This window comes from Flavobacterium sp. HSC-32F16, from assembly GCF_024171645.1.
Taxonomy (GTDB): Bacteria; Bacteroidota; Bacteroidia; order Flavobacteriales; family Flavobacteriaceae; genus Flavobacterium.
In genome coordinates, this window is sequence record NZ_JALKAC010000006.1 from 230685 (window position 1) to 346027 (window position 115343).

Below are 115343 nucleotides of genomic sequence, written 5' to 3' on the forward strand. Positions count from 1 at the left end.
GTAATGCAAAATCTATTAGCCGATATCAAAGAAAAAGGCGATCGTTTGACAACTGGTGATGTTGGAAATCGTTACTTATTTCAAACTCTGGCGAGAAACGGCGAAAATGAAACCATGTTCAGAATGCACAATCATTACGATGCGCCGGGTTATGGTTTTCAGATTAAATTTGGTTTAACGACTTTAACCGAACAATGGGATCCGACAAAAGGTAATTCGTGGAATCACTTTATGTTAGGTCAGATCGAAGAATGGTTTTACCAAAGTTTAGCCGGAATTATGTCCGATCCTGAAAAACCGGGTTTCAAACATTTCTTTATTCAGCCGGAAGTAGTTGGCGATATGACTTTCGCGAAAGCGGATTATCAATCGGTTTACGGAAAAATTGCTTCTTCTTGGGAAAAGAAAGACGGCAAATTTATTCTGACAGTTCAGATTCCGGTAAATACAACAGCGACTATAAAATTGCCAGTGGCTAAAAATTCAGAAATAAAGATTGATAATAAAAAGATTAGAGCAGGTTTTGATGAAAAAGCGAAAAAGCCTGTTTTGGAATTAGGGTCAGGAATTTATACAATAGAATGCACAATATAATGGGACGCGGATGACACGGATTTACTTCGTAAAGACGCGGATAAAAACGGATTTTTCTTTTTTAAAATAAAACAAATGAAAAAAATCCGTTTTATCAGCGTTTTCGCGATAGCGAATCCGTTTGATCAGCGTACCAACACACAACAATATCAAAATGAAAAATTTAAAATACATCTTAATAGTTTCCATTTTTGCTTTGACCTTTGCCAATGCGCAGAGCACTTCTGATACTAATTTTAGAAAACCAGTATCGGAAACGCTGAAAAAGATTGAAACTCTTTTTAACGTAACGATCAACGATGACAGAGGTTTATTAAAAGGAAAAGAACTGGACTATGCCGACTGGAGAATTGAACCTGGAAATTTAGCGCTTTCGCTGACTAATATTCTAGCGCCGTTTGAATTGATGTATTTCAAACAACCCGACGGAACCTACATTATACGCAAGTATGAAAACCATAAAGTTTCGGTAGATAAAGGGAAAGAACGCTTATTTTATTTGGAAGGTCTTTATTCAACTAAAGAACAATGGGAAAAACGTAAAGCAGAGTTAAAAGCTTGTATGATTGCATCTTTTGGTTTGGACAAAGCCCCTCCGATGCCAAAATCGAAACCGATTTTAACTCCAAAGAGAATTTATAAAGATTACAGTGTTGAAAATATCGCTTTGGAAATCCTTCCAGGCGTTTATGCAACAGGTTCTATTTATAAACCATATCCGTTAAATAAAAAATCGGCAGTTATTTTAACGCCTGACGGACATTTTGGGGGTGGACGATATAGAAAAGACGAGCAATACAGATGTGCTATCATGGCTAAAATGGGAGCAATCGTTGTAGGGTATGATTTATTTGCTTGGGGAGAATCGCTATTGCAATTTCCAGAAGAAACGCATAGAAATAGTATTGCATCAACCGTTCAATTGCTTACAGGAATTCGTTTATTGGATTATTTAGCAACCGTAAAAAATGCTGATATATCGAGAGTTGGTGTTACAGGTGGTTCTGGCGGAGGTTCGCATACCATGTTTTTAGCAGCAATTGATGATCGAGTGAAAGTTTCAGCTCCTGTTGTAATGGTTTCTTCTCACTTTTCAGGCGGTTGTCCATGCGAAAGCGGACGCGGCATTCATCTTTGCGGAAACGGAACAAACAATGCCGAAATCTCAGCTATGATGGCGCCAAAACCACAATTGATTGTTTCTGACGGAAAAGACTGGACATTAGCAGTTCCGGAATTGGAATTTCCTTTTATCCAAAGGACCTATGAATTATATGGAAAGAAAGATTTAGTTGAAAATGCTCATTTTGCAAAAGAAGGACATGATTTCGGAATCTCGAAACGTATGGCGTTGTATCCGTTTATGGCAAAATATTTAAATTTAGATTTGAATAAAGTAAAGAACGAAAAAGGCGAAATCGACGAATCGACTTGTGTGATTGAACCTTATGAGAAATTATATGTTTTTGGAAACAAAGCTGAAAATCTGCCAAAAAATGCATTGAAAGACATCAACAAATTATATGAAATGTTCGGAGAAAAAAATCTGAAAGTTTACGAGGTTAAGAAGTAATATTTGGGCGTGACCCAATTTGAAAAAGGGGGCACTCTCGAAACCGTTCAATTCGCCCCCTTTCCCAAATTGGGTCGGGCTATCCGCGCTACTTCGGTAGCCAGCTTCTATCCCTCACGCGCTATCGTAATTTAAGAACATTTGTGGTTAAAAAAACAATTCGGGTTTTGCCCAAAAAGTATAAAATATGAAGTTAAAAATTAAAATAATCGCTTTTCTAGGAGTTTCGCTGTTTGTTTTACAAAACACAACAGCGCAAAGCAACACCAACCTAAAACTTTGGTACGATAAACCAGCCTCAATTTGGAACGAAGCTTTGCCTTTAGGTAACGGACGTTTGGGCGCGATGGTTTTTGGTGATCCAGCGGTTGAACGTTTACAATTAAATGAAGAAACCATTTGGGCGGGTTCTCCAAACAGCAATGCACATTCAAAATCGATAAAAGCACTTCCAATTGTTCGTCAGTTGATTTTTGATGGGAAGTTTGATGAAGCACAAGATTTGGCTACGCAAGATATTATGTCGCAGACGAATGACGGAATGCCGTATCAGACTTTCGGAAGTGTTTATATTTCGTTTGCAGGGCATCAAAAATATACAGATTATTACCGTGATTTAGACATCAGCAACGCTACAGCGAAAGTAAAATACAAAGTAAATGGCGTTGAATTTACAAGAGAAATTCTAACCGCATTTTCAGATCAGGTAATTGTGGTAAAACTTTCGGCAAGTCAGCCCGGACAAATTACGTGTAACGTTTTCATGAACAGTCCGATTGATAAAACCGTAGCGTCGACAGAAGGAAACCAGATTATACTTTCGGGAGTTGGAACTAATTTTGAAAATGTAAAAGGAAAAGTAAAATTTCAAGGCCGATTAAGTGCTAAAAACAAAGGCGGTGAAATCGATGCGAGTAACGGCGTTTTAAGCATCAACAAAGCTGATGAAGTGACTTTATACATTTCGATTGCTACTAACTTCAAAAACTATCAGGACATTTCAGGAGATGAAATTGCAAAAAGCAAAGACTATTTAGCGAAAGCTGAAATCAAAGATTTCGAGACAATTAAGAAAGCCCACGTTGATTATTACCAAAAATTCTTCAACAGAGTATCTTTAAATTTAGGTTCAAATGATTTGGTTCAGCAACCAACAAACGAAAGAATCCGAGATTTCTCTAAACAGTTTGATCCCCAATTAGCGTCGTTATATTTCCAATTCGGACGTTATCTTTTAATTTCGAGTTCACAGCCAGGCGGACAGCCAGCAAATTTACAAGGAATCTGGAACGATATGGTAACTCCACCTTGGGACAGTAAATACACGACAAACATCAATGCCGAAATGAATTACTGGCCTGCACAAGTAACCAATCTGCAGGAAATGCACGAACCTTTTGTGCAAATGGCAAAAGAGTTGGCGGTAACTGGTGCAGAAACGGCAAAAACAATGTATAATGCCAGCGGTTGGGTTTTACATCACAACACTGATATCTGGCGTGTAACTGCTCCGGTAGATTCAGCTGCTTCGGGAATGTGGCCGACAGGTGGCGCTTGGGTTTGTCAGGATTTATGGGAAAGATATTTATACACGGGAGATAAAAAGTATCTGGCAGAAATTTATCCAATCATGAAAGGTGCAGCCGATTTCTTTTTGGATTTTATGGTTATTGATCCTAATACAAAATATTTAGTGGTTGTGCCGTCAAGTTCACCTGAAAACACACATGCAGGAGGAACAGGAAAATCTACGATTGCATCAGGAACGACAATGGACAATCAGCTGGTTTTTGATTTGTTTACGCATGTTATGGAAGCTTCGGCTTTGGTTTCACCAGATGCTGCTTATGTGAAAAAAGTAAGTGATGCTTTGGCAAAAATGCCACCAATGAAAGTGGGGAAACACAGTCAGTTGCAGGAATGGCAGGACGATTGGGATAATCCGAAAGACAATCACAGACACGTTTCGCATTTGTATGGCTTGTATCCGAGTAATCAGATCTCGGCAATTAAAACGCCCGAATTATTTGAAGCCGCAAAACAATCCTTGATCTACAGGACAGACGAATCTACAGGTTGGTCAATGGGATGGAAAGTGAATTTGTGGGCGAGATTACTAGACGGAAATCACGCTTATAAATTAATTCAGGATCAATTGCATTTAGTAACCGCGGATCAAAGAAAAGGCGGAGGAACTTATCCGAATATGTTAGATGCACATCAGCCGTTTCAAATTGATGGTAACTTTGGATGCACAGCCGGTTTTGCCGAAATGTTAATGCAGAGTCAGGAAGATGTGATTCATTTACTGCCTGCCTTACCAACTGTCTGGAAAGACGGAAGCATAAAAGGTTTGGTGGCAAGAGGCGGTTTTGTTATTGATATGACGTGGAAAAACAATAAAGTTTCGGAGTTGAAAATCTATTCGAAAATAGGAGGAAACTGCCGATTGAAAGTTGAGAATGCTTTAAAAGGTTCATCAATCAAAAAAGCAAAAGGAAAAAATTCAAATCCGTTGTTTTATGATGTGGAAGTGAAGAAACCGATTATTTCTAATGAAGCAAAATTGCCTAAAGTACAATTGCCAAATTATAACATTTATGATGTAAATATGAAAGCAGGGCAGACTTATATTTTTATAGGGAATTAATTAATTTCATATCCTAAAAGGTTTTAAAAACCTGTTAGGTATTTACAGTTTTACGCACAGTTTGTCATTTCGACGAAGGAGAAATCTCCACAAGTAACTCCGTAAAGTGAATCGCCAATCTTTGTCGAGTTTCTAACGAAGATTTCTCCTTCGTCGAAATGACAAGATTGTGTTGAAAAAAAAGTTAACACTCCTACAAGGTTTTGAAAACCTTGCAGGAGTAGTAAACCTTGAAAGAGTGGAAAAACGAGAACGTCTCTTGCGTGAGTGATGGAAGTGGAGCTCTCCCGATTTTTCATCGGGAAGCGGGAACGGACAGCACGACCCGAAGGGACACGCCCAAAGAATTAGTTTAAAAATAATAATTAGAATATGTTACAACATTTCAAACATAAAATAATAACGCTTTCAATTGTAATCGCTTGTATAAACAGCGGTTGCAAATCGACTGCGGAACATTCTCAAAAAGGAAAATCAGTAATTTTAAAAGAAAAAAACTTCAAACATTATGTTGATTATTTCAACACGATGGAAGATGAAAATTTGAAGTTTGCGATTCCGAATGACAGCGCGTGGGCTTGGATGGAAAAGAATATTCCGTTGTTTGAATGTCCACAGCAGAATTTTGAGGAAATCTATTATTTCCGTTGGTGGAGCGTTCGTAAACATATCAAGAATACACCACAGGGATTTGCGATTACAGAGTTTTTGGTAGATCGTTCGTATGCCGATAAATACAATATGATCAGTTGTGCTTTGGGACATCATATTAACGAATTTAGATGGGTTCATGATCCGAAATACATTGAGCAGGATGTGAAACTTTGGTATAGAGGAAATGATGGAAAACCGATGAACAAATTGTATAAATTCAGCAGTTGGACAGCCGATGCTTTATATAATCGTTATTTGGTGAATAAGGATGAAAAATTCTTATTGGATTTGTATCCAGATATGGTTACTGATTATGTCGTTTGGGAAAAAGACCGCCAGCGCAAAGACGGTTTGTTTTGGCAGCATGATGTAAAAGATGGAATGGAAGAGTCCTTAAGTGGCGGACGAAAAGTACAAAATGCAAGACCTACGATTAACAGTTATATGTACGGGAATGCTATGGCAATTTCTAAAATGGCTGCAATCAAAGGCGATAAAGAAGCAGAATCAAAATTCAAAGCTAAAGCTGACGTTTTGCAGCAATTAGTTGAAACGAAATTGTGGAATCAAAAAAGCGAGTTTTTTGAAACTTTTACAGAAAAAGATACATTAGCACAAGTTAGAGAAGCCATCGGATTTATTCCGTGGTATTTTAATCTTCCTGAAAAAGGTAAAGGTTTTGAAAAAGCTTGGGAGCAGATTAAGGATGAAAAAGGATTTTCGGCGCCGTTTGGTTTGACAACGGCTGAAAGAAGAAGTCCGCGTTTTAGAACGCACGGAACTGGAACCTGTGAGTGGGACGGTGCGATTTGGCCATTTGCAAGTTCGCAGACGTTAACTGCTTTAGCGAATGTTTTGAATAATTACGATCAGAATTTTGTTGCCAAACCTGATTATTTCAAACAGATGGATTTGTTTGTGCAGTCACAATATTACAGAGGGAAACCTTATCTTGGCGAATATTTGGACGAAACAACGGGGTATTGGTTAATGGGCGACAGAGAAAGAAGCCGTTATTACAATCATTCGACTTTCAACGATTTAGTAATTACAGGATTGGTTGGTTTACGTCCGAGAGCTGATGAAAAAATTGAAGTAAATCCGTTGATTCCGCAAGAAAAATGGGATTGGTTTTGTTTGGATAATGTTCTGTATCATGGAAATATTATAACGATTCTTTGGGATAAAACCGGAGAAAAATATAAAAAAGGAAAAGGTTTCAGAATCTTTAAGAATGGAAAAGAAATTGCAGTTTCTGAGAGATTGGAGAAGTTAGTTTCTGAATAAAATTAAAATTTGTTACGCAGAATTTTTCACGCAGATTTTAAACAGATTTTAGCAGATTAAAATAGATTTTTTTGATGTATAATCTAATCTGTAAAATGATAATAAAAATCTGTGAACATCTGCTTAAATCTGCCAAATCTGCGTGAAACAAAAATCATCGCAAAGGCAATAAAATAACATCATGAAAAAGTTTTTTTTACATCTAACACTAATCATTTCACTTTTCACAATTTCGGCGGAAGCCCAAAACAAAATCATTGTGAGTGATTTAAAATGCGAAATGCTGACGAATCCAGAAGGAATTGACGTTTTACAGCCAAGATTGAGCTGGAAAATTGAAGCAAGCGTAAATGATGTAAAACAAACAGCTTATCAAATCACAGCTTCTTCATCTTTAGAAAAACTAAATGCAAGAAACGCAGATTTATGGGACAGCGGAAAAGTACAAAGTGATGAATCTGTAAATGTAATTTATAACGGAAAAAAGCTAAAAGACCGACAAGATGTTTACTGGAAAGTAACAGTTTTTACCAATAAAGACGAAGTGAAATCTACAGAAACAGCGCATTTCAGCATCGGAATTTTGACTTATGCCGATTGGAAATCAACACGTTGGATTGGTTATGAAAAAACGTCTCCGGGAGATAGTATTTCGCAGTATTCTCGATTATCAGCGAGATATCTAAGAAAAGAAATCGACTTAAAAAAGAAAGTCAAAAGTGCCAAGGTTTATATTATGGGAATGGGATTGTACGAGTTATACATTAACGGAAATAAAATTGGCGATCAGGTTTTAGCTCCCGTTCCTACGGATTATACGAAGAATGTAAAATACAATGTTTTTGATGTGACTTCACAATTACAAGAAGGAAAAAATGCATTGGGAACGATTTTAGGAAACGGACGTTTTTTTACCATGCGTCAGGATTATAAACCTTATAAAATCAAAACTTTTGGTTACCCGAAAATGGCTTTGCAGTTGTTTGTAGAATATACAGATGGAAGTAAAGAAGTTATTCGTACAGACGATACTTGGAAAATTACAACTGACGGTCCAATCTTATCCAACAACGAATATGACGGCGAAGAATACGATGCGCGTAAAGAAATGAAAGGCTGGAATACCATTAATTTTAATGATAAAAAATGGCTTTCGGCAGAATATGTGCAGGAACCGGGCGGATTCTACGAAGGACAGATGTCGGCGAATATGAAGATTAAACGTGAAGTAAAACCCATTTCAATCAAACAGACACCAAAAGGAACTTATATCTTGGATATGGGGCAAAATATGGTAGGCTGGTTACAATTGAAAGTGAAAGGAAATGCGGGTGAGAAAATCACGATGAAATTTGCAGAATCTTTACAACCAGATGGTTCATTGTATATTGCTAATCTCCGTGATGCGAAAACGACTGATATTTATACATTGAAAGGTGAAGGCGAAGAAGTTTGGGAACCTCGTTTTATATTTCACGGATTTCGATTTGTTGAAATTTCAGGATTTAAAATCAAACCAAGTTTAGAGAATTTCGTTGGAAAAGTGGTTTACGATGATATCGCTACAACGGGAACTTTTGATTCTTCAAACCCAATAATGAATCAGATTTTCAAAAATGCGTGGTGGGGAATCAGCGGGAATTATAAAGGAATGCCAATCGATTGTCCGCAGAGAAATGAGCGTCAGCCTTGGTTGGGAGACAGAACAACGGGAGCTTACGGCGAAAGTTTTTTGTTTGATAATCAGACTTTATATGCCAAATGGTTAGATGATATTAAAAACTCACAAACTATCGATGGCGGAATTCCAGATGTTGCACCAGCTTTTTGGCGTTATTACGGCGATAATGTGACTTGGCCGGGAACTTATATTACAGTTGCCGATATGCTGTATCAGCAGTTTGGAGATAAAAAAGTAGTGGAAAAACAATATCCGTCGATGAAAAAATGGATGGATTATATGGAAGAAAATTATCTGGTTGATGATATTATGACCAAAGATAAATATGGTGATTGGTGTGTTCCACCTGAATCGTTGGAATTAATTCGTTCAAAAGATCCTTCTCGTTTAACAGACGGCGAATTGATTTCGAGTGCTTTTTATTATCAGCTTTTAAATATCATGAAGAAATTTGCAGTAATTGCCAATGCACAAAATGACATTAAACATTATGACGAATTAGCTGTAAGAATCAAAAAAGCATTTAATGCTAAATATTTTAATTCAGCCAAAAACAATTACGCCAATAATACCGTAACAGCCAATTTACTGCCTTTGACTTTCGGAATGGTTCCGTCGGAATTACAGCAAAAAGTTTTCGAAAATTTAGTGCATGAAGTAGAAGTAACAAAAAACGGTCATGTCAGCACTGGTGTTATCGGAACTCAGTTTTTGATGAGAACCTTGACCAATTTCGGTCGTGGCGATTTGGCTTTCAAATTAGCCTCAAACAAAACGTATCCAAGTTGGGGTTATATGGTCGAAAACGGCGCAACAACCATTTGGGAACTTTGGAACGGAAACACGGCTGATCCAGCTATGAATTCGCAAAATCACGTCATGCTTTTAGGTGATTTACTAATTTGGTATTACGAAAATATGGCAGGTATTAAAAGTAATCCTGAAACTCCAGGTTTCAAGCAAATTATTATGAAACCAGATTTTAATGCCGGATTGACTTATGTAAATGCTTCATACGAATCGATTTACGGAACGATTAAAAGTGATTGGAAAAAAGATAAAAAAGGATTGGTTTGGAATATTACTGTTCCTGCAAATACTTCTGCTATTGTTTATTTACCAACTGCCAATGCTTCATCAGTTACTGTAAACAAACAAAAGTTGGCTCAATTTTCAGGGACTTATAAGGTAGAAGATAATAGCACAGTTCTAACTTTACCTTCTGGTACTTATGTTTTAAATATAAAATGATGATAGTACTACAAATTGATATTAACCGCTAAAATCAATTTGTTACGGGTGTACAGTCAAAATTTATTCCTCCTCTGTCTATTCGATTAAAAGCCTGTCTATTCGTATAAGAAGGTGTACGTTTTATGATTTGTTTATATCCTGTGCTGTCAAAGCTTATGAAACTGTTTCCAACAAGTTCTATTTGCCAGTGCCAGCTTTTATATCCATTTTCATAGATTTTTTCTTCGCGCGAGATATGACTTATTTCAAGTTCGGGTAAAAAACTAGTTCCAGAGCCGTACTGAATTTTTAAATCGGTAACCTCTGTAAAAATCAGGGTGCATGGTGCGACCCAAAAGCAATAATGAGACTTGTCTTCCGTTAGAACCCATTTAAAAATATAGTCTATATCCAAAAGTAAATCGCTTTTTATGAAGTCATCATAAGCATCAGAATCAATGGCAAATGCATGTATGTAGCAATCATGCCATCCCATTTGCTCAAAGTCACTCTCCGTCCAGATATTTTTTTCTAACTCAAATTTTTCCATTTATTATTTGACTAATTATAAAATATATAATGTTTGTTTTTAATGCAAATTTAAAAGAATACACTCAAAACTTATAATTTATTGTAAGAAATTACATTGATAATATGTTTCGTTTATTTCAATCAACAACAAAAGTTGGATAAGACTATTTTTGCTTGTTCTTTTAAAAAAAATCAAATAGTTATGACTCAGTGGTCATGAAATTTTGCGATAAATGTTAAATAATCTGCATTTTTGCTAATTCGGGACAGTACAGGATACATTGTTAATTTTTTCGTGTTATTTTTACACTTATTAAATATTTTTACCTAAAAAAATGTTAGGTATGTATTTATAGTCAGAAAAAATAATTCATAATTTAATTAAGAATGAAGATAACAAAATTAGCATTTGTCTTGTTTGGACTTTTCCTTTTAGGAAGTTGTAAATCGGCTTTAGAGAAAAAGACTTGGAAAGAAGGAATTTTAGTAGATCAATTTATTTACGATAAAGCACCTTATCCGTCTTGTCATGCCGTTACAATCGTCGAAGCTACAAATGGTGATTTAGTTGCCTCATGGTTTGGAGGGACTCACGAAAGACATCCTGATGTTTGCATTTACGTAGCCATTAAACCTAAAGGAAGCGATACTTGGAACGAAGGTGTAAAAGTTGCCGACGGTGTCATGAAAGAAGGACCGAGATTGCCAACTTGGAATCCGGTTTTATATCAAATTCCAGGAGGCGATTTAATGTTATTCTACAAAATAGGACCAAAACCATCTGAATGGTGGGGTGTAATAAGAACTTCATCTGATGGCGGAAAAACATGGTCTGAGGCTCAAAAAATGCCTGATGGTTTCTTAGGGCCAATCAAAAATAAACCAGTTTTATTAAGCAACGGAACATTATTATGTCCGTCAAGTATCGAAGGCGACGGTTGGAGACTTCGTATGGAATCTACTCCAGATTTCGGGAAAACTTGGGTAATGGGCGATACGCTTCCAAGAGGAAAACAAAAAATCAATGCGATTCAGCCAAGTATTTTATTTCATAAAGATGGAAGTATTCAAGCCATTGGAAGAACTAGAAATAGAGCTATTTTCAGCACATTTTCAAAAGACAACGGAAAAACTTGGTCAGATGTAGAGTTAATCGGACTTCCGAATAACAACTCAGGAACCGATGCTGTAACTTTAAAAGATGGAAGACATTTGTTAGTTTACAATCACGTTCTTCCTCCAGGAAAAGAAGCAAAAGGACCAAGAACACCTTTGAATGTTTCGGTTTCTAAAGACGGAATTCACTGGAACGCTGCTTTGGTTTTAGAAGATTCAAAAATCAGCCAATATTCTTATCCATCGATGATTCAAGGTTCAGACGGAATGGTGCATATCGTTTATACTTGGAGAAGAGAAAAACTGAAATACGTAAAAGTGGACCCAAGTAAACTGGTTGCGCTTCCAATCAAAAACGGTATCTGGCCGGGCGACGAAGGAAAAGTGGTAACAGCGGTAAAAGCTGAAGAAGAATAAAGAAAAGTTCGCCACGAATTTCAGTAATTTCCACAAATTTTTTTAAATACTAATTCGTGAAAATTCGTGCAATTCGTGGCAAAAGATATAGAGACACAGATTAAAAGGATTAAAATGATTTTTTCAATTTAATCTCCAAAATCTGCTTATTCTGCGAGAGTTAAATTTTTTTCACGCTCCCGATAGCTATCGGGATAGCAGATCGAGCAGATTTTTTTTAATCCATTTAATCTTTATAATCTGTGGCAAAAAAATATAAAGCATGAAATCTAAAAAACATTTATTTATTGCAATGCTTGTTGTTATGTCGACAACATTCAACAGCTGTGCAACGGCTCAGTCTTCCAATAAAAAGCAAAAATATAAAGTTGCAGTTTGCGACTGGATGATCTTAAAAAGACAAAAATTAGGCGCTTTTGGTTTAGCTGCTGAATTAAAAGCGGACGGAATCGAACTGGATATGGGAGGTTTAGGAAACCGACCAACTTTTGACAGTAAATTAGGCGATCCAATTGAGAGACAAAAGTTTTTAGATAAATCAAAAGAAACTGGAGTTGGAATCAGTTCTATTGCGATGTCGGGTTTTTACGCGCAGTCTTTTGCCACAAGAGAAATCACACCTATGATCGCTGATTGTATCAAAGCCATGAAAGATATGAATGTAAAAGTTGCCTATCTTCCATTAGGAACACAAACCGATTTGGTTAAAAATCCAGAATTACGTCCAGAAGTAATTAAAAGACTGCAATGGGCAGGAAAAGAAGTAGGTAAAATTGGCGGATTTATCGCAATTGAAACTTCTTTGAGTGCTACAGAAGAGAAAAAACTTTTAGACGAAGTGGGTTCAAAATACATTAAAAGCTCTTTCAATTTTGCGAATGCTTTAGATAATAAAAGAGATATTTCATCAGAATTGAAAATCTTAGGAAAGAAACATTTGGCGCAGATTCACGCTTCAAATACGGATCAGTTTTGGTTAGAAAATGACAAAGCGATCGATATGCCAAAAATCAAACAAACTTTGGACGAAATGAAATGGAGCGGATGGCTTATTGTAGAACGTTCTCGCGACGTGACACAAGTACATAATGTAAAAGCCAATTACGGTGCTAATGTGGCGTATTTGAAAAAGATTTTCCAGAATTAATTTATAGCCACAGATTAAAAGGATTAAAATGATTAAAATGATTTTTCAATCTATATAAATCTTTTAATCTTTATCAAAAAATATCAAAAGAAAATCTGCTTAAATCTGCCTAATCTGCGTGCAAAAAATTTCACGCAGATTTTTATAGATATAAGCAGATCGAGCAGATTATTTTTAAAAGAATACCAAAAAAATAGCATACCATGAAATATTTACAATTACTTTTTTTATGTTTTTACGTCTCTTTCGCGACAGCGCAGAACATCACAGTTGTGAGTGATCCAAGTTCGCCTAGAGCAAAATTTGGAGCAGCCAAATTATCAGAAACCCTTTCAGCAAAAGGATTCAAAGTAACTTCTGCAGATAAATTCAAAAATTCAAAAGATAAAGTAATTGTTATTGGAGAAAAAGGAACTGATTTTTGGAAACAAAATGCTAAAAGCGCTAAAATAGATGACAGTAAATTAACAAAGAAAGAAGGTTTTCAAATCCGTACTCAAAAAAACATCATTTATATTGAAGGAACAGATGCTTCAGGTGTTTTATACGGTGCATTAGAATTGGCAGATCGTATTAAAAATTCGGGTCAGCTTCCTTCAAATTTGAATATTGACGACAGTCCAGAAATGGTACTAAGAGGTGCTTGTATCGGAATGCAGAAACCGGTTTATCTTCCTGGACGTGATGTTTACGAATATCCGTATACACCAGAAACTTTTCCTTGGTTTTACGATAAAGCTTTATGGATTAAGTATTTGGACATGCTGGTAGAAAACCGCATGAACTCCCTATATTTATGGAACGGACACCCTTTTGCATCTTTAGTAAAACTAAAAGAATATCCATTTGCGGTAGAAGTCAGCGATGAAGATTTTAAGAAGAACGAAGAAATCTACAAATTTCTGACTGTAGAAGCTAACAAACGAGGAATCTGGGTAATTCAGATGTTTTATAATATTATTGTTTCTAAGCCATTTGCTGAGCATTACAACATTAAAACACAAGATCGTTCGCGTCCAATTACACCATTGCTTTCAGATTATACCAGAAAATCTATTGCTGCTTTCATCGAAAAATATCCAAATGTTGGATTAATGGTTTGTTTAGGAGAAGCCATCAATACCGTTGATGATGACGTAGAATGGTTTACCAAAACTATTATTCCGGGCGTGCGCGATGGTTTACAAGCATTAGGAAAAACAGAAGAACCGCCAATTATTTTGCGTTCTCACGATACAGACGGACCTTTGGTTATGGAAAAATCACTTCCGTTATACAAAAACCTTTACACAGAAAGTAAATACACTGGAGAATCTTTAACGACTTATACACCGGGCGGACCTTGGGGAGAAACACATAAACAGTTAAGTTCTCTTAAATCGATTCATATTGAGAACGTACATATTCTAGCGAACTTAGAACCTTTTAGATACGGTTCACCAGATTTTATACAGAAAACGGTAAAAGCAATGCACAGCGTTCACGGTGCTAATGCATTACATTTATATCCGCAGGCATCGTATTGGGATTGGCCTTACTCGGCAGATAAAACCAAAACAGGAGAACGTTTATTAGAAATGGATCGTGATTGGATTTGGTACAAAGCTTGGGCAAGATATGCTTGGGACAGTAAAAGAGATCGTAATGAAGAGGTTAAATATTGGGATAAAGATTTAGCTGCGAAATTCGGAACTAGTCAAGAAGCAGCAAATAACATTTTAAAAGCTTATGAAGAAACTGGAGAAATTGCACCAAAAACATTAAGACGTTTCGGAATCACAGAAGGAAACCGTCAAACCTTATTATTAGGAATGTTCGAAAGCCAATTGGTAAATCCGTCGAAGTGGCGTGTTTATCCGGGATTTCACGAATCGTGCGGACCTGCGGGCGAATTGCTTTTAGAATATGCTAAAAAAGAATGGAATAAAGAACCACATTCGGGCGAACTTCCAACACAGATAATTTCTGAAATAACAGAACACGGAAGATTGGCTGTTGAAGCCATTGATAAAGCCGAAGCCAGCATAACCAAAGACAAAGAAGAATTTGCACGTCTTAAAAATGATATGCATGCGTACAAAGCTTTCGCCGATTTCTTCTCAGAAAAAGTAAAAGCAGCTTTATTGGTTTTAAGATACAGTTATTCAAACGATATTACCGATTTAGACAAAGCGATGCCTCATTTAGAGAAAAGCATCGAGCATTACGAATTATTGGTAAACTTAACGAAAGATACCTATTACTATGCGAATAGTATGCAGACCGCTCAACGTAGAATTCCAATTGGGGGAGACGATGGAAACAACAAAACTTGGGCTGAATTATTGCCACATTATGAGCGCGAGTTGGCTAATTTTAAAAGAAATTTAGAGAAGTTAAAAGCCTCAAAAAACGGTAAAATTGAAACCAAAGAAGGAAAACCTTGGAAACCAGCCGAAGTAACTTTCATTGACGAAAAACCGGGAACATATTTAGTGAAAACCGGAACAAAAGTGTACGGAACTGATATTTCTGAGTTAACTAAAATTGCTCCTGAACTTCAAAATCTAAAAGGTTTTTCATTTGTAGAAAACGATCAAAATGAAAAAGGAACACATTTGAAGTTTAGAAATACTAAAGCGGTTAAATTAGTGGTTGGTTATTTCAATTCTGATCAAAAAAGATTTTTATTACCGCCAAGTTTAGAAACCGATGCAGCAGGAAATGCGCACGGTCAAGCCGAAGTGATTCTGGCAAGTGCGATGAATTTGAAAGATTTACCACGTGTAAACATTCACACGTATACGTTCCAGCCGGGCGACAATAAATTAGATTTAGGAAAAGGAAAAGTGTTAATTTTAGGTTTTATCGAAGCAGATCAAACCATAACGCCACGTGATGTTGGGTATATTGATGCAGGAGAAAAAGCAGCTATTGACTGGTTGTTTTATTAAGAATAATTTACTGCGTCAGTTCGCTATCGCTCGTGTGGGCGTGTCCCTCCGGGTCTGGCTTTCGGCTATATTCCCGATTAACAAAAACTACGGCTAAAAAGCCTTGTTTTTCTAAATCGGGAGATACCGCCTCAATCCCTCACGCGAATAAACGTAAAGTTAAACCTGACGGGTTTTGAAAACCGGTCAGGTTTATAAGCAAAGTATAAACACAATCTTGTATCCCGAGGAACGAGGGATCTCCGCAAGAAGCTCCGTACAGTTTGTCATTTCGAGGAACGAGAAATCACACGCGGGATTCGACAAAGATTGGGAATAACTATGAGGAGTTTCTAGTGTGATTTCTCCCTTCGGTCGAAATGACAAAAGCGAGTTAAATAAAAACTTTAATAACCTTATATTACTTATATGGTTTAATAAGAAAATATGAATAGAATAGTTTTTTTTATTTTTTGTTTTTTTTCAAGTCTTTGTTTTGTTTGGAGTCAAAGCAAAGATTCAGGGAAGTTTCGTAAAGAAATCTCGCTGAATTCGTCTTGGGAAACCGTAATCTTGGAAAATCTTCCTGCACAAGAAGACAGGTTTGTAGACCTTCCAGAAACTGATTCCAATTGGCAGAAGGTTAGCATACCTCACAATTGGGATCATTATTATGGTTTCAGAAGAACAAAACATGGAAATCTGCATGGTACTGCTTGGTACAAAAAAACGCTTAAACTGGATAAAAAAGACCGTTCAAAACGGCATTTTCTTTATTTCGAAGGTGTAAGTTCGTATGCAACGGTTTGGGTAAATGGTAAAAAAGTAGGCGAACACAAAGGCGGGAGAACGACCTTTACTTTAGATATCTCTAAAGCTGTTTCTTTCGACAAAGAAAATATCATTTTAGTAAAAGCTTCACATCCTTCTTTTATTGCCGATTTACCTTGGGTTTGCGGTGGCTGTTCTGGAGAATGGGGATTTTCAGAAGGTTCTCAGCCAATGGGAATTTTCAGACCAGTTTCTTTGGTAATTACAAATGATGTGAGAATTCAGCCTTTCGGTGTTCATATCTGGAATGATAAATCAGTTTCCAAACAAAAAGCGATTCTTCATACTACTACAGAAATCAAGAATTACGGTACTTCACAACGAAATTTAATTATTGAAAACATTCTTTTTGATGCTTCAGGAAAGAAAGTTGTTATTATAAAAAGCGACAACAAAATCAATTCGGGAGAAACAAAAGAAATAGCACAGACACTTCCTGAGATTCGGAATCCGAAATTATGGTCGCCATCGAATCCGTATTTGTATAAATTGGTGACTTCAGTTTACGAAAACGGAAAAATAATCGATCAGTTAGCAACGTCTTATGGAATTCGCTGGGTAAGCTGGCCGGTTAGCCGTGATGGAAAAGACAATCGTTTTTTCATTAATGACGAACCTGTTTTTATAAATGGCGTCTGCGAATACGAACATTTAATTGGAAAAAGTCATTCGTTTTCAGACGAAATGATTCATTCCCGAATCGAACAGATCAAAGCAGGCGGATTTAATGCTTTTAGAGAAGCACATCAGCCTCATAATTTATTATATCAAAAAGAATTAGATGAAAACGGAATCTTGTTTTGGAGCCAGTTTTCGGCACATATTTGGTACGATACGCCTGAGTTTAAAGAAAACTTCAAAACTCTTTTACGAGAATGGATTAAGGAACGCAGAAACAGTCCATCAGTTGTCATGTGGGGATTGCAGAATGAAAGTACCATTCCAAAAGAATTTGCAGAAGAATGTACGCAAATTATTCGTGAAATGGATCCGTTATCAGCTTCACAACGCATTGTAACGACTTGTAATGGCGGAGAAGGAACAGATTGGAATGTCGTTCAAAACTGGTCTGGAACATATGGCGGAGATCCGTTGAAATATCATTTAGAAATGACCACTCAGCTTTTAAACGGAGAATACGGCGCATGGCGTTCAGCCGATTTACATACGGAAGGTGAGTTTGATCAAAAAGGAACTTTAAGCGAAAACCGTTTTTCTCAATTAATGGAAATTAAAGTCCGTGAAGCCGAATCGGTTCGTGATAAAATTGCGGGACAATTCAACTGGCTTTTTGCTTCGCACGAAAATCCGGGAAGAGTGCAGAATGGAGAAGGTTTTAGAGATATCGATAAAGTTGGACCAGTAAACTACAAAGGACTTTTTACCATTTGGGGAGAACCTTTGGATGCGTTTTATATGTATCGCGCGAATTATGTTTCAAACAAAACCAATCCGATGGTTTATATCGTTTCGCACACTTGGCCAAGCCGTTGGGAAACAGCGGGAATCAAAAACGGAATCGATATTTATTCGAATTGTGATGAAGTAGAATTGTTCAACGATGTTAATAAATCTTCTTTAGGAAAATTAAAAAATCCAGGAATCGGACAGCATTTCCAGTTTAACAATGTTAATATTCATTACAATGTTTTGTATGCCGTTGGATATGTAAACGGAAAAGCGGTTGCCAAAGATTATATCGTTTTAAATAATCTGCCAAAAGCACCAAATTTAGATGCTTTAATAACTGATAAATCAGATGTTACAAAAGCAAAAAGCGGTTACAATTATATTTATAGAGTCAATTGCGGAGGTTCAGAATTGACAGATTCTGCTGGAAATACATGGTTTACCGATACACATAAAAACGGACAAAACACTTGGGGTTCATTATCATGGACCGATAATTTTGAAAAACTTCCAGATTTTTTCGCCAGTCAAAGAACCACTTTCGACCCGATAAACGGAACAAAAGATTCGGAATTATTTCAAAGTTTTAGATACGGCGTTGATAAATTACGTTATGAATTTCCTGCATCTGACGGAGAATATTTGGTAGAATTGTATTTCACAGAGCCTTGGTACGGAACTGGCGGAGGTTTAGACTGCAAAGGCTGGCGTTTGTTTGATGTTGCCATCAATGAAAATGTTGTTTTAAAAGATTTCGATATTTGGGCAGAATCTGGACATGACAACGCTTTGAAGAAAACATTCAAAGTAAAAAGCACAAATGGAAAAATAGTTATTTCGTTCCCGAATGTAAAAGCTTCGCAGGCTATTATTTCGGCAATTGCAATTGCGACAAAGGATATTCACGCAAGACCAGCATCAGAATCTCCAAAAAACATTCAAAATCTGGTTTTAGATTCTTATGATAAAACCAACAAAGTAGCTTCATGGCTGGATATTAATTCCAACCAATATTCAGATTCTGATGTTGTTTTTACCGAATTGCCTTCGGAAATTTTTGGAGCAGATTATTTACAGTTTTCATCTCATTCTAAAAATAAAGGTTCGTTTACCGCTAAAGAAGAATCGACTGTTTATATTTTACTTGATGATAAATCGAAAGTATTAAAAGGGTTTTCAGATTATAAAAAAATAGAAGAAAAAGCGAAAAACAGCAACGGAATTTCATTTGATGTTTTCACTAAAAAAATTAATAAGGGCGAGAAAGTTCTTTTTGATAATGCTGAAACGATTTCTACAATTGCCGTTGTTCCAACTTACGATATGGGCGAAAAAGACGATTCCAGACCAGTCGTAATTATCGAAGCAGAAAAGACAAAAACAACTGGAACGGGAATTGAAAAAGGAAATTTCAAAAAAGCCGATTATATTGAATTCACTAAAAAGACAAATAACAGCATTGAGTTTGAAGTAAAACCCGGAGTTGCCGGAATTTATTTAATGCGTTTCCGTTTTATGAATAGAAATGAAACTCCGTTAAAGGTGAAATTCAAAATGGAAGATGCGTACGGAATTTTAATGCGAAATGATACGATTGAGTTTTTCCCTTCACCAGAAAAATGGAAGGTTTTAAATACTACTTCAGGCGGTTATATTAATGCAGGAACGTATAAAATAACGCTAGAAGGTGATGATTTGAAGGGATTAATGTTGGATAATTTTGAGTTTCAATAGGTTTTTTTGAGGTGCAAAGGTTCAGAGAAGCAAAGGGACAAAGGTTTATTTGGTTTGTCAGGCTGAGCGAAGTCGAAGCCCACGCAAAGTGCAGACAATTAATATCACGTTGAGTTTGTCATCCTGAGGAACGAAGGATCACACTCGAAACTCGACAAAGATTGGCGATTTGGTTTGCGCGGGCTTCGACTTCGCTAAGCCAGACAAAACGGTGTCAAAAAAAAATTAGAATAAAAAACATATTTATGATTAAGCATAAAAACATATTTCAAAAAATTACAATTGCGTTATTGTTTTCGGTATCCATTTTTGCGCAAAAACAAGCTAGAATTGTCGAAGACTTCAATAAAAATTGGAACTTCAAATTAGGTGATTATACCGAAGCAGTTAAAGCTGATTATAATGCATCAGATTGGAGAACGCTTCAATTACCACACGATTGGAGTATTGAAGGTACTTTTGATAAAGACAGTAAAACGAAACAAGCACAAGGATTTTTACCTGCCGGAAAAGGCTGGTATCGCAAAGTGTTTACTGTTCCTGCAAATTGGAAAAACAAAACGGTTTCAATTGAATTTGATGGTGTTTTTAAAAACAGCGAAGTTTTCATTAATGGAAAATCATTAGGAGTTCGCCCGAATGGTTATATCTCTTTTGGTTATGATTTAACGCAGTATTTGAACTTCGGGAAATCGAATACGATTGCCGTAAAAGTCGATAACGATGCACAGCCGAATTCTAGATGGTACACGGGTTCTGGGATTTATAGAAATGTGCGTTTGGTTGCAAGTGAAAAACTTCATGTTGGAAAATGGGGAACTTATGTTACGACCCCAGAAGTTTCGGCAACAAAATCAAAAATACATGTAGAAGTTACGATTGATAATGATAATGCATCGGCAAAAGAGTTTAAACTGGTTACTTCGATTGTAAATGCAGAAAATAAGGAAGTAGTAAATTTTACTTCAACAGAAAAAATTGGTGCTAAAACATCAGAAAAAAAGGTTCATGATTTAGAAGTTAAACAGCCGAAATTGTGGAGTACAGAAAATCCGTATTTGTATAAAGTTATTACTAAAGTTTACGAGAAATCGAAATTGGTAGATAATTATGAAACTCCTCTTGGATTTAGATATTTCAATTTTGATTCCGAAAAAGGATTTTCATTAAATGGAGTTCCAACAAAAATTTACGGAGTTTGTCTGCATCACGATAATGGTGCTTTGGGTGCGGTAGAAAATATTCATGCGGTTAGAAGAAAGCTAACGTTGATGAAAGAAATGGGAGCAAACGCCATCAGAATGTCTCATAATCCGCATTCTTTGGAAATGATGCAATTGTGCGACGAAATGGGATTCATCGTTCAGGACGAAGCTTTTGATGTTTGGAAAAAGAAAAAAGTAACCAACGATTACCATAAAGATTGGGATGCGTGGCACAAACAAGATTTAGAAGATTTTATCAAAAGAGATCGTAATCATCCATCGGTAATGATGTGGAGTATTGGTAACGAAATCAGAGAACAGTTTGATTCTACTGGAATTTCGATTACCAGAGAATTAGCGAAAATTGTAAAATCATTAGATATATCACGTCCCGTAACTTCGGCTTTGACCGAAAACATAATAGAGAAAAATTTTATTTACCAATCGGGAGCTTTGGACCTTTTAGGATTTAATTACAAGCACGAAGATTATAAAGATTTTCCGGAACGTTTTAAAGGACAAAAAATATTGGCTTCAGAAAGTGTTTCGGCTTTAGAAACGCGCGGACATTATGATTTTCCTGACGGAATTAAAGCGTGGCCAACCAAACACGGTGCGCCGTTTGATGGCAATGCAGATTGGACGGTTTCGGCTTACGATCAAGTGAAATCATATTGGGGCGCAACGCATGAAGAGAACTGGAAAACAATCAAAAAACAGGATTTCATGGCGGGAACTTTTATCTGGACAGGTTTTGATTATATAGGTGAACCTGATCCATATCCGTATCCTGCAAGAAGTTCGTATTTCGGAATTGTTGATTTAGCCGGACTTCCAAAAGATGTGTATTATATGTACCAAAGCGAGTGGTCGAATAAAACGGTTCTGCATATTTTACCACATTGGAACTGGAAAAAAGATCAGGAAGTAGAAGTTTGGGCGTATTATAATAATGCTGATGAAGTAGAATTATTCTTAAACGGAAAATCACTTGGAAAAAAAGCAAAACAAAATGATGATTTGCATATTTCATGGAAAGTGAAATTTGAACCGGGAACAATAAAAGCCATTTCGAGAAAGAACGGAAAAGTGGTTTTAGAAAAGGAAATCCATACTGCAGGAGAAGCTTCTAAAATTGATTTAAAAGCAGACAAAACTGCAATCAAAAATGATACTTATGATTTGGTTTATGTAACCGTTTCGATGACTGACAAAGATGGGAATTTACTTCCAAACGCAATGGATTTAATCAATTTTGAAGTAACTGGCGGTGGAAAACTAGTTGGAGTTGATAATGGTTATCAAGCTAATCTAGATTCTTTTAAAGCTAATTCTTGTAAATTGTTTAATGGAAAATGTATTGCAATTATTCAGTCGAATGGGAAGAAAGAAAAAATTCAGTTAAAGGCTACGACAGGAAATGGAATTCCAATTTCGTCAGTTGAAATTAAAGTAAATTAAATATTATAAGACTTATAAAACTCCATTAGAAATAATGGAGTTTTTTTTGTAATGTGAATTTTTTAATACGTTCTTTTTTTTAACTTCCCCATAAATAAGAAAAGATTGATAATGAGAAAAATTTTATATTTTATATTTTTTGTTTTGCTTTTTGTAAACTGTAATAACGCTGATAATAGAAGTTTAGCAAAAAATACCAGAACAGATTTAGTTCCTGAACCTGATAAAGAAGAACGGTTAAAATATGAAGCATTGTTAAAACTTAAAAAATCAAATTGCATTTTAGATGAACCTGATATTTCTGTTAACGGAATCGATATTCGGGATTCTGAAAGTGCAAAAATGATTATTGGAGAGAAAGATAAAATAAATGAATCGGGAGAGTATTATTTATATTCAAATCTTGAACGTGAAACTCTAACGTTAATACAGCATCCCGGTGATGCAAAGTATCAAATTTCAATTTTTAAAGTTGAGACTTCCAGTAAGCTGAGTTATAATTATCGTCAAATTAAGGAAGCTAATTTCAAAACAGGTAAAGGCATAAAACTTGGAATGAATAAAAACGATATTATTCAAAAACTTGGAAAATGTTATGCTGCAATAGATAGCACAAAAGGGTATATGGAACTTTATTACAGGATTGAACTGCCAAATGATACTAAAGCAAAATTGTTAAAAAATAGCGGTATGCCTGTTTATTATGCAAGTTATAAATTATGGAACGATAAATTAGAAAAGTTTGAATTTGGATTTGAATATCCTTAGGGATCATGAAAAATAAGATATTAAAAATCATGTAACTACGAATATTCAGAAAAGAATCAAAGCAAAAAACGCATTGTTTTTTAATAGAAACATTTATTAAATATTTTGCGTCATCTTAAAATTATGTTTGCATCTTTTGTAGAATAAAACTTATATTAGCCAGCATAATAATATAAAAGCCATAAAATGATTTGTACAATTTATTCCCATCATTTAGGACTGGAAAAGATTAAAGAAATATTTCTTTCTTATGAACCTAAAGGAGTTTTTTCTAATAACGGTGAAAACCTTGAATTTGAAGTTAAAGGCGGAATCTTAAGTCCGTCAAAGAAAATTACAATATTCTACAGAGAAAGAGCTGTTCCTTCTTATAAAATTCCTGAAATTGATGATTCTGATTTAACAGCTAATCTCAAAGGATTATATGGCTTTGTAAATTCATTGCCAACTGTAAATGAAAAAGTTAAAAATTTATTTCTTCATAAAATACTAACGCTGAATTCTGAGTTTTCTATCAGTCAGGATAAAGGAGAAATTAAAGAATTGAATAGCATAATTGCAGACATTGCGAAGGAGTTTGATGCTGTTTTATTTGTACAGCCTAAGACTATTATCAGCAAGTCTGAAACGCAGCATTTTTTAGATAAGGATTTAAATTTGATAATTGATACTGATGGAAATTGTGAAATTGATGATTTGGGAGTAAGTATCAATTCTGAATATTTTGATGATGACCAAACCGAATTAGAGGAAGACCAAATACAAAGAAAAGCGAACAGCGAAAAAATCCTTGAAAAAGAAAACATAAAAATCAATAAACATTTGCCTTGTGTTGAGTCTGAAAATGAAACTATACTTAGAACACCCAAAGAAATTGCAGAAAGAGTTAGTGTTTTAGCTGTAACAAATTTAGTTGCCTTTAATAGCATTTCTCCTGAAGAAGCGATTGATTACCTGCAAAATTACAAATTATGGGATGTTACTACCGAAGGTGAAAAAGAATTCCTGGCTGATCCAACAGATGATAAAAAGGCTTATGAAAGCTGGAAATGTGAAGGTATCTGGACTTTGATGTGGGCTTTGAATAAAGTTGAAAAATTGGATTTCCCAAATGAATTCTGCAATTTAGAAAATATCAATTCTGAGGATTATCCTGTAGGAAAAGATAAAGATCCTTTTGATTTTATTAATTCGATAAATGAAACGCGAACAAAAAGTGAAATTTTAGATGCTGCAGATTTATATTACCGTTATAATTGGGCTTGTGTTGACGAAAGAATTAACGGAAGACAAATGGAAAGCATTAATCCGGGAATTGTATATGAGAGGCAATATGCTTTAAACTGGCTTATAAACTATATGGATCAGGATTGGGATAATGTAACCTGTGATACCTAATATGCTGTAAAAAAAAACATTCCGCTCCAGTTTTGAAGCGGAATGTCACCATTTAAAAAAAAATCAAGAATTATCGCTATAACTCAAGTTATCGTTTTTAGAAAACACCAATGTAGTGGTTTCCTGGTTTGTTAACCAATTTTGCCCCTTTTGTTACGGCACCTGTTACTGCATCAATGATATAAATGTTTCCATCTTTACCAACTGGTGTAACAGCAATGTATAAATCATTTCCGTCAACCACAAAACCTTGGTATTGACCAAAATCTAAGTCTGCGTCGTAAGGAATTCCATCTACTAATTTTGCTGTTTTTGCATTCAAGTCAAGTCTTGCTAAATAACCTTGATCATTAGCATTATGGTGATAAACTGCATAAGCAATTCCATTTCCTACATATCTCCAGGCATCGATATAAGAACCCGTAATTCCAAGAGCTGCATCTAAACTAAAAGAATAAGAGTTGTCATACTCATTGCTTTGGTTGATTTTCAGGATATAAGAACCTTTTTTAGTATCTCTTTGAGTTGCCTGATAGATATTTCCATCATTTGCTGCAAAGCTGTTAAAACTTCTGTATCCGCTTGTATCACCAAAACCAACTGTAGAAGTAATCACTTTAGGATTTTTTAATGAAGGATAATCAACTACCACAGATTTAGATCCTAAACGATCAAATGTGCTTTCGTTTGTTCCTGTAGCCGGATTTGTTTTACGCATCCATGTTCCAATAATCAGTTTGTCTCCTGCTTTGTTTAAGGTTGGAGCATCTAAACGGAAAATATGGTGCCCTAAAGCTTCTTCTGCAGCAGATAAAGCTATTTCATACTGCTCGTAAGTAGAAATATTAATTTTTTGGAAGTCTAAAGTCAATACTGTTGCAGTACCTCTTGTATATTTATAGGTTTTTCCATCATCTTCTGTCTTTACAACAGGGCTGGTTACGTTTACAGCTGCACCCGTTTTGTCACCGTCAAAAAGTTTAACCCATCTAGGGGATGCTCCGGCATATTGTGCAATGCTTACAGTTTGCCCTGACTGAACGAAGTTTTTACCTCCATTTACATTGTAAGTCATAAATTGACCTCCGTTAGCACCTGTGTAAGTAATATTAAAAAGTGTATTTCCATCTACAGAAGATTGCAAACGTGCTGTTCTGCTTGATTGTACAGGAGATCCGTTTTCATAAACATCTATTGAAACATTTTGATTTTTAGCATCTTCTTTGCTTACAGAAAATACTTTAGTTCCTCCGTCTCCGTCTCCGGGATTGGTCTGCATTATGGCTCCTGCTACAGTTATCCATCTGTCTGCGGTTGGATCTACAGGAACTTCTTCATTTTTATTATCGTCACTGCTGCAGCTTATCAGCGCAAATGTGGTAAAAAACAATCCACATGCCAGTAGTTTAAATGTACTTTTTTTCATATTTATTACATTAAAAGTTATTAATTGGTTACTAAAATTTATTGAGTATGTAGTTTACTTTTAAATAGAAAGCTCTTCCGGGTTTTTGAACCGCAAAATTGTCATAAACTTCTTCGTTGGTTATGTTTTTAGCATCAAAGCTTACAATATATCTTTTACTTGGAAATATGTAACTTAAACCCAGATCATGAGGGAACTGCGATGGAGTTTTGTCCATTTCTGTTTGAAGCCAGGTTGTATAAAATTCGCCCACATAACTAAAATTGTAATACAGATTTAATTCTGACTTTTCCTGCAGTACATTTTTAAAATTATATTGCGCATTTGCATTAATTATAAAGTAAGGCTCGTTTGGATATTGTTTATTATAATGATCGTAGATTTTTCCACTTGGGTCGTATTTAAGTTTAAACAATGAGTTAAATCGTGACATATTCATTGATATAAATAATTTGTTCTTATTTGAATATTCCAATGAAGCTTCATAACCCAGAGACTGAGCCGTTCCCATATTTACAGACGGTGTAGCTTGTAAAGCCTCGTTAACTCTTGTGCTGAACTGGCGTACAATTTTGTCTTTAGAATTTCTCCAAAATCCGGAACCTCCCGCACTGAATTTGTGTTCATTAACTTTAAAAGGACCAAATCGAAAACCAACATTGAGGTTATTACTCTGCTCTGGTTTTAATGAACTATTTGAAATTTGATTTTCACCTGGATTACCAAATATTTCATTTTCAGATGGAAGCCTGATTGCTTTTTCTGCAGATGTAGAAAGCATTAATTTAGGCAGAATAAAATAAGATGCTGCAAATCCGTATCCGTAGAAAATAGTATTATTATTTTCCAGATTTTCAGTAATTGTAGTTTGTCCGTTTGTTGTAGTTAAAATAGGAGTTCTCTGTTCTGTTTTTTGTTGGTATCTTTTACCAAATACATTTGTTCTTAAGCGGGAACCAAGTCCTTCAAACTCATAGGCAAATGATAAAATGTTTTTTTGCAGGTCTCGTTTCTGCTGAAAATTCCTTTCCAGTTCAGATTTCATTTCATCGTAATCATCTCTCATAAAGGAGTAGAGCATTGTACTAAATACAAACCTGTGATTTTCATTTATAGAATAATTTAAACCGCCTCTTGTACTGAAAATTTTATTGTTAATATGAAGAATAGTCGGCGAACCTTGTTGTGCGCCGTTAGGAGTAAGGACAGGAAGACCTTTTAGGCCGATTAATTTTTCATTAAACCAGTTGTAATTCCATTTTACTGTATCGTTCAGCACCTCATTTCTCTGGCTGAAAACCGAATTAATATTAAACTCAAGACCTTTTATTATAAAATCTTTTTTAGCGTAATTAATGCTTATAACTTTAGCATCTGCTTCTGTAAACCTTCCTTTATATGGCGTTGACATTGCCTGACCATGCTGGATTTCATTATAATCATCAGACATATTTATGCCTACTAAAAAAGTATCAGCCCACTCAACATCTGTAAAACCAAGTTCAAAACGGCCGCCATAAGAACGATAAGCATCATTAAAACGTTTAGCTCGTATTTGGTTCATTACACCATCTGCCTGTACATCACGGGCAAATTTCCCCCATATTTCATAATTATTATCCGAGTAATTGTAAAACCCTGAACCTTTTAAAGTAAAACCTGATTTGTCGCGGTATGTCGTATTAAAATTAGATTGAATAGTATTAAACGAACCATAAGATACAGAGGCATTCAAGGAATTTTTCGCACCTTTTTTCAAAATAACATTTATAGCGCCGCCCAAAGCATCATCGGCTAAATGTGCTGGAATTACACCTTTGTAAACTTCAATTCTTTCAATTAAAGCAGGAGGAATACTGTTTAAGTTAAAAGACGAACCGTAAGTAGAAATAGGAATTCCGTCGATAAATATTCGGATTGCATTGCCAGACATTCCGTTTAGATTGTAATTTACGCTAGAACCTAAACCTCCGTTTTGTCTGATTCTGACTCCCACAGACTGCCCTAATAAATCATTAGTTTGAATATTTCTTTTGGCTGCTTCCTGAGTTTCAATAACATTTACAGAAAAGCCTTTTTCGATGATTTCTTTTTTGGCAGTTGTTTTTTGAATGACAACTTCTTTCAGTATTTTTGGATCTGATGTTTTTTCCAAAGAAATAGTAATTTCAACAGAAGCACGGTTTAAAATAACATTTACAGTTTTGTTTTTTGCTTCCAGTGACGAAATTTCTAGAGTATAATTTCCATAAGTCAGACCTTTAATTTCAAATTGCCCGTCATGATCAACAATAGCAAATTTTTTAGTTCCTGAAATATTAACTGAAGCTCCTAAAGCCGTTTCATTATTTCCAAAGATTACTCTTCCTGTAATTTTTCCGGTTTGAGACCATCCGGTAACGGTTATGATGAAAAAGAGAAAGTAAAGAATTCTCATATTTTAAGTTGTACTGATTTTATATGGCAGCAAACTTATATTATTATTTAAATTTAATCTAAATAAACGCGTTAGAAGATTATTAGATTTGCATTAGAGATTTTAATGTTAGAAGTAATTAGTAAATAGTTAATTATCAGTTGTTAATTATTAATAACAAAACTGTGCTAAAAAATTAGAGACTTAGCATCTTAATACCTTATTTACAATTTAGCCTTAAACTTCTTGATAGAGAAATTCTTAGACTTAATAACTTTTCCATTGTCAGTAATCATTATACAGCTGTAATCCGGGAATTTGTGAAGTAAAAGCAAACCTTCCTTTTGCCCTAAAACCATTAATGAAGTGCTCAATCCGTTTGCCGTTTCGGCATTTGGACCAAAAACGGTAACACTGCATAAACCCGTTGCAGGATATCCCGTTGCAGGATTTATAATGTGAGAATATCGTTTTCCGTTAAAAACAACGAACTTTTCATAACTTCCGGATGTTGTTACTGCACCTTGATTTAAAGGCACTACGGCCAAAAGTTTTTCAGGTTTAAACGGATTAGTGATTCCAATTTTCCAATCTTGTCGGTTAGGTTGTTTTCCCCAGGTGCTCATATCTCCTGAACCGTTTATGATTCCGGCTTGAATGCCTTTTGCAATCATCATCGTTCGGCATTTATCTGTTGCATAACCCTCGCCAAGAGCACCAAAACCAATTTTCATTCCTTTTAGTTTCAGGAAAATTGTCGATTGAACAGAGTCTAAAATGATATTTTTATAACCTACTTTTTCAACTGATTTTTGTATGGCTTCCGCCGAAGGCATTTCGGTCATAGAGCCGTCAAATTTCCAGATTCTGTCCATTGCGGCAAAACTAACGTCAAAACCGCCATTCGTTATTTCTGATAATTTAATGGCTCTCTTCGCGAGTTCAAAAACTTCCAGATCTACTTTTACCGGTTTGATTCCGGCATTTTGATTTACCTGAGAAACCTGTGAATCCGGTTTCCAATCCGAAATTAGCTTTTCAATTCGGGTAATTTCGGCAATTACTTCATTTATATTTTCTTCGGCAGTCAGAGAATCTTTTGCTGCAATACTAATGTCAAAACGCCCGCCCATGAGCAGCGTCGTTCTTTTTCGTAATACTTGGGAATGTGCTGATAAACAGCACATAATTATAAACAGGAAGAAAATTTTATATGAGAATAATTTACGCATATTTTTTAAAGAATTTAAAAAGCTATAGGAGCGATGCATTTCACGTCACGCGCTCTTTTTGGATCAATCAACTATTATCTATAAATAGGTTATCCCTCTGGGAATTGTATTATTTGTTTCTACAATCTACAATTCAAAATCTGCAATCTAAAATAAAACCTAATAGCAATCCGTTAATAACTGTCCATTTTGTTTATACTCCGATAAACTTTTAATTCCGTTTGCCAAACACAATTCATCCAGAATCATTTCAACATCTTTTTGCATGGCAAGCGAACCACAAATCATAATTACGCCGCCTCGTTTCAATAAGCCAATAAAAAAGGCCGTATCTCTTTTAATCAAATCCATTACATAGATATGTTCAGCTTCTCGCGATAAAGCAACGTGGAAATGATCCAAATGTTCTTTCTGAATCATTATTCCGGCAAATTTTTTATAGGCAAGAAGTGTCGGCGTTTCCATTCTGAATCCGCTGTAAAGCTGAATTTCTTTCTTCGCTTTATTTTGTTCGATCATTCCTAAGAAAGGCGCAATTCCGGTTCCGTTAGAGATAAAAGCCGTTTTTGAAGCTTTCTTTGGAAAATGAAAAGCATGATTATTGATAATCCTGGCTTTAATTGTATCTCCCGCTTCCAGATTATTTAAGAATCCGGATCCTAATCCGTTTGGATGCAGTTTTACAACCAATTGAACATTTCCGGAATGATTTCCAATAGAGTAGAGGCGTTCTCTTGAATCATTGGCAGGATAAATAGCCAGTAAATCGCCCGAAGCAAATTTCGTTCTGCTGCCGGCGCGTAAAGTCAATATAAAAGTATGTTCAGTATCTGAGATTGGGGTTTTATCTAAAACCATTAATTTCTGTAAACCTTTTGGAACATGATTGTATAAAGATGGAGTAACGGCAAGCGGAATTTCAGTTTTATCACTCCATAACTTTACCCATTCTGCAAATTCAACAGCCGATTTATCATTAACTGTCTGCAAATCTAAAAAGCGTTCAGCCCAGTTTTGGGTTTCTAAAAGCAAATCGATTTCAACAGCAAACTGGCAGAAATCAGGATATGATTTTGAACCAAAACCCACTACCGAGAACTTAATTTTTTGTTCCTGATTTTGTTTTTGTAAAAGTGCTTTGAATTTTTTTCCGTTAGATGGCGGATCGCCTAAACCATGTGTAGAAGAAAAAATAATAATATGTTCTGCTTTTGGGTAAACCGAAAAACTGTTTAATTCGGCAATGAAAGCTTTTTTTCCGTGACCAATTAATTGTTTCGAAATAGCATTGGCAAATCGAAATGAACTTCCATTTTCAGAACCAACCAACAGGATATAATTGCTTTCGCCGGCTTTGAATTTATTTTTAATTCGGCTTGATCTTCGTTTTAAAGTAATGGCAAAACCAGAATAAATAAAGAAGAGAATATTAAGGCAGGCGATGGCCAAAATTACAGCCCAAATCCCGTTAATTCTTCCCGTATGAAGGTCAAGGCTTAAAGCCGATAATTGAACGGTAAACGGAGAACGTTTTTCAGAAAGCAAAGTTCCATCAACCTGATTAACTTCAATTTCGCGGTCTTTTAGTTCGATGATATAATATTCTTCGGGATCATCTGTAAAAGGAAATTCGATTTTCTTTACATCAGACAGAAGGGTAGTTTTAAATACCAAAGTTTTTTTGGCTTCCGCCGAAAGTTCTGTTTTTACAGGTTTTGCTTTTTCTTCACCCATAAAAAAGTTGAATCTTTCCAGTGATAAATAAGTTCCCGTTAAAGCGATAATAAAAATTGGAATTAAAGCCAGACGTCCTAAAACAACGTGATAATATTGTGCAAAATATTCTTTTACTACTTTCGAAAAGAAATTACGAATTCCTCTTTGTCTTTTTAAAACCAATACAAAACCAGAAATCGAAATTAATAATAAACAAAAAGAAATTACGCCAACAAAAAAACGTCCGGTTTCATGAAGAAATAACGAACGATGAAAACTTGTAATCCATTTGATAAATTCATTCTTTTTTTCAGGCGTTCCTAATGCTTTTCCGGTTTTTGGATCAATATAAGCATTGACATCATTTCCGTCCTTATCGATGGCTTGTAATGTTACAAACTGATTGTAATCTACACTCAATTCTGTAATCTCTGAGTATTCTTTTTTTAATATCGGCAGAGTTTCTCCTAAAGTGATTTTGTCGAAATCGGCAGTTTTGTACGGAAGTGTTTTTTCCTGTACGGCATCGACTGCGAGAATGATTCCGGTAACAGTAGCTAAAAGTAAAAAAATCGAAGAAAATAAGGCCAGAGCCAAATGTGCGTAGCGCCAGAAAGAAAGAGTCATTTAGTGTATTCTAGAAATGTAATAAAATATTTAAAGCTTTGTCAAGGTTTTTTCACCTTTGACAAAGCTCGGATTTTAAGTTTAAGCAGAAAAATAATTTAGGCTTATCTACGTTAAAATAAGATTATATTTTGTTCAGTCTTACATATTTTATGTAACCTTTACCATCTGTTTTATCAGCAAGACCTTCGGTTGTTAGTGCAATTTCAAGATCGCTTACATAGTATTTTTGATCTTCAACCGCAGTTTCAAAACGTAGTTTATAACCTTTATTAATTTTTGAATCTTCAATTTCGATTGTAGTAACACTGCGATCGCCTCCAGTTACAGACGCACCTGTTTTTGCACTGATATCTTCACTTTTCTGCGCGTGGAATTTATTCCATTCTTTCAACGATTTGTACCATTTTTTATCGTCGCCCATTACATAAAGCGTTTTTTCGTATGCACCACTTGGATTAATAAGGGATACTACGATATAAGCACCTTCTCCCATATAATTTGTCATTTGTAACATGCATTTGTATTTGCTCGATTGTGCATTTGCCTGTAAAGCGACAAGAAATATAAGAGCGATTTTAAGTATAGATTTCATTTTAATTAATTGTGAATTATGAGTTATGAATTATGAGTTTTTTTTGAGTTATAATGTATAAGTAGTCTAAAACTCATAACTTTTAAAGATTATTTTAAAAAGTCAATTGAGACATTATTTTTTGTAAGCAGTTCATTTTCTTTAGCCAAAGCATAAGCTGTTTCATCAAATTCAGTATTGATGTCTTTTTTTGCTCCAATAGAAATAAGGTATTTTAAAACAGCATCATCTTTAGATGTCATGGCCGCTCTGTGTAAAGCGGTTAAACCATCTTTGTTTTTCGCATTAAGATCTACTTTTAAATCTGTAATTTTTTTAAGAAGCGAAACGTCACTTTTTGTAATTGCTAAATGATACAAAGTATTTCCGTCTTTTTGAGGTGCAGCTAAGTCTAATCCTTTGTCCTGAAGTAATTTTGCTTTCGCAGCAAATGGATCAGCAGCTTCTTTGTCTCTTCCGGCTGGTCTGTAAGATTGAACTAAATAAACACCTAAATTGTTTCCATCTTTGTCTTTTACATTTACATCGGCATCTTTGCTTAAAAGTAATCTTACTGCTTCTGGAGATCCAGATCTAACTGCGTTTGTCAAAGCCGATTCGCCTTTTAGATTCTGAGCGTTAATGTTTTTAGACGCAGGAAGTAAAATTTCTAAAACAGCCGTTTCTCTTGCTGATGCTGCAGCCATTAAAGTCGTATTTCCTTCTTTATCTGTTTTATTAGCATCAGTACCTTTGCTTAAAAAATATTTTACAATTTCGGCCTGATTTGGTTTTCCGGATAAAATATGCAGTACATTCTGTCCTGCTTTATTTTGTGCAGCTGGTTTCAATTTAACTTCTTCAACCAAATATTTATAAGTTTCGATTGTATTAGTTTCTCTACGGCTTCCTTGTGCAGCAGTAAAAAGAGCATTATCGTTTGCTTTTATTCCTTTTTCCAATAATTTTTTCAAAAGAGGAATATTTCCTGATCTTGCAGCATAAGTAAAGGCCGTATTTCCGTCACTATCTACATCTTTAAGAGACATTCCTTTTGTGGTAAAATAATCGGCCGCTTTTAATTCTTTATCAGAAGAAATTGCTAAAAGTAATAAGTTCGCACCATTGGCATATTTTTTCTTCGGATCTATTCCAGCCTTAAAAAAAGCATCATATAAAGAAGGATTTGATTGTCCGTTAGCCGCTGCAAAATCTACAGGAGTTGTACCGTGGCTGTCTTCAAATTTAATATCAGAACCTTTTGCAATTAAATATTCAACTAATTCTGTATTTCCTTTGTAAGCCGCCCAGTGTAAATAAATACGATTGTCATGCGTTAATTTGGTGATGGAATTTCCGGGCTGATCAATTAAAAATTTGATCGTTTCAATAGGTGCATCATTGTTAATTGCCAGCGTTGTAACGTCAAATGCATTTACGTTGGCTTCAGCAGGATTATTTCCTTTTGCTATTTCAGCCTTAACAATAGTAACGTCTGGTAATGTTTTCCAAAATGACTGCTCTAATAATGTATTTTTTTGCTGTGCACTAACAAAGAATGTCACTGCAAGGGCTAAAGAAATAAAAAGATTCTTTTTCATATTTTGTTATGTTGTTTATTGGCTTTTGATTTCCAAAAATTATAGATGAAATTAATATCTATTTAGAATAAATCAAAATAATGACAAATGTATAGATTAATATTTTGAAATCAAGTTTAATTGCTTTCAAAAAGTTGAATTCTAATGATTTTTTAATTTGAATACAGGAATTATAATCTTGTAAATTTTAACGATACCGATTTTTAAAATTGTAAGACAATAATTTTATGATTTAGTTTAAAAGTGTTTAATATTTTTGGTTTGTTATTAATTTAATGTATTGATTTTTATTTGTTTAGCTTTTTGTAAAGTATAACATTGTACAAATTGCCGATTTCTTTCTTACTCTCGAAAAGAAGTTTTTGAGACGAAATTTGCCCTTCAAAATTTATCAGATTTTGGCTAAAAATGACGAAAATTGAAGATTGTCTGTTGATAACTGTTTTTTTATTTCAAGTTATATTTCGCTTTTTTTTGTTGACAACTCTATTTAGATTTGGTATAAATAACTGGTAATTCGGCAACTACATAAAATTATGTCACTGTTAATAAATAGTTTTTTAATGGTTTTCAATCAAGCTTTTTACTGTTGATAATTGCTCCGATTTTTAACATCAAAACTTAGACAAAAGAAGATTGAGGGGTTAATTTTGTAGGTATAGAAAGCACAGTTATCTACCCCCAAATCCTGTCTCTTTCTATCCTTAATTAGTCACCGATAAATACTATATATATGTCTATATTTGATAAAAGAGTCAATTATAAACCTTTCGAATACCCAGAGGTTTTGCAATTTACAGAAGCGATAAATAAAGCGTATTGGGTTCATACAGAAGTTGATTTTACTGCTGATACTCAGGATTTTCATGCTCATTTAACAACAGCAGAAAAAACTGCAGTAAAGAACAGTCTGCTGGCAATTGCACAAATTGAGGTAGCCGTAAAAAGTTTTTGGGGGAACATTTATGAGCATTTTCCAAAACCGGAATTTAATGGTTTAGGAAGCACTTTTGCAGAGTGTGAATTTAGACATTCTGAAGCGTATTCACGTCTTCTTGAAGTTTTGGGATATAATGATGAATTTGAAAAACTTTTAGACGTACCGGTTATCCGCAGACGAGTAGATTATCTTTCTAATGTACTGAAAGATACTAAATCTCAGGATAACAGAAAATATATGGTTTCGCTGATCTTGTTTAGTATTCTTATTGAAAACGTTTCGCTTTTCAGCCAGTTTGCTATTTTGCTTTCATTTACTAGGTTTAAAGGTTATATGAAAAATGTGAGCAACATTATCGCCTGGACTTCAATCGATGAGCAGATTCATGCAAATGGAGGAATCTATATTATCAATAAAATCAGAGAAGAATTCCCGGATTATTTTGATGAAGAAACTTTGGCTTTGGTGAGAGAAACAGTTAAAGATTCTATTGCAGTCGAATCAGACATATTAGACTGGATATTTGAAGAAGGTGAAATTGAAAGTATTAAAAAAGGTGATTTAGTGAATTTTATGAAATTCAGAATTGACGAAAGCCTGAAACAAATTGGAATTCCAACAATATTCAACGTTAATATTGAAGACTACAAAGCTCTGGCTTGGTTTGAAGAAGAAGTTTTTGCCAACAGTCTGGATGATTTCTTTGCAAAACGTCCTGTAGAATATACGAAACACGATAAAAGCATCACGGCAAACGACCTTTTCTAAAAGCAAAATAATATGAATACAATAGATACAAATGAAGTAAATAGTCTTCCACAAAATGAAGCAGGAACTAAAATGTGGTGGAAGAACTCTGAAAGTGAACAAATTTTAAATCGTGGTTATCTTTTAAAAGGTGAAACTGTTGAAGGTGCAATTGACAGAATCTGTACCGCTGCAGCTAAAAGATTATACAAACCAGAATTAAAAGAATCTTTTGTAGAAATGATCGAACGCGGCTGGATGAGTATCAGTTCGCCGGTTTGGGCTAATATGGGAACTGAAAGAGGTTTGCCTATTTCTTGTTTCAACGTACACGTTCCGGACAAAATTGAAGGAATTACACATAAATTAGGTGAAGTGATCATGCAGACTAAAATAGGAGGTGGTACATCAGGCTATTTTGGAGAACTGCGTGAACGCGGAAGTGCTGTAACCGATAACGGAAAAAGCAGCGGAGCCGTAAGTTTTATGAAGCTTTTTGATACGGCTATGGATACAATTTCGCAAGGCGGTGTGCGTCGAGGCGCATTTGCGGCATATTTAGATGTTGATCATCCTGATATTGAGGAGTTTTTGAAAATTAAAAGTATTGGAAACCCAATTCAGAATTTGTTTACCGGAATTTGTGTTCCTGATTACTGGATGCAGGAAATGATTGACGGCGATAATGATAAAAGACAAATCTGGGCAAAGGTTTTAGAAAGCCGTCAGCAGAAAGGGCTGCCTTATATCTTTTTCAGCGATAACGTAAATAAAAACAAACCACAGGTTTATAAAGATCAAAACCTGAGAATCAATGCTAGTAATTTATGCAGTGAGATTATGCTTCCGTCAACTCATGACGAATCATTTATCTGCTGTTTATCATCAATGAATCTTGAGCTTTATGAAGAATGGAAAGATACAGAAGCAGTAAAACTGGCTATCTTTTTCCTTGATGCCGTATTACAGGAATTTATTGAAAAAACCGAAGGGAACTATTACCTTTCTGCAGCAAATAAATTTGCTAAAAGACACCGTGCTTTAGGTTTAGGGGTTTTAGGATGGCATTCTTATCTGCAAAAAAATATGATTCCGTTTGAAGGAATGGAAGCTAAAATGAAAACAACAGAAATTTTCAAACATATAAGCGACAAAGCGGATAAAGCAAGTCAGGAATTGGCTAGAATTTATGGTGAACCGGAATTGTTAAAAGGTTATGGAAGACGTAATACTACTACTATGGCTATTGCTCCAACGACTTCATCTTCGGCAATTTTAGGGCAGACTTCTCCGGGAATTGAACCTTTTAGCAGTAACTATTACAAAGCTGGTTTAAGCAAAGGTAATTTCATGCGTAAGAACAAATACCTGAAAAAATTACTTGAAGAAAAAGGTCTGGATAATGAAGAAGTCTGGAGAGAAATTATGCTAAACGGAGGAAGTGTTCAGCATATGTCACAGCTTTCTCAAAATGAAAAAGATGTTTTTAAAACGTTTAAAGAAATCAGCCAGTTAGAAATTGTACAGCAGGCAGGAATTCGTCAGAAATTTGTAGATCAAGGACAAAGTTTAAATCTTAATATTCCGGCTGAATTAGCGATTAAAGATGTAAACCGCTTAATGATCGAAGCCTGGCAGCAAGGAGTTAAAAGTTTGTACTACCAGAGAAGCCAGAGTGTTTCTAAAGAATTGGTGACAAGTCTTGTTTCTTGCAGCAGCTGTGAATCATAAAAAATCAAAAGCCGAATCAAATTTAGATTCGGCTTTTTTAATAGGTAATTGTGTAGATGTAGTAAAAAAAAGCACTTTTTGTTATGTCAACGAAGGAGTCTTTTCTACTGGCAACTCCGCAATGATTGTTCTTTTAAATATATAGAAACATAGTTTTTTAACGAAAAAAGAAAAACAAAAAAGAAACCAGTTTCTTCACACATAGTTATGCTTGTTAAAGCAAATGAAACACCTATTCTAAGTTTTAAAACTATGTTTCTATGTGTTTGAAAAAACTAAACTTTAGACTTCAATCGGCTTAAAGTTTCCTGCGAAATGTTAATATACGAAGCTACAATTTTATTAGGAAGCCTTTTTACAATAGCCGGATTAATTTTTAGCAATTGATTATAACGTTCCAAAGCATCCATGGTTGTAAACGACATTAAGCGATTGGCATTATTTACATACGCTTTTTCAAGATAATTACTGTAAAATTCCCTCCACTGCGGAATAATCTTCATCAAATGATTAAAATCCTCATGTGCAATCGAAAGCAGTTCTGATTTTTCAATCACCTGAATATTTTCTACAGAAGGCATTTTGGTTATAAAACTTACCAAAGCTGTTGCAAATTGATTTTCAAAAGCGATATATCGGGTAACGTCTTTTCCTTCTTCATTAATAAAAAAGATTCTGATACAGCCTTTTCCAATAAAAAATGTCTGCTGGCTGGTTTGTCCCTGTTCCAGCAGTAACTCATTTTTATTTTTCTTTAAAGGTTTGAAATAGGAGAGAATAGTATTTAGATCTTCATCTGAAACTTCAATGCTTTTTCTAATATAATTACCAAGCTGTTCGTATATCATTTTTTAGTTATAATCTCGCACGAATTTACGGTAATAGACAATATCTTCGATAGATAAAACTACTAAATCGTGCTCTTGTGCAAAGCTAATAATTTTGTCCAGTTTAGCCATGCTGCCATCTTCGTTCATTAATTCGCAAAGAACAGCTTCTGGCTGTAAACCGGCCAGTTTCATTAAATCGACACTTCCTTCGGTGTGGCCGTTTCTTTCCAGAACGCCGTTATCTTTCGCACGTAACGGAAAAATATGTCCGGGCCTTGCCAGATCTTCCGGTTTTGCATTTTGGGCAATTGCCGTTTTAATGGTGGTAATTCTGTCAGCTGCCGAAACTCCGGTTGTTACTCCATTTTTAGCTTCAATTGTAATGGTAAACGGCGTTTGAAAACTACTTGTATTTTCTTTTACCATATAAGGAAGTTCAAGCTGATCTGCTTTTTTATTTGGCAGACAAAGACAGACAATACCACTGCATTCTCGAATCATAATGGCCATATCTTGAACATTTATGTGCTGGGCAGAAAAAATCAAATCGCCTTCATTTTCACGGTTTTCATCATCGGTTACAATAATTCCTTTCCCGTTTTTGAGTTGTTCGAGAGCATTTTCAACTCGTTCTTTGCTTGTAACTCCAAACTGCACTAACGGACTTAATTCTGTACTTATCATGGTATTGTATTTTGAAACTGTTTTTAAGAAATAAATTTGAAACAAATCTAAACTTGTCTTCGATGAAAAAGTTTGATGCAGGTCAATAAATTGAGTATTCTTTTTTAGTGTTATTCTAATTTAATTATCATAAAATCTTAATTTAGCATCCAGAATTATAATCCCAAACAAATAAATACCCGCAGTTAAAAAATGGAAAATATCACAGTAATTATAATGTTACTCTTTGGCGTAGCTTTTCTTAGTTTAGTAAGTAAAAGATATAATTTTCCAATTCCTATTGTATTGGTGCTATGCGGAGTAATTATCAGCGTGGTGCCGGGGCTTCCGGTTATTGCGTTGAGTCCAGAAGTTGTTTTTATCATTTTCCTTCCGCCTCTTTTGTACCATGCAGCGTGGCATACAAGCTGGTCTGATTTTAAACAAACGATCCGCCCGATAACTTTAGCCGCCATTGGTTTGGTTTTTTTTACTACAGGATTAGTTGCTATTGTGGCGCACTGGCTTATAGATGATATTTCCTGGCCGTTAGCTTTTTTACTGGGTGCTATTGTATCGCCTCCAGATGCAGTTTCGGCAACAGCGATCACAAAAGGTTTAGGTTTGCATCCAAGATTAATTGCAATTTTGGAAGGAGAAAGTCTGGTAAATGATGCCAGTGGTCTTGTAGCGTACAAATATGCTTTAACAGCCATTACAGCAGGAAATTTCGTTTTATGGCAGGCTGGACTAAACTTTGTTTTAATGTCGGTTTTGGGTATTGCAGTAGGTCTGGCCGTTGGTTTTATAATGTACTATATCCATAAAAGATTTGTTTGCGATGATATTATCGAGGTGACACTTACCTTATTGACACCATTTGCATCGTATTTAATTGCTGAACATTTTCATGGCTCAGGAGTTTTGGCGGTAGTAGCAACGGGTCTTTTTTTAGCCGCAAGAACCGGCGCTATTTTTTCTCATGAAAGTAGAATCATGACCAATACGATATGGGATGTTTTAAACAACATTCTCAACGGATTAATTTTTATTTTAATTGGGCTTCAATTACGCCAAATTATAGAAGGGATAAGCAATTACTCAGGAAATTCTTTATTTATTTGGGGATCAGTAATCAGCATTGTAGTAATAGTGGTTCGTTTTCTATGGGTAATTCCTGCTACAGTGATTCCAAGAATGTTAAGCAAGAGAATTCGTGAAAAAGAAGAATTTGATTATCGAAATATGATCGTTTTTGGATGGTCAGGAATGCGCGGTGTGGTTTCTATGGCGGCAGCTTTGGCACTTCCGTTAATGCTGAACAAAACAGAAGAATTTCCGCTTCGTAATTTGATTATCTATTTGGTTTTTTGTGTGATACTTTCTACTTTAGTTATTCAGGGACTTACGCTTCCGTGGGTAATTAAAAAACTGAAAATTCAGCGTTATTCTATTTTGGCCGAAGAGTATGATATTCGAAATAAAATAGTTTCGGAAACAATCACTCATATCGAAGATAATTTTTCGTTGTTAGATGATGAATTACTGCACAACATTAAAAGCAAATATGAAGTAAAATTTAATCGTCTTCAAAAAACAGAACTTCCTGCCAACTTTTTTGGAAACGGAAAAGTATTGGGCGGACAAATTTTTAATGAGTTTACCAAAGTTCAAATTGATCTTTTGAATGTAGAACGCGGTAAACTGGAAAGCATGCATAAAAAAGGTTCTGTAAACGAAGAAATTTTCAGAAAAATAGAAAAAGAACTCGATCTTGAAGAAACAAGACTTTGGATGGAAATGTACGAAGAATAATATTTCTTCGATTTTTATAAATGATAGCTGTAATTATGTAATAGTGTTGATAAACAGTTTGTTAAATTTGAAATATTAAGTTGAATACAAACAGTAAAAATATAATTATGAAAACGCTATTAAAAACCAAAATTGCATTATTGTTGATTCTCGTATCGGGATTGGCATTTTCGTGTAAGAAGAACGAAACAACAATCGAGTCTCAGGATATAGATTCAACAGAAGCTATAATTGATACTGTAGGCCCGGATATAGATACTACGGCAACAGATACAGTTAGAACTATTACAACAGACACTATAAAAAAATAGAGTGTAATACATTTAGAATAGAAACCTGCAGTGCGTAATCACTGCAGGTTTTTTGTTTTACGCTCTGTTAAGATTTAAAATATCAAATTACACCGAAACAATATGTTGAGTTTTTTAAACCTGAAGATCAAATTTTACGTATAAATTAATAAAAGAACATCTTAGTGTTAAAAAAAGACCTGATTTTCGGGTAAGATTTGTACTAATATTGTTTTTTTAATATAAATTAAATCCTGTTTTTTTATCATATATAAAAAATGATTTCTAAATTTTGGTTGTTTTTAGGTATATTCGGAGAAATTTGATTGATATTTGAAGATAGTACAAATTTATCTAGCTTTGTTTTTTTGACCACTAATTAGTTTGTAGTTTATATTTTGGAAATAAATATTGTTTTAGAAGAGCTCCAAAAACAAAATAAAACTGTTTATAAAAATGTCTTTGATCGTTTTTATAAAGAGCTGGTTATTTATGCCCATAATTTTCTGTTCGATCAACAGGCGAGTGAGGATGTGGTTCAGGAAGTATTTATTTCATTGTGGGAAAATGCAAAAAACATCGAAATTAAAAGCTCGCTAAAAGCTTATTTGTTTGCCATGGTTCGCAATCGATGCTTAAATTACCTTAAATCTATAAAAATTACAGACGATTTAAATTTAATAGATTTGAATTCGATGCTTGTTCTGGAAGATGATTTGGATTTAATTTCGGAAGAAGAAAAAAACATTCTCTATAATCAGATATTAAAAATCATAGAGACGTTTCCTGAAAGTATGCAGCAGGTTTTTAAACTTAAATTTATTGAAAACTACAGTTACAATGAAATTGCCGATGAATTAGGCGTTTCTGTAAATACGGTAAAAACACAGCTTCAAAGAGCCAAAACTAAAATCAGCCAGTCTTTGGTTGTAGTAATGGCTTTGTTATCTATACGTCTGTAAGAAAAATATTTAGCTTTGTGTTAAATTTAATTTTTTCTTCATTTTTTCTTAAAGTTTTGTCACCCATTATTCTGTTCTGATTGTCTTAGTTATAAATTACATGATGTAATTGTTAATTTAAAGAGATTCTGCAAATGGAATTTAAACTGATCATAAAGAAAATAAATGATACTCTTACCCCAGAAGAAGAATCAGTTTTTACTGTATGGTACAATGAGTCTGACGCAAACAGGGAATATTTTAAAAGAGTACAGAATAATTATCAAAGCGATATTAAGGAAATCAACCTTGATAATGCCTGGAAAATTATTGACAAAAATAGTACGCTGCAAAAAAGTAATAAATCATACTACAAATATGCAATCGCTGCATCTGCAGCATTATTAATTGGTATTGCCTATTTCTCTCAAACAAAATCGACAATACATACTTTAGAGACCAAAACTGAAAATGCGGTTGTAGAGAAAAATTCGGACGATATTATTCTAACACTTTCTGATGGTTCAAAAGTAGTTTTAAACGATAAGAAAAACGGAGTAGTAGCCAATCAGGAAAATGTTGTAATTACCAAAGATCAGGACGGACAAATTCGTTATGATGAAAACAGCAAAGACCATAAAGGAAAAGTAAGCTACAATACTTTGGTCACGCCAAATGGCAAGACATTTCAAATTGCATTACCAGACGGAACTAGTGTTTGGATGAACGCTGGGTCTTCATTAAAATATCCAACTTATTTTGAAGGAAACGATAGAACGGTGGTTTTAACCGGAGAAGCTTATTTTGAAGTTGCCCATAATGCAAAAATGCCTTTTAAAGTTTTCTCAAACGGACAGGAAGTTGAAGTATTAGGAACACATTTTAATGTGAGAGCGTATCAAAATGAACCGGTTTTTAAAACTACTTTGTTAGAAGGAAAAATTAAAATTACCGAAGGAGACAATTCTTCTCTTGTAAAACCGGGTCAGCAGATTGTGGTTTCGCCGGATAAACATTCGATGAAAACAAAAGAGGTAAACGCTGAACTGGCAATAGCCTGGAAAAACCGATTGTTTTACTTTGAGAATGCAAGATATGACGAAATCATGCGAGAAATCGAAAGATGGTATGATGTAGATGTTATTTATAAAGGAAAAATTCCGGATGAGCGTTTTGAAGGCGCAATTCAAAAAGACTTAAAATTAAATCAAGTATTAAAAATGCTTGAAAGCAATGATATTCACTTTAAGATTTCAGGAAAGGAGGTGATTGTGACACAATAATAATGTGAAACAAGAACTTCGAAAAAAAATACCCAAAGCATTCCCGTGCTTTGGGTATGGACAGCGTAGTTCTTATAAAATTTTTACCGATTCTATTATTAACAAGCCGATTCAAAAGTAATGAAATTTTTAACCAATCAAAAATTAAGTCAAAATCAGGGTTTAACTCAGGAAAAGTCCAGATTGACAGCATTAAATAATTTGAAAAAATTATATTTTATATTATTTATGTTTCTTGCGTATACAGCTGTTGCGCAAACCAATAAAACCGTAACCATAGAAGGAACCAATCTTACTTTTCAAAAAGTGTTTGCCAATATAACCAAGCAGACAGGATATGTTTTTTTCTATAATGTCAAAATTTTAGACAAAGCAAAACCAGTAAATTTAAATATCCAGAAAAAAAGCATTTCAGAGGCTTTAGGAATTATATTTGAAGGACAGCAGTTTGTCTTTACCATTCAGGATAAAACCATTGTAGTTACTTCAACAAGCCCAGAAAATATTTCTACAGGATCTATAGAAGTAAAAGGACGTGTGCTTAATTCCAGCGGAGAACCTTATCCGGGTGTAAATATTTGGGTTACAGGAACCAAAAATGGAGCAACTACAGACTTTGACGGAAGTTTTGCTCTTTATGGTGTACCAACAAATGCTATAATCGAAGCTTCGGGATTAACAATCGAAACTACGAGATTAAATCTTGACGGCCGGTCCAATATAACAATAACAGCCAAAGAAAAAGTTTCGTTAATGAACGAAATTGTAGTAAATAACGGTTACCAAAAAATTTCTAAAACACGTTCAACAGGATCTGTATCTACAATTACAGCAAAAGATTTGGAGAAAATTCCAGTTTCGAATGTAATGCATCAGTTAGAAGGTCAGGTAGCGGGTTTGGCAATAGACGTGCTGGAATCTGATAATTCATTTGTTTACGGCAATATATTTGGTGCAGGTGCGGCGAAAACGAGTTATAACTTTAGAATTAGAGGACAATCTACTTATAATACCAGCGGAGCCAGCAGTTTACCGTTAATTATTTTAGATGGTACGCCGACTGAATTAGATATTAGAACCTTAAATCCAAAAGATATTGAGAAAATAACATTCTTAAAAGATGCTGCAGCGGCTTCTATTTATGGTGCAAGATCTGCAAACGGTGTTATGGTAATCGAAACTAAAAGAGGTAAAAGAGGGAAAACAAGGTTCAGCGCTTCTCAAAATTATGCCATTGCTAATAAAGCTTCTTTATCTCGCCTGCCTTTAATGAATTCTTCTCAAGTATTGAATTTAGAACAGGAATTAGTAGATAAAGGTATTATTACAGATCCGGCGTCAGCAACAAGTTTATATTATTCAACTCCAATTAACCAAGGTGTAGAATATATGTTTCAGGAAAAAAGAGGAACTATAACAACAGCCGAAAAAAATGCACAATTAGATATTTTAAGAGGAAGAAATAACTACGATCAAATTACAAAGTATTTAATGCGTCCTTCTGAATCAAATAATTTTGATTTTTCTTTTAGCGGCGGCCAAAACGATTATACTTATTTTACATCGGCTTCATTTTCTAATGAAAAAACTCAGGCTGTTGGTACTGGAGGTAAACGTATGACTTTTACTGTAAACCAGGATTTTAAATTGCTTAATTACTTCAAAGTAAGCACGAGTTTAAAAGGATCTATTTTTAATTATGATCAAAATGGTTTAGGATTAAATCCACTTCAGGCATCTTTAACATCATTTCTGCCATACAATGAAATAATTGATGCTAACGGAAATTCAGTTTCATACGAGAGACGCTTTTATAGTGCAGACGCCCAAAGACTTCAAAATCAGGGATATTTGCCATGGACCTATAATTACATGGAAGAATTAGATAATAGTAACAGAAATATTAAAGAACAAAATTATTCTGCTAATATTTCTATTACAGCACCTTTATTCAAAGGTTTAGATGCTGTTGGAACTTATTATATTGAAACTTCAAATTTGGACAATAAAAATTTATACAATCCAAATACCTATTTTGCCAGAGATCTTGTAAATCAGTATACAACTGTTAATACAGCTACAAATGAGTTAATTTATGGAGTTCCGTTAGGAGGAATAAGCCAAAATTCAAGATTTGGTAAAGACAGTTATACCGCAAGAGGTCAGTTGGTTTACAACACCACTTTGGCAGATAAACATGCTATTGATGCTCTTGGAGGTATTGAGTTTAGAGAAACATTAGAATCAAATCAGTCAGGAACTTTATATGGATATAACGAAACGGCACAGACTTCAATAGATCTTCCTTCAAATAATCCGAATACAATTTACGGATATGCGCAGGGAATTAGTTACAATAATACATTAAAAAGCCAGACGCGCCGCTTTTTGTCTTATTATGGAAATGCGTCTTATACGTATGATAACAAATATACCATTTCTGGAAGTGCCCGTTTAGACGATTACAACAATTTTGGTGTAGATAAAAGTTACAGAAGAACACCTTTATGGTCTACTGGTTTAAAATGGAATATTACTCAAGAAAATTTCATGAAAAATGTCACTTTCTTTGATAACTTAAGTTTTAGAGCAAGTTACGGATACAACGGAAATATTAGTTTAGAGACATTCCCATTTACAAATATTTCTTTGGCCGATGTTGATAGATTTTCACAACAGCCTTATGCTTTTATATCTGCAGCAGCGAATCCTGCACTTCGATGGGAAAAAACCGGAATCATGAATTTTGGTCTTGATTTTAGTCTTCTTAACTATCGTTTAAACGGAACCATTGAGTACTACAGAAAAGATAGTAAAGACTTAATTATGGAATTTCCGGTAACGCCGTTTTATGGAGTTCCAAATAGTTCGCTTACTAGAAATTCATCTACTTTAGAAGGACATGGAATTGATTTGAATTTAAAAGGAACTATCATTAGTACAAAAGATTTTGGTTTTGATTTAAGTTTGGTAACATCTTACAATACGAATGAAGTTACCGATTCAAGATTTACAAATTTTGCAAATATCTTAAATGGTTCTGGAAGTACAGCACCAATTAAAGGATATGGAACCAATAGTATTTTTGCTTTTAGAAATGCGGGATTAAATAGTGCAGGAGCGGTACAGGTTTATGATAAAGACGGAAATATTGTGCAGCCAAATGTGATGCTTACAGATATTGAAGACATGAAATATATGGGGACTTCTACACCAAAATATTACGGAAGTTTAAGTGCTAATTTAACTTATAAAAAACTTTCACTTTATCTTTTAGCTACTTACAAATTAGACTATGTAATGTTTAAACCATCATTTGATCAGTATGTAGACAGATACGGAAGTTTCAAAGGATATGATTTAAATTCAGACATTGACTTAAGATGGAGAAATCCAGGTGACGAAGCTACCACAAGCGTTCCCGGTGTAAGAGGGATGACAGGTTACAGTTTCTCCCGTTACAGATTTAGTGATAACAAAGTAATTGATGGAGACCATGTTCGTTTCAAAGAAGTTTCATTGAAATATGATTTATCAAGTCTCTTCGAAAATACATTTATAGATAGCGCCGCTTTAACTTGTTCTGCAAGAAACATTGGAATTATCTGGAGAAAAAACAATGACAATATCGATCCTGATTTTTTACCAGTAACTGGTTCGGGCATGAAACTGCCTCCAACGGCAATGTATTCAATGGGATTCAATTTTAATTTTTAAAAGCTGTAACGATGAAAAAATATTTAATATATATAGGCATTTTATCAACACTTTTAACAAGTTGTGATAATTACGTAGACATACAAACAGAAGGAAAACTTATTCCAAAAGAAACTGTGAATTATAGATATCTGCTGCAGGGAGCTGCTACGTTTAACAGCACTTACAATTTAGTAGATGTAGCTTCAGATGATATTGTAATGCGCGATGACCACGCAAATTACTTTAATCAGTATTTTTCTGGTTCTGCTTACAACAGACCTTATGTGGACACGTATAAATGGGCCAATGAAATTATTCCTGTTGGAGAAAGAGATAACGATATGAATTCGTTATATGCAAGCTTATATACTTGTAACGTAATTATCAATGAAGTAATGACCAGTACAAATGGTACAGAGGCAGAACGTTTGGCTATAAAAGGAGAAGCCCAAGTTCATAGAGCTTTTATCTTTTTGACATTAGTAAATGTATTTGGAAAAGCCTACGATCCTGCAACTGCATCTACAGATTTAGGAATTCCTCTTTTAACTGTACCAACTGTAACAGAGAATGTTACAAGAGCATCTGTAAAAGAAGTTTACGATCAAATTGTAAAGGATTTGACAGAAGCTGTTTCATCAGGATTAAAACCAGTAAATAGATCTAGAAGTGTTTGGTTTCCATCAAAAGCATCTGCTTACGGATTATTAGCGAGAACAAATTTGTATATGGGAAATTATACAGAAGCCTTGCAGAATGCAGAATCAGCTTTAGCATTACAAAATACTTTATTGAATTTAGAAGACTACGAAAATGCTGGAGATTATGGATGGCCGAGAACCTTTGATGATCCGGAAAATATACTGGCAAAAGAATCTACTACTTATATGTATTCGCCGATATTTTTGTCTCTAAGCGATGAGTTATTAAATTCATTTGATACAAAAGATCTCAGATACCAATTGTACACAAGATCTATTAGTACAATGACTTACGGAACTCTTACTCAGGGAAGAGCCTATTCTAAAGAACTTTTATCTGGAGACGGTCGTAACGCCGGACCAACTGTTCCTGAAATGTATGTGATTAAAGCCGAATGCGAAGCCAGAGCAGGAAATGCAGGTACAGCAATGACCACTATTAATACATTAAGAAAAAAACGTTTTAAAGCAGCAGATTATACAGATTTAACTGCCGTTGATGCAAACGACGCTCTTGTAAAAGTTTTGGCTGAACGCCGAAAAGAATTAATGGGAAGAGCAGGATTTAGATGGGCCGATTTGAAAAGATTAAATAAAGATCCTCGTTTTGCTAAAACAATTACACATAAATACTTAACAGAAACTTTTACCATTGAACCAAACGGAAATCGTTATCAGTTTCCTTTTGCCGCAATCTACTTTGATTACGCTCCAGATCTGCAGCAAAATAATTAAAAAGAATTGATTCAAAAAAATATAGCACGTTCAGACAAAACTGAACGTGCTTAAACAAAAAGAAAATGAAAATATTAAAACTATTAACGCTTTTTATAACTGCTAATGCAGCTATATATGCGCAGGATCAACCCAAAAAATTTGAAATTTCTCCAGAACAGCCAAATCCAGGAGAAGAAATTACGATTACTTATGATCCTTCCGCAACTGTTTTGAAAAATGCAAAACAGGTTTCAGGAAGATTATATACTTATGATAATTTTAGATGGATCATTAAGGATATTAGTCTTAAAGCGACTTCTGATAAAAAATGGCAGACGAAAGTAAAACTTTCAGATCACGCATCATTGATAACTTGTATTTTTACTTCAGACACTCTAATAGATAAAGGGGGAGCTATTACTTACAGCTGGATGCTTCCAAAATCTCCGGGTGCTTATATAGGATGGGGAATGCTTCGTAATAAAGTTTTTGAAAATGATGTTCCAAACATCGTAGATGAATCAGCTTTTAAAAATGATTCTGTAGCCGTAATGTGGGTAAATTACGAATTGCAATACCATCCAGAGAGCCGCAAGAAAATATTTTATAATGCATTAAAAGTAGCTCAAATTGTGAGAGGCGGTGATTTTGCTCCTCGTATCAAAAAAGAAGTTCGTTTTGTACTAACAAATGAGTTAGATAATCAGGATCAGTATAATGTAACCAAAGCAATCGGTTTATTAGAACCAGCTGCTAATAAAGTTTTTATTGATTCAGTGCAGCAGGTCTTGCTTAAAAAATATCCAAAAGGAGTTCTGGCGCGTGATATCGAAATTAGAAAAATCTTTATGGAATCAGATTTTGATAAAAAAGTAAAACAGTATGCTGAATTCGAAAAAAACTTTCCAGCTGAGAAATTTTTAGATATTACTACAGATACAGAAAGTCTTTTCAGCGATAAATTATTTAAAGCAATTGCTTACAATTATATCGTAAAAAATAAAGATTACAATTTCGCTTTAAACAGCGTTAAAAAAGTATCATTCAATAATGTACTAGATTACAGCTGGCATTTGGTTTCTATTCCTTTTAACAGACATGAAGATGGAATCGAGAAAACAGATTTGGAAACACTAAAAAAATACGCTGATATTATTATTCCTGAAATGGAAAGCAGAGAGGCATTTGTGCCTAAAGAATATGCGCAGAAATTATCTCCTAAAGAATGGCAGGCACTAACAGTAAATTACGCTGCAAGAGAATATTTTACGTATGCAAAACTTCACGAAATCTTTAAAAACTATGATTTAGAAAGAAGATATCTGGATAAAATTAAGTCATTTTACGGTTACAAAGACGCAAGTTACAACGAGGTTTATACGAGAATGCTCATTAGAGAAGGAAAAACGCTTGATGCGAAAGAATTATTAGCGATAAGCATTAGAGAAAACAAAGTAACGCCGGAAATGCTGGCTTCTTTAAAGTCTATTTACTTAAAAGAAGGCGGAAAAGAAGCAGGTTTTGAAGCACATGTTAATTCATTTAAATCAGACAGTAATATTCAGGAGCACAAAGCCAAACTGATTGCAGAACTGATCAATATGCCAATAGAAGGTTTTGATCTAGAAAGCAGCAGAGGTGGTAAAGTGAAATTAGCCGATCAAAAAGGAAAAATTGTAGTGCTTGATTTTTGGGCAATGTGGTGCGGACCTTGCAAAAATGCAATGCCTGGAATGCAGATGGCAGTTGAAAAGTACAAACAAGATCCTAATGTGAATTTTTATTTTGTAGATACGCAAGAATACATCAAAGATTTTAAAGCGCAGACACAAGCTTTTATTAAAGAAAAAGGATTTGATTTTACGATTTTGTACGATGGAAAAAATCCAAAAACAGGAAAGTTGGATGAAGTATACGAGAAATATTCTAAAGCATTTCAATTTTCTGGAATTCCAGAAAAAATGATTATAGATCAAAACGGAAAATTAAGATGGAAATCAAATGGTTATTTTGGAAGTCCAACTGAATTGGCCGACGAAATTTCGATCATCATTGAGTATTTAAAAGCTGAGAAAAAATAATTTAGTTAAAGGTTATAAAATGAAAATTGTTAATTTTTTATATCTCAGCATTTTAGTATTGTGCTGTCAGACTGGTTTTTCCCAAACCATCTGGCAGGGACAATACCAGTCGTACCGAATACTGGTTTCAGGTGATTTTGACAGCAAAAAAGATTCTCTTTCTTTTAGTATCCCTGAATTAGGTTCAGAATGCAAAATTGCTTTTAAAGTTGCCGCAGATAGTGTTTCTTTTAAAAATGACATGTATGGTTATACTTTTAAAGGAAAATACAATACCGATAAAACTGCAGTAACAGGAATTTTTAATAATTATTCAATTCCAAATGCCGTTATTGTTTTAAAGAAACAAACCGAAATCAAACCTTTGTTTTTTGCACAGCATCCGCAGAAACCGTATCCGTATGAAGTAAAAGATTTTACCTTTTCAGGGAAGAATACCAAGCTGACTTATGGCGCAACATTGACACTTCCGAAGAACAAAAAGAAATATCCGCTGGCCATTTTAATTTCTGGAACCGGGCAGCACGATCGCAATTATACGTTTATGGGCAGAGAATCTTTTACCGTTTTAGCCGATTATCTGGCTCGCAGCGGAATCGCTTCTCTTCGTGTAGACGACCGCGGATTTGGCAAAACAACCGGAGATTTTGAAAATGCCACAACTGGAGATTTTGCCAATGATATCGAAGAAGAAATCGAATATTTAAAAAGTGATAAAAATGTCGATGCAACTCATATTGGTCTAATTGGCCACAGCGAAGGCGGTATGATTGCCTCAATCGTTAGCTCGAGAAACAAGGACATAAAATTCATGATTAGTTTGTCTGGCGTGGGAGTAAGCGGACTTGAAATGCTGAATCTTCAAAATACGGCGATTTTAAAAAGTTTCAATTTTACAGATGAGGTGGTAGCCAAACAAATGGAATTGTACAATATTTTATTCAAAGCCGTTTACGATACTAAAGACGATGAATCTGTAAAACCCATAATGGAAACGAAATTGAAAGAATGGATGCAGAAACAGGATTCTGTCACGCTAAAAAAAGTACAGCTTTGGGACGGACGCGATCAGACATTTTTATACCGATACGGAAAAGATGCTGACAGAAAATGGTACCGCTACACCATTCATTATAATCCGGAAGATTACCTGCCTAAAATTACAGTTCCTGTAATGATTGCAAACGGCGATAAAGACATTCAGGTTCCGGCAGTAGAAAATATTAACTCATTTAAGAAATATCTTAAAGTTAAAGACCTGACTACTAAAATTTATCCGGGATTAAACCATATGTATCAGCATTGTATTACTTGTACTCAAAAAGAAGTCAAAGAGATAGATGAGGTCTTTGCACCAGAAGTTTTGGAGGATATTTCTAAGTGGATTTTAGTTCGTTATAAAAAGTAATAATGTGTGATCATCTTTGTCAAAGTTTGAAACTTTGACAAAGATTGAAAAACCAAAAACGCTTGATTACCAAGGTTCTTTACCCAAACCCTTTTTCGTTTTTATATAATTAATTATGGACTTTCCTTAACAGGATCGATCATGAAATGTTTCATGCTATGAAAAAATTATTTTTATTGTTTTTGATACTTTTTAGTTTTCAAAACACATTTTCTCAAATTTACGATCCCGTTTCATTTACGACTTTAGTTAAGGAAACAGGGCAGAACAGCTACACTTTAAGTATTACAGCGCAAATCGACAAAGGCTGGCACATGTATTCGCAAAAAGTTCCCGCAAATGGACCAATGCCAACTAGTTTTGTCTTTGCAAAATCTAAAAATTATACAACAAAAGGCGGCGTTATTGAGCCAAACGGACATGAAATTGATGATCCGATTTTTAATATGCGCATCAAACTTTTTGAAACAAAAGCTGTTTTTACACAAAAAATAGAAAGAAAAAATAACGATGCTTTTAAGGTTAACGCAACTATAGAATTTATGGTCTGCAATGATCAAAGCTGTTTGCCGCCAAGCGAAAGGGAATTTGTTTTTGAAATTCCAAAAGGCGCTGCAGAAGAACAATCAAAAATTACAGAAACCGTTCAAAGAGATACCGTTATAACTCAGAAAGAAGATACGGTTGCAGCAGTTATTCCAGTAAAAACAGAAATGAGAAAAGATAGTGTTTCTGTTGAAAAAAATGCTGCTAAAAACGAGCAAAACATCTGGAACATATTTCTATTAAGCTTTTTAGGCGGTTTGGCAGCTTTACTAACGCCTTGTGTTTTCCCGATGATTCCAATGACAGTTAGTTTTTTTACCAAACAAAGTAAAAACAAAGCAGCAGGAATTAGAAATGCCATATTATACGGATGGTTTATTATTATTATTTATGTGGCCTTAGGAACTTTAGTGACGACTATTTTTGGTGCAGATGCTTTAAACGCACTGGCAACAAACGTTATATTTAATTTGGTGTTTTTTGTATTATTGGTCGTTTTTGCCATCTCATTTTTGGGCGCTTTCGAAATTGTTCTGCCAAGTTCATGGCTTACTAAAGTGGATAATAAATCTCAAAAAAGCGGTGTAATTGGTATCTTTTTTATGGCTTTGGCTTTAGCAATAGTATCATTCTCATGTACAGGACCAATTGTTGGGACTTTATTAGTGCAGTCAGCAAGTCAGGGCGGTTTAGCACCCATTATCGGAATGTTAGGTTTTTCATTGGCAATTGCACTGCCATTTACACTTTTTGCCGCTTTTCCCGGCTGGATGAATTCTTTACCAAAATCAGGCGGATGGTTAAACTCTGTAAAAGTGGTTTTAGGCTTTTTAGAACTGGCTTTGGCTTTTAAATTTTTATCGAATGCTGATTTGGTTTTGCAATTGCATTTATTGGAAAGAGAAACATTTTTAGCCATTTGGATTGCCATTTTTGCAGCCTTAACTTTTTACTTATTCGGAAAAATCCAGCTTTCGCATGATTCTCCGGTTACACATCTTTCAGTAGGCAGATTAAGTTTCGGGATCGTGGTTTTGGCATTTACTATTTATTTAATTCCGGGATTATGGGGCGCGCCTCTGCAATGGATCAGCGGATTTCCTCCTCCAAAACAATACAGCGAATCTCCAAACGGAATTGGAACAACAGTATCTTCAAACACTGCAGCGGCAATATTGCCGGAAGGTGCAGAAGAAGGTCCAAACGGAATTACTGTTTTCAGAGATTATGATTTAGGACTCGCTTATGCCAAAAAAGTAAATAAACCGGTTATGCTTGATTTTACGGGATTTGCCTGCGTAAACTGCCGTAAAATGGAAGAACGTGTCTGGCCGGATCCGCAGGTTTTGTCGCAGCTTAATAATGATGTGGTCGTAATTTCGTTATATGTAGATGACAAAAGACCGCTGGAAGAAAACGAGCAGGTGGTGTCTAAAATAACGGGTAAAAAATTAAAATATATTGGGCAGAAATGGAGCGAATTCCAAATCTTGAAATACAAAACAAATGCACAGCCGTATTATGTTTTAGTGGATCACAAAGGAGAAAATTTAAATCAGCCTACGGCTTATAATCCGGATATTGCTTTTTATACCAATTGGTTGAAAGAAGGTGTCCGGAACTTCAGATAATCATCAAAAACAAAAAAATATCAAATGAAAATCTTTCAATCAAAATATTTGCTTTTTATCCTTTTCATAGGATTTAAAAGTACTGCACAGTTTAGCACTACAATTCCGCTGGATTCTGAAGTGGCTTCGGGAAAATTAAAAAACGGAATGAAATATTATGTGCTTCATAACGAATGGCCAAAAGATCGTGTAAGTTTTTATTTTGCCCAAAATGTCGGAGCGATTTTAGAAAATGATGATCAAAACGGATTAGCACATTTCTTAGAGCACATGGCTTTTAACGGAACTCAAAACTTTGAAGGAAAAGGTATTATTGATATGCTGGAAAAAAAAGGCGTTCGCTTTGGTGCAGATATCAATGCTTATACAGCTCAGGATCAAACGGTTTATAATTTGAGCAATGTTCCTTCTTCAGATGATAAACTAGTAGATTCCTGCCTTTTGGCCTTACACGACTGGTCAGGTTTTCTTTCTTTAAAAGATACAGAAATTGATGCTGAACGCGGTGTAATTAGAGAAGAATGGAGAACAAGACGTGATTCTGATTTCAGATTACGCTTGGAAACCGATAAAACATTATACAAAGATTCTAAATACGCAAAACGTGATGTTATTGGCGATTTAAATATCATTAATAATTTTGATTATCAAGTTCTTAGAGATTATTATAAAAAATGGTACCGCCCGGATTTACAAGCCGTTATTGTTGTGGGAGATGTAAATGTGAAAGAAGTAGAGCAGAAGATTATCCAACTTTTCTCGACTATAGAAATGCCAAAAAATGCGGCGGAACGTTATTACGTTTCAATTCCGAAAAATAAAGGAATGGAATATGTTTTAGCAAAAGATAAAGAAGCGCAGGAAACATCAATTGTTTTGTATTATAAGAAAGACTTTAGTAGAGTTAAAAACGATGAAACAATCAGAAAAGATCTGGTAAATAATTTGTGCACCGATATGATGAACAGACGTTATCAGGCATTTATCCAGAATAACGAAACTTCTGTTTTAAAAATGGCATCCGGACCTTCTGAAGTATCCAGGTTAACAGATTCTTACAGCTTATATGTTGTTCCAAAAAATAATAAAACAGCAGCAGGTTTTAAAGAATTGATGATCGAAACAGAAAGAGCAGTCCGTTACGGTTTTACACAAAAAGAACTCGATAGAAATAAAGAAGGAATTTTGAGTTATTATGAAGATCTGCTTCAAAATAAAGATAAAATCAACAGCGATGAGTTTGCAGAGGAATTAGTAAATTATTTCCTGAAAGCCGCTCCATTTGAAAGTATTGAAAAACAATATGAAAATATTAAAAAACGTTTAGCTTCGATTACACTTTCTGAAATAAATCAGGCGGTTAAAAAACTGCAAACCGCTGATAATATTGTTTTAACGGTTACTGGGCCTGATAAAAATGATGTGGTATATCCGTCAAAATCAGATTATACGGCTATTATGGAATCGGTTAAAAAAATGCCTTTAGAAAAATACAAAGAAACCAATACTGATAAACCTTTGATTACGGCAGAGTTAAAAGGTTCTAAAGTAATAAAAGAATCTGATGCAGGAATTGCAGGAGCGAAAAGTTACGTTTTAGGAAACGGTGCCAAAATTATTTTATATCCAACGACTTTGGCCAAAGATGAAATTTTGTTTTCGGCATTTAGTAAAGGAGGCAGCTCTTTACTTAAAACAGAAGATATTCCATCATCGCAAATTGCGGTAAGTTTAGTAGAAAGTTCTGGTTTAGGAGAATTTAAAAATACCGATTTACAAGATAAACTAAATGGAAAAATAGTAAGTTTAAAACCTTACATAACGGAATTGACAGAAGGATTTAAAGGTTCGAGTAATCAAAAAGATGTTGAAACTTTATTACAGCTCTTGTACTTGTATTTTGAGAATCCAAGATTCGATACAGATTCGTATTCAAGAATGCTGACTGGTTTAACTAATTCGTTAGAAAACAGTGCCAATACAAACCCTAAAATTTTTCAGGACACTATTTCGCTGTTAAACTCAAACCATAATAAACGACTTCCGCTTTTCAATCAGGAATTTATCAAGCAATTGAGTTTTGAAAAAGCATCGGAAATTTATAAAAACAGAATCTGGAATGCCGCTGATTTTACGTTTGTTTTTACAGGAAATCTTCCTGAAAATACACTTTCGTTAATCGAAAAATATATAGGAAGTATTTCATCTGATGTAAACAAAACCGAAAATTTTAAAGACAATCACATAGAGCCTAAAGATGGAATTGCGAAGGAATTGTTGATTAGGGAAATGAATGTGCCAAAAGCCAGCGTTTACATTCGATTTGTAAAGCCGTTTCCATACACGTATAAAAATGTTTTCACGATTCATATTTTGTCTGAATTACTGTCTAAAAAATATCTTGATTTAATTCGTGAAGAAGAGGGCGGAAGTTACGGTGTACATGTTTCTTCGGGCGTGAGCAGACTTCCGTCTGATGAATATTCGATGACCATTAATTTTGACAGTGATCCTGAAAAAGAGGAAAAACTAACCAAAATTGTTTATGAGCAAATCGAGTTAATGCAGAAAAAAGAAGTGAAGAACGAGGATATTCAATCTGTAAAAAATACCGTTTTAAAATCAAGAGCCGAAAAAGTATTATCAAACAGTTTCTGGCTGAGTAATTTAAACAATATGGCTTTAAATAATGAAGATTTTAAAGATGATGTTATTTACCAGAAAACTTTAAATGAAATTACTCCGGAAGATTTAAAAGCTTTTGCGAAACAGTTTTTTGAAAAACCAAAAACAGTAGAAGTTATTATGAAATCGAAATCTCAGAGTGCTTCTGCTCAATATTAAAATAAAACCTGATGTTATAAAACACATAGAAACATAGTTTTATCTAAAGAAAGGAATAAAAAGGATACTAAAAGAATCCAGTTTATCATACACAGTAATCTATGTTTGTTATTGCAAGTGAAACGTGTTGTGCTGACATCACAAATCTATGTTTCTATGTGTTAAATAATTATACTCAAAGAATTAATAATAAAATGGTTTTTCATAGATTTTATTTTAAAGTATTTGAATTAGTAAGCTTGTACATTACTTGAAAAACCTAAAAGAGCTGTTTTTGCCAACAGCTCTTTTTTTTTACTTATAAACTGTTTACTTCTTTTTAAACCTGTATTTTTGACTAAAAATAAATAACTAATGACAAAAGCTGGTTTTATTAAAATTTTATCTTGTGCTTTAATGGCGTTATGTATTGCAGGATGTAGTACACACGGTTCATCCTCATCTTCACGTTCAGGAAAAGTGCCTCCAGGACAGGCGAAGAAAATGTCTGGAAACAAAAGCGCAAAATCGCATGCTCCGGGACAGCAAAAAAAGAGACGCTGAGAATAGAGAAAAACCGTAAGTAATTTTACGGTTTTTTTTATGAATTTATATTCCTCCGTATCTTAAAGTCGATCCTAAAATAAGCATCGTAACTCCAATTAAAGTAACGGTAATAATTAGTACAGCCATCTTTTTTATATTGAATTCATTTAGATTGGGAATGATTTTGAACTGGGCAATCAGAGCGCAGATAATGGTTAGAAAAAGCAATAATAATTTGGCAGAAACTACTTTTTCAAAACTGCCCGAAAAACTAAACCAGGAATCTATTGTTACACCAAAATCATATGCCATCCAGATTCCGGTAATAACAAGTATAATTAGAGACGACATTCCAAGAATTTCAAACTTTCTTTCAAAGTTTAGAATAATGTTTGGGTCTCTTTTTCTTAAAGCCGACGGCAGAAAAACAATACTGAGCGTAAGATGACCTCCAACCCAAATTGTGGCCGCCAAAAGGTGAATTATTAAAATAAAATGGTGAGGTGTCATAATACAGTATTTTAGAAGTAAGAATTAAAAACGTTATATAGTATCATTCCCTAAAAATAACTTTTATTTTTGAGGTTGAGCAATTTTCAGGTTGTAATGATTTATCTGAATGTCCCAACTCACCAAGGGTGGGAACATTATTCATAAAGTGCTGCACATAATAGCGGCCTTCATAGTTTTGATTTTCCAGATAATCAATCATTTTTAAAAAGTCTATTCTGGAAATAAGTGCTGAATGAAGCGTAGTTCTAACTTCAAACGGAATGGAGGAATTCGTTAAAAGTGTTAGACTTTCTTCAAATTCAGCAAATAAATCAGACTGCGTAATAGATTCAAAATTTGTGGGTAGAGATTTAAAATCTAAGGCAGCATAATCAATTAATTTTTGATCAATCAGCTTTTTTAAAATAGTTGGTTTTGAGCCGTTAGTATCAATTTTTACAATAAATCCCATGGCTTTTATTTCTTCAATAAACGGAATAATATTTTTATGGATGGTGCATTCACCGCCGCTTAAAACTACACCGTCTAATAATCCAATGCGGGATTTTAGAAATTTAAGAATGCTTTCAAAGTCCAGTTTTCCTTTCCCTAAAACAATATTAGGATTGTAACAATACGAACACCGCATATTACAGCCCGCAAACCACACAATGCAGGCTGCTCTATCCGGGTAGTCTAATAAGGTGAAAGGGGTTATGCTGTAAACAGCTTTATTAGACCATAATTTCTTTGAAATGCGTTCGCTGCTGATGTTCGCCTTTTTTTCCAATGTTAAAACTTTCTACAGGCCTGTGATAGCCCATTACTCTTGTGTACACTAAACATTTGCTTCTTTTAGCATTTAGTTTTTCGGGAATTTCATGAGACTGTGTTTTCATATAGTATAGTTTGTTGGTTATTTTCATTTAATAATAATTCATCGCATTTTGGGCAGTATTCATGTTCTCCGTTTAGATAACCGTGAACAGGGCAGATACTGAAAACAGGTGTTACTGTTATATAAGGCAGTTTAAAATTGGTAAGTACTTTTTTTACGAAGTTTTTACAAGCTGTTGGACTGCTTATTTTTTCTCTCATATAAAGATGCAGAACGGTTCCGCCCGTATATTTGCATTGTAAAGCATCCTGAAGCAGTAAAGCTTCAAACGGATCATCAGTATGATCAACCGGAATCTGCGAACTGTTTGTGTAATAGATGTTTTCATTATGCCCAGCCTGCAGGATTTCAGGAAAACGTTTTTTATCTTCTTTGGCAAAACGATACGTTGTTCCTTCTGCCGGAGTAGCTTCCAGATTATATAAATTTCCGGTTTCGGTCTGAAATTCTTTCATTCTAGCACGGATGTAATCTAAAATTTCGGCAGCAAAATGAATCCCGGAACTGGTGGTAATATCTTGTTTTCCATCAGTAAAATTGAGCACCATTTCGTTCATTCCGTTTACGCCAATCGTAGAAAAGTGATTTCTAAAATGAGACAGATACCGTTGCGTATAAGGATACAAACCACGATCGTACATTTTTTGAATAAATATTCTTTTTTTCTCCAGAGTCGATTTGGCAATCTGAAGTAAATCATCTAAATGATGAAATAAGTTTATAATATTACCTTTGTGCAAATAACCCAAACGAGCCATATTAATGGTTACAACGCCAATACTTCCGGTCATTTCTGCGCTTCCAAAAAGACCATTTCCTCGCTTTAATAATTCGCGGAGATCGAGCTGTAATCGGCAGCACATACTTCTAACTGCGTTAGGTTTGTAAGCTTCGGGATTTTCGACTCTGTTTCCGTTTTCATCTAAAATATACTGGCTTCCAATAAAATTCTGAAAATAAGAAGAACCCACTTTAGCCGTATTTTCAAACAACAAATCGACATTTTCGCCTTCCCAGTCAAAATCCTCAGTAATATTTACAGTTGGAATAGGGAAAGTAAAAGGCTGTCCGTTTGTATCACCTTCGGTCATAATTGTATAATAAGCCTTATTGATAAGGTTCATTTCATTTTGGAAATCGGCATATTTTAAATCGATCAATTTTTCAACACCTCTTTTTTTCGCTTTATAAACCAATTCAGGATCATCTGAATACAGAAACAAATGTTCGTCATTTCTTGTCGGAATCTGATCTTTAAGGTCCGTAGGCGCAACCCAGTCTAAAGTTATATTCGTAAACGGAGATTGTCCCCATCTTGCCGGAACATTCAGGTTGTATACAAAACTTCTTATGCCTTTTAAAACCTGATCGTAAGAAAGCTGATCCTTGAACACATATGGTGCGAGATAAGTATCAAAAGAACTGAAAGCCTGAGCGCCGGCCCATTCGCTTTGCAGAATTCCCAGAAAATTAGCCATTTGTCCCAATGCTTCCCTAAAATGCGACGGAGGTCTGCTTTCTACACGTCCGCGAACACCGTTAAAACCTTCATTTAAAAGCACACGAAGACTCCATCCGGCGCAATATCCGGTGAGACAGTCCAAATCATGAATATGAATATCACCGTTTCTGTGTGCGGCGCCTTCCTCTTTAGTATAAATTTTATCGAGCCAGTAATTGGCAATAATTTTACCGGCTGTATTGCTTACCAATCCGGCATTTGAGTACGATGTATTAGCATTGGCATTAATACGCCAGTCCGATTGGTTAATGTATTCTTCAACCGTTTGAGTGCTGTCTACATATGTTGTATCATCGTTTAAGCCATTAATATGTTCTCTCTGAAGTTTTCGGGTATGACGATAGATAATAAACGAACGCATGGTTTTGAAATAACCGTTTTCAAAAAGCACCCGTTCTATAATATCCTGAATCTCTTCTACAGGCCACGAGTATTTTAATTCGAGTCCTGAAAGTACGATTTTAAGAATTTTTTTATCCATCGGGAGATTTACACTTTTAAAAGCTTTCTGGATGGCATCCTGAATTTTGTAAGCTTCAAAAGGTTTATAATCCCCGTTTCGTTTGATCACATATTTTTCCATATCATTTATAATTTAAGGCACTTGCTCAAAGTTTTTTTCAAGCATCATTGCTTTAGGAAACAAAATATTATTTTCCATATGAATGTGCTTATGCAGGTTTATTTCAAAATCTTCCAGCATTGAAAAGGCTGCTTTATAAGTATTGCAGGCTTCTGTTGGCGGAACATAATTATTGGTTAATGCGGCGATTTTTCTAAAACGCTGTCCTTCCAGATTGTGTTCTTCTTTCATCATGATTACCTGATTTTCGATACTTCCAAATGGAGCTGTTTCAAGATAAAATCCTTTGTTTTGGGCTCTTTTCATTTGTATAATGAAAGGAAAAAGCACGCGTTCTTCTTTTTCCATATGTTCTTCAAGGTCTAAAGAAGAGGCTTTGAAAATTTTATATACTTCAAACAATTCAGGAAATGTTTCGCCATGTACATTGCATAATTTATGTAAATATTGAAGCAGTACGGGCGTTTTTTCTTTTATGTATCGGTGATGTGTTTTTATGATATAATCGGTCAGCAAGTCTAAAGGCCATGATTTATAATCAAATGACTGGTTAGCGGCCTGGGTTTTGGCTTCTTCCAGTTTTTGAATCAAATCTTCTTCCAGAATATCCCTTTTTTTGCAGACTTCTTCTATAGTGCGATGCCCTTTACAGCAAAAATCGATATTGTATTTTGTAAATATTGCTGCCGTTTTAAAATCATGTGCTGCGATCTCGCCAATTGTTGTTTTACTGGTTATTTTCATAATGTTAGTTTTTGGTTATGATATTTTAATTTAAAGACAGAATGTATGGGCTTTTTCTTTTTTTGCAGTGCTTAATAATGATTAAGGCTACGGTAAGCATATTAGAGAATTCTATAAATGGAATTGTAATTTCCTGATTACGTATAAGTGTTTCGGCAGCATTTTTTATCAATTTTATCTTTTGAATAGCATAATCTGTATTGCGCTCTTCGCTGGAATAAAAATTGGTTATAAGAGCCTGTATTTCTTTTTTTAGAATTAAAAAGGCGACATAATCCGTTTTGGCCTCATTGTTTGGATACTTTGGAATAAACACTTTCGTTGAAAAATGACAGGCATCGATGGTTTTGTCAATATTCTCTGAAGCCTGATGTGCAAATACCAAAGCCTCAAGAAGAGAGTTAGAAGCCAGACGGTTTTTTCCATGGAGTCCCGTTCTGGCACATTCGCCAATAGCATATAAATTGGGGATTGTTGTAGCCCCGTTTTGATCTACTTTTATTCCCCCGCATTGATAATGAGCAGCAGGAACAATAGGAATCAAATCTTTTTCTGGAAATAAACCCAATTCATTGCAATGCGCTGTTATAGCGGGAAACTTTTTATAAAAATCTTTTATATCTAAATGTCTGCAATCGAGATATACATGCTTTTTTTGCGTTTCATTCATTTCTCTGTAAATGGCGTGCGAGACAATATCCCGTGTAGCCAGTTCACCTCTTGAATCGTATTTAAATAAAAATCTTTTTTGATCTTCATTTACCACATAAGCGCCGAAACCTCTAACGGCTTCTGAAATTAAAAACAGCTGACTTTTTTTTCCTGTGTACAAAGCCGTAGGATGAAACTGAATGTACTGCATATCTTCAATTTGAACTCCTGCGCGCGCTGCAATAGCAATTCCGTCTCCGGTTGCAATTTCTGGATTTGTTGTGTTTTCAAAAAGGTTACCGCAACCACCGGTGCTCAGTACTATCGATCTGGTACGGATATATTTTATTTTGCTTTTGTTTTTATCATAAAAAAAGGCACCTGTGCAATAGGTTTTATTTTCTTTTTTTTCGGTATTGAGATCAATAACCTGATAGTTTTCGAATAACTTTATATTAGGTAATTCGGTTATTATATTTAGTAATTTTTTCTCTATTTCCAATCCAGAACTGTCTTTATGATGCAGGATTCGATGCTGCGAATGACCGCCTTCCAGTCCCAGATCCCATTGTCCCTGCTGATTTTTATCGAAAGAAGTGCCAATCTCAATTAATTCCTTTAACCTTTCTGGCGCCTGCTGTACAACCATTTTTACGATTTCTTCATCACAATGCCCGTCTCCAGATTTTAAAGTGTCTTTTATATGCTGCTCAAAACTATCCTGTAAATGATTGGTTACAACCGCAATTCCACCTTGCGCAAGCTGCGTGTTGGTATTTCTTGCCGTCTTTTTAGTCATAATTACAATCGATAAATCAGGTCGTTTTTGTGCCGTTTTCATGGCAAAAAATAATCCCGAAATACCAGAACCTACTATAAGTATATCCGTTTTAAGCATTTTCTTGGTTTTTAAGTTTTAAGACAATTCAAGCATTCTTTGTATGGGTTTAAGCGCTTCGATCCTCAACGGTTCGTTTACCAGGATTTCCGGGCTTTCGTTTTTAAGGCACAAATACAGCTTTTCGAGTGTGTTGACTTTCATAAAAGCACATTCGCTGCAGGCGCAGGTATTATCTTCTGTGGAAGGAGCCGGAATCAGCGTTTTTTCGGGTACCGCTTTTGAAAGCTCATGCAGGATACCGGCTTCTGTAGCCACAATGAAAACGGCAGCAGGATCCGTTTTAATAAAGTTAATTATGCCGGAAGTCGAGCCAATGTAATGTGCTGCTTTTAAAATATGACTTTCAGATTCCGGATGTGCCGCAATTTTAGCGGTCGGGTTTTTATTGTAAATTTCAATTAGTTTGTCCAGCGAAAAAGCTTCGTGAACCACGCAGGAACCTTCCCAAAGAACCAGTTCTCGCTGTGTTTCTTTTTGAAGATAACTGCCTAAATTTTGATCGGGTGCAAAAATGATTTTTTTATCAGAAGGAATTGAACCTATAATTTTTTTTGCGTTTGATGATGTGCAGACCAAATCGCTCATTGCCTTTATTTCGGCAGAACAATTGATGTAAGTAACGACAACATGATCAGGATGTTTTTCTTTGAATAATTTAAAATCTTTAGGATTACAGCCGTCAGCAAGAGAGCATCCGGCATTAAAATCAGGAAGAACGACTTTCTTATCCGGATTTAATATTTTGGCTGTTTCTGCCATAAAATGAACTCCGGCAAAAACAATAATGTCAGCATTTGTATTTTGTGCTTTTTTTGATAATTCAAGACTATCTCCAATAAAATCTGCAATTTCCTGAATTTCCTCATTTTGATAATAATGAGCCAGAATTACAGCATTTTTTTCTTCTTTTAAGCGGAGAATTTCCTGTATTAAAAAATTTTTGTCCATTTTTTAAGTCTTGTTTTCTCAACAGCAGCGTATATTTCTTAATGAAATACTGCCGTTGAGAAAGTTTGTGGTTTTATTGAAAATTTGTTTTTGAGATGCTGTTATGCACGCTTTTGATAGGGTAAATATAGTATCATCAAATTTTTCAAATTATGATTCCAATCATACTGTTTTACATTTATTTTTTTATTGTAGAAGTAAACCTCTTTAAATCAATGTTTTATAATTAAAGCTGAAAGAGAGATTTACAAAAACATTTCGCCCAAGTCTTGGAATCTTGTTCCAGTCTGAAAAAGTGGTGTAATATTTATCAAAAACATTCTCGATTCCGGTTTGAATCTGGACTGAATTTTTATTCCAGTTAAAAGCATATCCGGCATTGATATTAAAAATCAAATAATCGCGGGTTCTAGTTTGTCCGTACGTTTCGGCAAATTCGTTTTGAGCCAGATTCCCCAGAGCCAGAATTCCGGCATTGAACTTTTCCTTTTTAAAATCGATTCCGGCGTTATAACGAAGCGGACTTATAAAAGGAAGATTGTTTCCTTCATTATCTTTTCCAAGACTGTAAACAACCTGAGTTTTTAAATTCCAGTTTTGCGAAACCGTATATTCCAGATTAAGATCAGAATTAAAAATTGTCGCATAATCCAATGCTTCATAAATTTTTATACCCGAAGCACCAATCGTCATGGGCAGTACATTTGGATCAATTTTCCCAATAATATAATCGGAAATATGAAAATAGGAAGTCGTAATTTTTGAATGTAAACGGTTTATTTTCAAACCCAGAAAAGCGTTGCCTTCAAGAGCTTTTTCATTTTTTAAATCCGGGTTTCCTATATAATCGTAAAAATCATTACTGTTGTACAAATAGAACCCATAACCTTCAGAAATAGAGGGTGCCCTTTCGGCGTAAGCCAAACCAAAACCATATTCGAGTTTGCCATTATTTTGACTGTAATTTCCAGAAAAACTTTTTAAGAAACGGTTTCTTGAAGCTTCCATTTCAGGGTAAAAAATGCGAAGACTTTGAAGCCCAAAATCATCGGCAGCCGTATTAGAATGAAACCCCAAATTTGTACTTATTCTTAAAGAACTTTCAGCAGAAATTTTGATATTGTCCTCTAAAGACAATCCGTTGTAAAAAGTTCTAACATCCGGCCAGGTGTACATAAACATGAGATTTTCTTTAGGATCTTTTGGGTACATCGTCATTTCGGCGACTGATTTATTATAGAAAGAATTCAAATCGGCAAGAAACTCGTGATTTTCGAATTTTCCTTTTACTTTAGAATAAAAACCATAAGTATCAGACCAGCCGGGCATATCCATGTGAATAGTCACAGAAGGTCTTTTCGTATCGTCCATTTTATGTGTAATGGTATTGAAATATACTTTTGTTTCCCAATTTGTAATAAAGCCTGAATCAGGAATGTATTTGTAAGTAAGGGACATTATTTTGGCTTCTGCCAATGAAACATCCATCGGAAGAGCAGGATAACCTATATCTGTAGCTTTATCATAAATTATTGAAGTTTCGATTAGATTTTTTTGATTTAGAAAATATCCTGCAGAAACCGAGAAATTATATTTTGTAAACTGCGAAAAGTCGATTTTTTTACCATTTCCGGCTTTGTAATTATCGGCATCACGATGCATAAAATCAATATGCCCAAAAAAATTGGAATTATTGCAGCCTAAAGATCCTCCAATGATTTTGTGTTTGTTATTGGTTTCATAACCAGAGGTAAAACTGCCGTTCCAGCCAGTTTCTTTTTGGCTGTAAATATTTCGTTTCAAATCGACAGAACCTCCAATTACAGCTCCGTGACAACTTGCCTGCTGACCGGATGCCACATTGGCTTCGGACAAATTCGAAACTTCGACATAAGAAGTTACAGGATCCATTTTATCGGTACACGCACCAAAAATGCGCATACCATCAATAGTAATTACAGTGCGTTCTGTAGACATATTGTTAATCACAGGTTCCCAGGCATAAGCACCACGTTTGATCATATTTATTTTAGATGATTTTTGTAGATAATCTTCTACAGAGGTTAACGATTTTGATTGTTTTTGAGATAAAGCTGTTTTTTTGCCAATAACAATGATTTCGTTAAGATTTACAGTTTCGGTACTGTCTGGTTGTTTTTCCTGCGCCCAGCATATTGTTGAAATGACAGTTAAAATAACTGCGATTGTATTTTTCATTATAAGATAATTTAGAAGAAAGAGACAATTGATTCTGCCTCTTTCTTGTTATGATGAATCTTAGAATTCGATTTCGAAGTAGAGACTGCTTGCCGTATTTTCAGCAGTTACCGTTTCTCCTTTTAATACGTCATTTGCTGTATTTAAAAGCTGCAGGTTAATTTTCCAATAACCGGTCATGGTAAGCGAAAGTTTTCCTTTGTAAAAACCGTTTGTTTCAGATTGGGTTAAATCGACATTGTTTGGAGAACCATGATTTCCCATGCTTGGCATTCTGGGATCGATTTTTATTTTGAAATTATTTACAGCCGGAAATGTCATCATATCCTGCATTTTATAAATACCTACAGTCATATCGTTTTGTGCTACTTTTGGCGTTTCTGGTTCTATGTAAGCCATAACATAACGAGCGCCATCAGATCCGGTAAAAGAACTTACCGTTTGTTTTTTTGAGGCCGGAACTTTGATTTTGTCTTTTGCAGTGTAAACAATGTTGTTAATTGTGTATTTAAAAGTCAAGTCCCAATATTCAGTTTCGTTTTGTGCCATCTGAAAAATAATATCACCAGCGTATAAAGTCTGTTTATCTAAAACTTTTTTTATATCAGATTTTGGGCAGGAATGCGACATCATATTCATATGCATGATTGGGGTCCATTCTAATTTGGCGTCTTTAATGTATGTGCCGTCTTTTTTGTCTTTTATTCTTAACGTAATATGATTGTATCCCTGAACCAAACTGTCTTTTTTAGCATATAATTCGATTGTATGACCGTCGTTTGATATTTCCTGAATTTTTTTAAGTCCGATAGTTTCATCTACAGGAATTTCCGGTGCAGCATCGTCATCTGATGAGCAGGAAAAAGTAATAATCGCAAGTAATAATAGTGCTGTGTATTTTAAGATTTTCATGTGATAGTAATTTTAAATAAGGGTAATAACAAGTCTGCCAAATTGCTTCGGAAGAAAAAAACATATTAAAAACTAACAGATGAAAATGGGCGGACGAAATACAGAATGTGTATCTAAATGAGAGTATAGATTTTGATATTCTGAATGTATTCTTAAGATAGATTTGTTGGTTTTCTCAAAGGTAAAAACCGGAATGTTTACTATAAATAATACAACTGTTTCTGTGGTTTCGCTCTTTTTTTCGTTAGAAGCCGGCACGTCGTTTTTATATGCTTTTGCGAGTTCCTTTTTCAAATGGCATTTTCCGTTACAGCCCAAGTCTGGTTTTGTCTTGTTTTCGCATAATTCTGTTGCTATGTAATGATAGTGCAGCACGTAATCCAAAAACGGAAATGCGGGTCTGAACATTACAGCAAAAAGGAATATGTAAACACAAAATTTCATACCTGTATTTTGAGATTACGAAGGTATCGTGAACATTTTTAGCAGTGTATGATTACGGTCATACTTTAAGAAAAACAAGTTTTGGAATTTTGATGCAGTTTAACAAATTAAAAAACAGAGTAATGAAGAAATTATTTTTAGCAACAATGTTTGCTCTTTTCTTATTCGTTTCCTGCGGAAAAGAAAAATCAAACACAGATCAGGATTTTTCGACTCCTTCTGCAACTGAAACAGCAGCAGAACCGGATTCGTATGATCCTAACAGAGGACTCGGGAAATACTCGACAGTAGAACTGGGTGCTTCTTTAGACAAAGCTTTGGCCGAAAAAGGTTTAAAAACAGCTGAAGTTAAATGTACATCATGCCATAAAGCTACTGATGAAAAACTGGTTGGGCCAGGCTGGAAAGGGGTTACAGGAAGAAGAACGCCGCAATGGATTATGAATTTTATCACAAATCCTGATCCAATGATTGACAAAGACCCGGAATTGCAGGCACAGCTGGAACTTTGTTTGATTCGTATGCCTAATCAGGGTTTAACGGATGATGAAGCCCGAAGTGTATTGGAATATATGCGCCAGAACGACGGTGTAAAATAAAAGCCAAATAAATAAATTCTAAATGAGAGTATTATGAAAAATAAATTTTTAAAATCGATTTTTGCCATTACTTTAGGATGCGCCTTTTTTGTGTCATGCAAACCTAAAGATTCAGGCGATACGGTAGATGGCGATGCCGCACAAAAAACGTATGTTGCTCCGGGTAAATATGATGAATATTACAATTTTGTATCTGGCGGTTTCAGCGGTCAGGTAAGTGTTTATGGTCTGCCAAGCGGAAGATTGTTACGCGTAATGCCGGTTTTCTCTCAAGATCCGCAGAGCGGTTATGGTTACAGCGAAGAAACGAAAGCAATGCTGAATACTTCTAAAGGTTTTGTGCCTTGGGACGATCAGCACCACTTAGATTTATCACAAACCAATGGAGAAGTAGACGGTCGCTGGATTTTTGCTAATGCCAATAATACGCCTAGAATTGCGCGTATTGATTTGAAAACATTCAGAACGGCTGAGATTATCGAGCTTCCTAACTGCGGCGGAAATCACTCTTCGCCTTTTATCACACAAAATACTGAATATGTAGTGGGAGCAAGCCGTTTCAGCGTTCCTGCTGACAATGATGATGGTGATGTGCCGATTAATACATACAAGAAAAACTTTAAAGGTTATCTAAGTTTCGTGAAAATTGGAAAAGAAGGTGAACTGGATCTTGCTTTTCAAATTGTAGCGCCTGGTGTAAACTTTGATCTTAGCCACCCAGGAAAAAAAGCGTCTCACGGCTGGTTCTTTTTCTCTTGCTATAATACTGAACAGGCAAATACACTATTGGAAGTAAATGCTTCTAAAAATGATAAGGATTTTATCATGGCAGTAAACTGGAAAAAAGCAGAGGAATATATTAAAGCCGGAAAAGGAAAACGTATTCCTGCCAATTATGTTCACAACAAATTTGACGAGAAAACACAAACCGCTACATCTGAAACTAAAAAAGAAGTTTTAGTTCTTGATGCTGCAGAGCTTAAAGATATCTGCTACATGATTCCTTGTCCGAAATCTCCTCATGGCTGCGATATTGATCCTACAGGTGAATATATTATTGGAAGTGGAAAATTAGCGGCATTAATTCCGGTATTCAGTTTTACAAAACTTCAGGATGCTATTGCCAAAAAACAATTTGACGGTGCTTATGCAGGAATTCCGGTTGTTAAATACGAAGCTGCACTTTACGGAGAAGTTCAAAAACCTGGTTTAGGACCTCTTCACACTGAATTTGACGGAAAAGGAAATGCTTATACTACGATGTTCGTTTCGTCTGAAGTTGTAAAATGGAATATCAAAGATCTAAAAGTCTTAGATAGAAAAGCTACATATTATTCTCCAGGACACTTAATGGTTCCGGGTGGAAATACTGAAAAACCATTTGGAAAATATATGGTGGTGTATAACAAAATTACAAAAGACCGTTTCCTTCCAACGGGACCAGAATTGGCTCAAAGTGCTCAGTTATTTGACATCAGCGGAGACAAAATGAAGCTTTTACTAGATTTTCCAACTATTGGAGAACCGCATTATGCGCAAGGTATTCCGGCTGAAAAAGTGGTCAATAATGGTCAGTTAAAATTCTATAAAATTGCAGATAATCAACACACATATGTTTCTAAAGGAGAAAAAGAAACCAAAGTGGTTAGAGAAGGAAATAAAGTTCATGTTTATATGACTTGTATTCGATCTCACTTTGCTCCGGATAATATTGAAGGAATACGTGTAGGTGATGAAGTATATTTTCATGTTACCAACTTAGAACAAGATTGGGACGTTCCTCACGGATTTGCCATTAAAGGAGCTAATACAGCCGAACTGCTGATTATGCCGGGCGAAACATTAACATTAAAGTGGATTCCTCAGAATAAAGGAATATTCCCATTTTATTGTACTGATTTCTGCAGTGCGCTGCACCAGGAAATGCAGGGATATGTGAGAGTCTCTCCAGCAGGAAGCAATGTGCCGATTTCGTACAGTGTTGGTACCAATTTACCAAAAGAATAACTAGTAACCACAAAAGGGAACAAAGTATTCTTTGTTCCCTTTTTTATTTTGAATTATTATGAGAAATAATACACTTTCAACTTTTTCCAAAGCCTTACTTTTTATATCGGGGATTCTTTTTATTGCTTCGGTTTTTACAGCGGTTTGGAGAATAGAACTTACCGCACCGCAGTATCCTGAAGGTTTGGTTTTAAAACTTCATTCTAATAAAATTGCCGGAGATGTTGATATTATTAACGGACTCAATCATTATATTGGAATGAAAACCCTGCATACCGAAGATTTTATAGAGTTTAAAGTTCTGCCATATGTTTTAGGATTATTTGGTCTAATTGCCATAAGTTTAGCATTTTTTGCTAAGCGGAAAGCATTGAATATTTTCTTCTTTTCTTTTGTTCTTTTCGGCGTAATAGCAGCTTCTGATTTTTATAAATGGAATTATCAATACGGGCACAATTTAGATCCTAATGCTGCCATTCGTGTTCCGGGTATGGCGTATCAGCCTCCTTTAATAGGCTACAAACAATTATTAAATTTTGGTGCTTATTCTATTCCTGATATAGGCGGATGGATGCTGATTGGAGCCGGAATGTTACTTTTTATTGCGGTATTAAAAGAAAGAAAATCAGCTTCGAAACTAGATAAGTTTTTTAGTATTTTGATGGTTTCGTCTTTTCTTTTTTCTTGTTCTGGTGATAAAGCTGTTCCCATTAAAATTAATACTGACAATTGTGACTTCTGTAAAATGGGAATAAGTGACGGAAAGCATGGCGCTGAGATTATTACTCAAAAAGGAAGAGCTTATAAATTTGATGATATTGCCTGTATGGCTCATTACTGCCAAGAAAACAAAGACCTGAAAATCAAATCGTATTATGTACACGATTTTACAAAAAACAATGAGCTGATTCCGGCAGAAACCGCTTTTTATATCAGTGGCGGAAAGGTTAAAAGTCCTATGAATGGTAATATGGCAGCTTTTTCAAGCAAAAGTGAAGCAAAATCATATGAGGCAGAATTAGGCGCAAATGAAATGGAATGGACAGACATTATAGAAAAATGACAGCCATGTAATAAATCTACTTATACTTAAAAACATGAAATTACTTTTTAGTCTTTTTTTCTCTTTGTCTTTTCTTTTTCTCCATTCTAAAACAATAAAAGTGGGGCAGAATAATGCTGTAAAAACAGTAAAAAAAGCGATAGAACTTGCAGTGCCCGGCGATACTATTTTTGTCTATAATGGTGTATACAAAGAAGGAAATATAATTGTAGATAAAAGAATAACCCTGATTGGAAAAGATTTTCCTGTTCTGGACGGGGAAATGAAATATGAAGTAGTTTCGATTAAAGCCGACAGTGTAATTTTCTCTGGATTTAAAGTTATTAATTCCGGTTATGCATCGCTTAATGATCCTTGCGGGATTAAAGTGTACAACAAAACCGGGGTTATTATAAAAGATAATATTCTGGAGAATAATTTTTTTGGAATTTACATTCAAAAAGGAACGAGCTGCCTTATAAAAAATAACACCATAAAAGCTTTTCAAAAAGAAGAACAGCGCATTGGCAACGGAATTCATTGCTGGAAAAGCGAAGAAATGCAGATTATTGGAAACAGAATTTCGGGACATCGTGATGGTATTTATTTTGAATTTGTTTCTAATTCAGTTATCTGGAGAAACATTTCCAAAGCAAATATCCGGTACGGGCTCCATTTTATGTTTTCTAATGATGATGCCTACATTTCGAATGTTTTTAAAAATAATGGGGCAGGAGTGGCTGTAATGTTTACCAAAAATGTAAAAATGTTTAATAATTATTTTGAAGAAAATTGGGGTGACGCGGCGTATGGTTTATTGCTGAAAGAAATCGCAGACAGTTATATTTTGGGAAATAAATTTGTTCGTAACACATCTGGAATTTATATGGAAGGAACGAGCAGAGTTACGCTTTCGCGGAATATATTTAAAGATAACGGCTGGGGAATGAAAATTCAGGCGAGTTGTATGGACAATGAAATTTCGTATAATAATTTCCTTGCCAATACTTTTGATATCAGCACTAACGGAAGTCTTGTCCTCAACCATTTTAATAACAATTATTGGGATAAATATGATGGTTATGATCTTAACCGGGACGGAATTGGCGATGTGCCTTTTCATCCGCTGAGTCTTTTTGCGGTTCTTACCGAAAATAATCCTTCGGCTATGCTTTTATTCAGAAGTTTTATGATCACGCTTTTGGATAAGTCCGAAAAGATTCTGCCCAGTATCACTCCGGATAATTTTATAGATAAAACCCCCGAAATGAAATCTCTAGCCTTATGATTACACTAAAAAATATAAATAAAAAATTTGGAAAGCTTCAGGTGTTACAAAATGTAAATCTGGAATTTAAGGCAGGAGAATGCATTGCATTAATTGGCCCTAACGGCTGCGGAAAAACAACTTTGATTAAATCGGTTTTAGGAATGGTTCTGCCAGATAACGGTGATATTTTGTTTCATGATCAATCTATTTTAAAAGAGTTTGAATATAGAAATAAAATTGGTTATATGCCTCAAATTGGCCGTTATCCCGACAACATGACTATTGAGCAGATTATTGTCATGATCAAGCAGATTAGAAATTCAAAAGCAGTTCTGGATGAAGATTTGATTCAGGCTTTTAAACTTGATAAAATGAAAGACAAACAGATGCGAACGCTTTCAGGCGGAACCACTCAAAAGGTAAGCGCAACTCTGGCTTTTCTTTTTAATCCTGATGTTTTGATATTGGATGAACCTACTGCGGGATTAGATCCGCTGGCTTCTGAAATTTTGAAGGAAAAAATCATTAAAGAAAAAAACAACAGAAAATTAATCTTGATTACTTCACATTTACTGAGCGAACTCGATGATATGATTACGCAGATTATTTTTATGCAGGATGGAAAAGTTCATTTTCATAAAACTATAAAAGATCTTCTGGAATCAACCGGAGAGCAGAAAATATCTAAAGCAATTGCCAAAATTTTAAAAGAAAAACAGCATGAACAGGATTATTAAAATTGTTTTACTGGATATTCTCAAGAATAAAATTATTGTGAGTTATACGCTCATTTTAGCTTTGCTTTCCTGGGGATCTTTTGGACTTGAAGATAATTCTGCCAAAGGTTTATTAACAATACTAAATGTTATTTTATTTACGGTTCCATTAGTCTCGATACTTTTTTCGACGATTTATATCTATAATAGTTCGGAATTTATTGAACTTTTATTAAGCCAGCCCATTAAAAGAAAGAAAATCTGGCTGAGTTTGTTTACCGGACTTTCTATTGCCATGATTTTGGCGTTTCTGCTGGGAGCCGGAATTCCGCTCTTGATTAATGCGCCTGATGCGGTTGGGTTTATGATGCTTTTGTCTGGATGTTTAATTTCGGCTGTTTTTGTTTCTTTGGCTTTTTTAAGCTGTATTTTAACGAGAGATAAGGCAAAAGGAATTGGTTTGGCGATTATGTTTTGGCTGTATTTTGCCATACTTTTTGATGCTATTGTGTTATTTTTGCTGTTTCAATTTGCAGAGTATCCAATTGAAGGAGCTATGGTTGGAGTAACGGCTTTGAGCCCAATAGATTTGGCCAGGATTCAAATATTAATGCATCTCGATCAATCGGCATTAATGGGATATACAGGAGCCATTTTTAAAGATTTTTTTGGAACAACAATCGGATTAATTATTTCTTTCCTTTTGCTGCTATTATGGATTGTTGTACCGTTTTTTATCTCAATAAGAAAATTTAATAAAAAAGATCTCTAACGTTTTTTTGTTTAAGAAAAGAAATATTTAAAAGAGAATATGAAAACCGACATTAGAAATAAAGAAGATATCAAAATATTGGTAGATGCTTTTTATCAAAAAATTCAAACAGATGCGACTATTGGCTATTTATTTACTAAAGTGGCTCTTGTAAATTGGGAAAAACATCTGCCTATTATGTATGATTTTTGGGATAATATTCTTTTTCATACCGGAAATTTTGAGGGAAACCCAATGATGAAACATCGCCTGCTGAATGATAAAAGCACTTTAAGTGAAACTCACTTTTTACACTGGACTAAATTATGGAGAAAAACAGTTGATGACTTGTTTGAAGGACAGAAGGCTGATGAGGTTAAGATCAGAGCCAAAAATATTGCAAAAGCAATGATGAATAAAGTGGTTAAATAAAGAAAACGGGAACTTTAAAAGTTCCCGTTTTTCGTTTGAATGTTATTAAATTGAATCAATAATTTTCTTTAACCTTTACAAAGAAAGAGAAACCATTTTTTAAGAAATATGATCTGAATCATACTTTATTATTTTTAAACTAAACAGTAAACGGAATGCGTTAGTAAAACAATTTATGATCGATAATTTCAATTTTTTTGTTTTTGTTCATTAACGAAATGGTTCGAATAACAGTTTCGACGCGCAGTCCGGTAAAGTCTGCAATTTCCTGTCTTGTGTAAGGAATTTTCATTTTCTGGGAAGGTTTGCTGTTATGCTGTCTTTTTAAATTATCCAGAAAATACTGAATGCGATATTCGGGCTTATGGTTTATTATATTTTTTGAGAAAACAATTTTATTGTAGATTTTCCAGGCAAAGAGTTTTAGAACCCGGGATTGTATTTCAGGATTTTCTTCAAGAAGTGAAAAGAAATTGGTTTTGGATAGTTTTAAAATTACACAGTCAGTTTGAGCAGCGGCAGAAGCAGGATAGGGCTGATCAATAAATAGGGGCGGTTCGCCAAAACTATTTCCTTCATTAAAAACACCAATAGTAAGATCTTTACCATCTTCATTGGTATAACTCATTTTTACAGTGCCTTCTAAAATTTGATAATAAGAAAGGGGCGGGTCATTCTCGAAAAAGATGACGGCATGTTTGGGTATTTTTTTTGCAACGGCTCCCCAGGTATAAAGTAAATCAGTATCAATATGCATTTGTCGACAATTTCTGCAATTAAAAATGATTGAGAATCATTCCCTTTTTTACTAAATCCTCCTCAAGAAGATCTTTAGTATTAGAAACAAAGGAAAGTAAATGCCTAAAATTAAAATATGATAAATGTTAGGTTTTGAGAACTTTAAAATTTGAAATTGATTTAAATAAAAAAGCTGCTCAAAATTAATTGAACAGCTTTTTTTTAAAGCAGTATGAAATTAACGTATTGCGAATCTTATTTTTAAGCCGTAAGAAACTAATCTCATGTTTCTTGCCACTCCAGAATCAAATACACTGTTGTATTGTAGTTCTACAGGTAATTCAGAGTTGTATTGAACCAGATTTTTACTTTCTTTTTTATCGTAAATATCATTCAAACCATAATCTAAATAGGCTCCAATGTAGATTGAATTCCTGTTTCCTAATTCCTGTTTTAAACCTGTTTCAAAAGTTGCAGAATAGGAAACTTTTGTATCAAGATCTCTTTCAGGAGTTTTTAGGTCATTAACATTAGCAAAACCGGCAAAAGCAGGACTGAATAATTCTACATTATACTGCGGATAATAACCGCTTGTTGTACTGTTTGCAATTGTTGACTGATAAGTACCACTTGAAGCAAATCCTATTTTAGCTCCGGCCGCAACATACAATTTTGAGGTACCCGGAGTTTCAAACTGAATATTTAGGGGAACATTTATGTATGTTAGTTTTTGCTCTTCTCTTAAATTAGTAAGCCTGTATCTAAATTGAAAAGCTTCATTTTCTGCATCTACAGTGTTGTATTGTCCGTAAATATAACCAGACTTTGAGTCAGAAGTATAAGTTTGGTATTCAACACCAACTCCTAAACTCACACCTTCATTTAAATAGTAAGAATAGCGAAGACCGGCATTAACACCATTTCCAGGAACATAATTTACGCCGGAAGATTTTATAAACGAAAACGGACCGCCCAATGAAATAGAAAATTCCTGTTTTTTATCCTGACCATAACTATGAGTTGCAGCAAATAAAGCAGCAATAATGGCGAGTGATTTTATATATTTTTTCATCTTAATTTTTAATTATGCCGGCACTGTTTTTTAATAGTGCCGGCAGGTTTATCTATTTTACAATTACTTTGAAAGATTTTTTTACGTTTGGAGTTTCAAGAACTACCATAAGTATATTACTCTCGATTGTTTGAGGTAATTGTATTTCAGTTAATGCTGATGAAGATTGAACAGTTTTAATCAACTGGCCTGATACAGAATAAAGACTGATTTGCATATTATTTAATTCTTCCTGAGGGAAATCAGCTTCAATAGTGATTGCTTTTCCAGTTTGAATTGGGTTTGGATACAATTTAGCCTGAAGTGAGTTGGTAAGTGTAACTCTGCCAGAACAAGTCTGTAATACTTTACCATCTTTTGTTGTCATTTTAACGCTGTAATCAGCTGTAGGATCTAAAGGTGTATTTACACTTTCACTTGCCGAATAATATTGACCAGTTCCTATTAATTGTCCGTTTTTAAACCATTGGTAAGCTACAAATTCATAACCGCCGTTAGTTGCTGGATTATTGTTTACAAGAAGTACATTGTTAAACTTCTGACGAACAATATCAAAGAATCCGAATGGTTTTTCAACAGTAATAGAATACGTAGCAGTTAAACTTCCATCTTCTGATTTTATAGTCACATTTTGATTGTAAATTCCAGGTTTTGGAGTTTGAATAGTGAAATTAGCAGAAGGAGTAATAATAGCATTTGATTCATTTAAGATTGAAATAGCTGGATTATTTTCAGAACATGTCATGACATGTGTAATGTTTTTTCCAGGATTTTCAAAAACTGTCGATCCTATTGTAATTCTCTTAACATCGATATTGTTGTTTAAGATTACCAATAATTGAGAAACATCTGCAGCAGCTAGATAATTAGCATTTCCAGCTTGATGTGCGGTAATGGTTACTTCTCCGGATCTCAGCATATTTACAACACCAGCTGCAGAAACATTAGCAGGAGGCAGGGCAGATGTATAAGTAAAGGTATAATCTACCGGTAAATTTGAACTTGCCGTTGCAGTTAAATTGAAAGTATTATTTAATCCAAGTGTTTTAATGGCAATTGGACTGAATGTAATAGTTTGCGGTGCTTTATTAATAACCAGATTAGCAGTAAGAGTTTTTGGAGAACAATTAGGCGAACTAGCTGAAGGTGTTATTACAGCAGTTACCACATACGTTCCTGCATTTACAGATGTGTTATTTGCAGAATAAGTAACCGCAGCTCCTGTTGGAAGATTTGCAACCTGAAGAGGATGCGCATTTCCATCATAAGTTACTGATGCATTACTGAAAGTTACTAAATCAAGAGGTGAAGCTAATACTTTTACCGCTTGAGTTTGATTCGTAATGTTTCCGTTTCCGTCATCGTATGTCCATGTAATAGCGTAAGTTCCTTCGGCATTATAAGTTAAAGGATCTGTTGTTGTTCCATTAATAGTTCCTGCACAATTGTCTATTGCAGTTGGAATTGCAATTTCTGATGCTAGAACAGAGCAATAGTTTGTAATCTCTGGAAGTACAGCGACAGTAGGTACAGGTGCTGTTACATCTTGAGTTGTACCAATCGTAACGGATTGGGTTGTAAAACATCCGTTTGCATCTGTAACGGTTACAGTATACGTATTTGGACTCAATCCTGAAGCTGTTGCCGCAGTTCCACCTGATGGAGACCAAGAATAAGTATAAGATGAAGTTCCTCCTGAAGCCGTTACTGTTGCAGTTCCGTCATTTGCACCATTACAAGAAACATCAGTTTTAGATGTTATTGCACTCAGCACAACAGGTTCAGCTATAGTAACCGCTGCTGTTGTCTGGCATGTATTAGCATCTTGTATCGTTACGATATAAGTTCCTGCTGCAAGACCTGTTGCTGTTGCTGCAGTTCCTCCAGTTGGTGCCCATACATACGAATAAGTTCCAGTTCCTCCTGTCGCATTTACAGTTGCATTTCCGTTTGAACCGCCGTTGCATGAAACATCAGTTTTTGATGTTGTTGCCGCAAGAACTGCAGGTTGTGTAATTGTAAAACTTTGAGTTTTTGAACATAAGTTAGCATCTGTAACAGTTACTGTGTAAGTTCCTGCAGCAAGACTTGTTGCTGTTGCAGCAGTTCCTCCAGAAGGTGCCCATGAGTAAGTATAAGCTCCTGTGCCTCCGATAACCGTAACACTTGCAGATCCATTTGCTCCTCCATTACAAGAAACGTTTGTTTGTGAATTTGCCGTTACTACAAGATCTGCAGGTTCTGTGATTGTAAAGTTTTTAACAATAGAACAACCATTTCCAGAAGTAATAGTTACGGAATAATTACCAGCAGTTAGGTTAGATGCAGTATCTGCATTTCCTCCAGCTGGAGACCAAACATAAGTAAATGGTCCGGGTGCACCGCTAGGAATTACAGAAGCAGATCCTGTATTTGCACCATTACATAAAATATCAGTTTGAGATGTAGCAGCAACTAAAGTATTAGTTGTAGTAATAGTAAAGGTTTTTGTTATTGTACATCCATTTCCATCTGTAATAACTACACTATGATTTCCTGCTGTTAATCCAGTTGCTATTTGTGTAGAAGCGCCATTTGGAGACCATAAATAAGTATATGGAGTAGTACCGCCGGAAGGACTTACTGCAGCCTGGCCGCCAGTTGAACAAGTTGCATTGATCTGGCTTTGTGATGCGTTTAACGGAGAAGGCTGCATAATTGTAAAGTTTTGAGTGATAAAACATCCGTTATCATCTGTAATTAGACAGCTGTAATTTCCTGCTGTTAAACCACTTGCTGTAGCAGCAGTTCCTCCAGAAGGAGACCATACATACGTATAATTAGGTGTACCTCCAGAAACTGTTACAGTAGCAGTTCCAGTAGCACCACCGTTACAAAGCACATTAGTTTGTGAAGGAGTAACCGATAAAACGGCAGGCTGTGTAATAGTAAAACTTTGTGTAGTCTGACATGCATTAGCATCAGTAACCGTTACTGTGTAAATTCCTACTGCCAAACCTGATGCTGTTGCAGCATTTCCTCCTGTAGGTGACCAAGAATAAGTGCGTGCACCTGTTCCTCCTGTAACGGCTACAGTTGCATAACCATTTGTTCCTCCATTACAAGAAACATTAGTTTGAGAACCAACGCTTGCAACTAGAGCGTCAGGTTGTGTAATTGTGAAGCTTTGTGTAGACTGACATAAATTTGCATCCGTAACCGTTACGGTATATGTTCCTGCAGAAAGACCACTTGCTGTAGCGTTTGTACCTCCAGAAGGCGCCCATGAATAAGTACGCGCGCCAGTTCCTCCAGTCACTGCTACAGTTGCTGTACCATTAGCTCCTCCACTACAAGAAACATTGGTTTGAGAACCAAAACTTGCTGTTAGAACAGGAGGTTGTGTAATTGTAAAGCTTTGTGTAGTCTGACATAAATTGGCATCCGTAATTGTAACTGTATATGTTCCAGCAGCAAGACCTGAAGCTGTAGCAGCAGTTCCTCCAGATGGAGCCCATGAGTAAGTATAAGTTCCAGTTCCTCCTGAAGCAGAAACAGTTGCACTACCATTATTTTCTCCATTACAAGCAATATTTACTTGTGAGACTGGAGTTGCTGTAAGTGCAGCAGCCGGTTCTGTAATTGTAAATGATTGAGTTATCTGACAATTATTAGCATCTGTAATTGTTGCAATATAAGTTCCGGCAGTAAGTCCTGTAGCTGTAGCAGCAGTTCCTCCAGATGGAGCCCATGAGTAAGTATAAGTTCCAGTACCTCCTGTAACTGTTACACTTGCAGATCCCGTTGCAGCATTACGGCATAAAATATTTGTTTGAGATGGCGTAACTGATAACGCACTTGGCTGAGTAATATCAAAACTTTGTGTGGTTGTACAGGCATTTGCGTCCGTAACAGTAACTATATACGTTCCTGCAGTAAGACCACTGGCTGTAGCTGCAGTTCCTCCAGATGGAGACCATGAATACGTGTATGACGGAGATCCTCCTGTTACATTTACTGTAGCACTACCATTTGCACCACTGTTACAGCTTACATTGTTAATAGTTCCTTGTGAAGCAGTTAAAACGGGAGGCTGAGTTATAGTAAAGTTTAATACTTTTTCGCATAGAATTGCATCTGTGATGGTCACACTGTAGTTACCAGCTGTTAAATTGCTGATTGAAGAACTAGTTGCTCCATTTGTCCATAAGTAAGTATAAGTGCCTATACCTCCAGATGGTGAAACAGATAAAGAACCAGTAGCACCTCCGCTGCAGGCAATATTAGTCTGAACTGAAGATGCCAGAATATTAGATACTTTTAAGGTACCAGAGTTAGATGTAGCAGCAGGAGTACAGTTTCCAGTGGCAACTAAACGGTATTGATAATTATTAAGTGCTGCAGTTGCTCCTGTTATAGTAAGAGTTGAAGTAGTGGCACCAGAATAAACACCGCCATTTGCAACATTAGTAAAACCTGAACCATTATTTACCTGCCATTGATAACCTGTTGCATTTAAAGCAGTACCACTAAAAGTAGTATTTGAGTTAATACAAATAGAACTATCAACTGGCTGTGCTGTAATAGACGGAGCTGAATTAACTGTTAAAGAGACGTCGTTTGAAGTAACATCCGGAGTACATGAACCTGTTGCAATAACTCTGTAAAGGTAACCGCTTAATCCGGCCGTTGCTCCTGTAATAGTAAGAGTTGCAGTAGTTGCACCAGCATACGGAGCACCATTTGTAATATTAGTAAAACCAGAACCCGTGTTTACCTGCCACTGATATCCAGTTGCATTTGCGGCAACAGTAGAGAAAGTGGTATTAGCACCCGCACAAATCGTACTTGAAGACGGCTGAGATGTAATAGACGGAGCCACGTTAATATTAAGTGCAACGCCGTTTGAATTAACAGTAGGACAAGATCCAGATGCCGCTAATCTAAAAAGGTATCCGTTCATTCCTGCAGTAGCTCCTGTAATAGATAGAGTTGCAGTAGTTGCTCCAGAATAAACACCGCCATTTGTAATGTTCACAAAACCAGAACCCGTATTTTCCTGCCATTGATATCCTGTTGCGTTTGCAGCTGCAGCAGTAAAAGAAGTATTACCACCTGCGCATACTCCGCTTGAAGAAGGCTGTGTTGTAAAAGTTATACCATTCACGCTTCCTGTTACCGCAACATTTTTAGTTACTATGTCTGTAGAAGAGATCGTGATATTACCTGAAGGTGTTCCTGTAGCTGTTGCTGCTAAACGAACATAAATAGTTTTAGTCGTTACAACACCTCCTACAGAAGGAAAAGATATATTATTAGTATAAATTCCTCCTGCCGATGTTGATATTTCAAATCCGGTTGGAGCAGAAATATCAAGGCTGGAAGTTAAACCGCCGGCTTGTGCAGTAAAGCTTTGATCTGTAGATGCACCACCGCAGCTTGCAAAGGGGCTTAAAGAGGTTACAGATACTACAGAGCCTCCTGGCTGTGTTATATTTACGATTTGAGTTGTACTACAGCCTCCTGATCCATTTGGAGTACTGTCTGTAATAGTTACCGTATAAGTTCCTGCGGCAAGACCTGATGCAGTTGCACCAGTTCCACCAGCAGGAGACCAGGAATAGAAATAAGGAACTGTACCTCCGGAAACGCTGATAGTTGCTGAACCATTCGCACCTCCATAAACACTTACATTACTTTGTGATTGTATAGATGGTGCTATAGCAGTTGGTACAGTTAAAGTTGCTTCAGTAGTAGTTGCTGTTCCAGTACCTGTAGCTACACATCGATATTTGTAGGTATTCATTGTTGAAGCAGCACCAGTTATGGTAAGCGTTGCTGTAGTTGCTCCGGTATATGGCGCACCATTTGCAATGTTATTAAATCCAGAACCCGTATTTACCTGCCATTGATAACCAGTAACATTACTAGCACCAGCAGTGAAAGTAGTATTAGCTCCCGGACATATAAGTCTGTCAACAGGATTAAGTGTAATAGTCGTAGGAGTGCTTAAAAATGGCTTCCCTGAAGGCAGTGTAAGAGTAGCTGTTGAAAGATTCCAGTTTGCCTGATTCATCACAGCAGTTCTAATTTCTGCTATTGTGCTTAGTGGAGAACTCAGTAAATTGTCAAATCTTGCTACAGGAGCTGCTACATTACCGGGAAGAGTTCCTGTATAAAAAGCGCTTGTACCGCCAATAAGACCTCCAACACCTGTTTTTAAAGTGGAACTATTGGAACCGTTTGCACATCCGGTATCCCATGCAGCTGTTGTAGTTCCTGATGGGCAATAGTAAAAATGTAATCCGGCAACAAGTACAACGCCAGCGTCAGAAGGGCTGCCAGTACCTCCCTGAAATGCATAAATCTGATCTCCGGCACCAGTCAGAACAAGTCCATTTGGCATTGTTCCGTTATTTAGTGCTAGAGAACCGTTTGCGGTTAAAGTACCATTAGACTGATTATAGGTATAGGCACTTAATCCTTTTATATGCACCTCTGTTCCTGCTGGAATTGTATTGCCCACTGTCCATGTAACAGTACCTTCTAAACTACTGGCTGGCCACCAGGTAGTGTCTGAAAAATATCCTCTGTCCGTAAAACGAATTACCGTATTAGCATCAAGAGTTTTAAGGCAGACAAAACTAAATTCGTCACCTGTAGCATTGGCATAAGTGCCGTCATATCCTGTAAAAAGGATGTCACCTGCAACCAGTGTGGTCTGTGAGTTACTTAAATAACTCTGCAAAAATATCCCTAAAAATAGGGCAATATTTAAGCATTTTTTAATTTGAGAGTAAAAATGTTTCATAATAAAGTTAGTTAAATTATAAAGAGGCAAATTGTTCGCCATTTTTTATACCAAAAGCAAGCAATTTATGCCCGCTCATAAAGCCTTCTTCTGTATAAACAGTATTTATACGAAGTTGTGTATTATTGTAACATTGTATTATTAAGCCTTTGTTTTCATCTATTTCTAAAATAGTTCCCGGAGGTTTTGTACTGTTCAAGGCTGAATTGGTTTGTGAAACCTCCAATAATCGTATATTGAGACCATTCCATTGTGTATAAGCACCTTTATTCCACGGATTGCAGGCGTTAACTAATGCCTGGATTGATTTTGAGTCCTGTTTTTCCCATTGAATACTCACATCAGAGATAGTTGGTTTTTTGTAATATGCTGCTAAGTTTTCATCCTGATTAATACCTTTATCATTCATAGATAATAAGGTTAATAATTCAGGCAGAATGTAAGAAGCCAGATATGATAAACTGGTGCAAAGCATTCCATGTGTCAAATCAGTATGCAGCGGCATTGTTTTTTTCAGGATTATTTTTCCTTTATCTATTTCCTTCTCTATAGCATGTACAGATATTCCGGTTTCTTGTTTTTGTTTTCTAATCGATTCAAAAACTGGATCTGCACCACGCATTTCTGGTAAAAGTCCATAATGAAAATTATAGAACTTATTAGGATGTTTTTCAATAATTTCTCCGGGAATCTTCCAAGGGAAAGTCATTGTAAAAACATATTTTAAAGAACTGATTCGCAAAATTTCCTGAAGCTGGATATTGAGTTTTGTTTTCTCCATCCATATCAAATTTACACCTGCTTTTGTTGCAAAAACAGAGCAAAAGGCCTTTACATCTTCATTTTCTGCAGGTACACCTATCGTATGTAACCTTCCAAGACTATGTAAAGTTTGTATGGCAGGAAAAGCCATTCGGTTGTTGCATAAAATTACTATGTCGCGTATCGGATTCATGAGTCTAAACAGGCATAAGAGTTTAACCAGGAATTAGAAGGCGTATTTTGAACAGCCAGAATATGTTGATATAAACGACTGCGTTCCTCTTCTAAATCAGTAATTTCAGTTATGTTTTCTAAAATACAGTTTCCGTTTTCTTCATTTTTGGCAACTATAGCATAATACATAGGTGCTTCAGAAAAACCGGTATTTGAATTAATATGTACTTTGCCTCTTGGAGAATCAATTGTAATCTGATCTAATGACTGACCGTTTGAATTGGCAATAAACAAACCAGCTTCCCATCCTAAAAGAGAAAAAACATTTGCTTTCTGTTCGCGAATATTTCGCATCGCAGCTACAAATTCTTCGTTTTCTTTATTTTTTAAATTGGCAGACCATGGAATTGCACAGCTCCAGTTATATCCGGGATAAGAAATCTTATTCAGCCAGGATTCCTCAGCAGTAAAACCACTTCCGTAAGTTTTGCGGGAAGCTATATTTTTTATTTTTGATGATTCTCGAAAAAAATCTTCAGCCATATCCCCGCAGAAAGAAGTCAATATAGAAATATTATCATTTTGTTCCAGAAATTCCTCTAATGGACCTAAATTGAAATCAGTCTTTTTTAAAGGAGTAACATGATTATAATGTATTAATCCTCCATTATCTTCAAGGGCAGTAGCAAAAGTGTAAGGCGGACGATAACCGGCATCATAAAAAGAACAGGTAAAGGCAAAATTCTGCTCGCCTTCTTCGATGGCTTTGCGTACAATTAAACGTGAACAAAGACTATTTTCTAAGGAAATAAAATAAACATTGGATATTTTTTTCTCAAAATTTTGAAAATGATAACCGCTGTCCAGCACGATAAGTAATTTACCCGAACTTTCAAAAAGAGGCTGAATAAATTCTGCAGCTTCAGGGTTAATGTAGGCAACAACAACATCCGTATTACTAAACAGCAATTGTTCACAACAGGAATATATTTCTTTATGGTCTGCGCCAAGTCCTATACTTGCTGTTACAATTTCATGTTTTTCATCGATTCCCATTTTTTTTAGGGAAGATTTTAAACCATCCATTATATCAAAAGAGATAGAAGGGTAAATGACAGATCGAGGCAAGAGTAAAGCTATTTTCATAAATAATTTTATAGATAATTTTTAAAAACAAACTACCCATTAGAAACTCTAATGGGTATAGATTGTTAATTCCTTGAAGGAAAAATTCCCTGAAGGCATATTATATAATTAATACCTAAATAAGGCTGCTGAATTGAAATTGGCTGGTTGCTTCCGGCTACAGCTACAGTTACGGCAGGTGTTATTGGTTTTAAAGCTCCATCTGAGTTCTGGTTAGTATAAAGATTTGGTACAGACGCCAGATAAGCATTTTGAGGCGCGGCAGTATCTCCTGTATCAGCATATGCTTTTAGTGCAAATGTTCCTGTAGCAATATGATTGTGTGCAGGAAGATTTCCAAGAAGCGCAGTTACTGTATTAGTCCCACTTACTTGTCCCAGCACAAATTGAGCTATTCCTTGAGGAGTGCCAGTTCCAACGGCAGTTCTTCCCCTAAAATCAGGTAATGCAAAATTGGTAGTACCATTACCGCCGTATGTAGTGCCTAAAAGACTAAATAAGGCTTGGTTTGTACTTATATTTAGTAGTTGACCCGCACAGTAAGCCCAGTATTTTGGAGCAAAGTTAGGTGCGTATAATCGAATTTCGGATATTGTTCCTTCCATGGTTAGTTTTGGTTTAGTTTAGTTTCTAGTTGGGAAAATTCCTTCTACACAAATAATATAATAGGTTGATAGTGAAGGCTGAATGATTCCAAAAGGCTGACTCGCCCCCGCAGTTCCAACAGTGATTGATGCAGTTTCAGGTTTTAAGTTGCCATCTGGTGCTTCAGCCGTATAGGCTTTGTCTGAACCAGCTAAAATATTTCCTGTTGGTGAGGCTGTGTTTCCTGCTGCACTAGCAGTTGGAATTGTGAGTGTTCCTACGCCTGCCAAGTGAGTATGAGCCGGCATTTGAGCAGTAGTCATGGTAACAGTTTCTGTTCCTCCCAGCTGTCCAATTACTACATTTGGTAATCCGGGTCCCTGACCTGTACCTACGGGAATACGTCCCTGAAGATCTGGCAGCTTAAAAGTAGTCTGCCCGTCACCGCCATATGTTGTCCCAAGTAAAACATAAACGGCCTGATAAACATCAATACTTAATGTTGCTCCATTGCAAAACATCCACCCCCTTGGTGCAAAATTCCCGCCAAATAATCGGATTTCTCCTAAATATCCTTCCATAATAATTAGTTTCTTTAAATTGTTAGTTAAACTGTTTTTTGTTGAATAAGTATTAATTACGAGAAGGGAATATTCCTGTCAAACAAATAATAAAATTCATTCCAGTTGCAGGCTGCATAACACTAAGAGGCTGACTTAAGCCAGAGGGCGCAAGTGTGACACTAAGAGTCGACGCTTTCATACTATCAGTTCCCGGCTCTGTACTACTGTACATATTTGTTTTAGAAGCTAAAGTATTACCATTAGGAGAATTGAGATCTCCAAAATCTGGGTAAACTGGAATTGAAATCGTTGCCGTGGCAGCATGGGTGTGGCTAGGAAGATTCAAAGTTGTTAAATTTACAGTATTCGCTCCTAACATTTCCCCTGATACATACGGTGTCAAGCCTTGACCATTACCAGTTCCTACAGCCGCTCGGCCGGCAAAGTTTGGTAAACCAAAAGTAGTGGTGCCATTACCTCCATAAGTAGTTCCTAGAATAGAAAATAATGCCGTATTGCTTCGTATTGCAACGAGCTGGCCCATACAAAATGCCCAGCTCATTGGAGCAAAATTGGCGGCAAAGAGACGAATTTCTCCAATTGTTCCTTCCATAAATTTTAGTTTTAATAGGTTAATGTTAGTTATTTAGATGTATTGATAATTTGCTAGATTTGGTTGTTGTCAGAAAATTACACGACAGTTTTTTAGTACAATACTAAGTTACTGTATATAAGACTTTTAAAAACAGGTATTTTTACGTGTTTTTAAGTAAGTAAGAAATATTTTATTTTACGTGATTAAAAACAGAAATCATTACTTACTATTTATAAATTCAGCGCCTAAACTTTGATTCAGGATTAAAAGTAGAAGTGTAATGCTTTAAGAAGGAAAAATATGTCACGAAAAAGGGATTTCATGTCATGAAATCCCTTTTTTGATGTAGATAAAAATTACCTGCCGCCCAGCGATGTAGAAATGACCTATACTTAACAGTCAATAATTTTTTGTTTGATGAAATTTAAACTCCCAATAGCCAGATCTTCAGCATTGTGAGGTGAAGTCTGCCATAAAGAAACCGCTTGCTGCATTCCGGGTATTGATGAAGAAAAGTTTTCAAGTACCAGATTCCCTTCAAAATCTATGGCCTTTAAACCTTTAAAAAGATCATCCCAATTTACAGTTCCTTCTCCCGGCATACCACGGTTACTTTCGGTAATATGAAGATGTTTTAGTTTTTTCCCGGCTTCTATTATCGGATCATAAAAATTGTTTTCTTCTATATTCATATGGAAAGTATCCAAATGAAGAGCCAGATTAGCGGCATTAATTTTATTTATTAATTCCAACACATTTGAGCCTGTATTGCAAACATAACTTTCATAACGATTTATAGGTTCAATACCAATTGTAATACCAAGCTTAGCCGCATACAGAGCAGCTTCGCCCAAAACATTGACAATAATTTCTTTTTCCTGATTTGTAACCGGATTTCCGGTAAAAACACCAATTCCGCTATGCAGAACACCTCCTAAAAAAGTAGTTTCTAACTGAGCAGTTTTATCCAAAGCCTTACGAATAAGCGTTAAAGCTTCATTTGGATAAAACGGAATATGGGCTTCTTTAGGAAGATTAAGCGAACATACAACATCAAGATTATTTTCCTGAAGCTGTTTTTTTACCGTTGCAGCATCAAATTCCATATTATTTGGCAAAAGAATTTCAATCAGGTCAAAACCATTTTCAGCCGTTTTTTTGATAGCATAATGTCCTGATTCTGGAGTCCAGTTGGGAGTTATCCACGAAAGGAGGGAAGCGCCTATTTTGATTTTCATTTTTTTAATTTTTTAAAGAAAGGATAATTTTAGTTTTATAATAATTAGCGAATAATATCCTTTTTTGAAAGAACATAAGGCTGCCCAATTGTTTGCGGTTTGTAGTATTTAATGGCAAACATAAGAATCACCAAATAACATATTATAGGTAAAAGATAAGCGTAAGCCACATTAGTATTTGCCACAAAACCCATTATTGGAGGAAAAACTGCACCGCCAAACATGGCCATAACTAAAAAAGAAGAAGCTTGTTCCGTTTTGTTTCCGAGTTTTTTTAATCCGAGGCTGAAAATCGTTGGATACATTACACTTAAGAAAAAATTCAGCATAATTAAGGCGATGAATGAAAGCCAGCCAAAACTTTGAGAAATTACCAGACAAAGCGCAATGTTACATATACAATAAACAGCCAGTAATTTATTTGGAGAAATATACCGCAATAGAAAGGTTCCCATAAAACGACCAATCATCATCATAGCCATACTAAACGAAAAGTAATAGGCTACCTGATTATCGGCCAAACCTGTTTTTTCAACTCCATAATTTATAAAATAAGCCCAGGTACCACCTTGTGCTCCAATATTAAAAAACTGAGCAATAACCGCCCAGATAAAATGTCTTTGCAAATACAAAGGCGCATCTGGAACTACATTTGCATTTTCGTCGTTTGTAATTTGCTCTTCATGATTATGAGAGCCTTTAAGTTGAGGTACTTTTACAAACCAAAATAAGATGGCAATTAAAAGTATAAAACCACCAATAATCATATATAATGTTTTAACAGATTCAAGACCTTCTGCACCTTTAGAATCGAGAATAAAGAAACCACCCAGCAGCGGACCAATTATTGCACCCAAACCATTAAAAGACTGTGCAAAATTTATTCTCTGATCACTCGTACGTTCATCGCCCAGTAAAGCAACAAACGGATGCGCCACAGTTTCAAGTGTTGCAAGACCCGCCGCCAAAATAAATAATGCGATTCTAAAATAAGCGAAAGATTCATTTTGAGCAGCCGGAATAAAAAGAAACGCGCCTAATGCATAAAGAAGTAAACCTAAAATTACGCCGTTTTTATAACCGTATTTTTTCATGAATAATCCTGCCGGAATACCCATTACGGCATAAGCACCAAAAATAGACAACTGCACCAAACCAGATTCGGATTTGCTTATATGCAGTACATTTTGAAAATGTTTATTAAGAACGTCGCCCATTGTAATCGCAATTGCCCAAAAAAGAAAAAGTGAGATTACGAAAGTCAGCGTTAGAATATATTTTTTTTCTGTAAATTTAGCCTGAGACATTTTTTCAAATCATTATTAATATTATACATTTTATTTCGCCTCATTTTCTTTACGAAAAAGCTCAAAATCATTTAAATTATAATTAGGACAAGCGCCTTTTTGAGAAGTAATAAAAGCACCCAAAGCCGTTGCCTGCTTCATAATTTCTACTGGATCTTCGTTTAGAATTCTTTTCGACAGAAATCCGGCTAAAAAAGAATCACCGCTTCCTACAGTATCCTGAATTGTAACAGGAACTGCCGGAGCATCATATTTTGTATTTCCATCATAATACAAAGCACCTTTACTGCCTTTACTCACCAGAACTTCTTTAATATCAAATTTGTCCTGAATAAAATGTACCGAATCATCTTCGCTCACATAATTTTTTTTTAAAAAATCAAGAACTAAGCGCAGTTCGGCTTTGTTCATTTTTACCAAATCGGCTTTATGAAGAAGTTCATTTATAACCGAAATAGAATAGTGCGGAGGGCGAATATTAATATCAAAAACCTTAAACTTAGCGATTTCCAAAAGTTCAAAAAGCGTGTTTTTAGAAGTTTCGTTTCGGGTAATCAAACTTCCAAAAACGAAAGCCGATGCATTTGATATTTTTTCGATATAATCATTTCTAAATTCGATAAAATCCCAGGCAACTGGTTTTATAATATTATAATGCGCTTCGTTATGTTCGTCAATATGAGCAATTACAGTTCCGGTTGGATATTGATTGTCAATCTGGCTGTCCTGGGTCGAAATGTTCCAATCTGTAAGCTGGGCCAAAAGATCGGTTCCCAGTTTATCATTTCCAACACGGCTGATCATGTGCGAATCGATTCCCATTCGCATTAAATTATACGCTACATTAAACGGAGCACCGCCTGCACGTGCACCTTCCGGAAAAATATCCCAAAGTACTTCCCCATAACAATAGATCGATTTTGTATTTATTTCTTGTTTCATGATTTTTTTTTTTTTTTTGATTAAACGTTTAAGCAGAGAGGTAAATAAAAAAGTTTAGTTGTGTTTAGATTTTGTAGACTCGCCAATATGAAGTTCAGCATGTAAAATGACATTTTGTAAAGGCAGTAATTTCGTATTTATTTTTTTATCAAGCATCTGTACAGCCGTTGTTCCAATGGCCGAAAGAGGCTGTTTTACATAAGTTAAAGAAACGGGAAAAAGCTCGTAAGCTTCTGTTTCATCAAACGCGGCAACAGCAATTTCCTGCGGAATACTTACTCCTGATTTTGTCAATTTCTTAAGTCCGGAAACAGCCAGTTTATTACTCGTAAAAAAGACTGCATCAGGTTTTTCGGTATTGCTTAATATTGAATCAAGACCCGTATTAATATCCTGATCAATAGCATCTTTATCAATTAAAAGGACTTGATTTTTATGTATCTGCAAATGATTTTTTTCTAAAGTATCTAAAAATCCCTGAGTTCTTTGCAGTAAATGCTGTAATTCGGTTTTATAAGCTACAAGAAGAATATTTTTATAACCTTCATTTACAAGATGTTCTGTAACTTTTTGACTTATATTGTAATTATTAATCTGAATGCTGTCTGCTTCAATTCCAGATAAATAGCGATCAATTAAAACAAATGGGATTTTTTGTTTTTGAAGTTTTAAAAGGCATTTTTGACTGTTTTCAACGGGAGCAATAATTAATCCATCGGCCTGACGATCAGCAAACATATTGATAAGCGCTTCAAATTTTTCAGCATTTTCATCAGAACTTCCAATTAATAAAGTGTAACCCAGTTTGTTGGCTTCATCTTCAATAATTCGGGCTAACTGAGAAAAGTAAGGATTTGCAATATCGGCCACAACAAGACCAATGATATGGGTACGTTGTGTTTTAAGACTTTTGGCAATATTGTTTGGTCGGTAGTTTAGTTCTTCTGCCGCTTGTTTTACTTTATCAATTGTTTCCTTCGGAATACGACTATCAATCTTATTATTAAGAACATAAGATACAGAGGCGATAGATACGCCTGCTTTTAATGCCACATCTTTTATAGAAATTCTTTTCACGATAACGATTTCAGAGAGGCAAATATAATCAACTTAAACGTTTAAGCAATGATTTATTTTGAAATTTATAAATTAAGTGAGTTAAAAAAATCATTTTAGCAAAGCCTATATTTATGAAGAATGCTCGTCTATGATGTTTTTAACACTGCGGATAAAGGTTTCAGTGTTCTTCATTTCATTCTTAATATAAATATCATAATCAATTAAGCTAAACTGATCCAGCATATCTTTTTTTAGATACTTAATCATCGATTCAATGCTGCGGGTGTCGTTTTCGTTTTGTCTTTTTAATTCACGTTGTTTACTTTCTAAGTAGGCTAAGGTTTTTTTTAATCTTTGAATGCTTAATTTATCCACGCTGAATCTTTTAAATTTATATAACTTCTCTGCTACATACGTTTAAAATGACAATTCAGTTTGTCATCTTTTCAAAAAAATAAAATATTTTAGCCAAATATAATTAACTATTCATATAACTGATTGAAAAAGTATTAGTTATATGAATAATGAATTACATTTATTTTTTAGATTTTTTTCTTCCAAGCCAAATTAAAAGACCGGTAACAGGGAGTGTTACCGCAAAAAGACATACCAGAAAAGCAAGGATTTTAGTAGGATAACCGTAAATGCTTCCTGTATGAATAGGGTAAATTAGACGCCTTACTTTGTCGCCGTCGCTTAATTTTTCGTATGGACGGCTTTCTAAAATTTGCCCCGTATATTTATCAAAATAGGCGTTACTTGAAATATTCGGAATCGATTTTTCGAGGTTTAATTTGATAATCATGATACTGTTTATGGTATCAGATGGAATTCTAATTTGTGTATCGCCTTTGTATGGGTAAAGACTATCAGTTTTCGAAAATATATTTTGGTAGAAATACGTTTTATCAAGTTTAGGATCAACTTTGGTTGGGTTTTCAACTTTAGCCGAAGGTTTCTTTGTAGTGCCGTCAGCCAGTAAATAAATAGTACTTTCAAACCATTTAAAAGACCAGGTTAAACCCGTTAAGGAAATTATCAGTAGAAAAAGAAAAGTGTAGAAACCAAAAGTCGAGTGAAAATCCCAATTAACCCTTTTAAACGAAGCACTCCATTTTACGGTTAATCGTTGTTTTAGATTTTTTATTTTCTTCGGCCACCATAAAATGATTCCCGAAATCAGCATAAAAACAAAAATAAGACAGCTGCATCCGGTAATAAACTTTCCAACATCACCTAAAATTAAATGACGGTGTAAATCTAAAACAACCGAAAAAAAACGGCTTCGTTCCGGAGTTTTACCCAAAACCTTCCCAGTGTAAGGATCAACAGAAAAAATCTGACCCTTTTTATCCGTATCTGTTCCCGTAACAATTACCGTCCTTTCAGGATCATTAAAAGCATAAATTCGCTTGATTTTCTTAATTGAATAATTTTGCTGAATGTCTTTAATATAAAAATCAACCGTCATTTTTTTTGTTCCGATTTCCGAAACCTTATAAAATTCGGGATTTACAAACTCATCGATTTCCTCTTCAAAAACAAGAATACTTCCGGTAAGTGCTACAATAAAAACAATTAGCCCGGACGCAAGTCCGAGCCAAAGGTGTAATAAGCCAATATTTTTTTTAAACGTTTTATTCATATAAATAAGTAATTCAAAAATGTTTTCAAATATAAATAAAGCATTTATTAAAATGAATACCCTAATGTTAACAACCAGTTTGATGGCGCACCAGGAAACAAGCGAATATAATCGTAACCGCCAACCCAGTATGTTTTGTTGGTTATGTTGTTAGCATTCAGCTGAATTTTAAATTTATTGATGTTGTAATACAAAGCAGCATTAAACAAAGTATAACCCGGAATGGTCTGAGTTACAGTCTGGCTTAAGTTACGGGTAGTTACAAAATTACTTCCAAAAGCAAGACCAAAATCTTTTAAAGCACCGTTTGTAAAGTTATAACGCGTCCAGACATTTCCTTGCTGAACTGGTGTATTTGGTTTTTGTCTTCCAATTTCAGTTGCTACAGGACTTTCTGTAATGGCAGCTTCATTATAGGAATAAGCGGCAGAAATACTCCAATTACGGGTAATGTTTCCGTTTACGTCAATTTCAATACCTTTTGATTCTTCTTCACCAATAGATCGCATTAAATCTGGATTTGTTGGATCATTGGCCGGATATAAAGTATTTTTCTGCTGAATTTTAAACAAAGCTACAGTCACAAAAAGTTTTTCTTTAAACCAAGAAGATTTTCCTCCAAATTCGACCATATTGCTTTCTAACGGATCAAACGGACCTCCTGCATTTGGATTTGATAACGATGATGCGGTCTGCGGATTGTATCCTTTAACGTAAGTTCCGTATAAGTTAATGTTTGGATTCAGTGTATAAGTCAATCCAAAACGTGGAAGGAACGAATGCTGTTTAACCTTCTTTTCAGTCGTTTTTTTGTAGTTTTCTTTATCTGAATATTCGTCGTAACGAACACCAATTAAAGCCTGAAAAGCGCCAAATTTAATATGATCCTGAAGATAAATTCCATACAATGAATAATAAGTTGGGTCAAACGGACGAGCTGCATAAAAATATTTACTCATGTCTTTTAACTGCTGAGAAGCCATTGGATTTGTCAAGTCAAAATGCGCTACGTTTGGAACCGGATTTCCTTTAGAATCTAATAAATAAAGATTCTTTTTTGCCGGATCATACGTTGCAATAGAACCGTTATTGGCAGCATTTCTATATCCGGTTGCCTGCAATTGCGAACCTCCAGACGGAACTTGTTCTTGTGCATAATCATAACCGGCAATTAAATTGTGATCTAAAGCTCCCGTTTTGGCCTGATATTTAAAGAAAGCAGAAAGATTATCAATATAACGTTTACGTTTACGCTGAAATACCTGCATTTCGATTGCGGTTGGAATTGTCGATCCGTCTCCGGCAGAAGCATATTTATTTGCGCCGCGGTGTTCCAAAAGATCTTCGGTATAACCTGTACGAATGTAGGATGCCGATAATGACAAACGATCTGTAAACTGATGATTTAAAGAAGTTGTAACAATATAGGTTTCTTCATTTAAATAATCATTGGTTGAGTTTAATGAATTAGACGTTTTTGTCGAATATAAATTATTTTCATAAGTCGATTGTCCTCGGTCTAAATTACTTTTAGAACTGGTATAAATCAAATCGAAGTTTACACTGGTTTTATCATTTGGAAGAAACGAAAGAGAAGGAGCAATTACAATATTTTTGTCGAATTGTAAATCTCTAAAAGAATTAGCATTTTCATAACCTAAATTCAAACGGTATAAAAGTGATTTATCTTCGGTTAGAGGACCAGTAAAATCAGCTAAAGCTCTTAAAGTATTAAAACTTCCAGTAGAAAAACTTACGCTGTTTGCCGCCTGATCCAGCGGTTTTTTTGTAACCCTGTTTATAACTCCTCCGGGAGAAGCATTTCCAAACAAAGCAGAAGAAGGTCCTTTTAAAACTTCAACACGCTCCAAATAATTAGCAAGAGGCTGTTTCCAGAAACCTGTAGAAGTTCTCATTCCGTTCAACAACTGCGTGTTGCTTCCTCCGTTAATTCTAAAACCTCTTATCGAAATATCATCATAAAAAGTAAACTGGCTCACACCGCTGAAGTTTTTTACGACTTCGCCTACGCGGATAGAACCCTGATCTGCGATTAATTCCTTTGTAGCATAAGAAACCGCCTGAGGAAGATCTTTTAAAGCGATTTCGGTTTTCGCACCAATAAAAGATTTCGTGTTTTTATACGATTTCTCTTTTCTTCCTGTAATTTCTACAGTTTGTAAAGTATTGACATTTTCCTGTAAAACTATTGAAAGTTCAAGGTTTTCATTTTCATGCAGTTCTACCGTTTTTTCCTGTACAGAAAATCCCATTGCCGAAAAATAAACGGTATAAGTTCCTGGTGTTAGATTGTTGATTTCAAAATTTCCTTTGTCATCAGAAGTAGTGCTTTTTTTAGGGCTTTTAATAGAAATTGAAGCATAAGAGACAGCTTCATTACTCTCGGAAGTTAATTTTCCGGAGATTTTGGCATTTTGCGCCTGCCCTAAATTAAAAAAGGCAAGAAGCAAAAATAAATAAGTAAATTTCATGGTGGGCGATTATTTTAATTTAGGCTGCAAATCTATACTTATTTAGATTAATTACAAATAATTAGAATTAAATAATGAGCAGATTTTACAATAATTTTAAGAAATCTTCGCCATCAATCTTAAAATGAAATAAGCCTCTTACAAAAATTGAAAGAGGCTTATGGATTTTTTATTTTCTGATAGAAATTATAGTTTGTGAAATTACCGAAGTGATGACAAAAAATAATCCGATATAAAAGAAGATGTTAACTTCTTTACTTTCATTAAAAAACAGAAATGCCATTACAATGGCATAAACCGGTTCCAGATTAAAAGTAAGATTGACTGTAAATGCCGAAATCTTTTTTAATGATTCTGCAAACAAAACATACAATCCAACTGTACAAAATGAAGCTAAAATAATCAGATAGAAAATATCTTTTAAACTTGGTAAGATACTTTCGACAGGAAAAATATACAGATAAACCGGAAGCAATATTCCCAATCCCAAAGTACCGCCAATCATTTGATAATAGTTAATGAGTTTGCTATCGTAAATCGTTACCAATCTTTCATTAAAAATTGTATAAAGCGCAGCAAAAGCCGATGATATTACGCCTAAAATAATTCCTAATTGATAAGAAGAATCGAAATGGAAAATAAGCGCAATTCCGGCAAGGGTAAGCATACTTAGCAATAGTTCACTTGTGTTAAATTGCTTTTTATTTAGCAGGGGAGCAAACAAGGCCGTAAACAAACTGGTTAAGCAATAGGAGACCACACCAACAGAAATATTCGAATATTTAATACTGGCATAAAAAAATATCCAGTGTATTGTGATCAAAAGTCCGGCTCTTGCAATATTGAATTTTTCTCTTAGCGAAATGTCCTTCGAAATTTTAAATAATTTCAGGATTATAAATAAAATTATAGAGGAAAATAGAACTCGGTATCCAACTAAAAGGCCTTCGTTTAACGAAATAAGTTTGCCAAAAACACCAGTAAAACCGGCAAGTAGTACAGCAATGTGCAATAAAATATATGATTTTTTCATAAGATTGTCTAAACGTCTAGAAAGACGGAATTATAAATTAATTTAAAATTGACTTATAAGCATAGAAGAAAATACCGGAATAGTTTCGGTATAAAATGCAGTATAAAGTCTGATGATTAATTTATAATCGAGGAGGAGGAAGACAACCTTTCTGGCTCATAATTTTAGGAATTTGTCCAAAAATATTTAAAAACCCTAAGTATAGCAAATCCATTAACAAGATTTTAAAAGGATAAATAATCTGTTTTTATAGAATTTTTAAAAGCGATTTTATTAAAATTGAAAAAATTATTTAAAAAAAAATAAGTGTGTTTTGTACGTTTTACAAGGCTTAAAATGTATTTCATCGATTAAAAATGCTTTTAGTCGATATTTTTGTTCTTGTTTTATAAAATTAATACATATATTCGCAAAAAAAATAAGTTCATATTATAGTCAAAATACAAGTTAGGAAAGTTTCATTTTATGAAACTGATGAAAGGGATTATTCAATTTAGGTTAGAAATAAGTTTAGAATTTATTAAATGCAATTAAATCCCCAAATCATGTATATATGAAAACACTTTTACTACAAGCCGCTCTTTTTCTTTGCAGTTGTTATGCAATAGGGCAGAAAACACTCTTTATTCCCACAGAATGGAGTAATCCAAGCAATGAATTTTATAATAAAATTTCCGACTCCAGAAAGTATGAGTCGACTAACTTTGTGCTTTATTGGGGCGACAAAGTAGGTACAAATCCCGCAGCGTATGCTGATGCTTCCTTAAGATTTACGCCCAAATCTGTTGCAGATACTTTAGAACACAGTTTTAAGCGTTTTGTAACCGATTTAAAATATGTAAGCAATGCTTCAACAACCAATGTTGGGAAGTACAAAATCATAATTATGGTTATGAATACCTGGAATTCTACAGATACCAGATTAGAGGCATTTGCACACGCAAGTTCATTTAGTAATGTTATTGGCGCTATGTTTGTGCATCCTGAAGCAACACGCGACGGCGGTGCGTTATCGCATGAGTTTGCTCATACGCTTCAAATGATGATGCGTATTCAGGAAAATCCGGGTAACGGAACCGCATTTGCCGGCTACGATTGGGCGGGTCCGTTTTTTGAAGGACATGCCAATTTTATGCGCGCTCAGGCGTATCCGCAATGGGCAGAAATCGACGGAACTTTAACGAGATGGATACAAACCCGACATTTTATGTGGTCGTCAAATCGTCATCATTACACGAATTTTCATTTAATGTATTATGTACAGGAAAAAGACGGTTTTGATTTTACCCGAAGAATGTGGGCAGAGTCTAAAAATCAGGAACATCCATTAGAAACCATAAAAAGACTTAAAGGTTTTTCTCAGGAACAGCTCAACGATTATCTTTGGGGTTATGCGCAGAGACAGCCTGCATTTGATTATCCCATTCAATGGAATTCTCAAATTAATAACACCAGTAATTTTGGTAAAAAAATTAGAGAAGTACATAAATTGATCCAATCCAGAATGCCTCGTTACACAAGCAGACAATACACGCTTTTAACGAAAGTCAGCGGAACATCAGATCAATATTACACTAATAATGACTGGGCGCCGCAAGATTACGGAATGAACATTATTCCTTTATATCCAACTTGTTCAGAAACTCAAAAAAAGGTAACCATTAAATTTAAAGGTCATACAGAAGTAAATACAGCTCAGGCGGGATGGCGCTACGGGTTTGTAACGACTAAAACAGATGGAACAATTTCACGTTACAGTCCAATGTACAATTCAGATGGAGAAGCTTCTTTTACACTTGATTCCTCTTCAGAAGCTAATATTTATCTTGTAGTATTTGCTGCGCCAAAAGTGCATGTAAATTACAACATGGATGTAGGGTATACAAAACAAAGAAGATATCCTTTTGAATTGAAAATTGCAAACGCAAATCCTGAAGGATTTCAACCGGCAGCAGATTTTAGAAAATTTCTTAAAACCAACGGCCGTATTCATGCAAATGGAGGCGGATGGGTTTCAAACAGTGCCAATGTTGCCTCAAGTGTATATGTAGGACCTTATGCAATTGTAAGAAGCGGTACTATTTCAGGAAACGCCCGCATCGATGGATATGCCATGGTTGAAGGAGGAAACATCAGCGGTAATGCTATTGTAAGAGATAATGCCTGCGTTTATAATACCACATTATCCGGAAATGCAATTGTAGAAGGAAACGGCTGGATGGAAGGCGGTTCTGTAACCAGTTCTGCCAATATAAAAGGAAATGCAATGCTGTTTGCTGGAAATTTTGGAAATTCGGTTGTTGTGGGCGGTGACGCTGAAATAGGAAGCTGTTCTACAAACGGAGTTTATCTGCAATTTCCGTATTGGAGAAATGGAAGAACGGAATGTGACGGAAAAGGTGCATCTGATGCTTCAAATATTGATATTAATCCGGCATTTACTAATTTTTCTGCTGCATCAATGGCTTTCAATGTTACACCAAGTTGTGCAACTCCAACTCTTACTGCAAGTAATCCAATTTTTGATACAAGTTATGGATTAAGTATTTTCCCAAATCCAACAGCCGGAAACTTAACCATTTCATTCGATCAGAAACAACAGGAAAAAGTCACGATTTCATTGTTTGATGCTAATGGAAGAAAGTTAGAGGTCATTACAAACCAAACGTATGAAACCGGTCAGATAGAAATTCAGTATAACTGCAGTAAATTGAATCAGGGAGTGTATGTGCTTCGTATTCAAACAGGAAAAAATATTGTAAACAAATCGTTTATAAAACAATAATTAGTTTTTAGTTTTATTTTTTACCCTGTCGATTGGTTAGGTTCGGCAGGGTTTTTTGTTTTTTGTTTGTTTCAAGTTTCATGTTTCAGGTTCCATGTTTCAAGTTTCAAACTTTGCGTTTAAACTATCTTCAAAGTAAAGCAGCCTGAAACTTGAAACCTGAAACAACTCAATATTAAAAAGTAATAAGCATATCATGCCAGACTTCTCCGCCATGAACAGAAGCCGAAATACCTAAATCTTCAAATCCGAATTTTTGGTAATATGAAATCAGATAATCTTTGCACGTAAGTGTAATTCCGGCTCGATTTTGTTCTTTAGATTTTGCAATTAAATGATGAATCAGTTTTCCGGCATAACCTTTTTTTTGATATTCAGGAGAAACAGCTAAACCAAATACAGCCTGCCATTTTTCATTTTCATTATGCAAACCGGTATTATTAAACATTTCATCAATCAGCCTTTTATTAGAAGTTACCATTCCGTTTATAAAACCCAAAATCTGCCCGTGATCTTCCAACAGCCAAAAATGCTGTGGAAAAACGTCTAATCTATTGGATATACGATGTAAGCCGGCAGCTTCATTTGGAGGGAAACAGGCATTTTCTATTTCATTAATTGCGGCTAAATCAGCAATTACAGCGTTTCTAAAATTCATAATACGTATTTTTAAATTTTTATTTCCTGCTGGTTTTTAATATGATTTCGGTGTGAAATTCCCCATTTAATCATTTCAGAAATAATAGGTCCAAATGATTGACAATAAGGTGTAGATTCGTAAATAATGGGCACTAATGCATCGCGGTCTTCAGTTCTTTTTACCAGATTATTTAGTTCCATATCTTTTAATTCCTTCGATAACATTCGCGATGTAATTCCCGGAATACTTTCCTTAATATCTTTAAATCTATTATTACCATTACAGATTGAATTTATAATAGGCAGTTTCCATTTTCCACCTAAAACATATAATGTATCCTGAAGCGCCTGAAATTCTTCTTTTTGATTTCGTGCCATATTTAAACCATATAAGTTATATAAGTAATTTTAAGTTTTTTGTTTTAGTATTAATCTCAAAAGATCATTTTAATCCTTTAATCTGTGACATTAAAAAACTTAGCGTCTTAGTGCCTTCGTGGCATTATAAACAAAAATATAAAATAAATCATAAAATTGAATAAATGTTTTTATTTACGTATTTAACTACGTAGTTTTGTTATATAAAAAAAATACTATCATGGAGCCCAAAATTAAACCTATAGAAAACCAATATTCAAATGTCATTGTTGATTTAATTTTAAATATTCAGCAAAAGGAATTTAATGTCCCAATTACCATCGAAGACCAGCCGGATCTGCTTACTATTAATGATTTTTATTATGCCAGCGGAGGAGGATTTTGGGGAGCTTTTATAAAGGAAGAATTAGTAGGAACTATCGCTTTGGTAAAATTTTCAGATACGGAAGCAGCGATAAGAAAAATGTTTGTAAAGAAAGAATTTCGAGGAAAAGAATTTTCAATCGCCCAGAAATTAGTAGAGACTTTAATTGCTTATTGCAAAGAAAACGGAATTGATGATTTATATTTGGGAACCGTTTCGATATTAGAAGCAGCATTGCGTTTTTATGAAAAAAATGATTTTGTGCGAATTCAGAAAGAAGAGCTTCCGGAAGCATTTCCTTTAATGGCGCCGGACAATGTTTTCTGTCATTTAACTTTAAAGAAATAAAGATGAACATTATAGACGAATCAGGAATACTGGCACTCTCCACACGATTGCAGCGATTGAGTGAACAATTGCGAAAAGACGGTGCCTTGTTTTATAAGTCATACGGAATCGATTTTGAACCCAAATGGTTTCCCGTAATTTATACTTTATACCACAAAGAAATTCTGAGTGTGGTTGAAATTGCGAACGAAATCGGTTACACGCATCCGTCAACCATAAGCTTGTTGAAAGAACTGGAAAAACAAAAACTGATTCGCTCTAAAAAAGATAAAATCGACGAGCGTAAAAGACTCATTCAGCTTACGGCAAAAGGTCAGGAACTAATCGAACAAATGAAACCCGTTTGGGATGTTATGACAAAAGTTCTTAGCGATATTACTGATAATCAGAATAATCTGCTTCAGGCTATTAATGAAGCCGAAAATAAAATTTTGCATCAGAGTTTTTTGCAGCGTGCGTTGCAGTTGAAGAGTGAGGGAGAAAAATAATTTTGTATAGAATTAAGATTCACTATTATGGATAAAGAAGAGAAAAAAATAAATGTAATACAAATGTCTAAAGAAACGAGAGAAAGACTTGCTGAAATTATGGATGAAGTAAAAGGGAAAGATTTATTTCCTGAAAAAACTGCACTTGTAGAAAAAACATTGCAAGATGTGAAATTACCAATTTAATTTTTATTTTAAAAATAAATGAAAGCGATCTTAAAAGGATCGCTTTTTTGTTGAAATTTGAATATTATTATAAAATACTATATTCATTGAAAAAAATACCCATATACAATCAAAGTCCGGAAGCTGTTGGCGGTATTTTTATTGCCTATCATTCTGCCGATGACCTCGCTAATTTTGACACTAAATTAGAGGCGCACCGCGATGATTTTTTTATATTTTTTGTACTCACAAAAGGGCAGGCCACCCTTAAATGTGATATGATTGATATTGAAATAAATGAAACAAATGTATTGATGATAAAACCACTTCAAATCCATCAAGGACAAGATGGTACTATTGATGCGGCGGGATATTATATTGGTGCGGCACCTTTTCTTATTCCTAATAATTGTATGGAGGTTTTTCAGAGTTTAAAAATTTCAGAGCAGCTTAATACGATAGATATTGATAAACAAGAAGAACTATTAGATACCATTCAATTACTGCATCGTTCCTTTACAAGTAACAATCCCAATAAAACACAAATTATTAATGGTCTTTTTAATGCCTTGATTTATCATTTTGCCAACATTTATGCGGAATCAAAGAATCCCGTAAAAGAAATAAAAAATCAGTCGGCAGTTATTTATGCCAATTTCAAAAAGCTCATTTCAGACCGTACATTTTTAGAAAGTCCGTCTTATTTTGCAAAGAAATTAAATATTACTACTTCACATTTAAATGATTGTGTCAATGCTTCTTCAGGTAAATCAGTTACATATTGGCTTCAAAATGCTATGATTACCGAAGCACAAAGACTACTTTATTATACCGAAAGCGAAGTAAAAGAAATTGCTTTTGCGCTTGGCTTTGAAGATCATACTTACTTTTCAAGATTATTTAAAAAAATCACTAAACAAACCCCTCTTTCATTTCGTAAAAAATTCCGCGAATAGTCCAATCATTGCCTTTTATTATTCAATGTCTTTTCAGGCTTTTATTTTCAACTTTGAATTGAATTTTAAAATCTGAAAATCATGAATTCAATGCCCAAAATTATTGGTGATTTTATGGAAATGGCGTTTACCAATAAAATCTGCAAAGTAAACGTTACGACTATAGAAACTCCAAGTCCTAATATCAAAATAATCAATTTTAAAGGTACTTTTCCGCATGTTAAATTTAAACTGGGACAAGCAGTTGTAATTAGAATTAACGAAACCAATTATCGCAACTACACTCCAAGTAAGTGGAATAGTGAAACCGGAACATTTGAAATAATCTTTCACATCCACCACAACGGTCCCGGAAGCGCATTTATTAATAACCTAAAAACAAATGATCAAATTACGGTGGGTCTGCCAAGAGGTTTTAAGATTTTTAATAAAGAATCAAAATATCATTTTTTCTTTGGAGATGAAACCTGCATAAGCGTTTTTAAAAGCATGAAAGACGAAATTAACCGAACCGAAAATAATTATTTAGGAATTTTAGAATTAGATGAACTTTCTGTAGATATTCCTGAAAAGTTAGGTTTGAATGTAGATATTGTTCCAAAATCAATCCGCAAAGCAGAATCTGCAATAAAATCGCTTTATAATTTAGATAAAGAAATCTGGGATTTATGGAAAGATGGTTATTTCTATTTAATGGGAAATGCCAAATCTATTCAGGCATTTCGAAAAGCATTGAGAGAAAAAGGCGTTTCAAATAAAAATATCCATACACAGCCATATTGGGCAGAAGGAAAAGTTGGACTTTAATTTATAATACCGATACATATAAAAAGCGATCTATTAGGATCGCTTTTTTGTTAAAATTATTTGATTTGATAATGATATTCAGGAATGATAAACTCAACATGCTCCAAAAACTACTCCATTTGAATTTACTTCATTCCTAAACCTCATTTTATATATGTACGATAAAAGCTATATTACGGATTTACAGCTAATGTTAAAGTTTTACAAATACTTTTATATGCGGCAACTTTGTCAAAAATCAAAACTTTGCCAAAAATTTACTGAAAGGATATAAAAGATTTAAATCCCAAAAGAAAACCATCTGAAAAAGGAAAAAAAACTTAGTACCTTAGCATCTCAGTATCTTAGAAACTCTAACAATGACGATCCAGCAGTTAAAATATATAGTAGCTTTAGATGACGAACGACATTTTGCAAGAGCGGCCGAAGTCTGTATGGTGACCCAGCCCGGATTGACCATTCAGCTCAAAAATCTGGAAGAAGAAATCGGAATCAAGATTTTTGACCGAAATAAAGTGCCTTTAACGCCAACCATTCTTGGAACTGAAATAATCAACAAAGCCAGAAAAATTCTTCGTGAAGCAGATGAAATCCGCGATTTTGTGGTTAATGAAAAAAACCTTCTGGAAGGCGAGTTGAAGCTTGGCATCATCTCCACTTTGTCACCTTATTTGATTCCGTTGTTTATTAATGCCATGAAAGAAGCGGCCCCAAAAGTGCATTTCATTATCAAAGAAGGCTATACCGGACATTTAATGAGAGATCTGGAAATAGGCGCAATTGATGTGGCTATTATGGCAACACCAACAGGAAATCCCAATTTAATTGAACATGTTATTTTTAAAGAACCTTTTGTAGCTTATTTGAATGAATCGCACCCAATGGCAAAGGAAGACTTTTACGAACTCCAACCCGGAGATAAAACCGAACTGCTGCTGCTTCATCACGAATATTGTTACAATGCCCAGCTTCTGGATATCTGCGGATTAAAATCATCTGATAAAATAAAGGAACAGTTTACGTATGATATCAATTCAATAGAAACCTTAAAAAATCTCGTTCGAGCACATTTAGGTTTTGCGATTATTCCGCAGCTTTCCATTTTAAACGAAGCACATTCGGAACTTTTTAAGCCTTTTAAAGAACCCATTCCGGTAAGGGAAATCAGTTTAGTAGTTTCAGATTCTTTTTCGAAGAAATTATTATTAGAAAAAATGAACGAAGCCGTTTGGAACTGCCTTCCGGATGCACTCAAAAAAGATTTCGCATACAAAAAAATACGCTGGAACGATTCGCCGTATTTTGTAAAAGCGATTAGTAAAGTTTCTTAGAAGTAAATTCCAATAAAAAAAATCCAAATTCCAATTTTGTTAAGACTTGAAATTTGGAATTTTTTTGTCATTCCGAGGAACGAGACCCGAGCGATAGCGAACAGACGAAGTAAATCGCACAAGAAACTCCACACAGATTGTCGCCAATCTTTATCGAATTACTAGTGCGATTTACTTACGTCGAAATGACAAGATTATGTAAATTTAAAATTCCAAATCCCGTTTGGAATTTGGAATTTTAAAAATTTGGAATTTATTTTTTCGAAGCTGCAATAATCACATCAGCAACTTTTGCCGGTTGAGAAATAAAAACCACATGGCTTCCTTTTATTTCAGTAATTTTTGTGTTCGAACGTTTGTACATTGCATGCTGAATACTTGGCACAATACTTTTATCTTCAGTTGCTACGATTCCGTACGAAGGTTTAGTTCTCCATGCAGCCTTTGTAATTGGCGTTCCAAAACCATTTGCATAAAAAGCACCTTGTGAAGCAAACATAAAATCAGCATCCTCTTTGCTTAAATCACCTGCAAAACCAGCGTGAAATTTAGCTTTGTCATAATAAGCAATACCTTTATCATCTGGAGCCAATACACCATTTTCCGGAGCTGGAGGCGCAGTTTGTAACCATTGAATAGAGTTTTCTCCGTTATCAGGCTGTAAAGCGGCAACATAAACAAGAGCTGCAACTTTTGGGTGATTTCCGGCTTCAGTAATTACAGTTCCACCCCATGAATGTCCAACTAGAATGGTTGGTCCGTCTTGTTTGTCTAAAGCCAAGTTTGTTGCTTTAACATCATCTGCCAAAGAGCTTAACGGATTTTGAACAATGGTTACATTATATCCTTTTTTAGTTAAAATCTGGTACAAACCTTTCCATCCGGAACCGTCTGCGAAAGCACCGTGTACTAATACTACATTCTTAATTTGTGGAGCAGTTTGTGCGTTTACATTTGCTGATGTAAATACTAAACTAAAGAGTATTGCTGCGAATGCTAAAAAGCTTTTAATTGTTTTCATTTTATTTAAATTTTAAAGTGTTGTTTTTAATTGTTGTGTTGTTTTTATTTTATTTGAAAATTCAACACAATCTTGTCATTTCGACGGAGGAGACCCGAGCGATAACGAACAGACGAAGTAAATCGCACTAGTTGATCCGTACAGTATGTCCCCAATCTTTGTAGAATTTCTTTTGTGATTCTTCGTTCCTCAGAATGACAAGATTGCGTTGAAATTTTATTATTTTAGAAATTAATTCAACGTTACCGCCAAAGTAATTTCAGTATTCAATAATTTCGAAATTGGACAAATTTCTTTTGCTTTTTGAGCGGCTTTTTGAAAATCTTCCTCAGAGATTCCAGGAACTTTTCCGGTTAACTCTAATTGAATTAAAGTAATTGTACCGTCTTCAAAAGTTACTTTTGCAGTTGTATCTAAATCTTCCGGAATAAAACCAGCTTCAGATAATAAAAAGCTTAACTGCATGGTGAAACATCCTGAATGTGCCGCTGCGATTAATTCTTCAGGGTTTGTTCCAACACCTTGTTCGAAACGAGTTTTAAAAGATAATTGTGCATTATCTAAAGTTGTACTTTGAGTACTAATAGTACCTTTTCCTTCCATTCCTGTACCTTTCCAGTTTGCGTTTGCTCTTCTTGTAAATTTCATGATTTCTATTTTTTAAAGTTATTTTTTAAGAGGATCAAATCATTTGTTTGATTTTGATGAGACAAATTTATGGCGATGCTATTTATTAATCAAATTAATAATTTTTTATGCTTATAAAAATAATTTATAATTATAGGTTTTACAGGGCTGGATCAAAAGGTTAGATTATAATTTTTTTTCAGATAAATTTTAAATCTAAAAAGAAAAGAGATTATTTCTCTGTTTTTTTGGTTTCAAGTTAGAATTTGAAACCAAGTAAATGGCTGAATAATAGTTTTATATGTTTTGCCAATTTAATTTTATCAGAAACAATTTTACAGTAATACCCCAGAGAATAAATTTTTAATGAATAATCTAACTTTTAAATTTATGAAAAAAGCTTTTCTAATAATTGTAGTGTGTTTGAGTATAGTTTTATTCTCCTGCAAAAAAGATAAAGATACAGATCAAACAAATCCCGAAGCTGTAAAGTCTGATACTGCCGACGCTGTATTTGCAGATAACGGCTGGCCTCGCGAAGCTGAAAACAACGGAACAAAACTCGTTTATTATCAGCCTCAGGTAGATGACTGGAAAGATTATAAAGAAATCACAGCCCGACTGGCTTTTTCTTTAACTCCAAAAGATGGCAAACAGGTTTTGGGCGTAGCTTCTTTAAAAGCCGAAACATTGGTAGATAAAGACAACCGAAGCGCGTTTATTAAAAACCTTCAGGTAACTGATGTGCGTTTTCCTGCTCTCGATGAAAAGAAAGTTCCCGAAATGGAAAAACTCTTTAAAGAAACGCTGCCTGTAAGCGGAGATCCAATTTCTGTAGATCGTATTCTGGCAGATTTAGGTCAGACCAAAAGTCCTGCAAAAGGAATTGTGGCTAAAAACGATCCTCCTGCCATTTTTTACAGCACCAATCCTGCTGTTTTATTGATTGTGCAGGGAGAGCCGGTTTTAGTGCCCGTAGAAAAAACAGATATACAATATGTAGTCAATACAAACTGGGATTTATTTTTTGATAAAACTTCTAAAGATTATTATCTGCTGGCTGAGAATATCTGGCTGACTTCAAAAAAAATAGAAGGAAAATGGACAAAAACTGCCAAACTACCTTCGGGATTAATTAACCTGCCTTCGGGACAGAATTTTGATGATGTCAAAAAGATGATTCCGCCTCCTTCAACGGGAACGGTGCCTGAAGTTTTCTACAGCAATAAACCCGCTGAATTGATTGCCGTAAACGGAACTCCTAAATTTATTAAAATTGCAGGAACGAAATTATTATACATTGACAATACCGAAAATGATGTTTTTGCCGATGAAGGCGATGGTCAATATTATGTATTATTATCCGGAAGATGGTTTAAATCGAAAGACTTAACCGGCCCGTGGACGTATGCCGGAAATAATCTTCCTGCTGATTTTGCTAAAATCCCTAAAGATTCGCCACGTGCCAATGTATTATCGTCTGTTCCCGGAACGCAGGAAGCCAAAGACGCCGTTATGCTGGCACAAGTTCCCACAACTGCCATTTTAAAGAAATCTGATGCCGAAGCCAAAGTAAAAGTTACCTATGACGGAGCACCGCAGTTTAAACCAATTGAAGGAACAAAAATGCAATATGCGAGCAATACGCAGGAGAAAATTATAAAAGTAGGCGATTTGTATTATTTGTGTTTTCAGGCCGTTTGGTTTATGTCGACAAGTCCTAACGGACCTTGGAAAACTTGTGATTCTGTTCCGAAAGAAATTTATACCATTCCGCCGAGTTCTCCGGTTTATAATGTAACCTATGTTACGCAAACCACAACCGATACAGCTGTCGAAAGCAGTTCAACAGCAGGATATTTAGGTGCTTTTATTATTGGTGCTACCGTAGGCGCTATATTAACGTATGGCACAGGATGGTATTATCCGCCTTATGTGTATTATGGCGGATTATATCCCATTTATCGTCCGTGGCCTTATGCGTATGGAGCAGGAGCAGTTTACAATCCGTGGACGGGTGGTTATGCTGTCGGAAGACGTGTTTACGGACCTTATGGTGCTGCAGGAACTTCGGCCTGGTATAATCCCGCAACGGGTAGATACGGACGTTCTGCAAGTGTTCAGGGTTGGTATGGCGGTCGAACTGCCGCAAGTACTTACAATCCGTGGACTGGAAATTACGCCAGAACCAATCAAGGGCATAATGCCTATGCGCAATGGGGACATTCTGCTGCTACAAATGGCAATCAATGGGTGCAGACAGGACACGTTACAACCCGACGAGGAACGGCAATTGGTTATGAAACTTCGGGAGGAAATAAAGGTGTAATTACACATAACCGAAACGGAGGAACCACGATTCATACTAACAATAATGTATACGCAGGTCACGACGGACATGTGTATAAAAAAGATGCTAACGGAAACTGGAGTCATTATAATAACGGAAACGGCGGCTGGTCGCAAGCAGGAACTTTAGGTTCGTCAAGCAAATCTGGCGGAGCTGCTGAACGTAATAAACCAAATCAGGGATTGGGAGCAAATGGAGCAGGAGAGAAGATTCAGCGTGATAACCTGCCGAAACCGGAACAAAACTTAGGCGGCGAAACCCGATTAGGCGACAGAGCCCAACGCGATAATTTCCCAAAAGCAGATCAAACCCTAGGACAACCTAATAAACCACTAGGCGAAGCTGGACGTCCAGATATTACAAACGATCTCGATCGCTCCGCTTTATCCAGAGATCGCGGAGAATCTCAAACCCGAAACTTTCAAAACTTCCAGCATCAAGGTGGTTTAGGCGGTGGAGGTTTTAGAGGCGGCGGCTTTAGAGGAAGAAGATAAATAAAAGTAAAAGGTTGATTATAATAGGAAAATCAGGAATGGTAGTGATATTGCCAGACCTGATTTTTTTTGTTTTTATTGTTTCAAGTTTCAAGTTTCAAGTTTCGCCAATCTTTGTCATTTCGAGGAACGAGACTCGAGCGAAAGCGAACAGGCGAAGCAAATCGCACTAGAAACTCTACAAAGATTGGCGACATTTATTAAAAAGACCAATTTAAAAATCCCAAATCCCAACGCAATCTTGTCATTTCGACGGAGGAGACTCGAGCGATAGCGAACAGGCGAAGCAAATCTTCGCAAGTAACTCTACAAAGATAAGCGCCAATCTTTGTCGATATACGAGTGCGATTTCTCCTCCGTCGAAATGACAATACTATGAAAACTTGAAACATAAAACCTGAAACCTGAAACTCTGAAACAAAACAAATTCCTATATTTAAAATTCAAAAAATCAGACAGATGAACTATAACAAACTTTTACCTTGCCTTTTATTTGCAGTGCAAATAGCATTAGGACAAACCAACCCGGATATTAGTTTAAAACAATTAAGCAAACAGCATCAGTTTGCTAAAATGGATAGTCTGAACAATAAGGAAAAAGGCAAAGACTATTATTTCTATAAAGGATTATATGCCAATGTCTGCAATAAACCCAAGTTGTCAAACCTGTATTTAGACAGTTTGAAAAACAACGAACTGACCAATAGTTACGAATTTGCGAAACTGAAAAATGATAACTATATCAAACTCTTTAATTACAATTTGGCTTATACGGCTTCTAAAGTTTTAACCCTTAAATTTCAAAAACAGTATACCGAAGACGAACTTCAGGACGAATTAAACACACAGCGAATCTGGCAGACTTTACGCAATACACGTGCGCAGACAATTGATAAATTTTCGACCATTTCGCTTGCTGCAATAAAAGACAAAGCGGGTTTAATTACAACAGAAGTTAAAGCAAATAAAACGCAGTCCAGTTTTGTTTTTGATACCGGAGCGGGAATTAGCTGTATTACCGAAAGTGTTGCAAAGAAAATGGGAGTTAAAATCTTGCCGGATAATAACATTTCGGTGGCGAGTTTTACGGGACAAAAAAACAAAGTTCGTATAGGCGTAGCACCCGAAATTAATTTAGGAGAATTGAAAATCCATAATGCCGTGTTTTTAGTATATCCTGATAAGGCTTTTACATTTGCAGACGGCGCTTATGTCATTAACGGAATTATTGGTTTTCCTATAGTAAAAGAGTTAGGAACGATTACGATTGAAAAAGATAAACTTACCTTTTCTAAAGATTTAGAGACCAATACAACCGAAAAAAACTTATTTGTAGACGAACTCAGAGCCATTGTAATGCTCACGTATAAAGGCAAAACCCTGCCGTTTAATTTTGACAGCGGAGCAAAAGAAAGTCTTTTCAACAAAGCATTTTACGAAACCTTCAAAACTGATATTGATCGCATTGGTACTTTAGAAACGTCTAAATCCTCCAGCGCGGGTGCAGCAGTGGTTTCCACAGAAGTTTTGGTTTTAAAAGACCAGCAAATCTATCTTGGAAAAAAACGAATCCAACTCCCAAAAATGGAAATCGATCAAAAAGATTATGGCATTTTTGGCGAAGTAAATTTTGGAAATATTGGGCAAGATGTATTGGGACAGTTTGAAAAGGTTGTGATTAGTTTTGATGGGAATTATTTGAGGTTGAAGGAATAGTTCTTTTGAATTTTCTTTTGATGATGCTTATTTGGGTTTTAGGAAAATCACAGAATTTTTTCAGGCTCAAAATAAGTTTCGATATTTTTTAACTTCCATTGGTAATTTTGATTCCAATATTTTTTGATTTACTGTTTTTCCTTTTGAATCTATTTTAAAGCAAAAATTGATATATCCATTTCCAACAGTTGAGTATGAAAAGTTGTATGTTTCAAAAATCAAAACTTTAAAATTACCTTTTTCAATAAGACTTATTTTGTTGGGGATTAAATTGCTAAAATTTGAATTTCTAAAATCTTTAATAATTTTATTATTTATCTTAAATACTGTATTCTGATTAGTATTTATCGCATTTTTAATTTCATCTCCTATTTTTTGATCTAAGCATTTTTGGGTAACTATATCTTCAGTCTTAATAAGAACATGGAAATCAACATTTTCTAGCTTTTCATGTACCTTAAAAATACTTACCGAATCATTAATCGAAATTCTGCAAGGCTCAATCTTCTTTTGAGTTAAAATATAGTTTTCAGCTTTATTTTGGGAATGAATTAAGTTCACAAAAAAGCTGAATAATAATATTAATGTTTTTTTCATAAGTAAACTGTAAATCTATTTTTAGGATAATGTACTTAGGGATAAAAACTTTAATAATTTTTCCCTAAAAGACAGCCTTTCATTGTTAGGGTTAATAATAATTTTCCCATACACAAAACATTCCACTTTTAATTTATTGTAATCTTTACCTGTAGCTCTTTCATACAGACTAGCAAATTCATTTTCAGCATTAAAATGTGTAATGGGGATATGCTATTTGACATCATAAGCAAACATTTTGTCTGAACCGCATCTCTTACATATTAAGAACTCTTTATCAGAAGTAATTTCATCTTTTTTATTTATTAAAGAAAAAAGTTGAGACTTTGTTAGTTTTCTCTTATACTCAATATATTTCAATATATCTGTTTGTGTCGTTTTTACATAAGTTGGAACCTTAAATTTAAAAAAATACGCAAGTTCTTTATCAGTTAATTGATTTAAAATATATTCTATTTTTTCATTCATAAGTTACCAATAGTTTTTTTGTTTAATCAAGGACTTATTCTTAACTCAAGGAGGCTTTAAAGAATCATTAACGTAGTTTAATTTTTTAAGTTTTTTTTATTTTCCTTTATTAATTCATTAAAGGGATCAACTTAATTGTATCTCCAAATTTTAAATTAAAGTTTTTAAAATCTCCTTTTCTTAATCTATTTACCAGGACACCCTATTCCAGCTTTATTCCATATTTGTTCATCTAACAAAACACCATTTTTATCATATTTTCTAATCTCGGTTTTGTCAGGAGTTTCAATTGTTATTTTTTTTTCACCATTTGCTGTAATCATTATTACTTCAATAGTGTCTCCACAATAATAAACATCACTATCGGTAATTAGATTATCTGTTGAATCGTATTTAGTAGCTTTATATATAAATTCATCTCTAACGAGGTATTTAGTTGTAAATATTTCACCACGCTTTATAAACTTTTCATCAAGTTTTCCGTCAATTTTGTCAGCCTTATTTACTGAAAATTTTGTAAAAAAATCATCGTATTTAATTATATAATTCCCTTCTTTTAATATTGTGTCTCGGGCAAGATCATAGCGGTTTTTATATTTAGTGGCTAGAACAGAAAATTTAAAAGTTACTGAATTAGGTTTAACCTGAAAATTCTCTTTATTTAGAGGTAAATAGTCAATATTTTTTTCTTGAGAGAAAACGAACTGTTGTATTAAAAACACAAAGGCAATTATAAATTTCATATTTTATAGTCTAATTCATTTTGCAAAATATGTTGCTATATTTTGCTGAATTGTTGTTGTTAATTCTGTTTAGTAGCACGATAAATTTTAGGCAGCCCTTTTCATACAGATAGCGCCAGCAGGGATTTAAAATAGCAATTATTTTTTGTCTCTGAGATCTATCCTTTTTTTTAAATTTGTTTTGTAATATTTTTCCATTTGTTTTCGATTCATATTTTTAATGGTGTCAAATACATCAATATAGATTTGTTCATCACTATTAAATCTTGTTTCAATAAACATTGGCATTCCTAAATTTCTATTATCATAGAAGTAGATATTAAATCTTTTATTTTTGTCTGCTTTATACAAACTATCAATTATTTTTTTATTTATGGGAACATTAAGAGTTTCTGATAAAAATTTAAATTGTTCGCTATAATCATTATAATCAAGTTCACTAAAATTAAATTTACAATGTAATTTCTCTTCGATAAATTGATGTCTTTTGTAATAGTAAAAAGTCCTGCTAAAAAAGGGGAAAATACTCGCCCTATATTTAAGCTGTAGATTATTAAAAGATTCTACATATTCATTATAATAAATATGACTCAATTCTAAGCCAGTAGTATTATAAGATAAGTAACTAATATTTCCGCTATTTTCATCATCAAATGAATTTAGTCGAATCATTTTCAATCTATTGTTTTTAATTTCAATTTTATAAGGGATGTATACGTTGATGACCTTTTCCCAGTCTTCATTTAGATCTACACGAAACTTTATTGGAACATTAGTTGCTCTTTCTTCTTTTATTGTAATTGGTTTTTTAAAATAATTCCACATTATTACAATTAAAAAGCAAGTTATAATAGCGATTAAAGTCTTTTTGTATTTTTTCATATCTACCAATTAATTTTTTTGTTCACATAAAAAAAACTACCATCCTTTTTCATTGTTGTAAAATGAATAGAATCACTAATCTTATTAAGTTCTTGAATAAACATCTTGTTTTCTTTCCTAAACTTATCATAAGATACCAGTTTTATAGTGTTGTTAGATTTTAAACTATCTAGAGATTTATGAATGTTGTATTTTTTTAATAATTGTAGAGCGTCTTTTTTAGAAATTAAATGATTTCTTTCTTTTATAATAATTGTAACTTTTTCTTTAAATGACTTTTCAAAATTTAATTCTAATATTTCTCTTTTTAAATTTCTCTTGTCATATACTTGATAATCAATGTGATTTTGGTTTAGAATTATGTTATTAACCTTATAAAGCCAAGTCATATAATAAATATAAGAATTGATCTTTATTTCATATTCAGTAGGAATACTTATACGGAAGCTATCCTTTATTTTATTCCGATCCATATAGTTATTTTCAATAGTTACAATTTCTTTAGAGGTAATTTGTTTAATTTCGATTGGATATTTCGATTCACATGAAATTAATAAAGCGAATAGTATAATGAGTATAATATTTTGTTTCATGACTAATTAGTTTATAAAAATAGTTTCTATATATCTCATTAGTTTGTCTATTTTTTTTATCATTTTTTTTGTTTTAAAAGCGTCATATAAAAAACATGTCTATTGAAGCATTTTCCTGTAGGCTTGCATCCGTATTTTTTTAAAGTATCTGATTTATATTCTTTTTTAGAAATTAATAAATCATTACAATTTGAAAACGAGAACATACCATCTTTATCTGTAACAGTATATTTTTTTTGATTTATAAAATCTTTTACTAAAACGCCTTCTATTGGTAAATTAGAATTTATATCTTTAATATATCCATATTGTTTTCTATTTATAGAAAGCAATATTATTCCAAGTAAAACTATTCCAATTAGGCACAAAACTTTTTTTTTCATTCAAATTAATTTTAAGTTTAATCAGCCAAACTCTCGTCAGAAGGGAAACTTTTATTCTGATCTTTTCATAAAAATTGAGTCTCGTTTATACAAATCATTTGAGTTTCCATATATTTCAATTGTATCTGTCAAATAACCTTGCTTTTTTAAAAGAATTAAATTACCCAAATTATGAGATTCCATTCCCATAGTCAGTTTGGTTTGTTTGCTTACTTCAAAATAACCTTTTACAGAGGACATAGTAATAACGATATGTTTTCCATCTAATAATTGTACTACTTCTACACTTTTAACTGGAGTTTTTAAAACTGAATCGTATATATAACATTTCATTTCTACTCTTTGGGTATCT

General features: G+C 34.7%; 87 protein-coding genes (1 of these 87 only partly in view). 41 read left to right on the plus strand and 46 right to left on the minus strand.

The features are described 5' to 3' along the window. The 5 genes from L1276_RS17435 to L1276_RS17455 form a co-directional block, all read left to right on the plus strand. Positions 1 to 594, plus strand: partial view of a glycoside hydrolase family 78 protein gene (locus tag L1276_RS17435; protein WP_253790027.1) — the 3' end only. The gene continues 2178 nt to the left of window position 1, outside the view; the window shows 594 of its 2772 coding nt (coding positions 2179–2772); its start codon lies beyond the left edge, outside the window; it ends in the stop codon at positions 592 to 594. Positions 595 to 748: 154 nt separating this feature from the next. Continuing rightward, on the plus strand, positions 749 to 2167 hold the full coding sequence (locus tag L1276_RS17440) for an acetylxylan esterase (RefSeq protein ID WP_253790029.1): 1419 nt from the start codon (positions 749 to 751) through the stop codon (positions 2165 to 2167). Positions 2168 to 2354: 187 nt separating this feature from the next. Beyond that, positions 2355 to 4817, plus strand: coding sequence for a glycoside hydrolase N-terminal domain-containing protein (locus L1276_RS17445; RefSeq protein WP_253790031.1), 2463 nt, complete (start codon positions 2355 to 2357; stop codon positions 4815 to 4817). Positions 4818 to 5189: 372 nt separating this feature from the next. Continuing rightward, a complete protein-coding gene (locus L1276_RS17450) occupies positions 5190 to 6758 on the plus strand; it encodes a glycosyl hydrolase family 65 protein (RefSeq protein WP_253790033.1) in 1569 nt (522 codons plus the stop codon). A gap of 181 nt (positions 6759 to 6939) precedes the next feature. Beyond that, on the plus strand, positions 6940 to 9690 hold the full coding sequence (locus tag L1276_RS17455; protein ID WP_253790035.1) for a glycoside hydrolase family 78 protein: 2751 nt from the start codon (positions 6940 to 6942) through the stop codon (positions 9688 to 9690). Positions 9691 to 9724: 34 nt separating this feature from the next. Here L1276_RS17455 and L1276_RS17460 read toward each other — a convergent pair whose 3' ends face one another. After that, the gene (locus L1276_RS17460) at positions 9725 to 10222 is read right to left on the minus strand and encodes a hypothetical protein (protein WP_253790037.1); all 498 of its coding nucleotides are present in this window, start codon (positions 10220 to 10222) and stop codon (positions 9725 to 9727) included. Between the two features lie 368 nt (positions 10223 to 10590). On the opposite strand from L1276_RS17460, the gene L1276_RS17465 reads away from it, so the two are divergent. The 7 genes from L1276_RS17465 to L1276_RS17495 all read left to right on the plus strand — a co-directional run bounded on the left by L1276_RS17465 (position 10591) and on the right by L1276_RS17495 (position 24602). Continuing rightward, positions 10591 to 11736 (plus strand): exo-alpha-sialidase, encoded by a 1146-nt coding sequence (locus L1276_RS17465; protein ID WP_253790039.1) that lies wholly within the window; start codon positions 10591 to 10593, stop codon positions 11734 to 11736. A 262-nt stretch (positions 11737 to 11998) separates the two neighbouring features. Then, complete coding sequence (locus L1276_RS17470) at positions 11999 to 12883, plus strand: sugar phosphate isomerase/epimerase (protein WP_253790040.1); 885 nt, start codon at positions 11999 to 12001, stop codon at positions 12881 to 12883. Between the two features lie 203 nt (positions 12884 to 13086). Beyond that, entirely contained in the window at positions 13087 to 15816 is a 2730-nt protein-coding gene (locus tag L1276_RS17475) for a glycoside hydrolase family 20 zincin-like fold domain-containing protein (RefSeq protein ID WP_253790042.1), read from the plus strand. A gap of 426 nt (positions 15817 to 16242) precedes the next feature. Further along, positions 16243 to 19770: a malectin domain-containing carbohydrate-binding protein gene (locus tag L1276_RS17480; protein ID WP_253790044.1), complete on the plus strand. Its 3528-nt coding sequence runs from the start codon at positions 16243 to 16245 to the stop codon at positions 19768 to 19770. Positions 19771 to 20015: 245 nt separating this feature from the next. Beyond that, positions 20016 to 22436 (plus strand): sugar-binding domain-containing protein, encoded by a 2421-nt coding sequence (locus L1276_RS17485; RefSeq protein WP_253790046.1) that lies wholly within the window; start codon positions 20016 to 20018, stop codon positions 22434 to 22436. Between the two features lie 111 nt (positions 22437 to 22547). Next, positions 22548 to 23204, plus strand: a complete 657-nt coding sequence (locus L1276_RS17490; protein WP_253790048.1) for a hypothetical protein — start codon at positions 22548 to 22550, stop codon at positions 23202 to 23204. Between the two features lie 186 nt (positions 23205 to 23390). Continuing rightward, the gene (locus L1276_RS17495; protein ID WP_253790050.1) at positions 23391 to 24602 is read left to right on the plus strand and encodes a DUF4272 domain-containing protein; all 1212 of its coding nucleotides are present in this window, start codon (positions 23391 to 23393) and stop codon (positions 24600 to 24602) included. A gap of 97 nt (positions 24603 to 24699) precedes the next feature. Here the strand turns inward: L1276_RS17495 and L1276_RS17500 are convergent, their stop codons facing one another. The 6 genes from L1276_RS17500 to L1276_RS17525 form a co-directional block, all read right to left on the minus strand. Next, positions 24700 to 26028 (minus strand): hypothetical protein, encoded by a 1329-nt coding sequence (locus tag L1276_RS17500; RefSeq protein WP_253790052.1) that lies wholly within the window; start codon positions 26026 to 26028, stop codon positions 24700 to 24702. A 31-nt stretch (positions 26029 to 26059) separates the two neighbouring features. After that, positions 26060 to 28465, minus strand: coding sequence for a TonB-dependent receptor plug domain-containing protein (locus tag L1276_RS17505; RefSeq protein WP_253790054.1), 2406 nt, complete (start codon positions 28463 to 28465; stop codon positions 26060 to 26062). Positions 28466 to 28668: 203 nt separating this feature from the next. Further along, positions 28669 to 29676 (minus strand): FAD:protein FMN transferase, encoded by a 1008-nt coding sequence (locus L1276_RS17510; protein ID WP_253790057.1) that lies wholly within the window; start codon positions 29674 to 29676, stop codon positions 28669 to 28671. A 159-nt stretch (positions 29677 to 29835) separates the two neighbouring features. Beyond that, a complete protein-coding gene (locus tag L1276_RS17515; RefSeq protein WP_253790059.1) occupies positions 29836 to 32019 on the minus strand; it encodes a PepSY domain-containing protein in 2184 nt (727 codons plus the stop codon). Positions 32020 to 32143: 124 nt separating this feature from the next. Further along, complete coding sequence (locus L1276_RS17520) at positions 32144 to 32614, minus strand: DUF2271 domain-containing protein (RefSeq protein WP_253790061.1); 471 nt, start codon at positions 32612 to 32614, stop codon at positions 32144 to 32146. A gap of 89 nt (positions 32615 to 32703) precedes the next feature. After that, a complete protein-coding gene (locus L1276_RS17525; protein WP_253790063.1) occupies positions 32704 to 34194 on the minus strand; it encodes an ankyrin repeat domain-containing protein in 1491 nt (496 codons plus the stop codon). A gap of 733 nt (positions 34195 to 34927) precedes the next feature. Between L1276_RS17525 and L1276_RS17530 the strand changes: the two genes are divergently transcribed. Continuing rightward, a complete protein-coding gene (locus L1276_RS17530; RefSeq protein WP_253790065.1) occupies positions 34928 to 35902 on the plus strand; it encodes a ribonucleotide-diphosphate reductase subunit beta in 975 nt (324 codons plus the stop codon). Between the two features lie 12 nt (positions 35903 to 35914). Next, positions 35915 to 37612 carry a ribonucleoside-diphosphate reductase subunit alpha gene (locus tag L1276_RS17535; RefSeq protein ID WP_253790067.1) on the plus strand — a complete coding sequence of 566 codons (1698 nt, stop codon included), beginning with the start codon at positions 35915 to 35917 and terminating at the stop codon, positions 37610 to 37612. Between the two features lie 275 nt (positions 37613 to 37887). On the opposite strand, the gene L1276_RS17540 is transcribed toward L1276_RS17535, so the two are convergent. Both L1276_RS17540 and ribB read right to left on the minus strand, forming a co-directional pair. Then, on the minus strand, positions 37888 to 38460 hold the full coding sequence (locus L1276_RS17540; RefSeq protein WP_253790069.1) for a Crp/Fnr family transcriptional regulator: 573 nt from the start codon (positions 38458 to 38460) through the stop codon (positions 37888 to 37890). Positions 38461 to 38463: 3 nt separating this feature from the next. Next, entirely contained in the window at positions 38464 to 39126 is a 663-nt protein-coding gene (ribB, locus tag L1276_RS17545; RefSeq protein WP_253790071.1) for a 3,4-dihydroxy-2-butanone-4-phosphate synthase, read from the minus strand. A 192-nt stretch (positions 39127 to 39318) separates the two neighbouring features. On the opposite strand from ribB, the gene L1276_RS17550 reads away from it, so the two are divergent. The 11 genes from L1276_RS17550 to L1276_RS17600 all read left to right on the plus strand — a co-directional run bounded on the left by L1276_RS17550 (position 39319) and on the right by L1276_RS17600 (position 57604). Beyond that, entirely contained in the window at positions 39319 to 40920 is a 1602-nt protein-coding gene (locus L1276_RS17550) for a Na+/H+ antiporter (RefSeq protein WP_253790073.1), read from the plus strand. 107 nt (positions 40921 to 41027) lie between these two features. After that, on the plus strand, positions 41028 to 41231 hold the full coding sequence (locus tag L1276_RS17555; protein WP_253790075.1) for a hypothetical protein: 204 nt from the start codon (positions 41028 to 41030) through the stop codon (positions 41229 to 41231). A 377-nt stretch (positions 41232 to 41608) separates the two neighbouring features. Further along, entirely contained in the window at positions 41609 to 42172 is a 564-nt protein-coding gene (locus tag L1276_RS17560; protein ID WP_253790077.1) for an RNA polymerase sigma factor, read from the plus strand. 134 nt (positions 42173 to 42306) lie between these two features. Beyond that, entirely contained in the window at positions 42307 to 43434 is a 1128-nt protein-coding gene (locus L1276_RS17565) for a FecR family protein (RefSeq protein ID WP_253790079.1), read from the plus strand. Positions 43435 to 43554: 120 nt separating this feature from the next. Continuing rightward, positions 43555 to 47151, plus strand: coding sequence for a SusC/RagA family TonB-linked outer membrane protein (locus L1276_RS17570; RefSeq protein WP_253790080.1), 3597 nt, complete (start codon positions 43555 to 43557; stop codon positions 47149 to 47151). Positions 47152 to 47162: 11 nt separating this feature from the next. Next, positions 47163 to 48569 (plus strand): RagB/SusD family nutrient uptake outer membrane protein, encoded by a 1407-nt coding sequence (locus L1276_RS17575; RefSeq protein WP_253790082.1) that lies wholly within the window; start codon positions 47163 to 47165, stop codon positions 48567 to 48569. Positions 48570 to 48634: 65 nt separating this feature from the next. After that, positions 48635 to 50632 carry a TlpA disulfide reductase family protein gene (locus tag L1276_RS17580; RefSeq protein WP_253790084.1) on the plus strand — a complete coding sequence of 666 codons (1998 nt, stop codon included), beginning with the start codon at positions 48635 to 48637 and terminating at the stop codon, positions 50630 to 50632. Positions 50633 to 50651: 19 nt separating this feature from the next. After that, a complete protein-coding gene (locus L1276_RS17585) occupies positions 50652 to 52040 on the plus strand; it encodes a S9 family peptidase (RefSeq protein WP_253790087.1) in 1389 nt (462 codons plus the stop codon). Positions 52041 to 52198: 158 nt separating this feature from the next. Next, positions 52199 to 54217: a thioredoxin family protein gene (locus L1276_RS17590; protein WP_253790088.1), complete on the plus strand. Its 2019-nt coding sequence runs from the start codon at positions 52199 to 52201 to the stop codon at positions 54215 to 54217. Positions 54218 to 54241: 24 nt separating this feature from the next. Next, positions 54242 to 57061: a pitrilysin family protein gene (locus tag L1276_RS17595; RefSeq protein WP_253790089.1), complete on the plus strand. Its 2820-nt coding sequence runs from the start codon at positions 54242 to 54244 to the stop codon at positions 57059 to 57061. Positions 57062 to 57415: 354 nt separating this feature from the next. Further along, on the plus strand, positions 57416 to 57604 hold the full coding sequence (locus L1276_RS17600) for a hypothetical protein (RefSeq protein ID WP_253790090.1): 189 nt from the start codon (positions 57416 to 57418) through the stop codon (positions 57602 to 57604). Between the two features lie 45 nt (positions 57605 to 57649). Here the strand turns inward: L1276_RS17600 and L1276_RS17605 are convergent, their stop codons facing one another. The 10 genes from L1276_RS17605 to L1276_RS17650 form a co-directional block, all read right to left on the minus strand. Next, positions 57650 to 58096: a copper resistance protein CopD gene (locus tag L1276_RS17605; protein ID WP_253790091.1), complete on the minus strand. Its 447-nt coding sequence runs from the start codon at positions 58094 to 58096 to the stop codon at positions 57650 to 57652. 43 nt (positions 58097 to 58139) lie between these two features. Next, positions 58140 to 58868 carry an anaerobic ribonucleoside-triphosphate reductase activating protein gene (locus L1276_RS17610; protein ID WP_253790092.1) on the minus strand — a complete coding sequence of 243 codons (729 nt, stop codon included), beginning with the start codon at positions 58866 to 58868 and terminating at the stop codon, positions 58140 to 58142. Beyond that, positions 58813 to 58977 (minus strand): anaerobic ribonucleoside-triphosphate reductase, encoded by a 165-nt coding sequence (gene nrdD, locus L1276_RS17615; protein ID WP_253790093.1) that lies wholly within the window; start codon positions 58975 to 58977, stop codon positions 58813 to 58815. The genes L1276_RS17610 and nrdD overlap by 56 nt, the downstream gene beginning before the upstream one ends. Continuing rightward, entirely contained in the window at positions 58958 to 61081 is a 2124-nt protein-coding gene (locus L1276_RS17620) for a ribonucleoside triphosphate reductase (protein WP_253790095.1), read from the minus strand. The genes nrdD and L1276_RS17620 overlap by 20 nt, the downstream gene beginning before the upstream one ends. Before the next feature lie 12 nt (positions 61082 to 61093). Beyond that, positions 61094 to 61825: an iron-sulfur cluster repair di-iron protein gene (gene ric, locus L1276_RS17625; protein ID WP_253790098.1), complete on the minus strand. Its 732-nt coding sequence runs from the start codon at positions 61823 to 61825 to the stop codon at positions 61094 to 61096. 25 nt (positions 61826 to 61850) lie between these two features. Beyond that, positions 61851 to 63374, minus strand: coding sequence for an L-aspartate oxidase (gene nadB / locus L1276_RS17630; protein WP_253790101.1), 1524 nt, complete (start codon positions 63372 to 63374; stop codon positions 61851 to 61853). 18 nt (positions 63375 to 63392) lie between these two features. Next, entirely contained in the window at positions 63393 to 64325 is a 933-nt protein-coding gene (gene nadA, locus L1276_RS17635; RefSeq protein WP_253790103.1) for a quinolinate synthase NadA, read from the minus strand. A gap of 207 nt (positions 64326 to 64532) precedes the next feature. Next, entirely contained in the window at positions 64533 to 66542 is a 2010-nt protein-coding gene (locus tag L1276_RS17640) for a TonB-dependent receptor (RefSeq protein WP_253790104.1), read from the minus strand. A 60-nt stretch (positions 66543 to 66602) separates the two neighbouring features. Continuing rightward, positions 66603 to 67454, minus strand: coding sequence for a hypothetical protein (locus L1276_RS17645; protein WP_253790105.1), 852 nt, complete (start codon positions 67452 to 67454; stop codon positions 66603 to 66605). 72 nt (positions 67455 to 67526) lie between these two features. Further along, positions 67527 to 67898, minus strand: a complete 372-nt coding sequence (locus L1276_RS17650) for a hypothetical protein (RefSeq protein WP_253790106.1) — start codon at positions 67896 to 67898, stop codon at positions 67527 to 67529. 122 nt (positions 67899 to 68020) lie between these two features. Between L1276_RS17650 and L1276_RS17655 the strand changes: the two genes are divergently transcribed. The 7 genes from L1276_RS17655 to L1276_RS17685 are packed head-to-tail and all read left to right on the plus strand — an operon-like array spanning position 68021 to position 74715. Next, entirely contained in the window at positions 68021 to 68497 is a 477-nt protein-coding gene (locus tag L1276_RS17655; protein ID WP_253790108.1) for a cytochrome c family protein, read from the plus strand. A 33-nt stretch (positions 68498 to 68530) separates the two neighbouring features. Then, entirely contained in the window at positions 68531 to 70504 is a 1974-nt protein-coding gene (gene nosZ / locus L1276_RS17660; RefSeq protein ID WP_253790110.1) for a Sec-dependent nitrous-oxide reductase, read from the plus strand. A gap of 58 nt (positions 70505 to 70562) precedes the next feature. Then, positions 70563 to 71567: a nitrous oxide reductase accessory protein NosL gene (locus L1276_RS17665; RefSeq protein WP_253790112.1), complete on the plus strand. Its 1005-nt coding sequence runs from the start codon at positions 70563 to 70565 to the stop codon at positions 71565 to 71567. 34 nt (positions 71568 to 71601) lie between these two features. Then, positions 71602 to 72834, plus strand: a complete 1233-nt coding sequence (locus L1276_RS17670) for a nitrous oxide reductase family maturation protein NosD (protein ID WP_253790115.1) — start codon at positions 71602 to 71604, stop codon at positions 72832 to 72834. Beyond that, on the plus strand, positions 72831 to 73553 hold the full coding sequence (locus tag L1276_RS17675) for an ABC transporter ATP-binding protein (protein WP_253790117.1): 723 nt from the start codon (positions 72831 to 72833) through the stop codon (positions 73551 to 73553). Before L1276_RS17670 ends, L1276_RS17675 begins: the two co-directional genes overlap by 4 nt. After that, positions 73537 to 74304, plus strand: coding sequence for an ABC transporter permease (locus L1276_RS17680; RefSeq protein WP_253790119.1), 768 nt, complete (start codon positions 73537 to 73539; stop codon positions 74302 to 74304). Before L1276_RS17675 ends, L1276_RS17680 begins: the two co-directional genes overlap by 17 nt. Before the next feature lie 39 nt (positions 74305 to 74343). After that, positions 74344 to 74715 (plus strand): group III truncated hemoglobin, encoded by a 372-nt coding sequence (locus L1276_RS17685; RefSeq protein WP_253790121.1) that lies wholly within the window; start codon positions 74344 to 74346, stop codon positions 74713 to 74715. A 160-nt stretch (positions 74716 to 74875) separates the two neighbouring features. On the opposite strand, the gene L1276_RS17690 is transcribed toward L1276_RS17685, so the two are convergent. The 16 genes from L1276_RS17690 to L1276_RS17765 form a co-directional block, all read right to left on the minus strand. Next, positions 74876 to 75472, minus strand: a complete 597-nt coding sequence (locus L1276_RS17690) for a Crp/Fnr family transcriptional regulator (RefSeq protein ID WP_253790122.1) — start codon at positions 75470 to 75472, stop codon at positions 74876 to 74878. Between the two features lie 219 nt (positions 75473 to 75691). After that, on the minus strand, positions 75692 to 76525 hold the full coding sequence (locus L1276_RS17695) for an outer membrane beta-barrel protein (RefSeq protein WP_253790124.1): 834 nt from the start codon (positions 76523 to 76525) through the stop codon (positions 75692 to 75694). 52 nt (positions 76526 to 76577) lie between these two features. Then, positions 76578 to 83315, minus strand: coding sequence for a T9SS type A sorting domain-containing protein (locus L1276_RS17700; RefSeq protein WP_253790126.1), 6738 nt, complete (start codon positions 83313 to 83315; stop codon positions 76578 to 76580). 16 nt (positions 83316 to 83331) lie between these two features. Then, positions 83332 to 84270, minus strand: coding sequence for a formyltransferase family protein (locus tag L1276_RS17705; RefSeq protein ID WP_253790128.1), 939 nt, complete (start codon positions 84268 to 84270; stop codon positions 83332 to 83334). Next, a complete protein-coding gene (locus tag L1276_RS17710) occupies positions 84267 to 85397 on the minus strand; it encodes a hypothetical protein (RefSeq protein WP_253790130.1) in 1131 nt (376 codons plus the stop codon). Before L1276_RS17710 ends, L1276_RS17705 begins: the two co-directional genes overlap by 4 nt. A 65-nt stretch (positions 85398 to 85462) precedes the next feature. Next, a complete protein-coding gene (locus tag L1276_RS17715; protein WP_253790131.1) occupies positions 85463 to 86002 on the minus strand; it encodes a phage tail protein in 540 nt (179 codons plus the stop codon). A gap of 18 nt (positions 86003 to 86020) precedes the next feature. Then, positions 86021 to 86563, minus strand: coding sequence for a phage tail protein (locus L1276_RS17720; protein ID WP_253790133.1), 543 nt, complete (start codon positions 86561 to 86563; stop codon positions 86021 to 86023). Positions 86564 to 86615: 52 nt separating this feature from the next. Beyond that, positions 86616 to 87158: a phage tail protein gene (locus tag L1276_RS17725; RefSeq protein WP_256527411.1), complete on the minus strand. Its 543-nt coding sequence runs from the start codon at positions 87156 to 87158 to the stop codon at positions 86616 to 86618. Positions 87159 to 87532: 374 nt separating this feature from the next. Continuing rightward, positions 87533 to 88378: a sugar phosphate isomerase/epimerase gene (locus L1276_RS17730; protein ID WP_253790137.1), complete on the minus strand. Its 846-nt coding sequence runs from the start codon at positions 88376 to 88378 to the stop codon at positions 87533 to 87535. 44 nt (positions 88379 to 88422) lie between these two features. Beyond that, a complete protein-coding gene (locus L1276_RS17735; RefSeq protein WP_253790139.1) occupies positions 88423 to 89685 on the minus strand; it encodes a sugar MFS transporter in 1263 nt (420 codons plus the stop codon). 30 nt (positions 89686 to 89715) lie between these two features. Further along, positions 89716 to 90627, minus strand: coding sequence for a carbohydrate kinase (locus L1276_RS17740; RefSeq protein ID WP_253790141.1), 912 nt, complete (start codon positions 90625 to 90627; stop codon positions 89716 to 89718). Between the two features lie 54 nt (positions 90628 to 90681). Beyond that, positions 90682 to 91704, minus strand: a complete 1023-nt coding sequence (locus L1276_RS17745) for a substrate-binding domain-containing protein (RefSeq protein ID WP_253790144.1) — start codon at positions 91702 to 91704, stop codon at positions 90682 to 90684. Between the two features lie 111 nt (positions 91705 to 91815). Beyond that, a complete protein-coding gene (locus L1276_RS17750) occupies positions 91816 to 92061 on the minus strand; it encodes a hypothetical protein (RefSeq protein WP_253790146.1) in 246 nt (81 codons plus the stop codon). Positions 92062 to 92221: 160 nt separating this feature from the next. Next, a complete protein-coding gene (locus tag L1276_RS17755) occupies positions 92222 to 93331 on the minus strand; it encodes a PepSY domain-containing protein (protein WP_253790148.1) in 1110 nt (369 codons plus the stop codon). 47 nt (positions 93332 to 93378) lie between these two features. Continuing rightward, positions 93379 to 95823 carry a TonB-dependent receptor gene (locus L1276_RS17760; protein ID WP_253790150.1) on the minus strand — a complete coding sequence of 815 codons (2445 nt, stop codon included), beginning with the start codon at positions 95821 to 95823 and terminating at the stop codon, positions 93379 to 93381. 169 nt (positions 95824 to 95992) lie between these two features. Next, the gene (locus tag L1276_RS17765; RefSeq protein WP_253790152.1) at positions 95993 to 96856 is read right to left on the minus strand and encodes a DMT family transporter; all 864 of its coding nucleotides are present in this window, start codon (positions 96854 to 96856) and stop codon (positions 95993 to 95995) included. A 553-nt stretch (positions 96857 to 97409) separates the two neighbouring features. Between L1276_RS17765 and L1276_RS17770 the strand changes: the two genes are divergently transcribed. Then, a complete protein-coding gene (locus L1276_RS17770) occupies positions 97410 to 99641 on the plus strand; it encodes a DUF6055 domain-containing protein (protein ID WP_253790154.1) in 2232 nt (743 codons plus the stop codon). Positions 99642 to 99816: 175 nt separating this feature from the next. Here the strand turns inward: L1276_RS17770 and L1276_RS17775 are convergent, their stop codons facing one another. Together L1276_RS17775 and L1276_RS17780 are read right to left on the minus strand one after the other, a co-directional pair. Then, positions 99817 to 100299 carry a GNAT family N-acetyltransferase gene (locus tag L1276_RS17775; RefSeq protein ID WP_253790156.1) on the minus strand — a complete coding sequence of 161 codons (483 nt, stop codon included), beginning with the start codon at positions 100297 to 100299 and terminating at the stop codon, positions 99817 to 99819. An 11-nt stretch (positions 100300 to 100310) separates the two neighbouring features. Next, the gene (locus L1276_RS17780) at positions 100311 to 100658 is read right to left on the minus strand and encodes a helix-turn-helix domain-containing protein (RefSeq protein WP_253790158.1); all 348 of its coding nucleotides are present in this window, start codon (positions 100656 to 100658) and stop codon (positions 100311 to 100313) included. Between the two features lie 220 nt (positions 100659 to 100878). Here L1276_RS17780 and L1276_RS17785 point away from each other — a divergent pair, with 220 nt between their 5' ends. From L1276_RS17785 to L1276_RS17810, 6 genes are all read left to right on the plus strand, one after another. Next, on the plus strand, positions 100879 to 101370 hold the full coding sequence (locus L1276_RS17785) for a GNAT family N-acetyltransferase (RefSeq protein WP_253790159.1): 492 nt from the start codon (positions 100879 to 100881) through the stop codon (positions 101368 to 101370). A 2-nt stretch (positions 101371 to 101372) separates the two neighbouring features. Further along, positions 101373 to 101858 (plus strand): MarR family winged helix-turn-helix transcriptional regulator, encoded by a 486-nt coding sequence (locus L1276_RS17790; protein WP_253790161.1) that lies wholly within the window; start codon positions 101373 to 101375, stop codon positions 101856 to 101858. Between the two features lie 27 nt (positions 101859 to 101885). Then, positions 101886 to 102044: a hypothetical protein gene (locus L1276_RS17795; protein ID WP_253790163.1), complete on the plus strand. Its 159-nt coding sequence runs from the start codon at positions 101886 to 101888 to the stop codon at positions 102042 to 102044. 86 nt (positions 102045 to 102130) lie between these two features. Next, positions 102131 to 102979 (plus strand): AraC family transcriptional regulator, encoded by an 849-nt coding sequence (locus tag L1276_RS17800; RefSeq protein ID WP_253790165.1) that lies wholly within the window; start codon positions 102131 to 102133, stop codon positions 102977 to 102979. Positions 102980 to 103060: 81 nt separating this feature from the next. Next, complete coding sequence (locus tag L1276_RS17805; protein WP_253790168.1) at positions 103061 to 103786, plus strand: siderophore-interacting protein; 726 nt, start codon at positions 103061 to 103063, stop codon at positions 103784 to 103786. A 359-nt stretch (positions 103787 to 104145) separates the two neighbouring features. After that, positions 104146 to 105117, plus strand: a complete 972-nt coding sequence (locus L1276_RS17810) for a hydrogen peroxide-inducible genes activator (RefSeq protein WP_253790172.1) — start codon at positions 104146 to 104148, stop codon at positions 105115 to 105117. A gap of 253 nt (positions 105118 to 105370) precedes the next feature. Here the strand turns inward: L1276_RS17810 and L1276_RS17815 are convergent, their stop codons facing one another. Both L1276_RS17815 and L1276_RS17820 read right to left on the minus strand, forming a co-directional pair. Then, positions 105371 to 106138: an alpha/beta hydrolase gene (locus L1276_RS17815; RefSeq protein WP_253790175.1), complete on the minus strand. Its 768-nt coding sequence runs from the start codon at positions 106136 to 106138 to the stop codon at positions 105371 to 105373. Positions 106139 to 106369: 231 nt separating this feature from the next. Beyond that, positions 106370 to 106786, minus strand: coding sequence for an OsmC family protein (locus tag L1276_RS17820; protein WP_253790177.1), 417 nt, complete (start codon positions 106784 to 106786; stop codon positions 106370 to 106372). 369 nt (positions 106787 to 107155) lie between these two features. On the opposite strand from L1276_RS17820, the gene L1276_RS17825 reads away from it, so the two are divergent. Together L1276_RS17825 and L1276_RS17830 are read left to right on the plus strand one after the other, a co-directional pair. After that, entirely contained in the window at positions 107156 to 109609 is a 2454-nt protein-coding gene (locus L1276_RS17825) for a hypothetical protein (protein WP_253790180.1), read from the plus strand. A 459-nt stretch (positions 109610 to 110068) separates the two neighbouring features. Further along, the gene (locus tag L1276_RS17830; protein WP_253790182.1) at positions 110069 to 111325 is read left to right on the plus strand and encodes a retropepsin-like aspartic protease; all 1257 of its coding nucleotides are present in this window, start codon (positions 110069 to 110071) and stop codon (positions 111323 to 111325) included. Positions 111326 to 111391: 66 nt separating this feature from the next. Here the strand turns inward: L1276_RS17830 and L1276_RS17835 are convergent, their stop codons facing one another. The 7 genes from L1276_RS17835 to L1276_RS17865 form a co-directional block, all read right to left on the minus strand. Next, on the minus strand, positions 111392 to 111922 hold the full coding sequence (locus tag L1276_RS17835; RefSeq protein WP_253790185.1) for a hypothetical protein: 531 nt from the start codon (positions 111920 to 111922) through the stop codon (positions 111392 to 111394). A 213-nt stretch (positions 111923 to 112135) separates the two neighbouring features. Continuing rightward, on the minus strand, positions 112136 to 112390 hold the full coding sequence (locus tag L1276_RS17840) for a hypothetical protein (RefSeq protein WP_253790187.1): 255 nt from the start codon (positions 112388 to 112390) through the stop codon (positions 112136 to 112138). A gap of 185 nt (positions 112391 to 112575) precedes the next feature. Continuing rightward, positions 112576 to 113133 (minus strand): hypothetical protein, encoded by a 558-nt coding sequence (locus tag L1276_RS17845; RefSeq protein ID WP_253790189.1) that lies wholly within the window; start codon positions 113131 to 113133, stop codon positions 112576 to 112578. Between the two features lie 138 nt (positions 113134 to 113271). Beyond that, the gene (locus tag L1276_RS17850) at positions 113272 to 114015 is read right to left on the minus strand and encodes a hypothetical protein (RefSeq protein WP_253790191.1); all 744 of its coding nucleotides are present in this window, start codon (positions 114013 to 114015) and stop codon (positions 113272 to 113274) included. Positions 114016 to 114017: 2 nt separating this feature from the next. Then, positions 114018 to 114608 carry a hypothetical protein gene (locus L1276_RS17855; protein WP_253790194.1) on the minus strand — a complete coding sequence of 197 codons (591 nt, stop codon included), beginning with the start codon at positions 114606 to 114608 and terminating at the stop codon, positions 114018 to 114020. Between the two features lie 59 nt (positions 114609 to 114667). Then, entirely contained in the window at positions 114668 to 114991 is a 324-nt protein-coding gene (locus tag L1276_RS17860; RefSeq protein ID WP_253790196.1) for a carboxypeptidase-like regulatory domain-containing protein, read from the minus strand. A 51-nt stretch (positions 114992 to 115042) separates the two neighbouring features. Next, positions 115043 to 115324: a hypothetical protein gene (locus L1276_RS17865; protein WP_253790197.1), complete on the minus strand. Its 282-nt coding sequence runs from the start codon at positions 115322 to 115324 to the stop codon at positions 115043 to 115045. Positions 115325 to 115343 lie beyond the last annotated feature (19 nt).

Excerpts from the sequence above, each read along its gene's own strand:
- L1276_RS17440 (WP_253790029.1), top strand. The coding sequence starts at position 749 with ATGAAAAATTTAAAATACATCTTAATAGTTTCCATTTTTGCTTTGACC.
- L1276_RS17445 (WP_253790031.1), top strand. The coding sequence starts at position 2,355 with ATGAAGTTAAAAATTAAAATAATCGCTTTTCTAGGAGTTTCGCTGTTT.
- L1276_RS17450 (WP_253790033.1), top strand. The coding sequence starts at position 5,190 with ATGTTACAACATTTCAAACATAAAATAATAACGCTTTCAATTGTAATC.
- L1276_RS17455 (WP_253790035.1), top strand. The coding sequence starts at position 6,940 with ATGAAAAAGTTTTTTTTACATCTAACACTAATCATTTCACTTTTCACA.
- L1276_RS17460 (WP_253790037.1), bottom strand. The coding sequence starts at position 10,222 with ATGGAAAAATTTGAGTTAGAAAAAAATATCTGGACGGAGAGTGACTTT.
- L1276_RS17465 (WP_253790039.1), top strand. The coding sequence starts at position 10,591 with ATGAAGATAACAAAATTAGCATTTGTCTTGTTTGGACTTTTCCTTTTA.
- L1276_RS17470 (WP_253790040.1), top strand. The coding sequence starts at position 11,999 with ATGAAATCTAAAAAACATTTATTTATTGCAATGCTTGTTGTTATGTCG.
- L1276_RS17475 (WP_253790042.1), top strand. The coding sequence starts at position 13,087 with ATGAAATATTTACAATTACTTTTTTTATGTTTTTACGTCTCTTTCGCG.
- L1276_RS17480 (WP_253790044.1), top strand. The coding sequence starts at position 16,243 with ATGAATAGAATAGTTTTTTTTATTTTTTGTTTTTTTTCAAGTCTTTGT.
- L1276_RS17485 (WP_253790046.1), top strand. The coding sequence starts at position 20,016 with ATGATTAAGCATAAAAACATATTTCAAAAAATTACAATTGCGTTATTG.
- L1276_RS17490 (WP_253790048.1), top strand. The coding sequence starts at position 22,548 with ATGAGAAAAATTTTATATTTTATATTTTTTGTTTTGCTTTTTGTAAAC.
- L1276_RS17495 (WP_253790050.1), top strand. The coding sequence starts at position 23,391 with ATGATTTGTACAATTTATTCCCATCATTTAGGACTGGAAAAGATTAAA.
- L1276_RS17500 (WP_253790052.1), bottom strand. The coding sequence starts at position 26,028 with ATGAAAAAAAGTACATTTAAACTACTGGCATGTGGATTGTTTTTTACC.
- L1276_RS17505 (WP_253790054.1), bottom strand. The coding sequence starts at position 28,465 with ATGAGAATTCTTTACTTTCTCTTTTTCATCATAACCGTTACCGGATGG.
- L1276_RS17510 (WP_253790057.1), bottom strand. The coding sequence starts at position 29,676 with ATGCGTAAATTATTCTCATATAAAATTTTCTTCCTGTTTATAATTATG.
- L1276_RS17515 (WP_253790059.1), bottom strand. The coding sequence starts at position 32,019 with ATGACTCTTTCTTTCTGGCGCTACGCACATTTGGCTCTGGCCTTATTT.
- L1276_RS17520 (WP_253790061.1), bottom strand. The coding sequence starts at position 32,614 with ATGAAATCTATACTTAAAATCGCTCTTATATTTCTTGTCGCTTTACAG.
- L1276_RS17525 (WP_253790063.1), bottom strand. The coding sequence starts at position 34,194 with ATGAAAAAGAATCTTTTTATTTCTTTAGCCCTTGCAGTGACATTCTTT.
- L1276_RS17530 (WP_253790065.1), top strand. The coding sequence starts at position 34,928 with ATGTCTATATTTGATAAAAGAGTCAATTATAAACCTTTCGAATACCCA.
- L1276_RS17535 (WP_253790067.1), top strand. The coding sequence starts at position 35,915 with ATGAATACAATAGATACAAATGAAGTAAATAGTCTTCCACAAAATGAA.
- L1276_RS17540 (WP_253790069.1), bottom strand. The coding sequence starts at position 38,460 with ATGATATACGAACAGCTTGGTAATTATATTAGAAAAAGCATTGAAGTT.
- ribB (WP_253790071.1), bottom strand. The coding sequence starts at position 39,126 with ATGATAAGTACAGAATTAAGTCCGTTAGTGCAGTTTGGAGTTACAAGC.
- L1276_RS17550 (WP_253790073.1), top strand. The coding sequence starts at position 39,319 with ATGGAAAATATCACAGTAATTATAATGTTACTCTTTGGCGTAGCTTTT.
- L1276_RS17555 (WP_253790075.1), top strand. The coding sequence starts at position 41,028 with ATGAAAACGCTATTAAAAACCAAAATTGCATTATTGTTGATTCTCGTA.
- L1276_RS17565 (WP_253790079.1), top strand. The coding sequence starts at position 42,307 with ATGGAATTTAAACTGATCATAAAGAAAATAAATGATACTCTTACCCCA.
- L1276_RS17570 (WP_253790080.1), top strand. The coding sequence starts at position 43,555 with ATGAAATTTTTAACCAATCAAAAATTAAGTCAAAATCAGGGTTTAACT.
- L1276_RS17575 (WP_253790082.1), top strand. The coding sequence starts at position 47,163 with ATGAAAAAATATTTAATATATATAGGCATTTTATCAACACTTTTAACA.
- L1276_RS17580 (WP_253790084.1), top strand. The coding sequence starts at position 48,635 with ATGAAAATATTAAAACTATTAACGCTTTTTATAACTGCTAATGCAGCT.
- L1276_RS17585 (WP_253790087.1), top strand. The coding sequence starts at position 50,652 with ATGAAAATTGTTAATTTTTTATATCTCAGCATTTTAGTATTGTGCTGT.
- L1276_RS17590 (WP_253790088.1), top strand. The coding sequence starts at position 52,199 with ATGAAAAAATTATTTTTATTGTTTTTGATACTTTTTAGTTTTCAAAAC.
- L1276_RS17595 (WP_253790089.1), top strand. The coding sequence starts at position 54,242 with ATGAAAATCTTTCAATCAAAATATTTGCTTTTTATCCTTTTCATAGGA.
- L1276_RS17600 (WP_253790090.1), top strand. The coding sequence starts at position 57,416 with ATGACAAAAGCTGGTTTTATTAAAATTTTATCTTGTGCTTTAATGGCG.
- L1276_RS17605 (WP_253790091.1), bottom strand. The coding sequence starts at position 58,096 with ATGACACCTCACCATTTTATTTTAATAATTCACCTTTTGGCGGCCACA.
- nrdD (WP_253790093.1), bottom strand. The coding sequence starts at position 58,977 with ATGAAAACACAGTCTCATGAAATTCCCGAAAAACTAAATGCTAAAAGA.
- L1276_RS17620 (WP_253790095.1), bottom strand. The coding sequence starts at position 61,081 with ATGGAAAAATATGTGATCAAACGAAACGGGGATTATAAACCTTTTGAA.
- ric (WP_253790098.1), bottom strand. The coding sequence starts at position 61,825 with ATGAAAATAACCAGTAAAACAACAATTGGCGAGATCGCAGCACATGAT.
- nadB (WP_253790101.1), bottom strand. The coding sequence starts at position 63,374 with ATGCTTAAAACGGATATACTTATAGTAGGTTCTGGTATTTCGGGATTA.
- nadA (WP_253790103.1), bottom strand. The coding sequence starts at position 64,325 with ATGGACAAAAATTTTTTAATACAGGAAATTCTCCGCTTAAAAGAAGAA.
- L1276_RS17640 (WP_253790104.1), bottom strand. The coding sequence starts at position 66,542 with ATGAAAAATACAATCGCAGTTATTTTAACTGTCATTTCAACAATATGC.
- L1276_RS17645 (WP_253790105.1), bottom strand. The coding sequence starts at position 67,454 with ATGAAAATCTTAAAATACACAGCACTATTATTACTTGCGATTATTACT.
- L1276_RS17650 (WP_253790106.1), bottom strand. The coding sequence starts at position 67,898 with ATGAAATTTTGTGTTTACATATTCCTTTTTGCTGTAATGTTCAGACCC.
- L1276_RS17655 (WP_253790108.1), top strand. The coding sequence starts at position 68,021 with ATGAAGAAATTATTTTTAGCAACAATGTTTGCTCTTTTCTTATTCGTT.
- nosZ (WP_253790110.1), top strand. The coding sequence starts at position 68,531 with ATGAAAAATAAATTTTTAAAATCGATTTTTGCCATTACTTTAGGATGC.
- L1276_RS17665 (WP_253790112.1), top strand. The coding sequence starts at position 70,563 with ATGAGAAATAATACACTTTCAACTTTTTCCAAAGCCTTACTTTTTATA.
- L1276_RS17670 (WP_253790115.1), top strand. The coding sequence starts at position 71,602 with ATGAAATTACTTTTTAGTCTTTTTTTCTCTTTGTCTTTTCTTTTTCTC.
- L1276_RS17675 (WP_253790117.1), top strand. The coding sequence starts at position 72,831 with ATGATTACACTAAAAAATATAAATAAAAAATTTGGAAAGCTTCAGGTG.
- L1276_RS17680 (WP_253790119.1), top strand. The coding sequence starts at position 73,537 with ATGAACAGGATTATTAAAATTGTTTTACTGGATATTCTCAAGAATAAA.
- L1276_RS17685 (WP_253790121.1), top strand. The coding sequence starts at position 74,344 with ATGAAAACCGACATTAGAAATAAAGAAGATATCAAAATATTGGTAGAT.
- L1276_RS17690 (WP_253790122.1), bottom strand. The coding sequence starts at position 75,472 with ATGCATATTGATACTGATTTACTTTATACCTGGGGAGCCGTTGCAAAA.
- L1276_RS17695 (WP_253790124.1), bottom strand. The coding sequence starts at position 76,525 with ATGAAAAAATATATAAAATCACTCGCCATTATTGCTGCTTTATTTGCT.
- L1276_RS17700 (WP_253790126.1), bottom strand. The coding sequence starts at position 83,315 with ATGAAACATTTTTACTCTCAAATTAAAAAATGCTTAAATATTGCCCTA.
- L1276_RS17705 (WP_253790128.1), bottom strand. The coding sequence starts at position 84,270 with ATGAATCCGATACGCGACATAGTAATTTTATGCAACAACCGAATGGCT.
- L1276_RS17710 (WP_253790130.1), bottom strand. The coding sequence starts at position 85,397 with ATGAAAATAGCTTTACTCTTGCCTCGATCTGTCATTTACCCTTCTATC.
- L1276_RS17715 (WP_253790131.1), bottom strand. The coding sequence starts at position 86,002 with ATGGAAGGAACAATATCCGAAATTCGATTATACGCACCTAACTTTGCT.
- L1276_RS17720 (WP_253790133.1), bottom strand. The coding sequence starts at position 86,563 with ATGGAAGGATATTTAGGAGAAATCCGATTATTTGGCGGGAATTTTGCA.
- L1276_RS17725 (WP_256527411.1), bottom strand. The coding sequence starts at position 87,158 with ATGGAAGGAACAATTGGAGAAATTCGTCTCTTTGCCGCCAATTTTGCT.
- L1276_RS17730 (WP_253790137.1), bottom strand. The coding sequence starts at position 88,378 with ATGAAAATCAAAATAGGCGCTTCCCTCCTTTCGTGGATAACTCCCAAC.
- L1276_RS17735 (WP_253790139.1), bottom strand. The coding sequence starts at position 89,685 with ATGTCTCAGGCTAAATTTACAGAAAAAAAATATATTCTAACGCTGACT.
- L1276_RS17740 (WP_253790141.1), bottom strand. The coding sequence starts at position 90,627 with ATGAAACAAGAAATAAATACAAAATCGATCTATTGTTATGGGGAAGTA.
- L1276_RS17755 (WP_253790148.1), bottom strand. The coding sequence starts at position 93,331 with ATGAATAAAACGTTTAAAAAAAATATTGGCTTATTACACCTTTGGCTC.
- L1276_RS17760 (WP_253790150.1), bottom strand. The coding sequence starts at position 95,823 with ATGAAATTTACTTATTTATTTTTGCTTCTTGCCTTTTTTAATTTAGGG.
- L1276_RS17765 (WP_253790152.1), bottom strand. The coding sequence starts at position 96,856 with ATGAAAAAATCATATATTTTATTGCACATTGCTGTACTACTTGCCGGT.
- L1276_RS17770 (WP_253790154.1), top strand. The coding sequence starts at position 97,410 with ATGAAAACACTTTTACTACAAGCCGCTCTTTTTCTTTGCAGTTGTTAT.
- L1276_RS17775 (WP_253790156.1), bottom strand. The coding sequence starts at position 100,299 with ATGAATTTTAGAAACGCTGTAATTGCTGATTTAGCCGCAATTAATGAA.
- L1276_RS17780 (WP_253790158.1), bottom strand. The coding sequence starts at position 100,658 with ATGGCACGAAATCAAAAAGAAGAATTTCAGGCGCTTCAGGATACATTA.
- L1276_RS17785 (WP_253790159.1), top strand. The coding sequence starts at position 100,879 with ATGGAGCCCAAAATTAAACCTATAGAAAACCAATATTCAAATGTCATT.
- L1276_RS17790 (WP_253790161.1), top strand. The coding sequence starts at position 101,373 with ATGAACATTATAGACGAATCAGGAATACTGGCACTCTCCACACGATTG.
- L1276_RS17795 (WP_253790163.1), top strand. The coding sequence starts at position 101,886 with ATGGATAAAGAAGAGAAAAAAATAAATGTAATACAAATGTCTAAAGAA.
- L1276_RS17805 (WP_253790168.1), top strand. The coding sequence starts at position 103,061 with ATGAATTCAATGCCCAAAATTATTGGTGATTTTATGGAAATGGCGTTT.
- L1276_RS17810 (WP_253790172.1), top strand. The coding sequence starts at position 104,146 with ATGACGATCCAGCAGTTAAAATATATAGTAGCTTTAGATGACGAACGA.
- L1276_RS17815 (WP_253790175.1), bottom strand. The coding sequence starts at position 106,138 with ATGAAAACAATTAAAAGCTTTTTAGCATTCGCAGCAATACTCTTTAGT.
- L1276_RS17820 (WP_253790177.1), bottom strand. The coding sequence starts at position 106,786 with ATGAAATTTACAAGAAGAGCAAACGCAAACTGGAAAGGTACAGGAATG.
- L1276_RS17825 (WP_253790180.1), top strand. The coding sequence starts at position 107,156 with ATGAAAAAAGCTTTTCTAATAATTGTAGTGTGTTTGAGTATAGTTTTA.
- L1276_RS17830 (WP_253790182.1), top strand. The coding sequence starts at position 110,069 with ATGAACTATAACAAACTTTTACCTTGCCTTTTATTTGCAGTGCAAATA.
- L1276_RS17835 (WP_253790185.1), bottom strand. The coding sequence starts at position 111,922 with ATGAAAAAAACATTAATATTATTATTCAGCTTTTTTGTGAACTTAATT.
- L1276_RS17840 (WP_253790187.1), bottom strand. The coding sequence starts at position 112,390 with ATGAATGAAAAAATAGAATATATTTTAAATCAATTAACTGATAAAGAA.
- L1276_RS17845 (WP_253790189.1), bottom strand. The coding sequence starts at position 113,133 with ATGAAATTTATAATTGCCTTTGTGTTTTTAATACAACAGTTCGTTTTC.
- L1276_RS17850 (WP_253790191.1), bottom strand. The coding sequence starts at position 114,015 with ATGAAAAAATACAAAAAGACTTTAATCGCTATTATAACTTGCTTTTTA.
- L1276_RS17855 (WP_253790194.1), bottom strand. The coding sequence starts at position 114,608 with ATGAAACAAAATATTATACTCATTATACTATTCGCTTTATTAATTTCA.
- L1276_RS17860 (WP_253790196.1), bottom strand. The coding sequence starts at position 114,991 with ATGAAAAAAAAAGTTTTGTGCCTAATTGGAATAGTTTTACTTGGAATA.
- L1276_RS17865 (WP_253790197.1), bottom strand. The coding sequence starts at position 115,324 with ATGAAATGTTATATATACGATTCAGTTTTAAAAACTCCAGTTAAAAGT.